The sequence below is a fragment of the Pseudomonas sp. AIG genome, from assembly GCF_977020205.1.
The window spans coordinates 1-107,670 of record NZ_CDROCK010000016.1; the positions used below are offsets into that span (position 1 = coordinate 1).

The window sequence follows — 107,670 nt, forward strand, 5'->3', positions numbered from 1 at the left end:
TCCACACCGCGTAGCAACCGATCACGCCGACCGGCAGGTTGATCAGGAAGATCCAGTGCCACGTCAGGTATTCGACCATCCAGCCGCCCATGGTCGGGCCGATCAACGGGCCGAGCAGGCCGGGGATGGTGATGAAGCCCATGATCCGCACCAGTTCCGATCGCGGATAGGCGCGCAGGACCACCAGCCGTCCGACCGGCAGCATCAGTGCACCGCCCAGGCCCTGAATGACGCGGGCGCCGACCAGCATGCTCAGACTGCTCGACAGTGCACAAAGCAATGAGCCGAAGCTGAACAGCAGAATCGCGCCGAAGAAGATTTTCTTGGTGCCGAAGCGGTCGGCGATCCAGCCTGAGGCGGGGATCAGCAGCGCCACGGTGAGCATGTAAGAGATGACCACGCCTTGCATGCGCAACGGATCTTCGGCGAGATCGCGAGCCATGGCGGGCAGGGCAGTGTTAAGAATGGTCCCGTCGAGGGACTGCATGAAGAAAGCGATGGCGACGACCCACGGCAACCAGCGGGCGGTGATGGCGTCGAGAGGCGGGCGGTTGGGCATGGAACCTCTTGTTGTCTGTTTGATGATCGTTCCCACGCTCTGCGTGGGAATGCCTCAACGGACGCTCCGCGTCCGCTTTTGGCTGGGACGCAGAGCGTCCCGGGTTGCATTCCCACGCAGAGCGTGGGAACGATCGCTGTCAGAGGGTGAGCGTGAGTCGGCTGACCAGTGCCCCCGGCAGCAATGCCGAGGAGGTATTGCGCTGGCTGTAGGTACTTGCCGACAGCAACAACTCACGTTCGGCGGTCAACGCTTCCAGCTGCGAACCGAGCAGGCTGTAAGCGCTATCGTCAAAACGCATGGTGCTGACCGGTGCCTGAATCTCGCCGTTCTCGACCCAGAAAGTCGCGAAGCGGGTCATGCCGGTCATGCGCGCCGCCGGCTGATCCGAGTAGTTCAAGTACCACAGGTTGCTGATGTACAGCCCGGTGCCCAACTGCTTGAGGATCTCTGCTTGCGACAGATCGCCCGCCGCCATGTTCAACGCACTGGGCATTTCACCGCCGCCGGCGCCGTTGGCGGTCAGGCCATATTCGGCGGCACTGCGCGAGCCGACCAGTTGATCGCTGGCCTTGCCTTCGACGATCAAACGCAGATCACTGCGCGGATAACCTTCGCCGGAAAACGCCGGGCTCAACGATTCGCTGACTTTCTCATCCAGCGACACCAGCGGACTGAACGCCTGATCGCCGACATACAGCTTCTGCAACGGGCTGCTCTTGCTGGCGATCGACTGCGCCGAGAATCCGCCCCAGCTCAGCATGCCCATGATTTCTTCCAGCGCCGCCGGTGCCAGGTACGCGCGGTACTGCCCCGGCGCCAGGGTGCGCAGTGGGCGGCCGAGAAACTCCAGTTGCTCACGCGCCTGAGCAAAGCGCTTGGCAAAACCTTCGCTGCTCCAGTCGTGTCCGGCGTAGCTGGCTTTCACCGCTTCACCGTTCTGGTGGAACAGGCTGAAATCGAAGTTGAAGCTGTTGGCCTGATGCCAGCCGAACGCCCCCGAAGAACTGGCGAAACCCCGGCTGATCGGGCCAGCGGCATAGAAGCCCACCAAGTCCAGACCTTCAGCAGCGGCGCAGATTTCATCGACAACCTGTTCGGTATCCGGCAGTGGATGTTCCTGCACGTTCTGGCTCTGCCAGCCGTTGTGATTGAGCAGCAGATACGGATCCTGCGGCAGCAACGGCAGAGTTTCGCGCAGTTGTTGCAGACCTTCGGCGAGGCGTCGCAGATCGCCTTCCTGATCACCGGACAAGGTGACCTGCAGGTCGGCATGACGCCCGTCGTTGATCAGCTTCAGAACGATGTTGGCCTGCTGCACTTGCCCGGCCTGACGCACCTTGGCGTGATTGAAACGCACGAACGCCGAGGATTCGGCGGCAAAGCTGAGGGTGAACTGTTCCGGCTCGCGCACGCTGTCGCGCAGCCACTCGACCATGACCTTGAAGGCGTCGGACTGACTCTTCGAAATGCTCATCAGGCGTCTCCCCCAAACACATCAACGTTGCTGAATACGCAGGCCGGCGAAGCGTGGCCGACGCGGATCACCTGGTTCGGTTCGCCTTTGCCGCAATTCGGCGTGCCCAGCACCTTGACGGTGTTGGCGTCGCCGACGGCGCGCAGGCTTTTCCAGAAGTGCGCGGAAATCGCCCGATAGTTCGGGTTTTTCACCACGCCTTTGAGTTCACCGTTTTCGATCAACTGGCCCCATTCACAGCCGAACTGGAATTTGTTGCGCGCATCGTCGATCGACCATGAGCGGTTGGTGCTCATCAGGATGCCGTTCTCGATGCCTTCGATCAGTTTGTTCAGAGGCTGATCGCCCGGTTCGATATTGAGGTTGGCCATGCGGTCGATCGGCGGGCGGTTCCAGCCACAGGCGCGGCTGTTGGCGACGCCGTCGAGACCGGCGCGGAACTGCGACAGCGCACCGCCCAGTGGACGCAACAACAGGCCATCGCGGATCAGGAATTGTTTGCTGGCCTTGCTGCCGTCGTCGTCATGACCGTAGCTGGCCAGTTCTTCGGGAATGCCCGGATCGAAGGTCACGTTGAGCAGTTCGGAGCCGTATTGCAGGCTGCCGAAGTCGCTGGCTTTGACGAAACTGGTGCCGGCGTAATTGCGCTCGTCGCCGAGGATGCGGTCGAGTTCCAATGGATGACCGATGGATTCGTGGATTTGCAGCATCATTTGATCAGGCATCAACAGCAGGTCGCGCGGGCCTTGCGGGGTGTTCGGCGCGAGCAGCAGTTGCAATGCCTGATCGGCGACTTGCGGGCCGGCGCCGATCAAACCGCAGCGGCTGATCACGTCAGCGCCGCCCTGTTGGCCGAAGTTCTCGCGGCCGAGGCTGCGGGTCTGGCTGTCGTTGCCGTCGTAAGCGGTGACGTCGAGCCCTGGATAGACGAAACGCTGGGCCTGGCGCAATTCAGCCCCGGCGCTGCTCAGGTAGATCTGCTCGACGTGGGTAATGCCAATGCTCACCTGCCAATTCACCAGGCGCTCATCCTTTGGCACCGAGGCGGATTCCGCGCCGAGCAGCTCGAAGCATTCGCTCAGGGACGGGAAGGCTTGTTCGAGATTGGGCGAAAAGTAATCAGCGCGATCGCTGGACACTGGCTGATCACGCAGGTCGAGCAAGGCGTGAGGCTTGAGTCGACGGGCTTGAGTTTCGGCGCGTTCAAGCGCAGCTTGCAGGCCTTGTTGCGACAGATCGTTGGTCGCCGCATAGGCCTCAACGCCATTAACGCGAACGGTGAGCATCGCGCCCTCGTCACGGCTCAGGCTTGGCGGTTCGGCAACGTTCTTGCGTACCGACAGGTACTGGCCGGACTCGCGTACGTATCGCAGGGAAAAGAACTCAGCGCCCGTGCGCAAGGCAGCGAAGCGCTGCTTGAGCTGGGGGTGGAAATCGAACATTCGGGAACCTCCTTGTCAGGGGGAAGCGGTAGAGCAGCGGCGGGGAGGGGGTGAAACGGTTGCGCGAGGTCTAGAGTAGGCCTGCGTGGGGGTAGGATCAAGTGAAGAGGGGGTGTAGGAAGATTTACTGTGCGAGGCAGGAGATCGTTCCCACGCTCTGCGTGGGAACGCCGCCATGGACGCTCTGCGTCCGCTGTGTGACGCGGAGCTTCACCGGATGCATTCCCACGCGGAGCGTGGGAACGATCACTTCCGGCTACTGAGCAGCCGGGGTGATATCACGCATCGGCTTGCCCTTCACCGGTGCATCGCCCGCGACATAGTAAGCAGCGGTGCTACGCGGCAGCGGCTGACGGCCACGGATCTTGTCGGCGATTTTCTCGGCGATCATGATCGTCGGCGCGTTGAGGTTGCCGGTGGTGATGATCGGCATGATCGAGGCATCGACCACACGCAGGCTCTGCATGCCGTGCACGCGACCTTCGCCATCGACTACGGCCATCTCGTCGGTGCCCATCTTGCACGAGCAGGACGGGTGGAACGCGGTTTCGGCGTGCTCGCGGATGAACTTGTCCAACTGCTCATCGGTTTGCACTTCAATGCCCGGGCTGATTTCACGGCCACGGAAAGCGTCGAGTGCCGGCTGCTGCATGATTTCACGGGTCAGGCGGATGCCGTCGCGGAATTCCTGCCAGTCTTGCTCGGTGGCCATGTAGTTGAACAGGATGCTCGGGTGCTGGCGCGGGTCTTTCGACTTGGCCTGGATGCGACCACGGCTGGGCGAGCGCATGGAACCCATGTGCGCCTGGAAACCGTGCTCTTTCACACCGTTGCTGCCGTTGTAGTTTATCGCCACTGGCAGGAAGTGGTACTGGATGTTCGGCCATTCGAATTCCGGACGCGAACGGATGAAACCGCCGGCTTCGAACTGGTTGCTGGCGCCGATGCCGGTGCCGTTGAACAGCCACTCGGCACCGATGGCTGGCTGGTTGTACCAGAGCAGCGACGGGTACAGCGAAACTGGCTGAGTGCAGGCGTATTGCAGGTACAGCTCAAGGTGATCCTGCAGGTTTTCACCGACGCCCGGCAGGTCGTGGACGACCGGAATGTCGAGCGACCTCAGCAGCTCGGCAGGGCCGACACCGGAGCGCTGCAGAATCTGCGGCGAAGCGATGGCGCCGGAGCACAGCAGCACTTCTTTGCGCGCTTTGACTTCAACACGCTCTTCAGCGTCGCCGACCAGGTAACGCACGCCAACGGCACGCTTGCCTTCAAACAGAATCTTGTCGGTCAGGGCGTGGGTGACGATGGTCAGGGTCGAACGCTTTTTCGCGGTGTCGAGGTAGCCACGCGCGGTGGAAGCACGACGGCCGTTTGGCGTGACGGTGCGGTCCATCGGGCCGAAGCCTTCTTGCTGGTAACCGTTCAAGTCTTCGGTGCGCGGGTAACCGGCTTGTACGCCAGCTTCAACCATGGCGTGGAACAGCGGGTTGTTGCCAGCCTTTGGCGTGGTCACGCTGACCGGGCCTTCGCCGCCGTGGTAATCGTTCGGGCCGATGTCGCGGGTTTCGGCTTTGCGGAAGTACGGCAGGCAGTCGAGGTACGACCAGTTTTCCAGGCCTGGCAGTTTCGCCCAGCCGTCGTAGTCCATCGCGTTGCCGCGGATGTAGCACATGCCGTTGATCAGCGAGGAGCCGCCGAGGCCTTTGCCGCGACCGCATTCCATCCGACGACCGTCCATGTGTGGCTCTGGATCGGTTTCGTACGCCCAGTTGTAGCGACGACCTTGCAGCGGGAATGCCAGTGCCGCCGGCATTTGCGTGCGGAAGTCGAAACGGTAGTCCGGGCCGCCTGCTTCAAGCAGCAGAACGGTGACGCCGGCGTCTTCAGTCAGACGGGTCGCCAAAGTGTTACCGGCCGAGCCGGCACCGATGATGATGTAATCGAATTCTTGGGACATTGAATGCACCCTCTTTAGATGTGGTCAGGTCGGGCCTGACGAGTGCTTTGCACTCGATTCGCAAGTAGGCTCGCTCCCACATTGGAATGGGATCTCCTGTGGGAGCGAGCCTGCTCGCGAAGACGGCCTCACGAGCAATACAGGACTCGGGTCTTAGAACACCGAGACGTAATCGCCCAGCTCGACCTGTACCGATTTGATGCGCGTGAAGTTGTTCAGCGAGCTGATGCCGTTCTCACGGCCAACACCCGACTGCTTGTAACCGCCAACCGGCATTTTTGCGTCGGACTCGCCCCAGGCGTTGATCCAGCAGATACCGGCTTCCAGTTGATGAATCACGCGGTGCGCGCGGTTCAGGTCTTTGGTGACGATACCGGCGGCCAGGCCGAAGTCGGTGTCGTTGGCGCGGCGGATCACTTCTTCTTCGGTTTCGTACGACAGGATCGCCATCACCGGGCCAAAGATTTCTTCACGAACGATGGTCATGTCGTCGGTGCAATCGGTGAACACGGTCGGTGCGACGAATGCGCCTTTGGCGAATTCGCCGTCGGTCAGACGGTCGCCGCCGCACAGCACGCGGGCACCTTGTTCTTTACCCTTGGCGATGTAACCCAGCACGCTTTCCATGTGCGCGAAGCTGACCAGCGGGCCGAAGTTGGTGTTTTCGTCTTCCGGGTTGCCGACGCGGATGCGCGCAACGCGCTCAACGATCTTGGCTTCGAAAGCGGCTTTCAGGTGCGCCGGTACGAACACGCGAGTGCCGTTGGTGCAGACCTGACCGGAGCTGTAGAAGTTGGCCATCATGGCGGTGTCGGCAGCGCGATCGAGATCGGCGTCGTCGCAGATGATCAGCGGGGATTTGCCGCCCAGTTCCATGGTCACGTCTTTCAGCGACGAAGCCGAAGCGCTGGCCATCACCTTCTTGCCGGTGTCGGTGCCGCCGGTGAAGGAGATTTTTTCGATACGTGGGTGCTCGGTCAGCCAGGTGCCGACTTCACGGCCGCTGCCGGTCAGTACGTTGAACACGCCATTTGGAACGCCGGCTTCGGTGTAGATCTCGGCCAGTTTCAGGGTGGTCAGCGAGGTGACTTCGCTTGGCTTGAAGATCATCGCGTTACCAGCCGCCAGGGCTGGCGCGGATTTCCACAGCGCGATCTGGATCGGGTAGTTCCACGCGCCGATACCGGCGACCACGCCCAGCGGCTCGCGACGGGTGTAGACGAAAGAAGTGTCACGCAGAGGAATCTGCTCGCCTTCGATGGCCGGCACCAGGCCTGCGTAGTATTCCAGCACGTCAGCACCGGTAACGATGTCGACGTATTTGGTTTCGGAGAAGGATTTACCGGTGTCCAGGGTTTCCAGCGCGGCCAGTTCATCGTTGCGCTCGCGCAGGATGTCGACGGCACGACGCAGGATGCGCGAACGCTCCATGGCGGTCATCGCGGCCCAGATTTTCTGGCCCTTTTCAGCGCTGACCACGGCGCGCTCGACGTCTTCCTTGGTCGCACGTTGCACCAGTGCGAGGACTTCACCGTTAGCCGGGTTGATGGCTTCGAAGGTGGCATCGCTGCCGGCGTCGGAGTACGCGCCATCGATGTAAAGTTTTTGCAGTTCGAAACGGGCCATAGTGTCCTCGCAAGTGCATTGGTGGTTGGCGTTGACCACCGCGCTAAGGCTGCGGTGGCGTTCAGGGGCCGAGCGTTTTCTGTGTGCTCTAGCTCACCTTCTTGGCCAATTGGAAATCCATGTATTCGTAAGCGATCTGTTGCGCCTGCGCCGTGTCGAAAGCATCTCCCGACAAAGCGCCGCGCAACCACAAGCCGTCAATCAACGCTGCCAGTCCCCGCGCTGCGCTGCGCGCGTCTTCGAGCGGCAACACACGGCGGAACTCGCAGCACAGGTTGGAATACAGACGGTGATCGTTGATCCGCTGCAACCTGTGCAAAGACGGCTGGTGCATGCTGGTGGCCCAAAAGGCCAGCCAGGTTTTCATTGCCGGGCCATTGACCTGGCTGGCGTCGAAGTTGCCTTCGATGATCACCTGCAGATGCGCCCGTGGGCTGTCATCTGCCAGCGCCTGTCGGCGCACGGTGACGCTCTCGCTGAGGGCAGTCATCAGATACCGCATCGTGGCGGCAATCAGGCCGTTCTTGTCCTGAAAGTAATGACTGATGATGCCATTCGAGACACCGGCCAAACGGGCGATCAGCGCAATGCTGGCGTCCCCCATTCCGACCTGATCGACCGCCTGCAAAGTGGCTTCGATCAGTTGTTGGCGGCGGATGGGTTGCATACCGACCTTGGGCATCTTGCACATCTCCTTAGGCCTTCCGAGCGGCGATTCACGCCTATCGGATTGACGGCCAGTCTATTTTGTTTTGATTGAACGTTCAATCAACAAAGAATAAGATCTGCGACAAATCGTCGCTGCCTACAGATTTTTCCTACGTGTAAGTGGCGATAAAACCGACATCCGAAAATGCTCGAAACCTGTATGGGGCATGGCGCGGTTCGCGATTCGATGGACGTGTTGAAAGGGCAAGACGCTCAGGGCCAGGTTTCGGATGAACGTCCGTCCACCTTCGGCCACGAAAGCGATTCGCAGCGCCATTTCGGCAGGTTCGGGCTTTTTTCGGGGTGTCTTTATATCACCCGCCGGTCGGCTGCCAACTAACCGATTGGTCGGGTTCCGTGTTGCCTTGTGTTCTTCTCTCGCACTGCCTGGAGCATTTGTGCCATGAGTTCTGCCTCGCTTATAAAGACCCCGCCCGAGAAGGTGACGGTCAACGGTTGGGTGTTTTACACCTCTACCGCGCTGATTCTGTTGTTGACCGCCATTCTGATTATCGCCCCGCAAGAGGCCGGCAGACTGTTGGGTATCGCTCAGGCCTGGTTGTCGCGCAGCTTCGGCTGGTACTACATGGTGGTCATCGCCGCCTACCTGGTATTTGTCGTCGGCCTGGCGTTTTCCTCGTACGGCAAACTCAAACTGGGCAGCAAGGACGACACCCCGGATTTCAGTTACGGCGCCTGGGCGGGGATGCTGTTCTCGTCGGGTATCGGTATTTCGCTGCTGTACTTCGGCGCGTCCGAGCCACTGGATCACTATTTCAATCCGCCGGAAGGCGCATCGGCCAGCAACATGGCCGCGCGTCAGGCAGTACAACTGACGTTCCTGCATTGGGGCCTGCACGGCTGGGCGATCTACGCACTGGTCGGTCTGGCCGTGGCGTACTTTGCTTATCGTCATAACCAGCCGCTGGCGCTGCGTTCGGCGCTGTATCCGCTGGTGGGCGAGCGTTGGGTCAAGGGCGCGGCCGGTCACGCGGTGGACGGCTTCGGCATGTTCGTGACCCTGTTGGGGCTGGTGACCAACCTGGGGATTGGTTCGCTGCAAGTGTCGTCGGGCCTGGAAAACCTGTTCGGCATGGAGCACAGCAACACCAACCTGTTGATCGTGATCATCGTGATGAGCACCGTGGCGACCATCGCTGCCGTGTCCGGCGTGGAAAACGGCATCCGTCGTCTGTCCAACCTGAACATCGTGCTGTTCAGCGGTTTGCTGATTTTCGTGCTGTTGTTTGGGCCGACTTTGCACTTGCTCAACGGCTTCGTGCAGAACATCGGCGACTACCTCAATGGCATCGTGTTGAAAACCTTCGACCTTTATGTGTATGAAGGCGACAACGCCAAGTCCGAGCGCTGGATGGGCCTGTGGACGCTGTTCTACTGGGCGTGGTGGATTTCCTGGGCACCATTCGTCGGCATGTTCATCGCGCGTATTTCCCGTGGTCGTACCGTGCGTGAGCTGGTGGCCGGCGTGCTGCTGATTCCGCTGGGCTTCACCTTGGCCTGGCTGTCGATCTTCGGTAACTCGGCGCTGGACCTGGTGATGAACCATGGCGCGGTGGAACTTGGCAAGACGGCGCTGGAACAGCCGTCGATGGCGATCTATCAATTGCTTGAGCATTACCCGGCGTCGAAAGTCGTCATCGGTGTGTCGATCTTTGTTGGCTTCGTGTTGTTCCTGACCCCGGCCGACTCCGGCGCGGTAATGATGGCGAACCTGTCCTGCAAGGGCGGTAACGTCGATGAAGATGCGCCGCACTGGCTGCGGATCTTCTGGTCGGTGGTGATCACCCTGGTGACCATCGGGCTGCTGTTTGCCGGTAACTTCGAAGCCATGCAAACCATGGTGGTGCTGGCCGGTCTGCCGTTCTCGGTGGTGCTGGTGTTCTTTATGTTCGGCCTGCATAAGGCGATGCGCCAGGACGTGCAGATCGAACAGGAGCAGGCGCAGCTGGCTGAACGCGGTCGTCGTGGCTTCAGCGAGCGTTTGACGCAACTGGACTTGCAGCCGAGCCAATCGGTGGTGCAGCGTTTCATGGACAAGCAGGTTAGCCCGGCGCTGGAAGATGCCACCGCGCAGATGCGTGCGCAGGGGCTGGAAGTGCAGACGCTGTTGGGTAAATCCAAGCGTTGCATGGGCGTGCGCGTCGAGATGGACGAGGGCAACCCTTTCGTTTACGAAGTGAGCCTGGACGGCTATCTGGCGACCCCGACCGAATCGGCGCAGTCCGATGAAGCGCGCCAGCGTTACTACCGCGCTGAAGTGTATCTGCACAACGGCAGCCAGGATTACGACCTGATGGGCTTCACACAGGATCAGATCACACGCGATGTGCTCGATCAGTTTGAAAGCCATCGGCAGCTCCTTGGCCGGGTGTACAGCTAAACCGCTAAAACAAAAGGGGCTCGATTGAGCCCCTTTTGCATGATCGTTCCCATGCTCCGCGTGGGAATGTCTCAATGGACGCTCTGCGTCCGCTGTTGTGGGACGCGGAGCGTCCCGGGCTGCATTCCCACGCAGAGCGTGGGAACGATCAGGGATCGCTCACCGCGATCCCTTTTTTTATCCCGCCTTAACCGAGGTTCTTGCCCAGCAGCGCGTGATACAGCTCGCTGTCGCCCAAGATCCCCACCACATGATTGTCATCGTGCAACACCAGTTTGTTGCCGGTCTGATAACGAATCTGCAGCGCATCACGCATACCGATGTTCGAATCCACCAGCGTCGGCTTGCGCTCCAGTCCCTCTACCGCTTGCCCTGGTGCCCAGTTCTGCAGGTTCAGCACCGAACCGTTCTGCCGCGCGCCTTTGATGGTGTTGCCTTCGGCCAGATCCAGCCACGAATCGCCGCCCGGATCCAGACACACCGAACCATTGATGCGTTTGCACTTGTCCAGGGTGCGCATCAGGCTGCGGCCGCAAAGTACGTTGAGCGGATTGGTGTGCGCAACGAAAGTGCGCACGTAGTCGTCCGCCGGGTTCAGCACGATCTCTTCCGGCACGCTGTACTGGATGATCCGGCCGTCTTTCATGATCGCGATGCGGCTACCGAGTTTCAGCGCCTCGTCGAGGTCATGGCTCACGAACACGATGGTCTTGCTCAGCTTGCGTTGCAGCTCCAGCAGTTCATCCTGCAGGCCCTGGCGGATCAGCGGGTCGAGCGCCGAAAACGGTTCGTCCATCAATAGAATGTCAGCGTCCATCGCCAGTGCCCGCGCCAGACCGACACGCTGCTGCATGCCGCCGGAGAGTTCGTCAGGCTTCTTGTTGCGCCATTGGGTCAGGCCGACCAGTTCGAGTTTTTCATCGACCAGCTTCTTGCGTTCCTTCTCCGGGCGGCCCTGCATTTCCAGACCGAAACTGATGTTCTCGCGCACCGTCAGCCACGGCATCAGGGCGAACTTCTGGAACACCATGGCGATGCGTTTGGTGCGCATCATTTTCAGCTCGGCCGGGGTGCAGGAGGCGATGTCGATCTGGCGGTTTTCATGCTCGACGAACAACTTGCCGCGGCTCACGGTGTTGAGGCCGTTGATGCAGCGCAGCAGGCTCGACTTGCCGGAACCGGACAGGCCCATCAGCACGCAGATCTCGCCTTTGTTGATGTCCAGTGTGGCTTTTTCCACGCCGACGATCTGTCCAGTCTTTTTCAGGATCTCGTTGCGGGTCATGCCCTGATCCAGCAGCTTGAGCGCCTCGCGCGGATCCTTGGAGAAGATTACGTCGACGTCTTCGAAGCGAATTATGCTCATGCGTCACCCCCTACTTTAGCGTCGGGTTGTTTGCAGATACGGTCGAGCATGATCGCCAGCAGTACGATCGCCAGGCCCGCTTCGAAGCCCAGGGCGATATCAGCAGTGTTCAGTGCGTTGACCACCGGTTTGCCGAGTCCGTCGGCGCCTACCAGTGCGGCGATCACCACCATCGACAACGACAGCATGATGCACTGGGTGATGCCGGCCGCGATGCTCGGCATGGCGTGAGGCAGTTCGATCCGTGAGAGCAATTGGCGACGCGAGCAGCCGAAGGCCTTGCCGGCGTCCATCAGTTCTTGCGGGACATCGCGGATGCCCAGGTAGGTCAGGCGGATCGGCGCAGCGATGGCAAACACCACCGTGGAGATCAGGCCCGGCACCACACCCAGCCCGAAGAGGGTCAGGGTAGGAATGAGGTAAACGAAGGTCGGTACGGTCTGCATCAGATCGAGTACCGGACGCATGACAGTGTAGAACATCGGTTTATGCGCGGCGACGATGCCCAACGGCACGCCGATGACCACGCAGACCAGGGTCGCGAACATGACCTGGGCGAGGGTTTCCATGGTTTCCTGCCAGTATCCCAGATTGAGGATCAGCAGGAAGGAGGCGATCACGAAAGCGGTCAATCCCCATTTGCGCTGGATCAGGTGCGCGAGCAGGGCGATCAGGCCAATCAAGACCAGTGGGTTGAACCAGGTCAGCGCAAACGTCACGCCGTGGATCATCGTTTCCAGGGTCACGGCGATTGCGTCGAAGGTGCTGGCGCCGTGTTGCGTCAACCATTCAACGAAGCCCGCGATGTACTGGCCTAAAGGTATTTTCTGATCAATCAGCATGGTAGTGAACGTCCGCATGCAAGGAAATAAACAGCCCGGGTGGGCGAACCCACCCGGCATAAGCGATTACTGGAGTTTGGCTTTCACGGCCTCCAGGCCAGGTTTACCGTCAATGGTGGTCACGCCAGCGAGCCAGGTATCGAGCACTTGTGGATTCTTTTTCAGCCAGGCCTTGGCGGCCGCGTCAGGCTTCATCTTGTCGTCGAGGATGTTGCCCATCAGTTCGCTTTCCATATCGACGTTGAACTCCAGGTTCTTCAACAACTGACCGACGTTGCTGCATTCCTCGGCGTAACCCTTGCGGGTGTTGGTCGCCACGGTCGCCGCACCGAAATCGGGGCCGAAGAAATCATCGCCACCGGTCAGGTATTGAATCTTGAAGCGCTTGTTCATCGGGTGCGGCGCCCAGCCGAGGAAGACCACGGCGGTGTCGCGTTTCTGCGCGCGATCCACCTGCGAGAGCATGCCCGCTTCGGATGATTCAACCACTTTGAAACCGGCGGTTTTCAGGCCGAAGGCGTCCTTGTCGATCATGCTCTGGATCAGACGGTTGCCGTCGTTGCCAGGCTCGATGCCGTAGATCTTGCCGTCGAGTTCTTTCTTGAATTTGGCGATGTCGGCGAAGTCATGCAGACCTTTGTCATAAAGGGCTTGCGGCACGGCGAGGGTGTACTTGGCGCCCTTGAGGTTGGTGCGCACGGTTTCCACGGTGCCGGCGTCGCGATAGGCCTTGATGTCGTTTTCCATGGTCGGCATCCAGTTGCCGAGGAACACGTCCATGTTCTTGCCGTCGGCCAGCGACTTGTAGGTCACAGGCACGGAGATCATGGTGGTCTTGGTCTTGTAGCCGAGGGCGTTGAGGACGACGGAGGTGGTGGCGGTGGTGGCGGTGATGTCGGTCCAGCCGACATCGGAGAAGTTAACGGTACTGCACTGCGCCGGTTCTGCAGCTTGCGCCAGTAACGGCAGACTCAGCATGGCGGCCAACAACAACGACGGGGAACCTTTCATGGATGGACTCCTTGGTGTTTTTTTTGGCAGTGTTCCGACTGTGGACCACCGCACTTATAGGTTGCGGTTGGATGGCGTTCTGGAGACAGCTCTACCACGGCGCCTTGCAATCGAGTCACAACGATCATGTACCAGTGAAAATCTGACGCCTACAGGGGGGGTCGTATCCAGTACAGGGATGGTCGTATCTAGTGTCGGTGACGTCGTTTACAGCTTTTTTCAGCCCCCGATGGCCATCTGAACCGCATAAAAACGGCGAAAAACCGGGGCGAAAACGGCGCGGCGCTGGTGGACATGAGTGCGTCGGTGTCAGACGCCGTGCGCTCCGACAAAAGCCTGATGATGCGGGCATTCCGGCGGATCGCAGCTTGAGCGTAGCAGCTCCGCCAGCGGGCGCTTTTGCGCCCCGGACCGGCATCCTCAGGAGCTCTGCAGCAATGGCTATCAGCGTTTTCGACCTGTTCAAAATCGGCATCGGCCCTTCCAGTTCCCACACCGTCGGGCCGATGCGCGCGGCGGCGTTGTTCGTCGAGTCGTTAAGGGACAAGCATCAACTGGAACAGGTGCGGCGGATCGAAGTGCAGCTATACGGATCGCTGTCGGCGACCGGTATCGGTCACGGCAGCGACAACGCGGTGATCATGGGTTTGATGGGCGAGTGGCCGGATGCAATCGACCCCTCGCAGATCGGCCCGCGGATTCAGGCGCTGCGCGAAACTCACACACTTTTATTGGATGGTCGTTTGTCGGTGCCGTTTGTCTGGGCGCGGGACATGCGCCTGATCGATGAAAACCTGCCTTTCCATCCCAATGCCATGACGATTGTGGCCGAGGGCGATCACGGCGAACTGCACCGAGATACCTACTATTCGGTGGGTGGCGGCTTTGTCGTGGACCAAGCGCAGGCGTCCAGCGGTGTCGTCGATCTGGATCGCACGGAGTTGCCTTACGACTTTTCCAGTGCGGTCGAGCTGCTGGAGTTGTGCAAGAAGAACAATTTGCGCGTTGCCGAACTGATGATGGCCAATGAAAAGGTCTGGCGCAGTGAAGAAGAAATCCGCGCCGGGCTGATGAAGCTGTGGCGGGCGATGCAGGATTGCGTCGAGCAGGGGCTCAAGCACGAAGGCATCCTGCCCGGCGGATTGAATGTGCGCCGGCGTGCGGCGAAGTTGCATCGCAGTCTTCAGGAGTTGGGCAAGCCCAATGTGATCGGCTCGACGCTCAGCGCGATGGAGTGGGTCAACCTGTTCGCCCTGGCAGTTAATGAAGAGAATGCGGCGGGCGGGCGCATGGTCACGGCGCCGACCAATGGCGCGGCGGGGATCATTCCGGCGGTGTTGCACTATTTTATGAAGTTCAGCGAAGCGGTGACGGACGCCAATGTGGTCGACTACTTCCTCGGTGCAGCGGCGGTGGGGATTCTGTGCAAAAAGAATGCTTCGATCTCGGGCGCCGAGGTGGGCTGTCAGGGTGAGGTCGGTTCGGCGTGCGCGATGGCGGCGGCGGGCCTGGCGGAGATTCTCGGCGCTACGCCGGAGCAGTTGTGCAACGCGGCGGAGATTGGCCTGGAACATAACCTCGGGCTGACCTGCGATCCGGTCGGTGGCCTGGTGCAAGTCCCTTGCATCGAGCGCAATGCGATTGCGGCGGTGAAGGCGATCAACGCGGCGCAGATGGCGTTGCGTGGCGACGGTCAGCACTTTATTTCGCTGGACCGGGTGATCCGCACCATGCGCGATACCGGTGCCGACATGCATGACAAATATAAAGAAACCTCGCGCGGTGGCTTGGCGGTCAGCGCGGTTGAGTGCTGAGATCGAGTCGCCTCCATCGCGAGCAGACTCACTCCTACAGGGGCGCGCATTCCAAATGTAGGAGTGAGCCTGCTCGCGATGGGGTCAGACCAGTCAAAATTGCTCATCAAGTGAACACGCGCGATCAATCACGCCACCTTTTAGCGCGTCGCAAACAGATAAGAGTCTTTCCCAGCTGTTACATGCATTCAGCACCCCCTACCGTCCGTCACCCGTGCCTGCGGTGACACTCCTCACAAACTGCGCGCAGGCCAGTTCCCACAAGTGCTACCGATTTGCTCACACCCCTGGGGGCAGGGCGCTCGGCAACACTAATGGCACTTCGAAACACCTCTCGTCGGACGTCTCGTATAGACACGTCGCGACGTCGTTTTCAGGAGTTATTGAACGGCCATCCAATTTTAGGCATGGCAATTGCTCTGTCATAACAAAGCCCGTCTCCCACGCGAGAACGCTGGCAATAACAAGAGCCTCCGCCTGAGGCCATCACCTGCTTTGTGTGAGGAGATACCGCGATGACGTCGTTCAACTCCGGGGCCCAACCCCAGAACCGTGCGCCTCAATCCATCGGCTTTCTGCTGCTGGACAATTTCACGCTGATTTCCCTGGCCTCCGCAGTAGAGCCACTGCGCATGGCCAACCAATTGTCCGGTCGCGAGCTGTATCGCTGGAGCACCCTCACCGTCGATGGCGGCCAGGTGTGGGCCAGTGACGGTCTGCAAATCACTCCCGATGCCTCCATGCACAAAGCCCCGCCACTGGACACCGTGATTGTCTGCGGCGGCATCGGTATTCAACGCACCGTGACCCGTGAACACGTCTCGTGGCTGCAAAGCCAGGCACGCCAGTCCAAGCGTCTTGGCGCCGTGTGCACCGGCAGTTGGGCATTGGCCTGCGCTGGCCTGCTCGACGGTTTCGATTGCAGCGTGCACTGGGAATGTCTGGCGGCGATGCAGGAAGCTTTTCCGCGCGTGGCCATGAGCACGCGTCTGTTCACCCTCGACCGTAACCGTTTCACCAGCTCCGGTGGCACCGCGCCGCTGGACATGATGTTGCACCTGATCAGCCGCGATCACGGTCGTGAACTGTCCGCCGCGATCTCGGAAATGTTCGTCTACGAACGCATCCGCAACGAACAGGACCACCAGCGCGTGCCGCTCAAGCACATGCTCGGCACCAATCAGCCGAAATTGCAGGAAATCGTTGCGCTGATGGAAGCCAACCTCGAAGAGCCGATCGATCTCGACGAACTGGCGGTTTATGTCGCCGTGTCGCGTCGACAGCTGGAGCGGCTGTTCCAGAAGTACCTGCACTGCTCGCCGTCGCGTTATTACTTGAAGCTGCGTCTGATCCGCGCCCGGCAACTGCTCAAGCAGACGCCGATGTCGATCATCGAAGTGGCGTCGGTGTGTGGATTCGTCTCCACGCCGCACTTCTCCAAGTGCTACCGCGAATACTTCGGCATTCCGCCGCGTGACGAGCGCGTAGGCTCCAACACCACCCAGCAAGTGGCGATGCTGCCACTGCCGCAGGCGATTGTAATGTCGCCGCTGTCGGGGCCGATGTCGGCGTTGAGTCAGGCGCGTAATGAGTCGACGTTTGCCAGCGTAAGGCTCTGATAAGGATCGTTCCCACGCTCGGCGTGGGAACGCAGCCCGGGACGCTCTGCGTCCCAAAAGGCCGAACGCGGAGCGTCCGTTGAGGCATTCCCACGCAGAGCGTGGGAATGATCAGGTGAGCAACGTCAGGCGCTATGGCTTTGCTGGAAGTCCGCCAGTGCCGGCAACAACTGCTTGTCGATCGCCTGACGCACCGCTGGCTGGATGCTGGCGCCGCTGGTGTACATGTCCTTGACCATCTTGCGCAGTTCAAACGCGCGAACGTTATCCAGACCGCGCACCGCGCACTCGCAAGCCTGATCGGCGGTAGTACCACTGGGTACTTGAATACCCAATGCCTTGAGCTGGCCCAACAAATCTTCCTGATCGATCAAATCGGCATACATCATGACGCGCATCCTTCTTCAATAACGGAGGTCGTGGCTCGATTCTGGTAGCCACGCCGGGGCACGGCAAGGGCGTTTTGTCGCAGTGGCTGCGACGGCTATGAACAGGTCGTTTTCGGCTAACTTGCCGCTCAAGGGAGTGGGCACACTGAACTCAGCTTGCAACACGAAGGTTTGGTCACCCTCGCACGGCAGCTCCTCAACAGTAGCTTGAGCCCCGATCCAGTCACGGCTGGTATCGGGGCTTTTTTTTGCTGTGAATCAGATAGTGTGGTGGTGATTGATTTGACGCCATCGCGAGCAGGCTCACTCCTACAGTTGAAATGCATTCCCCTGTGGGAGTGAGCCTGCTCGCGATGAACGATGACGCGGTCTAACGCTGCAACACCAGAATCCGCGACAACAACTCATCCCGGTCGACATAACAACCCTGGAAATGTCGCGCCCCCGTGGCTGGATCGAAGGCATTGCGCGCATGCAACGTGCGGCGGTTATCGAAGCACCACAGCTCACCGGGGTTGAGCCGCTGCATCAGCCGAAACCGTGGCTCACGGGTCATCGCGATAAAGCGTCGATAAGCCCGATACAACCGTGGCATCTGCTCTACCGACGTATCGAACGCTCCGCGCAGAAAGTTTGCCATGCGGATTTCCGCCACGCGCCCCAACGCATCCAAAGCAATGATCGGCGCCAGACCGCGATAGTCGCTATGACGATCCTTGTTGCGAAACTCCACGGGGATGTCACACAGCGCCTGAAACGCTGCCGGGTCCTCACTGCGCAACGCATCGGCAATCGCAAATCCGTCGACAAAAATACTCTCGCCACCCTCGGCGTCATTCACCAGACAATGCAGAAATTGCAGCCCCGGTTGCAGCTCGCGGGTGGGCAGATCGGTGTGCAACGGCAAATTGAAAGCGGTATAGGCATTGCTGTCGGCATCGGCCTTGGACTGCACGTTGAACAGCACGCCGAAGTTGCTCTCACGAATGAAGGAAATACGTTGCGCGATGAGCCTCAGTGAACCGGGCTCGGTAGGCACGCCGCGCACTTGCGTCAGGCCGATGTCGCGTACGGCGAGCAGCCATTGCAGCAGGGCAGCGTTGTCGTTCATCAGTGCCGCGTATTCGAACACTGGCAACTGCAGATCGCTACGCCAAAGAAAGGGCTTGGGCTTGGCGGCCAGACGTTCGGCGCGGGATTCATCATCGTAGGCATGCGCGCGCAACCAGCCAGGATCGAAACGGCTGAGGTGACCGTCCTGCCAGTCGATGCGCAGGCAGCCATCGGTGTCGATATGCGCGGCCGCTGGTTTCAGATCATCAGCCACATCGACAATCTCGAAAACCTGCTCGCGGGTGACGCTGTAGACACACTGCTGACACGGGCAGTTATCCCGCAACCAGACATGGTGGAACGGACTGACACGACCGTCAGCCCATTCAATGGCAACGCGATCCGCGAGGGTCTGCACGCCACCGAGCGCGCTGATCAACGGATAAGTACGGAAATCGGCAACAGCGGCAGCGGTGTTCATGGCGGCTCCTAGCGATTGATGGATTTACCTTGCAGGTGGCAGTGCGATAACGCGGCCGATGTAAGCGGGAGCAGGCAAGTCTTCCTGCTCGGCGATGATGTCTTGCAGACGGTTCAAGGTGTCCGGGCTGAACAGCGCCGAGCGCGGGCCGGCGAGGTCGACATGCAAGAGCATTTGTTCGTTGCCGGCCAGTTCCTGCGCATCACCGACCTTGTGCAGGCTGTGATAGAGGTGCAGGCGTTTGCTGTCGTGGCCGATGATTTGCGTGCGCACTTCAACCTCGGTTTCGAGCTTCACTTCGTGCAGGTAATTGAGGTGCAGTTCGAGGGTGAACAGTGAGTGGCCGCTGGCGTCGCGGTTGTTGCTGTCCATGCCGAGACGGTCCATCAGAGCGTCGGTGGCGTAGCTGAAAATCAGCAGGTAGAAGGCGTCACGCAGGTGGCCGTTGTAGTCGACCCAGTCGGGGATGATTGTGGTTTGGTAGGTGGTGAGGTTGGGCATGTGTTCTCCTGACGCGATCGTTCCTACGCTCTGCGTGGGAACGCCTCTTGTGACGCTCTGCGTCACGCTTCTGGGACGCGGAGCGTCCCGGGCTGCATTCCCACGCAGAGCGTGGGAACGATCATTAAACGGCCTATTCGCTGAAACTCATCCCATGCTTTTCCTTTGTGGTCTTCACCGCTTCAAGCACCGCCAGCAAGCAATCATCTCGATAGCGTTCCAGCGCCGAAATGCTGTGGCGACCAAGCTGATCGCTGGTGCCATCAACCACATCATCAATCAACTTGTCAGTCAGTTCCGGCGCCGGCAAATACGTCCACGGCAACTGCAACGCCGGGCCGAACTGCGACATGAAGTGGCGCATGCCCGCATCACCACCGGCCAGCGTATAAGTCAGGAACGTGCCCATAAACGACCAGCGCAATCCAGCGCCAAAACGGATCGCATCGTCGATCTCGCCCGTGGTCGCGACACCGTCGTTAACCAGGTGCAATGCCTCACGCCACAGCGCTTCGAGCAAGCGATCGGCAATGAATCCTGGCACTTCCTTGCGCACGTGCAACGGACGCATGCCGAGAGATTCGTAGACTTTCATCGCCGCTTGCACAGCTTCCGGCGCAGTGTTTTTGCCTCCGACCACTTCGACCAACGGCAGCAAATAAACCGGGTTGAACGGGTGGCCGACCACGCAGCGTTCAGGGTGCGTTGAACTCTCGTAGAACTCACTTGGCAGCAGGCCCGACGTACTCGAACCGATCAACGCATTCGGCTTGGCCGCTGCACTGATTTTGCTGTGCAGATCGAGCTTCAACTCGAGACGTTCCGGGGCGCTTTCCTGAATGAAATCGGCATCGCGCACGCACTCTTCGATGGTCGCGACAAAGCGCAGACGATCCTGCGAAGCGCCCGGCGCCAGACCGTTTTTCTCCAGTGCGCCCCAGGCGTTGGCCACGCGTTTGCGCAGCGCCGCTTCGGCGCCGGGTGCCGGGTCCCAGGCCACCACATCCAGACCGTGGGCTAGTGCGCGGGCAACCCAACCGCTGCCGATGACACCGCTGCCGAGCGCGGCGAAGGTTTTGATTTCGGTGATAAAGCTCATAGGGATTTTCCCGAGTAAGGTGATCCCTGTAGGAGCTGCCGAAGGCTCGGGCCGCGATCGGACGATCTTTTGATCTTGACCTTGAAAAACAAAATCAAAAGATCGCAGCCTTCGGCAGCTCCTACAGGTGAGATTGGGGGCAGTCAGAGCCCATTCTTTGAGCTGAGGGTCAGCCGCGCTGGGTCAGGCCCATTTTCTTGCGGCCTTCGGCAGGGGTGAGCACGCGGGCACCGAGTCGGCTGAGGATTTCGCTGGCGCGCTCCACTAATTGGCCATTGGTCGCCAGCACGCCTTTGTCCAACCACAGGTTGTCTTCCAGCCCGACCCGCACGTTGCCGCCAAGCAACACCGCTTGCGCCGCCATCGGCATCTGCATCCGGCCAATCCCAAACCCGGCCCACACAGCATCGGCGGGCAGGTTGTCGACCATGGCTTTCATCGTCGTGGTATCCGCCGGCGCGCCCCATGGAATGCCCAGGCACAGCTGAAACAGCGGGTTATCGAGCAAACCTTCCTTGATCATCTGCTTGGCAAACCACAGATGTCCGGTATCGAAAATTTCCAGCTCAGCCTTCACACCCAACTCGGTAATACGCTTGGCGCCGGCCCGCAGTTGCGCCGGGGTGGAGACGTAAATGGTGTCGCCATCACCGAAGTTCAGCGTGCCGCAATCAAGGGTGCAGATTTCCGGCAACAGCGCTTCAACGTGGGCGAGACGAGTCAACGGGCCGACCAGATCGGTGTTCGGGCCGAACTCCATCGGGTTCTCGCCGGCACCGATTTCCAGGTCGCCGCCCATGCCGGCGGTGAGGTTGACGATGATGTCGACGTCGGCTTCGCGGATGCGCTCCATCACTTCGCGGTACAGCGCCACGTCGCGGCTGAACTTGCCGGTCTGCGGATCGCGCACATGACAATGCACAACGGTGGCGCCGGCCTTGGCCGCTTCAACGGCTGCCGCTGCAATTTGTTTCGGGGTGACCGGCACGTGCGGGCTCTTGGCGGTCGTGTCGCCAGCACCGGTGAGTGCGCAGGTGATGATGACGTCGTGGTTCATGGTGCGGTTTCCTTCAGGCGTGATGGGTCTGTCCGCAGCCCTTTTCGGGCTGCGAAGCGTCGTTCAGTTCCCTCTCCCAACGGGAGAGGGATAGGGTGAGGGTGGCGGTTATTTGCTGGTCAGCTGGAGGTTTTCAGCGGCCGGTTTGCCATCGAACGTGGTCACACCTTCCAGCCAGCGCTGCTTGTCTTCCGGGTGATCCTTGAGCCATTGCCTGGCCGATTCGAAAGCGTCCTTGTGGTCGAGCAAGGGTTGCATCATCCGGCTCTCGTCCTCGGCGGTGAACGTCAGGTTGGTCAGCAGACGGCCAACGTTTGGGCATTGCTCGGCGTATTTTGGCGCCGTGACCGTCCACACCGTTGCCATGCCTTCGTTCGGGCCGAGGGCGTCGTCGCTGCCGGTCAAATAAGTCATCTTCACGTTGACGTTCATCGGGTGTGGCGCCCAGCCGAAGAACACCACGGCCTCTTTGCGGCGCACGGCGCGATCGACGGCGGCGAGCATGCCGGCCTCACTGGATTCGACCAGCTGAAATTTGCCGAGGCCGAACTGGTTCTTGGCGATCATTGCCTTGATCTGCGTGTTGGCACCCGAGCCTGGCTCGATGCCGTAGATCTTGCCGCCCAGTTCTTTTTCAAACTTGGCGATGTCGGCGAAGGTTTTCAGGCCTTTGTCGGCCAGATAGGTCGGTACGGCGAGGGTCGCACGGGCGTCTTTCAGACTCGGCGCTTCGAGGACTTTGACTTGGTTGGCGTCGACGAACGGGGTGATGGTCTGGGTCATCAACGGGTTCCAGTAACCGAGGAACAGGTCCAGGCGCTGATCGCGGATCCCGGCGAAGATGATTTGCTGGGACGCGCTGGTTTGTTTGGTGTTGTAGCCGAGGCCGTCGAGCAGGACCTGGGTCATGGCACTGGTGGCGATCACGTCGGTCCAATTGACCACGCCCATGCGCACGTTCTGGCACGACGCCGGGTCGGCTGCCATGACGCTGGCGCTCAAGAAAGCGGTACCGCTGAGTGCAAGAACACAGCTGCTGATCAGTCGTTTCATGTCGGGTTCCTCGGCAGGTCGTTTATTGTGGTTCCCGGCGTCTGATGCGCCGGTGATGCAAAGTTACGCAGCAATGCGCCCGTGAAAGCGCACTGCGGCGACTGGCATTTGCACTGTAGCGACCTGCACGCTTGAACGCCGACGACAATCGGCGTATCAACGAGCCACGCTACCCTCCCTCTCGTTACCCGCGAATCGAGTGCGCACATGTCCCAGGATTTCTACTTCTTGCTGATGCCGGGGTTCTCCGCCATCGGCTTTATTTCCGCGATCGAACCGCTACGCGTGGCCAACCGCTTTCGTGGCGAGTTGTACCGCTGGCATGTGCTCAGCGCGGATGGCGGGGCGGTGCTGGCGAGCAATGGCATGTCGGTCAACGCCGACGCGGCACTGGAGCCGTTGAAGAAAGGCGCGACGCTGTTGGTGGTGGCCGGGTTTGAACCACTGAAGTTCGCCACGCCTACGCTGGAGCATTGGCTGCGCCGACTGGATAACGACGGCGTGACCCTCGGCGCCATCGACACCGGCAGCTTCGTCCTTGCCGAGGCGGGCCTGCTCGATGGCCATCGTCTGACCCTGCACTGGGAAGCCATCGACGCGTTCAAGGAGTCTTATCCACAGCTCAGCGTCACCCAGGAGCTTTTCGAGATTGACCGCCGGCGCATCACTTCGGCGGGCGGCACCGCTTCCATCGATTTAATGCTCGATCTGATCGCCCAGGCTCACGGGCCGCAACTGGCGATTCAGGTCAGCGAGCAGTTTGTGCTGGGGCGCATTCGTCCACGCAAAGACCACCAACGCATGGAAGTCGCCACGCGTTACGGGATCAACAACAAGAAACTGGTGCAAGTGATCGGCGAGATGGAGCAACACAGCGAACCGCCGCTGACCACGTTGCAATTGGCAGAATCGATCAAAGTGACGCGACGGCAATTGGAGCGCTTGTTTCGGCTGCACCTGAACGATACACCGAGCAATTTCTATCTGCGCTTGCGACTGGAAAAGGCCCGGCAGCTACTGCGCCAGACCGACATGAGCGTGCTCGAAGTCAGCATCGCCTGCGGGTTTGAATCACCTTCGTATTTCACCCGCAGCTACCGGGCGAAATTTGCCCGGTGTCCACGGGAGGATCGACGTACGATACCTATAGATTAGAGGTTGAATATTTTGGTAATTGAAAGTCAATAAAGACTACCGCTAACAGTTGTTTTTTTATTTTTTGGGGGGGTTAGCGGATTTTGTTATAACTTCTGTTTTGATAGGCTACACATTCTAAATAGCCGGGAAAGTTGCTGCCGGTGAGAAAGTCTTTTCTTTCTCTTGCCCATCCGTCATAAGTTCTTATTTGGATGTGGTGGTTTTCTTCGGTCTTGGCTGTCCATCTATCCTGTCTTTGGATGCTGTTAATCTCGGCGCTTCGACCGTATATCAGTATCCCTCGGGGGGCATACATTGTGATCGCGTCCCCGGATTTTCGTCTTAAGGGTTCTAATTGTTGATTTAGTGACTCTCTATTTTTGGAGCACCAAATTAGCCAGTCATTGACTTGTTGCAATGCTTGATTGAAATCTTGAGTAAATTGATCGTTTTTTGTGAAGATGGATTTGCTCGGGCTTTCTAGCTCGACCAGATAAACAAAGCACCGTCCCGACTGAGGGTTAACATATGAGAAGTCAGTTACGTAGTCGGTGCCAAGTGGGAATTTTCGTATAACAGCGTTGCCCATGAAGTACCCGCTTCCGCAGATGGCTCCAACATTAGACTCAAAAAAATTTTGACAGTCGCGCTCTTCGGGGTTTGTTTGTAATAGTGCTTCTAGTGTGTTGTTTGTCATGTTTTATTTAATGTTTTAGTATGTTTGTGATTGTGCTGATTTTTTTGCGTGAAGTAAATTTGGTCTTGTTGTATTTGTTTCGCTATGCATCAGTCATAGTGAGTGTAAATAGATACGGTCTCGGTACGAGCATATTAATTTTTACCGATCAATCCCTAGATTTTTTTCACCAATGCCGCGCAACCTGCCTTGTACGCCTCATGCTGATACTTGTTCAGCGTTCCCGGCAGCTCAAAGTTGTGCTTCTTGGCCTGGGCATTGATCGTCTGCGGAGACAGCAGCGTCACCTCGCAGCCATCCAGCAACTGAAACACGCCCTCGATCTTGAACGTGGTCGGCCCGCCGGCAAATTCGCCCTTCTTGCTGCGCTTCTTGATCGCGATGCGATCAATGGCGTTTTCCCGCACAAAAGATGCTACCTGCGCGGCGAATATTTTGACGTTGGCCGCGTCGTCGTCATTGTCCAGCGCAATTTTCTTGGTGCTCAGAGCGACATGGCTCAGCACCGAACCGTTGACGGACGCCACGGCGATGATCGCTTCACTGCCTTTGATTTCGATTCCGCAGATGTTCATGTGTGTACCTTAATTGGCTAAAGCACTGCAGCTTACAACTCTAGAGGGGTATCGGAAATGACAAACGCTGCTTCAGTTTTCTCACTGTGGTCTCGTGCGTTGTGGCGATGCTCTAAAAATTATGGTGCAAAGTTTGTTCGGGCCCCTCCTATCGAGCCGAAAGCGTCCTCAAAAAGTGATATAGATTTGTGTCGTGCATTACTGGTACTAGCGTAGAGATGTTCCCTGTATTTAAATTTACGTGTGTTTTTGGAGTGCGCCCTTCACGTATGTCGCGCTCATCCCAGCGGCTCCTGGATTTAAAAAAAATTTCATTTTCTTTTTGTTGTGATTTTTGAGGCTGTTTTGCATCAATCATGGCGTTTAATTTTTTGAGGCTTATAAGTCTTGGATCTGGTTGTAAGAAAAAAGAATCCCCGATAGAGGGCCAGAATGTTGTTTTGATGTTTGCTTCAGGGAAAAGCCAGTTTTTATCTAGCGCTCCGATATATTTTTTAGAATTTGTTTTTAGTATAAAGTTTATTGCGATTACTTCTTCTTCAGAGACCTCTCTTCCGAACTGAATAGTGCTGGTGTCAAATACGCTGTTTTCGTAGTACTTCGGCGATGATCTTATTTTTAGGGGGTTCATACCTGGATTTTTGACTAATTCAGGACGAGTGATGATCAGGCATCTGTCGATGCAAAGAGGGAATATCGTCTGCGTTCCAACTCTTTCGATGATTGCTTGGCCCGCTATTGTACATTCATTAGATTTTGGAAATATTTTCCGATTGTAAGTCGTGATAGGCGCGTCAGAGATTATGAATTTTGTTTGGGATTGAGTGCAAGATACTATTTCCCATATCCCTTCCGTCCAACTATTCAGGAATAACTCGTATGAAACTCCCATGGCTCCGATTTTGAATTGATGATTCATTGCTTTTTTATTGTCAAAGATCTCCAGCATCTTTGGTGTTCTGAAGAGTTGGGCACACATGAATTTCACAAAATCTAAAAAACTTTCCGTTGTGTTTTCTAACGATTCAGGATGTGAGATGCTTGAAATTGTTTGCTCTCCCTTTCTGTCTACATCGCCGAAAAATTTCTTTTCTACTATGTCGGTCGAGTTCTCTCCAAAATAAAGTGTGTATAAATGCTCCTTCTTGAATGCTTTTTTTGTTCCGAAGTGTTCGAGTTCCCTTTTTGGGGTTTTTCTTCCGTCTTTTTGTGTATTAAATCCTGGGTTTAAATCTAGATAATGAAGTTTGGTGTTTTGTGGGTAGTTGATAAATCTCTTCTGCAGCCACTGAGGAACATAGTGATTGTTTTTTGTGAAATTCCCTTTCATCGATTTCCCGTCAAATAATTGTTTGAGTCAAACTGGTGGCAGGACTGGCCAAGCCGACCTCCGCTGGCTGTTGTATAGCTTGTTCGATCAGCATTGAATGGCGTACGGGCGATTTACTCTTGGCCTATCGACTCCAAAAACTCCGACCGTTCATCACTCATCCGCGCTATGCAGTCATTCTGCGCAATTGTGAACGCCTTGCTGCCCGCCGTCGCCGGGAACGCCTCCACCGCGCAATCCGCATCCCGCGTCTTCAGCCACTGCTGCTGTGCGGTTTTGAGTTTGGCGGTGATATCCGCCAATTGCGTAGGGTTCTTGCCATACGCCATCTGCATGCGCTCGTTGAGGCTGGCGTAGTTGTCCTTGAGCAGGTCTTCAGCAGTACTGCGGCTGTAGGTCGAGCATTCCAGGGTCTGGACGTCGTTTTCGACGGCGTCGCACGGATTGTTGTCGGACTCTTCAGCGGCGTGTACGCCGGTCGCCATCAGTGCCAAAGCCAGGAAGATCGATTTCATTGTTGTCGCCGCTCTAATCCAGTGGTGTATCCAAGATGCGCAAGATTCTGGCTCAAGCTGGCGGGCTTGAACAGGTAGCTGATCGGAGCGTCGGGCGACCCTTTGTCGCGGATTGACGCTTTCGGCAATTCCCCTGTCGTTTTTGCACCCGGTCGCCCCGGCACCGAGGCATATGCTGGCCCCAAAGCGCCGGCAGACGATTCGGCGCATGAATCGCCAATAAGGGGACGCCTGATGAGCCCAGCCGAATTACACGCCGACAGCATCGTTATCGACGGTCTGATCATTGCCAAATGGAACCGCGAGCTGTTCGAAGACATGCGCAAGGGCGGTCTGACGGCAGCCAACTGCACGGTGTCGGTGTGGGAAGGCTTTCAGGCGACCGTGAACAATATTGCCGCCAGTCAGAAGCTGATCCGCGACAACAGCGACCTGGTGATGCCGGTGCGCACCACCGCCGACATTCGCAAAGCCAAGGAGCAGGGCAAAACCGGCATCCTCTTCGGCTTCCAGAATGCCCACGCGTTTGAAGACCAGATCGGCTATGTCGAGGTGTTCAAGCAGCTCGGCGTCGGCATCGTGCAGATGTGCTACAACACCCAGAATCTGGTGGGCACCGGTTGCTACGAGCGTGACGGCGGCCTGTCGGGTTTCGGTCGCGAAATCGTTGCCGAGATGAACCGCGTTGGCGTCATGTGCGACCTGTCCCACGTCGGTTCCAAGACCTCGGAAGAAGTCATCCTCGAATCGAAAAAACCGGTCTGCTATTCCCACTGCCTGCCGTCGGGGCTCAAAGAGCACCCGCGCAACAAGTCCGATGCAGAACTGAAGTTCATTGCCGACCACGGCGGTTTTGTCGGCGTGACCATGTTTGCGCCGTTTCTCGCAAAGGGCATCGATTCGACCATCGACGACTACGCCGAAGCGATCGAATACGTGATGAACATTGTCGGCGAAGACGCCATCGGCATCGGCACCGACTTCACCCAGGGTCACGGCCAGGACTTCTTTGAATACCTGACTCACGACAAGGGCTACGCCCGCCGCCTGACCAGCTTCGGCAAGATCATCAACCCGCTGGGCATCCGCACCGTCGGCGAGTTCCCGAACCTGACCGAAACCCTGCTCAAGCGCGGCCACTCCGAGCGCGTGGTACGCAAGATCATGGGCGAGAACTGGGTCAACGTCCTGAAAGACGTCTGGGGCGAGTAACGCTGACTCAAGACCGCCGCCGAACTGCCCCCTCTCCTGTGGGAGAGGGCTGGGGTGAGGGCAGCGGTGAGCACTGAATCCACTATTTTTTCTGGAGTTAAGTTTCCATGGCCAAGATCGCCCCGCAATTGCCAATTGAAGTCGACAGCGAGACCGGTGTCTGGACCTCCGACGCCCTGCCAATGCTCTACGTGCCGCGTCACTTCTTCGTGAATAACCACATGGGCATCGAGGAAGTTTTGGGTGCTGACGCCTATGCCGAGATCCTCTACAAGGCCGGCTACAAATCCGCCTGGCACTGGTGCGAGAAAGAAGCCGAATGCCACGGCCTGGAAGGCGTCGCGGTGTTCGAGCACTACATGAAGCGCCTGTCGCAACGTGGTTGGGGCCTGTTCAAGATTCAGGACATCGACCTCGACAAAGGCACTGCCAGCGTCAAGCTCGAACACTCGGCGTTCGTCTACGTCTACGGCAAGGTCGGACGCAAGGTCGACTACATGTTCACCGGTTGGTTTGCCGGGGCCATGGATCAGATTCTTGAAGCACGCGGCAGCAAGATTCGCACCGTCGCCGAGCAAGTCTACGGTGGCTCCGAAGAAGGCCACGACGACGGCCTGTTCACCGTCAAGCCGTTGTAAGTCGAGGAACCCGCCATGGCTTTCGAAGCAATGTTCCAGCCGATCCAGATCGGCAAACTGACCATCCGCAACCGCGTGCTCAGCACCGCGCACGCCGAGGTCTACGCGACGGACGGTGGCATGACCACCGACCGCTACGTCAAGTATTACGAAGAGAAAGCCAAGGGCGGCATCGGCCTGGCGATCTGTGGTGGTTCCTCCGTGGTGGCCGTCGACAGCCCGCAGGAATGGTGGAGCTCGGTGAACTTGTCCACCGACCGGATCATTCCGCACTTCCAGAATCTGGCCGACGCCATGCACAAGCATGGCGCCAAGATCATGATTCAGATTACCCACATGGGCCGTCGCTCGCGCTGGGACGGCTTCAACTGGCCGACCCTGATGTCGCCGTCAGGCATCCGTGAACCGGTACACCGCGCCACCTGCAAAACCATCGAGCCGGAAGAAATCTGGCGGGTCATCGGCAACTACGCCCAGGCCGCGCGCCGGGCCAAGGCCGGTGGTCTTGACGGCGTTGAACTGTCGGCGGTGCACCAGCACATGATCGACCAGTTCTGGAGCCCGCGCGTCAACAAGCGTACCGACGAATGGGGCGGCACCTTTGAAGGCCGGATGAAGTTCGGTCTGGAAGTGCTGAAGGCTGTGCGCGCCGAGGTCGGTGACGACTTCTGCGTGGGCATGCGTCTGTGCGGTGACGAGTTCCACCCGGACGGCTTGTCCCACGAGGACATGAAGCAGATCGCCAAGTATTACGACGACACCGGCATGCTCGACTTTATCGGTGTGGTCGGCTCGGGTTGTGACACTCACAACACCCTGGCCAACGTGATTCCGAACATGAGTTATCCACCGGAGCCGTTCCTGCATCTGGCCGCCGGGATCAAGGAAGTGGTCAAAGTGCCGGTGCTGCACGCACAGAACATCAAGGACCCGAACCAGGCCACGCGCATTCTTGAAGGCGGTTACGTCGACATGGTCGGCATGACCCGCGCGCACATTGCTGACCCACACCTGATCGCCAAGATCAAGATGGGCCAGATCGACCAGATCAAGCAATGCGTCGGCGCCAACTATTGCATCGACCGTCAGTATCAAGGCCTCGACGTGCTGTGCATCCAGAACGCCGCGACGTCCCGTGAATACATGGGCGTGCCGCACATCATCGAGAAATCCACCGGGCCGAAACGCAAAGTGGTGATCGTCGGTGCCGGCCCTGCCGGGATGGAAGCGGCCCGCGTCGCCGCCGAACGTGGCCACGACGTGACCCTGTTCGAGAAGAAGGAATTCATCGGCGGGCAAATAACGACCGCCTCGAAAGCGCCGCAGCGTGACCAGATCGCCGGTATTACCCGCTGGTTCCAGCTGGAACTGGCGCGGCTGAAAGTCGATCTGCGTCTGGGCACGGCGGCCGATGCCGACACCATCATGGACTTGCGTCCGGACGTAGTAGTGCTGGCGGTCGGCGGGCATCCGTATCTGGAACAGAACGAACACTGGGGCGCCGCCGAAGGGCTGGTGGTCAGCAGTTGGGACGTGCTCGACGGCAAGGTTGCGCCGGGCAAGAACGTGCTGGTCTACGACACCATTTGCGAGTTCACCGGGATGTCGGTTGCCGACTTCCTCGCCGACAAAGGCAGCCAGGTCGAGATCGTCACCGACGACATCAAACCGGGCGTGGCCATCGGCGGAACGTCGTTCCCGACCTACTACCGCAGCATGTACCCGAAAGAAGTGATCATGACCGGCGACATGATGCTCGAGAAGGTTTACCGCGAGGGCGACAAACTCGTGGCAGTGTTGGAGAACGAATACACCGGCGCCAAAGAGGAGCGGGTGGTCGATCAGGTGGTGGTGGAAAACGGCGTGCGTCCGGATGAGGAAATCTACTACGCGCTCAAAGAGGGTTCGCGCAACAAGGGCCAGATCGACGTTGAAGCGTTGTTCGCGATCCAGCCACAACCTTCGCTGAGCACCACCGGCGACGGCTACTTGCTGTTCCGCATCGGCGACTGCGTGGCGCAGCGCAACACGCACGCCGCGATCTATGACGCCCTGCGGCTTTGCAAAGACTTCTAAGCCTCGCGAACGATCGTTCCCACGCTCCGCGTGGGAATGCCGCAATGGACGCTCCGCGTCCGCTTTGGGACGCGGAGCGTCCCGGGATGCATTCCCACGCAGAGCGTGGGAACGATCATTGAACGCCGTGTTTCTCCAGGTTGTACTGGTGGGAGCTTCACCATGTTGAACACCCTTCTTCCAATCCTGTTGTTCGCAGCTATCGGCCTTGGTGTCCTCGGCGCGCTGCGGCGGGTAGCGATGTGGCGCCGGGGCCGGGCCTCGAAGGTCGATCTGATCGGCGGCCTGTTGGCCATGCCCAAGCGTTACATGGTCGATTTGCACCACGTAGTAGCGCGGGATAAATACATCGCCAACACCCACGTCGCTACAGCGGGCGGTGCGGTGGCGTCGATTGTGCTGGCGTTGCTGGTGCACGGTTTCGGCCTGCATAACCGCATACTCGGTTACGCCTTGCTACTGATGACGGCGGTGATGTTCGTTGGTGCGATCTTCGTTTATCTGCGTCGGCGCAACCCGCCGGCGCGGCTGTCGAAAGGCCCGTGGATGCGCCTGCCGAAAAGCCTGCTGGCGTTCTCGGCGTCGTTCTTCCTGCTGACCTTACCGGTGGCCGGGATTCTGCCGGAGAACTTTGGCGGCTGGATACTCGCGGTCATCCTTGGGATTGGTGTGCTGTGGGGCGTGTCGGAACTGTTCTTCGGCATGACCTGGGGCGGGCCAATGAAGCACGCCTTTGCCGGTGCCTTGCACTTGGCCTGGCACCGTCGCGCCGAGCGCTTTGGCGGCGGTCGTTCCACCGGTTTGAAACCGCTGGATCTGAACGATCCGAACGCACCACTGGGGGTGGAAAAACCCAAGGATTTCACCTGGAACCAGTTGCTCGGTTTCGATGCCTGCGTGCAGTGCGGCAAATGCGAAGCGGCGTGCCCGGCTTTCGCCGCCGGCCAGCCGCTGAACCCGAAAAAACTGATTCAGGACATGGTCGTCGGCCTCGCTGGCGGCACTGATGCCAAGTTCGCCGGCAGTCCTTATCCTGGCAAACCCATCGGCGAACACTCAGGCAATCCGCATCAGCCGATCGTCAACGGTCTGGTCGACGCCGAAACCCTGTGGTCGTGCACCACCTGCCGCGCCTGCGTCGAGGAATGCCCGATGATGATCGAGCACGTCGACGCCATCGTCGACATGCGTCGGCACCTGACCCTGGAAAAAGGCGCGACGCCGAACAAGGGCGCCGAAGTACTCGAAAATCTGATCGCCACCGACAACCCTGGCGGTTTTGCACCGGGCGGTCGGATGAACTGGGCGGCGGATCTGAACCTCAATCTGCTCAGCGAAAAGAAATCTACCGACGTGCTGTTCTGGGTCGGCGACGGTGCGTTCGACATGCGCAACCAGCGCACCCTGCGCGCCTTCGTCAAAGTGCTGAAAGCGGCGAAAATCGACTTCGCCGTGCTCGGCCTCGAAGAACGAGACAGCGGTGACGTCGCCCGGCGTCTTGGCGATGAAGCAACCTTCCAGCTGCTCGCCAAACGCAATATCCAGACCCTGGCCAAATACAGCTTCAACCGCATCGTCACTTGCGATCCGCACAGTTTCCATGTGCTGAAAAACGAGTACGGCGCGTTCGACGGCAACTACCTGGTGCAGCACCACAGCACCTACATGGCAGAAATCATTCAGGCCGGCGCGCTGAACCTCGGGCAGCACAAAGGCAACAGCGTGACCTATCACGATCCGTGCTACCTCGGCCGCTACAACGGCGAGTACGAAGCGCCGCGTGAAGTGTTGCGTGCGCTCGGTATTGAAGTGAAAGAGATGCAACGTTCCGGCTTCCGCTCGCGCTGCTGCGGCGGTGGCGGCGGGGCGCCGATCACTGACATTCCGGGCAAACAGCGGATTCCCGACATGCGCATGGAAGACATCCGCGAGACCGGTGCCGAACTGGTGGCCGTGGGTTGTCCACAATGCACGGCGATGCTCGAAGGTGTGGTCGAACCGCGTCCGCTGATCAAGGACATCGCCGAACTGGTGGCCGACGCGCTGCTCGAAGACGCCGCGCCGAGCAAGCCTGCCACTCCGGCCAAACGTGAACCTGCGGAGGCCCACTGATGAGCGACATTATCCGCCGCGACCCGCGCGCCGAATGGATTGCCCGTAACCGCCTGCATCCGCTGCACGCGGCGATGCAACCGGCGCAACACAGCTGGATGGGGCCGAATGGCGTCATCCGCAAGAACCTGCACGGCATCGGTTTTATCGGCCCGAACGGCATCAAGCGTATCGACCGCAGCGGCGCGCAACAGGGCGGGGCGGTCAAGCGTTCGGCTGCTGTGGAAGTGCAACTGCCGCTGCATCAAGTGCCAGCCCCGGCGTTCTACATCAGCGTGGTGCCGGACATGGTCGGCGGCCGCCTGAGCAGCCACGACCGTGACTTGCTTGGCCTTGCTCATCAACTCGCCGGCCAGGACGGCGCGGTATTGGCGGTGGTCTTTGGCGAGCATAAGGAAAACGCTTTCGCCACCGCAGGCGTGGATCGCTTGCTGGTGCTCGAAGGCGAACAGTTCAGCGGTTATGTACCGGAACAGCGAGTGCAAGGTTTGCGCGCTGTGGATAACCAGTTCAACCCACGTCACTGGCTATTGCCGGACAGTCGCAGCGGTGGCGGTGAACTGGGTCGACGCTTTGCCGCCGCACTGGGCGAGCGCCCGGCCACGCGGGTCTGGCAGGTCAAGGATCAGGAATGCATCGGCCGTGCCGGTGCGGGACTGCAAGACCTGGCGCGACCGGTTGCACGGTTGATTCTGGCGGCGGCCGAATGTGCAGAACCGGTCAGCGAAACCCGTCATGAAGCGTTGCCGGTGGAGTTATCCACAAGTGTCGTGCGCAGCCTGTCGCGGATCGAAGATCTCGGCGCCGTGGCGGTCGACCCGGCAGCGATTCCGATGGCCGAAGCGGAGTTCATTTTCTCCGGCGGTAACGGCGTCAAGGACTGGGCGCTGTTCCACGAAACGGCGGCGGCACTCGGTGCTACCGAAGGCGCGTCGCGGGTGGCGGTGGACGATGGCTTTATGGCGCGTGATCGCCAGGTCGGCGCGTCCGGCACCTGGGTCACCGCGCGGGTTTACGTGGCTGTGGGTATCTCTGGCGCGATCCAGCACCTGCAAGGCATTGGTGCCTGCGACAAGGTGGTGGCGATCAACCTCGATGCGGGGTGCGACATGATCAAGCGTGCCGACCTCTCGGTGATTGGCGAGAGCGCAGAGATTCTGCAGGCGTTGATCGAAGCGGTCGCGGCTTACCGCAACGAAGCCAAGCGCGATGCGGCTTAAGGAAACGCTATGAATACGAAGATTATCAGTCTGGTTTCCATCGGCGCCCACCCGACTTCCGGCAGGCCACGCCGCGCCGACCAGGATGCGCGCGCCGTGGAACTCGGCCTGCAACTGGCGGGGGATAACCTGCAAGTGCTGCATGCCGGGGATGTCGCGGAGCCAGCATTGCGCGCCTATCTGGGCATGGGGCTTGAGCAGATGCACGTGCTGGAGCAACCCGCTGGCGCCGATGCGCTGCCGGCGCTGACCGCGTATCTGCGCGATGCCGGTGCACAGGTGGTGCTGACCGGTAGCCAAGCCGAGACCGGCGAAGGCTCGGGGATGTTGCCGTTTCTGCTCGCCGAAGGTTTGGGCTGGCCATTGGTGGTCGGGCTGGCGCAGGTTGAGTCGATCAACGACGGCTCGGCGTTGGTGCTGCAAGCCTTGCCGCGCGGACAGCGGCGCCGGTTGAAGGTGAAACTGCCGTTTCTGGCGACTGTGGATAACGCCGCGCCGAAGCCTAGGCAGAGTGCTTATGGTCCGGCGCGACGCGGGGTCTTGCAGGCTGAAGACGTCGAAGTGGTGGACGATGAGTTGCTCGCGGTCGCCACTTTGCAACCGGCCAAGCCACGGCCGAAACGCTTGAAGGTGATCAAGGCCAAAAGTGGGGCGGACCGGATGAAGGCCGCGACGGCCAAGGCCAGTGGGGGCGGGGGGCAGGTGCTCAAGGGAGTTACCGCGCAGGCTGGCGCCGAGGCGATTCTCAAGTTGCTGATTGAAGAAGGTGTTGTTCGCTGAAAAGCCCCTCACCCTAGCCCTCTCCCAGAGGGAGAGGGGACCGACCGAGTGGTATTGGCTAATTACATCGACCTGCGATTGCGCGGTGACCTTGGCTTGGGCAAGCCTGAGATCGCAATGTTCGTTCAGGTCAATGGATTTCAAATAGGCGATTCGGTCGGCTCCCTCTCCCTCTGGGAGAGGGCTGGGGTGAGGGTAGCTGTTTACCCACAATCCCTGTTGGCGGATCTGTGGATAACGTGTTTGCCTTTGCCTGCACCCCACGCCAATCAAGCCTTACAGCGCTGCGATCAAAAAACAACCAGCCTAAGTCACGGATTTTCAGGGCTTTTTCTCTTGGATAACTGAGCAAGTTGCCCCCAATCTCTGTTGGCGCTTCTGTGGATAAGATGTTCGCTATCCGCTGAGACCCATACAGACCGTGGCTTTCAAAGATTTGATCAAAAAACAGTCAATTCATCTGTTTCCATGGAAAACTACCGCGCAAACCTCGATTTCACACAGCCTCCAGTGCTTTTCCACAGCGTCGATAAAGTTACCCCCGATCTCTGTTGGCGCTTCTGTGGATAAGGTGTTCGCCATCCTCTACAGCCCATTAAAACCGTGGCTTACAGAGTTGTGATCAAAAAACAGCCAATGCCTCTCGCAAACCGTGCTTCTGGATAATTCACGATTTTTCTTCACAAATCAGTGAGTTATTTTCCCGTTCATCCACAGTTACCCCCATTTGCTGTGGGTGGCTATGTGGATAACTTGTTTGCCAAACCCTGTAAGCCCCGGCCCGTATAGTCCAAACAGCAATTGATCACATTTCATACAGTTCTAAGGCGTTGCCTTGACTTCGATTCCAGCGCTGTCTTCACTGACAGGGCACAAGGACAGCCGTCACTTATCCACATCTGGTTCTGGGAGAACGCATGATGGATAGCCCGTCGCACCGCCCCCCGCCCGTTCCACGCAAGCGCACCCTGCGTCGCGCCGCCAATCAGCACGCTCGCCTGTAGCGCGCCAACCAGCCAGACCGCTGTGCTGTCGCCGGACTTCATCCGGTGGCCAGGTGCCCGTTCGCCCATTGATTGCAGGCAACCGCAGAGTTGCCCCATCTGCCTGATTAGAGGATGCACCTCATGACACGGATCGCAACGCCCATCAGCGAGATCAAGGAACACTACGATGTGATCGTTATCGGCTCAGGCTACGGCGGCGGCATCGCTGCCTCGCGCCTGTCCCGTGCCGGCAAACGTGTGTGCCTGCTCGAACGCGGTCGGGAAATCCAGCCCGGCGAATACCCCAACACCATGATCGCCGCCACCGAAGAGCTGCAGGTGCATGACCCGGATGGCCATATCGGTTCGCGCACCGGGCTGTTCGACTTGCACGTCAACGCCCAGCAAAACGTCGTGGTCGGGTGCGGCCTCGGCGGCACGTCGCTGATCAATGCCAACGTGGCCCTCGAGCCGGAGCCCGGCGTATTCGATGACCCGCGCTGGCCGCAAGCGGTGCGTGAACACCGCGACACGCTGCTCAAGGACGGTTACGCCCGCGCCCGCGAGATGCTCAAACCCAATCCCTACCCGAGCACTTCACCAAACCTGCCGAAACTCGACGCCAACAAGAAATCGGCGGATTACCTCAAGCAGGGCGCGCATTTCTACAAACCGCCGATCAACGTGACCTTCGACAAGCTGCCGAACAACCTCAACCATGTCGGCGTCGAGCAACTGCCGTGCAACCAGTGCGGCGATTGCGTTTCTGGCTGTAACAACAAGGCCAAGAACACCACGCTGATGAACTACCTGCCGGACGCCTGGAATCACGGCGCGGAGATTTTCTGCCAGGCCGAGGTGCGCCATCTGGAGCGCGACGGTGACGGCTGGATCGTGCACTTCCAGTACCTCGACAGTGGGCGTGAGATGTTCAGCGCGCCGACGTTGTTCGTGAAGGCCGATATCGTCGTGGTCTCCGCCGGCACCCTCGGCTCCACGGAAATTCTTCTGCGTTCGCGCGACAAAGGCGTGGTGATGTCCGGCCAGCTCGGCGAGAACATGAGCGGCAACGGCGACATCCTCGGCTTCGGCCACAACTGCGAGCAGACCATCAACGGCATCGGTTTCGGCGCGCACCCGGTCAAGGAACTGCAACCGGTTGGCCCGTGTATCACTTCGGTGATCGACATGCGCACCGAAGGCGACTGGCGCAGCCGCATGGTCATCGAGGAAGGCTCGATCCCTGGCGCGCTCGGCCGGCCGATGGTGCCGAGCATGGCCGGATTCGCCGAGATGATCGGCGTGCCCACCGACGACAGTTTCAGCGGCAAAGTGAAGTACAAGGAACGCGAAGCGGAAAGCTTCCTGCGCGGCCCGTATTACGGCGCCCTGCACAACATGCAGACCTACCTGATCATGAGTCACGACAGCGGCCAGGGGCGGATGATCCTCGACAACAAAGATCAACTGCGCATCGATTGGCCCGGCGTTGGCGAGCAGGAGAACTTCAAACTCGGCAATCAGCGTTTGCAGCAGAGCACCAAGGCGCTCGGCGGCGTGTGGGTGGAGAACCCGATCTGGACCAAACTGCTCAAGCACAGCATCGTTTCAGTGCACCCGTTGGGCGGTTGCGTGATGGGCGAAGACGCGGCGCAAGGCGTGGTCAATCACAAGGGCCAGGTGTTCAGCGGCGCCAGCGGCACCGATGTCTACGCCAACCTTTACGTGACTGACGGCGCGGTGATTCCGACATCGCTGGCGGTCAATCCGCTGCTGACCATTTCTGCCGTGAGTGAACGCAACATGGGTTTGCTCGCTGCCGACCGTGGCTGGCAGATCGACTACACACTGCCGTCGGCCCCGCGCAAACCGGTGGCGCCGCCAACCCTCGGCGTGCAGTTCACCGAAACCATGAAAGGTTACTTTTCCCGGGCGTTCACGGCGGCGCAAAGTACCGACCTGAAAGTCTACGAAGCGGCGGCCAAACGCGGTGAGGCGGACAATTCGCCGATCGACTTCACCCTGACCATCACCGCCAACGATCTCAACCGCATGATCAAGGAGCCCGAGCACGCGGCAACCATTGTCGGCACCGTCATCGCGCCGGCGTTGTCAGCACAGCCGCTGACCGCGAGTAACGGCGTGTTCAACCTGTTCGAACAATTCGAGCAACAGGTCGATACGCGCCACATGAAATACGACATGAAGCTGACCGCCGAGGACGGCAACGACTATTTCTTCAGCGCCTTCAAAACCGTGCCGGAAGACAACGGCGTGCTGAATATCTGGCATGACACCAGCACGCTCTACGTGACGCTGTATCGCGGCCCGGACAAATCCGGCGAGGTGATCGGCTCCGGGGTGATGCACATTCATCCGACCGATTTCGCCAAACAGATGACCACCATGAAAGTGCTCAATGCGCGCAATGAGCGTGAGCGCATCGAAGGGCTGGCGCGCTTCGGCAAGTTTTTCGCCGGGATTCTCTGGGAAAGCTACGGCGGGGGGTTTTTCGGTGACATCTACTTCCACCCGGACGCGCCGCCACGGCTGAAACGACCGCTGGATGCCCCCGTCCCGGCAGTGCATTTCTTTCCCACCGAGGACGGTGTCGAATTGCGCCTGACGCGTTATCAGGCCGGCAGTAAAGGCCCGGTGATGCTGGTGCACGGATTGGGTGTGGGGTCGAATATCTTCTCCACCGACACCATCCAGACCAACCTGCTCGAATACCTGTGCAAGCACGACTATGACGTCTGGCTGCTGGATTTTCGCGTGAGCATTCTGTTGCCGGCGAGCAAGAAGGAATGGAACGGCGATCAGATTGCCCAGTACGACTTCAAGGCTGCCATCGCGCAGATTCAGCAGCAAACCAACGCCCGCGATGTGCAATGCGTGGTGCATTGCTATGGCGCGACGACGTTCTTCATGTCGTTGCTCGCCGGTTTGCAGGGCGTGCGTTCGGTGGTCTGCTCGCAGATTGCTGCTGACACCATGGTTGCCACTGCCACAGGGCTGAAGGCCGGTTTGCACCTGCCGGGGATGCTCGATGCGATCGGCATCAAGTCGATGACGGCTTACGCCGACAGCAAGGAAAACTGGTTCAACAAACTCTACGACAAGGCCCTCAACGGTTACGCGCGGATCGAGGCGCAGGGCTATTGCACCAACCCGGTGTGCCACCGCATCACCTTCATGTACGCGTCGCTGTATCGCCACGACACCCTCAACGAAACCCTGCACGACAACCTGCACGAGTTGTTCGGCGAGTCGAACATCGAGACCTTCGAGCATCTGGCGCTGATCGTGCGCAAAGGGCATCTGGTGGATTTCAAAGGCAACGATGTGTACATGCCGCACTTTGATCGACTGACCATGCCGATCTGCTTTATCAGCGGCGCCGACAATCAGTGTTATCTGCCGGAAAGCACCCTCAAGACCTACCAGCGTCTGTGCGACCTGCACGGGCCCGAGCGTTACAGCCGACAGGTGGTGCCGGGCTACGGCCATATCGACTGCATGTTCGGCAAGAACGCGGTGGTCGATGTCTACCCGATCATCCTTGAACACCTGGAGAAAACCGCCCTCGGTTGACGATTGACCGAGTCGACTGCTTCGCGAGCAAGCTCGCTCCCACAGGGGCACACATTCCAATGTGGGAGCGAGCTTGCTCGCGAAAGCGGTAGGTCAGGCGCTACACCTCTTGGGTCTGCACAAGGAAATGGATGACATGGACAGCTACATCCGCTGGTTTCAACGCTTCATCTGGATCGGCATTGCGATGAACATGGTGTTCGCCATCCCCGCGCTGTTCGCGCCGGGCTTGCTGACATCGGTGGTCGGGCTGCCGCCGCAACTCTCCGACCCATGGCTGGAAAATGCCGGGATGCTGCTGGTGGGCATCAGCGTGTTTTACATGCCATCGGGTTTCAACGCGCCGCGTTACGTGGTGCATTCCTGGCTCTGTGTGCTGACGCGGTTGATCGCCGTGGTGTTTTGGATCTACCTGATCAATACCAGCGTTCAAGGCTCGGTATTCGTGCCAATGCTGATGGGCGATCTGAGCTTCTTTCTGATCCTTGGCATTCTGCTGTACCTCGGCACCACGCCAGAGAACCGGCCATGGGCGCTGCTTTGCGATGGCTGGCGCGAATGGAAAGCGGCGTGGGCGCGGCAATGGCAAAGCCACGCCTTCAAGGTTGGCACGTTGGTGGTGGTCGCGGTGCTCGGTTTTATCGGTTACGAAACCTGGTATCAGATGCTGCGGGTGGTGCCGGAGCAGCAATACGCCTCCGACGAAGACCACTATAAGTACGCCGCGATTGGACTCGGTATCGAAGCGCGCATCCCGTATTACCTGTTCGCCGTGTTGCCGCAGATGTGCCCGGAAAAAATGCCCAAACCCGGTGGCTGGGAGGTTTTTGGCTTCCTCTTCGAAAACGGCAAGGACCTGCCGATCGGCATGGCCAAGCGGCAGATCGGCTATCCGACCGTCGAACCGAACTGCGCGCTGTGCCACACCGGCTCCTACCGCGCCAATGCCAGCGACGTCGCCGTCAATGTGCCCAGCGCACCGGCCAACACCCTGCAACTGCAAGCTTTCCAGTGGTTCGCCTACGATTGCGCCAGTGATCCGAAATTCACCACCGACACGGTGATGGCGGCGATCAACAGCAAGTTCCAGTTGGGCTTCTTCGAAAAACTCTACAACCGCTACCTGATCATGCCGATGGCGAAAAGCGCCTTGCTCAAGCAGAAGCAGTCCTACGCCTGGCAGAAGCTGCGTCCGCAACAAGGCCCGGGCCGCACCGATACTTTCAATCCGACGAAAATGGTGGTGTTCGGCTTCCCGGATGACTCGACCATCGGCACCGTCGACCTGCCGCAAGTCTGGAACCAGAAACCCCGGGAATCGATGTACCTGCACTGGGATGGCAATAACAACAAGATCCACGAACGCAACTACGCCGCCGCGATGGCGGTGGGCGCGACGCCGGAATCGGTGCTGCCGCCTAGTTTCAATCGTGTGACCAACTGGCTGCTCGGGCACAAGGCACCGGCGTGGCCGTGGGCGCTGGATCAGGCCAAGGTCGCGCAAGGCAAACCGATCTGGGAGGCCAACTGCGCCGCTTGTCATGACTTCGGGCGTGCCGACACCGGACAGGTCACCACCAACATCGACCAGCTCGGCACCGATCCGCATCGGCTGGACTCGTTCACCACCGGTCTGGTAGCCGCGTTCCACTCCTTCAAGAAACCACCGTTCGACTTCGGCGCCTACCGCAAGACCCAGAGCTACAGCAACACGCCCACCGACGGTGTCTGGCTGCGCGCGCCGTACCTGCACAACGGCTCGGTGCCGACCCTGTGGGACCTGCTGCAACCGCCGGAAAAACGTCCGCAGGTGTTCATCACCGGCTCGGATATTTACGACCCGGTCAATGTCGGCTTCGTTACCCGCGGCGCCCAGGCCAAAGCCTCGGCCGACTTCACATACGACACGCGCCTGGAGGGCAATCACAACACGGGTCACCTGTACGGCACGACGCTGTCGGACGACGACAAGCGGGCGCTGATCGAATTCATGAAAACCCTGTGAACCTTACGGAGAGAGGATTACGCCATGTCACTGGTCAGTCATTGGGAACACGAGTACGACAAGGTCAAAGTGCGCATTCACGGCTTGTTCACGCGCATGGAAATGGCCTGGATGAAACTCATCAGCGAGCTGGAGCCGCAGGAGTTTCAAGCGATCATCAAGTTGCTGCAGCGCGGCCACGATCAGGCGCAGTACGTGCTGAAGAACGGCGAGTTGCCGGACGACGAACCCGCGGTGCCGTGGGAGTTGTCCCATGGTCTGTCGATCCTGCGTATTGGTAACGCCACACCGCTGCCGCAATCGCCCGATCAACTGGCGACCCGGGTGCTGAAAGACGGCACCCTGCTCGGTTGTCGCAAGTGGGAGCTGCTCGATTTGCTCTGGAGCGAAGCGCTGCTGAAGTGGATCGAAAACCTGCGCCATCATGCGACGTTCGGCACTGATCCGGCCGTAGTGCAGATGGATCGCGACGTGACCCTGGCGATTGCCGGTGACTGGGGCACGGGGCCGTTCGACAGCCATGCGCCGGCGGTGTCAGTGGCCAATCAGATGCAACTGGCCCAGGCCGATTTCACCATTCATTTGGGCGATGTGTATTACGCCGGCAGTCACTCTCAGGAGGACGTCGACATGGCCGGTTGGCCGATGGGCACACATGGCTCGTTCACCCTCAACTCGAACCACGAGATGTACAGCGGCGCTCACGGTTATTTCAAGGAACTGGCCAAGCGTTTTCCCGGGCAGCAGGGCACCAGTTACTTTGCCTTGATCAACGATGACTGGCTGGTGGTCGGGCTGGATTCTGCCTACGCGTCGGACGCGATGAACCTGTACATGGACGGCACCTTGAACGAGCCGCAGATCGCGTGGATGAAAGGCCTGCCGAAACGCAAAAAACTCATGGTGCTCAGCCATCATCAGGGCTTCGATATTTCCGGGCACAACAAGACCGCGTTATATCAACCGGTGTGCGATGCGCTGGGACGCGAGCCGGATTACTGGTATTGGGGGCATCTGCATAACGGCATCGTCTATGCGCAGCAGGGCGGTTTGCAGGCGCGTTGTGCCGGGCACGGGGCGATTCCCTATGGCAATTCCAGTGAGCTGAACGGGCATTCGCGGGTGTTGTGGTCAGAGACGCAGGATGCCAACGACCCGGCGTATCCGCTGCGGGTGTTGAACGGGTACGCGAAAATCAGGCTGGTGGGAGAGGAGATTTTTGAGGAGTTTATTGGCGAGGATGGATCGGTGAGGTGGTCATCACACTGACTGATCGTTCCCACGCTCTGCGTGGGAATGCAGCCCGGGACGCTCTGCGTCCCAAAGGCCGAACGCGGAGCGTCCGTTGAGGCATTCCCACGCAGAGCGTGGGAACGATCAAGCAGAAGACATCAGCCTTGGACGGGGACGCCTTTGAGGTACGGCGCAGGCTCGGCGCCGAGGTTGTTCAACAGGCGCTCGCTGTACCAATCAACGAAGTTGACCACGCCAAACTCATAAGTCTTGGAGTAAGGCCCTGGCTGGTAGGCGGTGGAGTTGATCCCGCGCTGGTTCTCTTCCGCCAGACGCCGGTCCTGATCGTTGGTCGCATCCCACACCTGACGCATGCGCTCGACGTCGTAATCCACGCCCTCAACCGCATCCTTGTGCACGATCCACTTGGTGGTGACCATGGTTTCCTGTGCACTGATCGGCCACACGGTGAAGACGATGATGTGGTCGCCCATGCAGTGGTTCCACGAGTGCGGCAGGTGCAGGATGCGCATCGAACCCAGATCCGGGTTCTTGATGCGGCCCATCAGTTTGGCGCAGCCCTGTTTGCCGTCGAGGGTCATCGACACGGTGCCCTTGAGCAGCGGCATGCGTACGATGCGGTTACGCAGGCCGAAGCTGGCGTGAGCGTAAGGGATCTTCTCGGCTTCCCAGGCAGCGGCGGAGGCGGCGACGTGATCCTTGAACGCCTGATCGGCGCGCGGGTCGGTGACGTCGTCCCATTCCAGCAAGGTTTTCAGCAGTTCCGGGTGCGACGCGTTGCAGTGGTAGCACTCGCGGTTGTTTTCCAGCACCAGTTTCCAGTTGGCCTTTTCCATCAAGGTGGTGGTGATCGCCACCTTGGTGTTCTCCATGTCGTACGGTTCCATGTAATGGTTCAGCGTCGACAGGAAGTCATCGATGGCTGGCGGGTTCTCGGCCAGGCTGATAAAGATGTAGCCGCCGGCGGTCTTCACGTTCACCGGTTTCAGGCCGTACTGCTTCATGTCGAAGTCGGCGCCCATTTCGGTACCGGCGAACAGCAGGCGACCGTCCAGCTCATAGGTCCACTGGTGGTAGTGGCAGACCAGTTTGGCGACCTTGCCTTTTTCACTGGTGCACAGACGCGAGCCACGGTGGCGGCAGACGTTGTGGAAAGCATGCACCACGCCTTCGGCGCCACGGATGACGATGATCGGGTTCTTGCCGATCTGCAGCGTCAGGTAGTTGCCCTTGGCCGGGATCTCGCAGGTCATGCCGGCGATCAACCACTCTTTCTGGAAGATCTCCTGCATGTCGATATCGAACAGCCGTTCATCGCTGTAGAACGGTTGCGGCAGCGAAAACGTCCGCTCGCGCTCCTGGAGCATTTGTGCGGTGGCCTTGCGTGCGGGTTCCAGCGGATCGCCCAGGCTGATTTTTGCGGTGACGTCCATCGATGTGATCCTCATGGCCATCTGCGTGGCCGGCGAAAAGTGGCTGATCAGGTGTGCTGCTAACGGTTGCTACGCAAGGTGTAAAGAATCTGTCTTGGTGTTGGGGCGAGTGTGGGGCCGGCGCTGCCGCGAACCTTATCCATGGGCGACATGGTGCAATCTGTTCCCGACGCGCAACCCCCGGTGGTTGGGGGCTGGTCGCGATAAGTATGCCGATGTCGCGGATAGGTAAACGGGCGGTCTGCGCTATACGCAGAATCGCCACATGAAGGCCGACAGTCGGCCGTGGAGAACAGCATGTCCAACAGCTTCCTGAATCCGGTCACCACCCAGACCTGGGCCAATGGCCGACACATCGTCCGTTGCGTCAAAGTCATCCAGGAAACCTGGGACGTGCGCACCTTCTGCTTTATGGCCGACCAGCCGATCCTGTTCTTCTTCAAGCCCGGGCAATTCGTGACCCTGGAGCTGGAAATCGAAGGCCAGCCGATCATGCGCTCGTACACGATCTCCAGTTCGCCGTCGGTGCCGTACAGCTTTTCGGTGACGATCAAACGGGTGCCGGGTGGCAAGGTCTCCAACTGGTTGCACGACACGCTTCATGAGGGGCAAGAGCTGGCGGTGCACGGGCCGGTCGGGCTGTTCAATGCCATCGACTTCCCGAGCCCGAAAGTCCTGTACCTCAGCGGCGGCGTCGGCATCACGCCGTGCATGTCGATGGCGCGCTGGTTTTACGACACCAACGCCAACGTCGACATGACCTTTATCCACAGCGCGCGCTCGCCGAAAGACATCATTTACCACCGCGAGCTGGAACACATGGCGTCGCGGATCGACAACTTCAGCCTGCACCTGATTTGTGAGAAGCATGGCTTGGGTGAGCCGTGGGCCGGGTATCGCGGTTACCTGAATCACAAGATGCTGGAACTGATGGTGCCGGACTTCCTTGAGCGCGAAGTGTTCTGCTGCGGCCCGACGCCGTACATGAACGCGGTCAAGCGGTTGCTGGAAGTGGCCGGGTACGACATGTCGCGTTATCACGAGGAATCGTTCGGCGCCACGCCACCGGAAGCCCGTGCCGATGCGGTGGAACAGGCGGAACAGGCCGCCGATGCACCGGAAATCGATGCGGCGGATCTGCATCAGGTCGAATTCACTTCGTCCGGCAAGAGCATTCGTGTGGCCCCGGGTGAGACCGTGCATGCGGCGGCGGCCAAGCTGGGGCTGATGATTCCGAAAGCGTGCGGGATGGGGATTTGCGGGACGTGCAAGGTGCTGAAGCTGGGCGGCGAGGTGGAGATGGAGCACAACGGCGGGATTACCGAGGACGATGAGGCTGAGGGGTTTATCTTGTCGTGCTGCAGTGTGCCGAAGGGCGACGTACGAATCGATTTCTAAGGCGTTGCACAGACCCAATGTGGGAGCGAGCTTGCTCGCGAATGCGGTGTGTCATTCAACATATGTGCTGTCTGACAGGGCCTATTCGCGAGCAAGCTCGCTCCCACAAGGGGGCGTTTCAATCGACGAACAGGTCTGTCATCAGGGTTGTGGTGCTGTCTGGATCAAAGCGATATTGACCGAACTCAGTCACGCCGCTCTCACGCAAAACTTCCTCATCAATCAACAGTCGCCCGGTAATCTGCCGCCCGCTGCTATCCAGAATCACATGCGCCGCATCCGCCATGATCGAAGGCAGACGCGCCTGCTTGAACGACTCCCGATTACCCAGCTGAAACTCGATCGCCGCCGTGGCAATCATCGTCTGCGGCCACAACGAATTGACGCTGATCCCATAACTGGCAAATTCCTCACTCATCCCCAGCGTCAGCATGCTCATGCCGTATTTGGTCACGGTGTAGGGGCTGAACTGCGCAAACCACTTGCTCGCCAGGTTCAGCGGCGGTGACAGGTTGAGAATGTGCCCGGCAGATTTTTTCAGGTAGGGCAGGGCGGCTTGGCTGCACAGCAGCACCGCGCGGGTGTTGATCTGGTGCATCAGGTCGAAACGCTTGAGCTCGATGTGTTGCACACCGGTCAACTTGATCGCCCCGGCGTTGTTCACCAGCGCATCGATTGCGCCGAAGTGCTCGTTGGCCCGGGCCAGTGCCTGGCGCACGCCATCCTCATCACGCACATCCACCTGCAACGCCAACGCCTTGCCACCCGCCGCTTCGACTTCAGCGGCGACGCTGTGAATAGTGCCGGGCAGTTTGGCGTGGGGTTCGGCGCTTTTCGCCGCAATCACGATATTGGCCCCGTCCCTCGCGGCACGCATCGCAATCTCACGGCCAATGCCACGGCTGGCGCCGGTGATGAACAGGGTTTTGCCTTGTAACGACATGCCGATGCTCCTGCTTATTGTTATGTGAGCGAAGGGCTCGACAGACAATGTAGACCAAGTCTTTCAGGGCAGAAGGGCATTGATCGTTCCCACGCTCCGCGTGGGAATGCAGCCGTCGACGCTCCGCGTCATAGCTGTGCTCAGCTTTACGTCTGTGGTGGGGCTGGAACGCGGAGCGTCCCGAGAGGCATTCCCACGCGGAGCGTGGGAACGATCAGTGCGGTGGAGTCAGATCTGATCGTTCCTACGCTCCGCGTGGGAATGCAGCCCGGGACGCTCCGCGTCCTATTTCAATACCAGCACTGAACCTCAATCAGCCCCGGCATTCCCGCGTAGTTCCTGGCACTCGAATAACGCCATTGTTCTGGCAAATCCACATATCCGCGTTTCACTGGATTGTTGTGGATGTATTCAAGCTTCTGACGCATCACCGATTCGCTGTAGACCATTTCTGCGTGTGAACCTTCCTGCCACAACTGGTACACCCGATCCTGCTTATGCGCGCGTTTGCTAAAGCGCAGGCGTTGCAGAGCTTTGTCGGCACCTTTGCTTTGCAGATCATCGATGATTTGTCGCGCGGTGAAAGATTTGAATTGGCTGAGGCATTTACTCAGGTCGGGCGCCTGAGCGACGAAGTGAAGATGGTTTTCCAGAATCACGTAGCCGTACAGCTTCAAGTCATGGTGGGTCTGTTGATAACGCCAGCAGTTGAGCAGGTGGTCGACGATGTACGGGCGGATGAATAACGGCAACCACTCCATGATCGTGCAAGTCAGGAAATGCGGTTTGTCGGTTTCAGTAATGGTGTAGCGGCTTCGGCCCATGGGATTCTTCCTTGAATCTTGCGGTGCGACGGGAATGGAACGCGGAGCGTCCCGGGAGGCGTTTCCACGCAGAGCGTGGGAACGATCAGGGTGAGGCGGGTGGGATGATCGCGCTAGAAGAGAAGTCTGGTATTACGGTGGGAAAAGTCATTCCCGGCCGAAGATCGTTCCCACGCTCTGCGTGGGAATGCAGCCCTTGACGCTCCGCGTCATAGCGGTGCTCAGTATGGCGGTAGTGGTGAGGCTGGAACGCGGAGCGTCCCGGGAGGCATTCCCACGCGGAGCGTGGGAACGATCAGTGCGGTGGCGGGAGGTCAGGCGGACATGACTTCGCGGATGTCGCGGGCCAGTTCGCGTACGCGTTCTTCTTCGGTGTCCCACGAGCACATGAAGCGTGCGCCGCCCTTGCCGATGAAGGTGTAGAAGCGCCAGTTCTTCGCGGTCAGGGCGGCGATGGCCGGTTCCGAGAGTTGCAGGAACACGCCGTTGGCCTGCACCGGGAACATCAGTTCGACGCCCGGAATGTCGCTGACCAGTTCTGCCAGCAATTGCGCGCAGTGGTTGGCGTGGCGCGCATATTTCAGCCAGGCGTCGTTTTCGAGGATGCCGACCCACGGGGCCGAGAGGAAGCGCATTTTCGACGCCAGTTGCCCGGCCTGTTTGCAGCGGTAGTCGAAGTCTTCCGCCAGTTTGTGGTTGAAGAACAGGATCGCTTCACCCACGGCCATGCCGTTTTTCGTGCCGCCGAAGCACAGCACGTCAACACCGGCCTTCCAGGTCAGATCGGCTGGCGAGCAACCGAGGAAGGCGCAGGCGTTGGAGAAGCGCGCGCCGTCCATGTGCAGGTGCAGGCCGAGTTCTTTGCAGGTGGCGCTGATGGCGCGGACTTCTTCCGGGGTGTAGACGCTGCCGACTTCAGTGGCTTGAGTCAGGGTGACCACGCGCGGTTTCGGGTAGTGGATATCCTGACGCTTGAGGGCGACTTCGCGGATCGACTGCGGGGTGATCTTGCCGTTTTCAGTGCCGGCGATCAGCAGTTTCGAGCCGTTGGAGAAAAATTCCGGGGCGCCGCATTCGTCGGTTTCGACGTGGGCGGTTTCCGAGCAGATCACGCTGTGGTAACTCTGGCACAGCGACGACAGGGCCAGCGAGTTGGCGGCGGTGCCGTTGAAGGCGAAGAACACTTCGCAGTCGGTTTCGAACAGTTTGCGGAAATGGTCGGACGCGCGTGCGGTCCATTCATCGTCGCCATACGCGCGCTGGTGGCCGTGGTTGGCCTGCTCCATCGCAGCCCAGGCTTCAGGGCAGATGCCGGAGTAGTTGTCGCTGGCGAATTGTTGGCTCTTGTCGGTCATGGCCGGCTTCCGTGGTCGAGACTCTTGTGAAGGCTCGTGGTCAATGAGGGTGCGCACTTTACCGAAGATCTTCCGGGGAGCACACGGGATGTCGCTGTCAGAACATTACATGGACGCAGACCGATTATGCACCTGAGAAAACGCGACGGCGCGCTGGATCTGCTCAAGTGGCTGGCGCTGCTGAGCATGTTGCTCGATCACCTGCGATATGTCGGCTTTTCCGCCGATTGGCTGTATGTGCCGGGGCGGCTGGCGTTTCCGTGGTTTTGTCTGGCGATGGCGGCGAATCTGGCGCGTGATGGTTCGGGGAAGATGGAATGGCGGTATCTGGGCTGGTTGGTGCTGTTCAGTGCGGTGAGTGAAATTCCCTATCGGTTGTACATTCCAGAGCCGGATACGTTGAACGTGATGCCGACGCTGGCGCTGGGTTTACTGGTAGCGCGGGGGTGGCAGGATCCCTCGATCATGGCGCGATTGCTGGGCGTTGCTGCGCTGGTGCTGGCCGCTGTGTTTCCGGAACGACTGATGTTCGGCTTGTTCGGGATTCTGTTGCCGCTGGCGTTGCTGCTGGTGTTTCGCCGGCCGTGGTATTTCAGCCTGCTGCCGGGGTTGGTGTGTTTGGCGGCCAACCAATGGCAAGTCCTGTACGACTCGGCGAGGTTCGGCAGTAGCGTCGCCATCCTCGGGATTGCCATTTGTCTGTTTGCGCCAGTGCTCGGGCTGTTCCTGTTGCGACATGTGCGACATCACCGGCCACCGCCGATGCGGCGCTGGGCTTACGCCCTCTATCCAGCGCATTTCCTCCTGCTACTCGCCGTCCGCCAACTCTTTACATAACCCTGTGGGAGCGAGCTTGCTCGCGAAAGCGGTGTGTCAGCCAGCATTGATGTTGACTGACACGGCCTCTTCGCGAGCAAGCTCGCTCCCACAGGGTTCTTCGTCATATTGAGGACTGTGTCTGTCAGGGCATTTCCAGCCATGTCGTAAACGCACCTTTGCGTGGCGCGCGCAGGCATTTGAGCTGTCTGCGCCGGTCATACCATCGGCATCAAAGGGCACTGCCTTCAATGCCAGTGCCTTACCGAGACGAATGGCGCACAGATGCCGCTGGGAGAGACGCGATGTTCAGCAAGCAAGACCAGATCCAGGGTTACGACGATGCACTGCTGGCGGCGATGAATGCCGAGGAGCAACGTCAGGAAGATCACATCGAGCTGATCGCGTCGGAGAACTACACCAGCAAACGCGTGATGCAAGCGCAAGGCAGTGGCCTGACCAACAAATACGCCGAAGGTTATCCGGGCAAGCGCTACTACGGTGGCTGCGAGCACGTCGACAAAGTCGAAGCCCTGGCCATCGAACGCGCCAAGCAACTGTTCGGCGCCGATTACGCCAACGTCCAGCCACACTCCGGTTCGTCGGCCAACAGCGCCGTGTACCTGGCGCTTATCCAGCCGGGCGACACCATCCTCGGCATGAGCCTCGCTCACGGTGGTCACTTGACCCACGGTGCGAAAGTGTCGTCTTCGGGCAAGCTCTATAACGCTGTGCAGTACGGCATCAACACCGACACCGGGCTGATCGATTACGACGAAGTCGAGCGTCTGGCCGTCGAATCCAAGCCGAAAATGATCGTTGCCGGTTTCTCCGCTTATTCGAAGACGCTGGACTTCCCGCGCTTCCGTCAGATCGCTGACAAAGTCGGTGCGCTGCTGTTCGTCGACATGGCCCACGTCGCCGGTCTGGTCGCTGCCGGTCTGTACCCGAACCCGCTGCCGTACGCCGACGTGGTCACCACCACCACGCACAAAACCCTGCGCGGTCCACGGGGCGGGCTGATCCTGGCCAAGTCCAACGAAGAGATCGAGAAAAAGCTCAACGCCGCGGTGTTCCCCGGCGCTCAGGGCGGCCCGCTGATGCACGTCATCGCCGGCAAAGCCGTGTGCTTCAAGGAAGCGCTGGAGCCAGGCTTCAAGGCCTATCAGCAACAAGTGATCGACAACGCTCAGGCCATGGCGAGCGTGTTTATCAAACGTGGCTACGATGTAGTGTCCGGCGGTACCGACAACCATTTGTTCCTGGTCAGCCTGATCCGTCAGGGCCTGACCGGCAAAGACGCCGACGCCGCCCTTGGCCGCGCGCACATCACCGTCAACAAGAACGCCGTGCCGAACGACCCGCAATCGCCGTTCGTGACCTCGGGCCTGCGCATCGGCACCCCGGCCGTCACTACTCGCGGTTTCAAGGTGACCCAGTGCGAAGTGTTGGCTGGCTGGATTTGCGACATCCTCGACAACCTCGGCGATGCCGATGTCGAGGCCAATGTTGCCCAGCAAGTGTCGGCCCTGTGCGCAGACTTCCCGGTTTATCGCTGAGTGTTCTGGAGTAACTGACTATGCAACGCTATTCGGGCTTCGGCCTCTTCAAACACTCCCTCAGCCACCACGAAAACTGGCAGCGCATGTGGCGCACGCCAACGCCGAAGAAAGTCTACGACGTGGTCATCGTCGGCGGCGGCGGGCACGGTCTGGCGACTGCCTATTACTTGGCGAAAGAGCACGGCATCACCAACGTCGCCGTGGTCGAGAAGGGCTGGCTGGGCGGCGGTAACACCGCGCGCAACACCACCATCGTGCGCTCCAACTACCTGTGGGACGAGTCGGCGCACCTCTACGAACACGCGATGAAATTGTGGGAAGGCCTGTCGCAGGATCTTAACTACAACGTGATGTTCTCCCAGCGTGGCGTCTACAACCTGTGCCACACCCTGCAGGACATCCGTGATTCCGAGCGTCGGGTCAGCGCCAACCGCCTCAATGGCGTCGATGGCGAACTGCTCAACGCCAAGCAAGTGGCTGACGAAATTCCGTACCTCGACTGCTCGAAAAACACTCGCTACCCGGTGATGGGTGCAACCGTTCAGCGTCGCGGCGGCGTCGCCCGTCACGATGCCGTGGCGTGGGGCTTTGCCCGTGCCGCCGACGCCCTCGGTGTGGACTTGATCCAGCAGACCGAAGTGATCGGCTTCCGCAAGGAAAACGGCGTGTGCATTGGCGTTGAAACCAACAAGGGTTTTATCGGCGCCAAGCGCGTCGGCGTGGTCACGGCCGGTAACTCCGGGCACATGGCCAAGCTCGCCGGTTTCCGTCTGCCGATCGAATCCCACCCGCTGCAAGCGCTGGTGTCCGAGCCGATCAAGCCGATTATCGACAGCGTGATCATGTCCAACGCCGTGCACGGTTACATCAGCCAGTCCGACAAGGGTGACCTGGTGATCGGCGCCGGTATCGACGGCTACAACGGCTACGGCCAGCGCGGTTCGTACCCGGTGATCGAGCACACCATTCAAGCCATCGTCGAGATGTTCCCGGTGTTGTCGCGCGTACGCATGAACCGTCAGTGGGGCGGCATCGTCGACACCACCCCGGACGCTTGCCCGATCATTTCGAAAACTCCGGTGCCGAACATGTTCTTCAACTGCGGTTGGGGCACTGGTGGCTTCAAGGCCACACCTGGCTCGGGCAACGTGTTTGCCGCGAGTCTGGCCAAGGGTGAAATGCACCCGTTGGCCGCACCTTTCTCCATCGACCGTTTCCACAACGGTGCGTTGATCGATGAACACGGCGCTGCTGCGGTTGCCCACTAACAGGAGAAATCCCCATGTTGCATATCTTCTGTCCTCACTGCGGCGAACTGCGCTCCGAAGAGGAATTCCACGCATCCGGTCAGGCGCACATTCCGCGCCCGCTCGATCCAGGCGCCTGCACCGACGAGGAGTGGGGCGACTACATGTTCTTCCGCGACAACCCGCGCGGTCTGCACCACGAGCTGTGGGATCACGTTGCCGGTTGCCGCCAGTACTTCAACGTCACCCGCGACACCGTGACCTACGAGATTCTCGAAACCTACAAGATCGGCACCAAGCCGCAATTCACCGACAAGGCTGATTCGGCGAAAACAGCCACGACGGCGCTGGGAGAGAAGGTATGAGCCAGACCAATCGCCTGTCCAACGGTGGACGGATCGACCGCAACAAAGTGCTGAGCTTCACCTTCAACGGTCAGAGCTACAAAGGCTTCGAGGGTGACTCGCTGGCCGCCGCGCTGATCGCCAATGGCGTCGACATCATTGGCCGCAGCTTCAAGTATTCGCGTCCGCGCGGCATTTTTGCCGCCGGTGCCGAAGAGCCGAACGCGGTGCTGCAGATCGGTGCGACCGAAGCCACGCAGATTCCCAATGTGCGCGCCACGCAACAGGCGCTGTATCAAGGTTTGGTCGCGACCAGCACCAACGGCTGGCCGAGCGTCAACAACGACATGATGGGCATTCTCGGCAAGGTCGGCGGCAAACTGATGCCGCCGGGTTTCTACTACAAAACCTTCATGTACCCGCAATCGTTCTGGATGACCTACGAGAAGTACATCCGCAAGGCTGCCGGTCTGGGCCGTTCGCCGACCGAAGTCGATCCGGACACCTACGACTACATGAACCAGCACTGCGACGTGCTGATCGTCGGCGCCGGCCCTGCGGGTCTCGCCGCTGCCTTGGCCGCTGCGCGCAGCGGTGCCCGAGTGATTCTTGCTGATGAGCAGGAAGAGTTCGGCGGCAGCCTGCTCGATTCCCGCGAAAGCCTCGACGGCAAACCGGCGATGGACTGGGTCGCCAGTGTCATCACTGAACTGAAGAACACTCCGGACGTGCTGCTGTTGCCGCGCGCTACGGTCAACGGTTACCACGACCACAACTTCCTGACCATTCACGAACGCCTTACCGATCACCTCGGTGACCGCGCGCCAATTGGCCAGGTGCGCCAGCGCATTCACCGTGTTCGCGCCAAGCGTGTCGTGCTGGCGACCGGTGCCTGCGAGCGTCCGCTGGTTTACGGCAACAACGATGTGCCGGGCAACATGCTTGCCGGTGCGGTGTCGACTTACGTGCGCCGTTATGGCGTGGCGCCGGGCAAGAAACTGGTGCTGTCGACCAACAACGATCACGCCTATCGCGTGGCGCTGGACTGGCTCGATGCCAGTCTGCAAGTGGTGGCCATCGCCGATGCGCGCAGCAATCCGCGTGGTGCGCTGGTGGAAGAGGCGCGTGCCAAAGGCATTCGGATTCTCACTGGCAGCGCCGTGATCGAGGCCCGTGGCAGCAAGCGCGTCACCGCTGCTCGCGTTGCTGCGATCGATGTCAAAGCGCACGCCGTGACCAGCCCGGGCGAATGGCTCGACTGCGACGTGATCGCCAGTTCCGGCGGTTACAGCCCGGTGGTTCACTTGGCTTCGCACCTCGGTGGCAAGCCGACCTGGCGCGAAGATATCCTTGGTTTCGTACCGGGCGAAGCTCCGCAGAAACGCGTGTGCGTCGGTGGTATCAACGGCGTTTACGGTCTCGGTGATTCGCTGGCTGACGGTTTTGAAGGGGGCGTGCGCGCTGCCGCTGAAGCCGGTTTCCAGACCGTTGAAGGCGTATTGCCAAAAGCCCTGAGCCGTCACGAAGAACCGACGCTGGCGCTGTTCCAGGTGCCGCATGAAAAGAACACCGCACGGGCGCCGAAGCAATTCGTCGACTTGCAAAACGACGTGACCGCTGCAGCGATCGAACTGGCAACCCGCGAAGGTTTCGAGTCGGTCGAGCACGTCAAACGCTACACCGCGCTCGGTTTCGGCACCGATCAGGGCAAGCTCGGCAACGTCAACGGTCTGGCCATCGCCGCCCGTTCGCTGAACGTGACCATCCCGCAGATGGGCACCACGATGTTCCGTCCGAACTACACGCCGGTGACTTTCGGCGCCGTGGCCGGTCGCCACTGTGGGCATATCTTCGAACCGGTTCGTCACACCGCGCTGCATGCCTGGCATGTGAAGAACGGCGCCGAGTTTGAAGACGTCGGGCAGTGGAAACGTCCATGGTACTTCCCGAAAAACGGCGAAGACCTGCATGCCGCGGTGAAGCGCGAATGCAAAGCCGTGCGCGACAGCGTCGGCCTGCTCGACGCCTCGACCCTCGGCAAGATCGACATTCAAGGCCCGGATGCCCGCGAGTTCCTCAACCGCGTGTACACCAACGCCTGGACCAAACTCGACGTGGGCAAGGCTCGCTACGGTTTGATGTGCAAAGAAGACGGCATGGTCTTCGACGACGGCGTGACGGCGTGCCTGGCCGACAACCATTTCGTCATGACCACCACCACCGGCGGCGCGGCTCGCGTGCTGCAATGGCTGGAGCTGTACCACCAGACCGAATGGCCGGACATGAAGGTTTACTTCACCTCCGTCACCGACCACTGGGCGACCATGACCCTGTCGGGGCCGAACAGCCGCAAGCTGCTTAGCGCCGTGACCGACATTGATCTGAGCAACGAAGCCTTCCCGTTCATGACCTGGAAAGAAGGTCTGGTCGGCGACGTGCCGGCGCGGGTGTTCCGTATCTCGTTCACCGGTGAGCTGTCGTACGAAGTCAACGTCCAGGCCGACTACGCGATGGGCGTGCTGGAGAAAATCGTCGAGGCCGGCAAGCAGTACAACCTGACCCCGTACGGCACTGAAACCATGCACGTGCTGCGTGCCGAGAAGGGTTTCATCATCGTTGGCCAGGACACTGACGGCTCGATGACCCCGGACGACTTGAACATGGGCTGGTGCGTGGGTCGCACCAAACCGTTCTCGTGGATCGGCCAGCGCGGCATGAACCGTGAAGACTGCGTGAAGGATCAGCGTAAGCAACTGGTCGGTCTGAAGCCGATCGATCCGAACGTGTGGCTGCCGGAAGGCGCGCAGTTGGTGTTCAACACCAAGCAGGCGATTCCGATGACCATGGTCGGCCACGTGACCTCCAGCTACGCGCACAACTCCCTCGGTTATTCGTTTGCCATGGGGGTGGTCAAGGGCGGTCTGAAGCGCCTCGGTGAGCGGGTGTTTGCACCGCTGGCCGATGGCAGCGTGATCGAGGCGGAGATTGTTTCTTCGGTGTTCTTCGATCCGAAGGGGGATCGGCAGAATATTTGACACTGATCGTTCCCACGCTCTGCGTGGGAATGCATCCCGGGACGCTCCGCGTCCCAAGAGCGGACGCAGAGCGTCCATGGCGGCATTCCCACGCAGAGCGTGGGAACGATCAAGAATTCAGGAAGGTGCTTTATGACCACAGCCAACGTGTACCAACAACGCCCGACCACCGGCGCCAAGGCCGAGTCGTCGCTGCACCATGCCGACCTCGCCAGTCTGGTCGGCAAGGGTCGCAAGAACGCCGGTGTGATCGTGCGTGAAAAGAAACTCCTCGGTCACCTGACCATTCGTGGCGATGGCCACGATGCCGCGTTCGCCGCTGGCGTGCACAAAGCCCTGGGCATTGAACTGCCTGGCGCTCTGAGCGTGATCGTCAAAGGCGAAACCAGCCTGCAATGGATGGGCCCGGACGAGTGGCTGCTGATCGTGCCAAGCGGTGAAGAGTACGCCGCCGAACAGAAATTGCGTGAAGCGCTGGGCGATCTGCACATCGCGATCGTCAACGTCAGCGGCGGTCAGCAAGTGCTCGAACTCAGCGGGCCGAACGTGCGTCAGGTGTTGATGAAATCGACCAGCTATGACGTGCACCCGAATAATTTTCCGGTGGGTAAAGCGGTCGGCACGGTGTTCGCCAAGTCGCAGCTGATGATTCGGCATACGGCGGAAGACACTTGGGAATTGCTGATTCGGCGCAGTTTTTCGGATTACTGGTGGTTGTGGTTGCAGGATGCTTCGGCTGAGTACGGGTTGAGCGTTCAGGCCTGAAAGATCAAAAGCTACCCCCTCACCCCAGCCCTCTCCCCCAGGGGGGAGAGGGGGAAAGGGAGCAGATTTGTGTAGTTTTCGAGCCTGAGTTCGCCGCGACATTTCAGGTCGGCGTAGCTCGAAACAACACCTCACCCTAGCCCTCTCCCTCTGGGAGAGGGCTAGGGTGAGGGAAAAACCTGACACCCCGCACAAAGAACAGGAGTCACCGCACCATGAGCCGCGCCCCAGACACATGGATTCTGACCGCCGACTGCCCCAGCGTCCTCGGCACCGTGGACGCGGTCACGCGTTTTCTGTTCGAGCAGGGCTGCTACGTCACCGAGCACCATTCGTTCGATGACCGCCTCTCCGGGCGTTTTTTCATTCGCGTGGAATTCCGTCAGCCCGACGGCTTCGACGAACAATCCTTCCGCGCCGGTTTAGCCGAACGCGGCCAGGCCTTCGGCATGATCTTCGAACTGACCGCGCCGAACTACCGGCCAAAAGTGGTGATCATGGTCTCCAAGGCCGATCACTGCCTCAACGACTTGCTCTACCGTCAGCGCATCGGCCAGTTGTCGATGGACGTGGCGGCGGTGGTCTCCAACCATCCGGATCTGAAACCGCTGGCCGACTGGCACCAGATTCCCTACTACCATTTCCCCCTCGACCCCAACGACAAGCCGTCGCAGGAGCGTCAGGTGTGGCAGGTGATCGAAGAGTCCGGCGCTGAACTGGTGATCCTCGCCCGCTATATGCAGGTGCTGTCACCGGAGTTGTGCCGCAAGCTCGATGGCAAGGCGATCAACATTCATCACTCGTTGCTGCCGGGCTTCAAGGGCGCCAAGCCGTACCACCAGGCTTACAACAAAGGCGTGAAACTGGTTGGCGCGACGGCGCATTACATCAATAACGATCTGGATGAAGGGCCGATCATTGCCCAAGGCGTCGAGGCGGTGGATCACAGTCATTACCCCGAGGATCTGATTGCCAAGGGGCGCGATATTGAAGGCCTGACGTTGGCGCGGGCGGTTGGGTATCACATTGAGAGACGGGTGTTTTTGAACGCCAATAGAACCGTCGTTCTTTAGATCGCTTTCGCGAGCAGGCTCACTCCTACAAGGGGTACGCATTCCAATGTAGGAGTGAGCCTGCTCGCGATAGGGCCATAACAAGCAACGCAAAACCAACAAGCAATAACCCGAGCACTTAACGCGCTGCCTGCCTGGGCAACGCGGTTCCATAAAAACAACAGCGAGGTGAAAGCATGTCTGGCAATCGTGGTGTGGTGTATCTCGGCGCTGGCAAGGTCGAAGTACAGAAAATCGACTATCCGAAAATGCAGGACCCGCGCGGTCGCAAGATCGAGCACGGGGTCATTCTCAAAGTGGTTTCCACCAATATCTGCGGCTCCGACCAACACATGGTGCGCGGCCGTACCACGGCGCAGACCGGTCTGGTGCTGGGTCACGAGATCACCGGCGAGGTGATCGAAAAAGGCTCCGACGTCGAAAACCTGAAAATCGGCGACCTGGTCTCCGTACCGTTCAACGTGGCTTGTGGGCGCTGCCGTTCCTGCAAGGAGCAACACACAGGCGTGTGCCTGACCGTTAACCCCGCCCGTGCTGGCGGCGCTTACGGTTACGTCGACATGGGCGACTGGACCGGCGGCCAGGCTGAGTACGTGCTGGTGCCGTACGCCGACTTCAACTTGCTGAAACTGCCGGATCGCGACAAGGCCATGGAGAAAATCCGCGACCTGACCTGCCTCTCCGACATTCTGCCGACCGGTTACCACGGCGCAGTCACCGCAGGCGTTGGCCCTGGCAGCACCGTGTACATTGCCGGCGCTGGCCCGGTCGGCCTGGCCGCCGCTGCCTCTGCGCGTTTACTCGGTGCGGCGGTGGTGATCGTCGGCGACGTCAACACCATCCGCCTGGCTCACGCCAAATCCCAGGGTTTTGAAATCGTCGATCTGTCCAAGGACACGCCGCTGCACGAACAGATCGCCGCACTGCTGGGCGAGCCGGAAGTGGATTGCGCAGTCGACTGCGTCGGCTTCGAAGCGCGCGGCCACGGCCACGACGGCGTCAAAGCCGAAGCGCCGGCCACCGTGCTCAACTCGTTGATGGGCGTGGTGCGTGTGGCCGGCAAGATCGGTATCCCTGGCCTGTACGTCACCGAAGATCCGGGTGCCGTCGACGCCGCCGCGAAAATGGGCAGCTTGAGCATTCGCTTCGGTCTGGGCTGGGCCAAGTCCCACAGCTTCCACACCGGCCAGACCCCGGTGATGAAGTACAACCGCCAACTGATGCAGGCGATCATGTGGGATCGCATCAACATTGCCGAAGTGGTAGGCGTGCAGGTGATCAGTCTGGATCAGGCGCCGGAAGGGTATGGCGAGTTCGATGCGGGCGTGCCGAAGAAGTTTGTGATTGATCCGCATAAGTTGTTTAGTGCGGCGTAAGGCTTAAGCGCAATACAAAACGGCGACCTCAGGGTCGCCGTTTTTTGTTGCAAGCCCAGGTCAAAAGCTACCCTCATCGGCACGCCGCCCGCCCAGCCCTCTCCCGGAGGGAGAGGGGGCCGACCGAGGTGTCTTGCGTCGTACATCGACCTGAAAGATCGAGTCGACTATGGATTCAACGCAAGTCTTTCACGTCGGCGTATTACGTCAATATCCCACGGTCAGTCCCCTCTCCCTCTGGGAGAGGGCTAGGGTGAGGGGCTTTGCTTTACAGCGCCGCCAGCGCCCCTTGATACAGAACCGGCCCAGTCGGCTGCCCAGTCGGCGAGCCACCTTTAGGTTCCAGACTGACCGCCAGCGCAATCGGTTTACCGATCAACGCTTTCTGCACCTCGCTCAGCTCAACCTTGCCTTTGCCCCCCGCCGGAATGACCCCAAGCGAGATCGGTTTGCCGTCAGCCGGAATCGCCCACAGTTCCAGGCTGCGATCCGCATCAACCGCCGCCAGCGTCAGCGGCTCGACCTGCAGATAATCCGCATGCGCCTCGACCTTCAGCGCCGGTTGCGCATCAGCGGTCAACAGGGTGGCGCGGTAGCGAGCGTCGTCACGGTTATACAGCGAGCCGAGGAACACCAGCACGGCGATGGAACAGATGGCTGCCGTGAGTCGTAGCCAGTTCCAGAGTGGTCGTTTCTCAGGGACATGCAGCACCTGCGGTTCGATTCGCGCGGTGATGCCTTGCCAGACGCGGTCGGGCACTGGATGGTCGGGCAGGGATTCGGTGAGATTCACCAGTGCTTCCTGCCATTGCGCCACTTCAGCTCTCAACGCAGCGTCGTCCAGCAGCAATTGCTCAAACCGCCGCCGCGCAGGCGCAGCCATCAACCCGATCGCGTAATCGGCAGCCAGGGCGCGGCGCAGGGCAGGGGTCTGGTAGTTCATGATTCAAGGCACCGGCGCAGACGTTCCAGGCCACGGCGGATCCACGATTTCACCGTTCCCAGTGGCGTGGCCAGGTGTTCAGCGAGTTCCGTGCACGACAATCCCTGAAAGTAGGCCACGGTGATCGATTGGCGCTGCATGCTTTCAAGGGTGTCCAGACAGCGGTTCAACGTCTGAGCCTCGCGGGCGCTGTTCAACTGATCATGCGCTGAAGGACTTTCGTCCGGCAGCGCGTCCTGTTCGAGATCCGTCAGTGGCCGGTCGCGGTGTTTGCGCAACTGGTCGATGGCTTGATTGCGGGTGATGTTGATCATCCAGGTCAGCGGTGCTGACAGGTGCGCTTCGTAGCGCGAGGCGTTGTTCCAGATGCGCACGAAGGCTTCCTGCAGCACTTCTTCGGCCAGATCCGCGCGGCCCATGAAGCGCAGGGCGACGCCGTGCAAGCGCGGGCCGACGCTGCGATAGAGCGTTTCGAAGGCGCGACGATCGCCCAGTGAACACTGGGCCAACAGCTGTCGCAGCTGATCGGTGTCGGCGATGGAAATGACGACTCTCCAGGCAAAGGTCGGGCGACGAGGGCGAGACTCGGACTGTTCACAGGCTAGTTCAGCGACAGCAGTTGTGCCATTCATCGCGAGGGTGTCCGGGATTTCACGTTTTATATACGCAGGCCGGATGAAAATGGATGCGCCGCGCCGGAACATGCCGGCGGATACCCGGTCAAACCGGCAGTTTCGCTGCCCGTTCAACGGGTGGTTTTCACAGCGCAAGAGGATGTCTGAATGAAGATTTCACGCGGTATTGCCTTGGCTTCACTGATGACCCTTGCGGCCAGCCCGGTGTTCGCCGGTTTCAGTCTGGACGACGTGACCAAGGCGGCTTCGAGCATGCAGGGTGGCAATGCTGCCACCGCCGCCGCGCCGACCTCGGAGACCGCCGGTCTGCTGCAAGCCGTTACCGGTCTGGGTGTGACGCCGCAGCAAGCCGTCGGTGGCACCAGCGCCATGCTTGGCCTGGCCAAGAACCAATTGAGCAGTACCGACTACTCGCAACTGGCCAAAGAAGTGCCGGGCATCGACAAGCTGTCGGGCGGTAGCGGCAATCTGGCGGCGTTGAGCGGATTGCTCGGCTCGTCGGGCAAATCCGCCGGTCTGGAAAACGCGCTGGGCAACGTGAAGAACACCAGCGACCTGAACAACGCTTTCGGCGCCTTGGGGATGGACAGTGGCATGGTCGGCCAGTTTGCCCCGGTGCTGCTCAAGTATCTGGGTGATCAAGGCGTCGGCGGCCCGTTGCTGCAAAGCCTGGGCAGCATCTGGGGCGCCGGCACCGGTAGCTGAGTCAACGGCGCTCGCTGCGCAGTTCGGCGATGCGCTGATCCTTCTCGTTCCAGAGCTGGTTGACCCAGCTCTGGACGGTCTGGCGAAACGCCGGATCATTCTCGTAATCACCCTGCCACAGCGCCGGGTCGAGTTCGCGGGTCTTGATGTCGATGATGACTCTCGGCACGTTGCCGCTGATCAAATCCCAGAACCCCGGGATTTTCGCCTGTGGATAAACCACGGTGACGTCGAGAATTGCATCCAGCTGTTCACCCATTGCCGCCAACACAAACGCCACGCCGCCGGCCTTGGGCTTGAGCAAATGGCTGAACGGTGATTGCTGCTCGGCGCTTTTCGCCGCTGTATAGCGCGTGCCTTCCAGATAATTCACCACGGTTACCGGCTGACGCTTGAACAGCTCGCACGCCTGTTTGGTGATTTCCAGATCCTTGCCGGCCAGCTCAGGGTGCTTCGCCAGAAAGGCTTTGGTGTAGCGCTTCATGAACGGGTAATCCAGCGCCCACCACGCCAGCCCCAGAAACGGTACCCAGATCAGTTCTTTCTTGAGGAAGAATTTGAAGAACGGCGTGCGCCGGTTGAGGGTCTGGATCAGCGCCGGAATATCGACCCACGACTGGTGGTTGCTGACCACCAGATACGAAGTGTCACCGCGCAAATCTTCGCCACCGCGAATGTCCCACTGGGTGGGGATGCACAGGCGGAAAATCAGCTTGTCGATTTCCGCCCAGGTCTCGGCGATCCACATCACCGCGCCCGACGCATAGTCACGCCAGCGGCCGGGCGCGACCAGTTTGAGCAGGGCAAACACCAGCAACGGCCCGATCAGGATCAGGGTGTTGAGCAACAGCAGCAGGGTGACGAAACAGCCGGTGAGCAGGCGGCGCATAAGCAACTCTTTGCAAACGGATGGGCGCGCCATGATAAGCAGCTTCGCGCGGCAGGCCAAATCGGCGGTGACGAATGTTTCACTTTAGTCGCGTTAACCTGATCGTTCCCACGCTCTGCGTGGTAACGCCGCCCGGGACGCTCCGCGTCCCTGTGACGCAGAGCGTCACTGGATGCATACCCACGCAGAGCGTGGGAACGATCAAGCGCGCAACGGTCTAAAATCCCGTTGCCCAACCTCTCAAGGAAGCCCCTTACGTGAAATCCCTCCTTGCACTGTTTGCCCTCGTCGCCCTGCCAGTCATGGCCGCTGAGCCGACCCTGTACGGGCGCTATGAATACATCGCGTTGCCGGAAATCGGCGGTGAAGTGCTCAAGGCCAAAATGGACACCGGCGCGCTGACCGCTTCGCTGTCGGCCAAGGACATCGAAACCTTCACCCGCGATGGCGATGAATGGGTACGGTTCCGCCTCGGTACCAAAGACGCCAGCAACAAGGTCTACGAACACAAGGTCGCGCGCATCAGCAAGATCAAGAGCCGCTCGGATGAAGAAGACGAGGGCGAAAGCACCGAAGTCGCCAAGCGTCCGGTGGTCGATCTGGAGCTGTGCCTGGGTAACGTCAAGCGTACTGTCGAGGTCAACCTGACCGACCGCAGCAACTTCAACTACCCGCTGCTGATCGGTGCCAAGGCCTTGCGTGAATTCGGCGCGGCCGTGAACCCGGCGCGGCGCTTCACCGCTGACAAACCGGACTGCTGAACCAAGTGGTCTCATTGACGTAACGTCAGGCTTGGGGCACCGTTCGCGCACTTAACCACGGGCTCGGACGCCATGCCTCATATCCTGATTGTCGAAGACGAAGCGGCGATTGCCGACACGCTGATTTTTGCCTTGCAGGGTGAGGGCTTCGCCACCACGTGGCTGAGCCTCGGCGCGGCGGCGCTGGAACATCAGCGGCAGACCCCAGCCGATCTGATCATCCTCGACATCGGCCTGCCGGACATCAGCGGCTTCGAGACCTGCAAACAGCTGCGGCGCTTCAGCGACGTGCCGGTGCTGTTCCTCAGCGCCCGCGATGCCGAGATTGATCGCGTGGTCGGGCTGGAGATCGGCGCCGACGACTACGTGGTCAAGCCGTTCAGCCCACGTGAAGTCGCGGCGCGAGTGAAGGCCATCCTTAAACGCATGGCGCCGCGTCCAGTCATTGAAGCCTCTTCGGCGCTGTTTCGCATCGATCCCGAGCGGATTCAAATCACTTATCGCGGCCAGACGTTAAGCCTGACCCGCCACGAATTCCGCCTGTTGCAATGCCTGCTCGAACAACCCGAACGGGTGTTCAGCCGTGAGCAATTGCTTGATGCGCTGGGCGTCGCTGCCGACGCCGGCTACGAGCGCAGCATCGACAGCCACATCAAAAGCGTACGCGCCAAACTGCGTCTGGTGCGCGCCGACGCCGAGCCGATCCAGACCCATCGCGGCCTCGGCTACAGCTACAGCCCGGGGCATAGCTGATGTCACTGGGGCTGCGGATTTTTCTGGTGTATGTGCTGTTTGTCGGCCTCACCGGCTATTTTGTGCTCAACACGGTGATGGAAGAAATCCGCCCCGGCGTGCGTCAGTCCACCGAAGAAACCCTGGTCGATACCGCCAACCTGATGGCGGAAATCCTCCGTGATGATTTCAAGGCCGGCACGCTCAGTGAGAACCGCTGGCCCGAGTTGCTGCGCGCCTATGGCGAGCGCCAGCCGCAAGCGACCATTTGGGGTTTGCCGAAAAATCAGGTCAACCATCGCATCTACGTCACCGATGCCAAAGGAATAGTCGTGCTCGACTCCAGTGGCGTTGCGGTCGGTCAGGATTACTCGCGCTGGAACGACGTCTACCTGACCCTGCGCGGTGAGTACGGCGCCCGTTCGAGCCGCAGCGATGCGGATGACGCGAGCTCTTCAGTCATGCATGTCGGCGCGCCGATTCGCGACAACGGCCAGATCATCGGTGTGGTCACTGTGGCCAAACCCAACAGTTCATTGCAGCCCTATGTGGATCGTACCGAACGGCGTCTGCTGTTTTACGGCGCCGGTTTGATTGGTTTAGGTCTGTTGTTTGGCGCGTTGCTGTCGTGGTGGTTGAGCCGCGCGCTGCACCGTTTGACCGGTTATGCCCAGGCGGTGAGCGAAGGCCGGCGGGTGGAAGTGCCGCACTATCGCGGTGGCGAGCTGGAACAACTGGCTAACGCTGTGGAACAGATGCGCACGCAGCTGGAAGGCAAGGCTTACGTCGAGCGCTACGTGCACACGCTGACCCATGAATTGAAAAGCCCGCTGGCGGCAATTCGTGGCGCCGCGGAGTTGCTGCAAGGGGACATGCCAGCGGTTCAGCGACTGCGCTTCGTCGGCAACATCGACAGCGAGAGTGCGCGGATGCAGCAACTGATCGAGCGGTTGTTGAATCTGGCGCAGGTGGAACAGCGCCAGGGTCTTGAAGAGCGGGTCGCCGTGCCTTTGGCTGTGTTGGTCAATGAGTTGCTGCAAGGGCAAGCGGCGCGGATTGAAGGTAAGCAGTTGCGCATCGAACAGACCATTGCGGCGGATCTGCTGTTGATTGGCGAGCCGTTTTTGCTGCGTCAGGCGTTGGGTAATCTGCTGGAAAATGCGCTGGATTTCACCCCGCGTCAGGGCTTGTTGCGCTTCAGTGCCCAGCGCGAAGAGGAGCAGATGGTTTACCGACTCTTCAATGAAACCGCGCCGATTCCTGACTACGCTTTGCCGCGTTTGACCGAGCGCTTCTACTCATTGCCGCGACCGGACAGTGGACGCAAAAGCACCGGGTTGGGGCTTAACTTTGTTGAAGAAGTGGTCAAGTTGCATGGTGGGGCGATGCAGATTCGCAATGTCGAGAACGGTGTGGAAGTGACATTGCGCCTGTCTTGATACCGAGGCGCGGCTATCGCGAGCAGGCTCACTCCTACAGGGGAACGCATTCCAAAATGTAGGAGTGAGCCTGCTCGCGAAGGGGCCAGTGAAGTCTCCACACAATCTCCATATTCCCCCCACATTCCCCTCATACAGCACCACCAGACTCTCCCCATCCAAACAGGGAGAGTCCCATGAACAAGAATCTGACCATCAAGCTCGGCGCCATCGCCGTGCTGATCCTGCTGTTGCTGATCCCGCTGCTGATGATCGACGGCGTCATCGACGAGCGCCAACAGCTGCGCGACGGTGTGCTCGAAGACATTGCCCGCAGCTCCAGCTACAGCCAGCAACTGAGCGGGCCGGTGATGGTGGTGCCGTATCGCAAAGTGATTCACAACTGGAAAACCAACGACAAAACCAACCAACGCTACGACGAGCCAAGCGAAGAGCGCGGCCGTTTGTACTTCCTGCCGGAACGATTTGAACTCGACGGCCAGGTGCAAACCGAACTGCGTGCACGAGGCATTTATGAAGCACGGTTGTTCCACGCCGATAACCGTATCAACGGCCATTTCTCATTGCCGGCGCAATTGGGCATCAAGGAAGACTTCAGCGACTACCAGTTCGATGCACCGTTTCTCGCGGTCGGTATCAGCGATATTCGCGGTATCGAAAATGCGCTGAAACTCGAGCTCGATGGCCAGCGCCTCGATTTCGTTCCGGGTACGCAAGTCGGTTGGCTCGGTGAAGGTGTGCGAGTGACGTTGCCGCTGCTCGACACCAGTAAAACCACAGAGTTGAGCTTCGGTTTTGATTTGCGCCTGCAAGGCACCGGTTCGTTGCAGGTGCTGCCGGTGGGCAAGAGCAGCAGCGTCAGCCTCACTGCGAATTGGCCGCATCCAAGTTTCATTGGCAACTTCCTGCCGGGCAAACGTGAGATCAACGATCAGGGTTTCAGTGCCGATTGGCAGACCACGTTTTTCTCCACCAACCTGCTGGATGCCATGAGCCGCTGCGTCAGCAGCAATGATTGCGAGGCATTCAACGGCCGCAGCTTTGGCGTGAGCTTCATCGATCCGGTGGATCAGTACCTGAAGAGCGATCGGGCGATCAAATATGCGCTGCTGTTCATCGTCCTGACGTTCGCCGGTTTTTTCCTGTTCGAAGTACTCAAGAGCCTGGCCGTGCACCCGGTGCAATACGCATTGGTTGGCGTGGCGTTGGCGTTCTTTTATCTGTTGTTGCTGTCGCTGTCTGAGCACATCGGTTTTGCCCAGGCGTATCTGTTGTCGGCCAGTGCCTGTGTGTTGTTGATCGGGTTTTATGTCTGCCATGTGTTGCGCAGTGTGCGCCACGGTTTGAGTTTTTCGGCGGGGCTGGCGGCGTTGTATGGCCTGCTCTATGGCTTGCTGAGCGCCGAGGATTACGCGTTGTTGATGGGCTCGTTGTTGCTGTTCGGTCTGCTTGGTGTGTTCATGGTGCTGACGCGCAAACTGGACTGGTACGGCATTGGGCAGAAGCCGGGCAAACCGTTGGAGTTTGATGTGGGGGCGATGCAATGAGCGGGTTGCGTGAAGATCAGCGGGAGGTAGAGGTTTTGGTGACACTGATTTTTGCAGCGCTGCCGCCGGAACCGAGGTGGTGCATTCGCGAGCAGGCTCGCTCCCACAGGATTGGTGTTGGAACAGAGATTTGTGCCATACCCAAAAACAACGTGGGAGCGAGCCTGCTCGCGAAGAGGCCGGAACAGGCGACGCCGATTTAAGGCTTGGGCATCGTGGCGATCATGGACGGTCGCTGACTCACTTCAAAGAACCAGTTGGCCAGTTGCGGATTGGTGTCACGCCAGCCCAGGTCCGGGAAGCGCAAATCGAGATAACCCAAGGCACAGGCCACGCTGATCGCCGCCACATCGAAATGGCTGGTCAGCTCGGCAATGGCATCCTTTTCCAACACAGCGAGGGCGCGGCGGATCTTGTCGCGCTGCGCTTCGAGCCATTCGTCCCAATGTTTTTCCGGCGCGCGCAAGGCCAGCTCATAACGCACCATCACCGAGGCATCCATGATCCCGTCGGCCATCGACGCCAGGGTCAGACGCCGCCAGCGTGCTGTGCCTTCACGCGGGATCAGCGGGTTGCCGACGTGCTGCTGGTCGAGGTAATCGAGGATGACGCGGCTGTCATGGATGACATTGCCGTCGGCCAGACGCAGCGCGGGGATCTTGCCCAGCGGGTTGTCGTCGTTGAGCTCGGCGCTCGGGCTGACCGGGCTGAGCACACACTCTTGCAGCGCGACGCGATCCTGCTGACCGGTCTCGTGCAGCAATACCATCACTTTGCGCACGAACGGGGAGAGCGTGTTGTGGTACAGGGTCATGCTGGGGGCGGACATTGGCAAACCTCGGTGATCATCGAAGAGCAGGTGGTTAGCCTAGCCAGATGCGGCGAGGCTGGCGAGAAATTGATGGTGTAATTACTGCCGCCTTCGCGAGCAAGCTCGCTCCCACAGGGGAGCGCATTTCAAATGTGGGAGCGAGCTTGCTCGCGAAGGGGCCATCCCAGGCAGCGCAGACTTCACCCGCGCAGCAGCAATCCCCTGACCGCCAGAAATGCCGGGACACCCAGCCCGACCCAGCTCAACGCATCCCAAATCCCATCCCCCAACAACGCCGCAAACAACCCCGCCGCACTGAGCAATGCAATCACGATCGGTGTGCTGAACACTTTCCAGAAATTCGATTGCCGCGGCTTCATGCAGACACCTCCGCCGTTTCCGGCACAGGCTTCACCGCTTTGCGCCGCACCAGCCACAGATACACGCCGCTGCCGAGCACAATGATCGTCAGCACATCGAGCGTGGCCCAGAGAATCTTCATCGGCATGCCGCCGTAGTCACCGAAGTGCAGCGGTTGCGACATGCCCATGGCGTCCATGTACCACGGCCGTTCGGCCACGGCGGTGACCTGCAGCGTGGTGGCATCGATCAGCACCGGCGTCAGCAAATGTGAGGTCAGGTGCGTGCCGCCCTTCATGAACACCGAGTAATGGTGTTCGCTGGAAAAACGTGTGCCGGGGAAGGCAATGAAATCCGGCTTCATCCCCGGTGCCACTTCGGCGGCGATATCGAGCAAACGTGTGGCCGGCGCCAGATGCGTCAGCGGCGGCGCATCGCGGTAAGGTTCGATCAGCGCAGTCAGGGCGTCGTTGCGCCAAGCGGCGATCAGCAGGTCGGCGCAAGCGCTGATCACGCCAGTCACGCCGACCACCAGCGCCCAGGTCAACGTGACCACGCCGATCAGGTTATGCAGGTCGAGCCAGCGCAAACGGGTGGATTTGTCCTGACGCACCGTGCCGAACTTCAAACGGCGCATGAACGGCAGGTACAGCACCGTCCCGGACACGATGGCCACGACAAACAGCAATCCCATGAACGCCAGCAACAACTTGCCCGGCAGCCCGGCGAACATGTCGACGTGCAGGCGCAGGATGAACAGCATCAAACCGCCGTTGGCCGACGGGGTTTCCAGCGCTTCACCGGTACGCGCGTCGAGCATGAAGGTGTGCGACGAGTTCGGTTCGGTGCCGGCGGTTTTCGCCATGATCGTCAGCACGGCATTCGGCTCATCGTCGTCGAAACCGAAGTACTGCACGACGTCATCGGGGCGATGCTTTTCGGCGGCCTCGACCAGTTGCGCCAGATTCAGGCGTGGCGTGTCAGCGGGCATCTCGCGCACTTGCGGCGCATCGCCAAGCAGGTGCTCGATCTCGTGATGAAAGATCAGCGGCAAACCGGTCAGTGCCAGCATCAGCAAAAACACGGTGCAGACCAGGCTGGTCCAGGTGTGCACGAACGACCAGCGGCGGATTGTTTTACTTTTCATTTCATGACCTTCAAAAACACCAAAGCCGTCCACGAGGGACGGCCTGGTCACAGGGCCTGTTTCAGCTCAGTTGCTTACCACTTGTAAGTGGCGCTGGCGACGACGCTGCGCTGGTCGCCGTAGTAGCAGTAGAAGCTGTCGCAGGTGGAAATGTAGTCCTTGTCGAACAGGTTGGTCGCGTTGAGTGCCAGCGACGCGCCTTTGAGGCTATTGTCCAGACGGCCGAGGTCGTAATGCACGCTCGCGTCGAATACGGTGTAGGCGTCCGCCTTGCCCAGCCAGGTGTTGGCTTTGTCGCCGTAGGTGTTGCCGGTGTACCGCACGCCGCCGCCAATGCCGAAGCCGTCGAGGACGCCGGTGTGCCAGGTGTAATCGGTCCACAGCGACGCTTGCTGGTTCGGCATCAGTTGCAGGCGATTGCCTTTGTCGACGCCGTTCTGCACTTCCGATTTGGCCAGGGTGTAGGCGGCGATGACTTTGAGGTTGTCGGTCACATCGGATACTGCTTCCAGCTCCAGGCCTTTGACTTTCACTTCGCCGGTCTGGCTGGTGATCGAGACGTTATTGACGAAGGTGTTGACCGAGACGTTCTTCTGAGTGAGGTCGTACACGGCGGCGGTCAGCAGGGTTTTGCTGCCCGGTGGCTGGTACTTGATGCCCAGTTCCCACTGCTTGCCTTCGGTCGGCTTGAGCGAGCCGGTCGAGGTGGCGTCGGCGCCCGTGGTCGGCTGGAAGGATTCGGCGTACGACAGGTACGGCACGAAACCGTTGTCGAACACGTAGCTGAGCGCTGCGTTGCCGCTGAAGGCCTTGTCGCGCTGGGTGTTGGTCGCATCGCCCTTGTTGATGAATTGGGTGCTGGTGTGCACCCAGTCTTCACGGCCGCCGAGGGTCAGGCGCCACTGGTCGAGGGCCATCTGGTCCTGGATGTACAGGCCAGTCTGGTAGGTCTTTTGGTTGTAATCGTAAAACGCCGTCGAGCGCGCCGGGCGCACGATCGGCTGACCGTAGATCGGCGTGATGACGTTGGTGGTCAGGCCGTCACCGAAGATCGAGGTGTAGTTGGTGTTGCTGCGCTGGTGATCAAGGCCCAGCAGCAGGGTGTGGCGGATGTCGCCGGTGGCGAAGTCGGCCTGGAAATTGTTATCCACGGCGAACTGGCTGATGTCTTCGTCGACGCTGGTGCTGGTGCGGTTTACGTTGCCCTGATCGTCAACTTGCGCGAAGGGGTAAGAGCCCGGCGTCAGCGACTGGAACGACAGATCCGACTTGGTGTAACGCAGGTTCTGCTTGAACTGCCAGACATCGTTCAGGCGATGTTCGAAGGCATAACCCAGCGCGTAGTAGGTGCGGTCGTAATACTCCCAGTCCGGATCACCCAGATTCTTGTGATGGGAGATATCGCCGAACGGTGACTTGATCTTGGTGCCTTGCACCGGCAGAAACTGGCTGGTGATGCCGGTATCGTCGCGGGTGAACTGGCTCAGCAGGGTGAGCTTGGTGTCGTCGTCGATGTTCCAGGTCAGGCTCGGCGCGATGTTGTAGCGCTTGTTGTCGACGTGATCGACCTGCGTGCCGCTGTCGCGCACCACACCGCTGAGGCCGTAGAGAAACTGGCCGGCGTCATCGATCTTGCCGGTGCTGGCGAAGTTGATCTGGCGGTGGTTGTCGCTGCCGTACTGCAGCTGGATTTCGTTGCTGGCTTCAGCACTTGGGCGACGGCTGACCATGTCCAGCAGGCCGCCCGGCGGGGTCTGGCCGTAAACCGAAGAGGCCGGGCCGCGCAGCAGGGCGAGACGGTCGAGGTTCCAGGTTTCCTGTTTCGGGTTGGCGTAAACGCCTTTCGGCAGGGGCAGGCCGTCGAGGAACTGGGTCGGTTCGAAACCACGGACACGCAGCCAGTCGGCGCGGGTGTCGCTGCCGTAGCTGCTGGCGGTGATGCCCGGCATGTAGCGCACGGCATCGTCGAGGCTGTGCACGCTGCGGTCGTCCATTTGCTGGCGAGTGGCGACGGAGATCGAACGCGGTGCTTCGACCAGCGCGGTGTCGGTCTTGGTGCCGGCGGCGGTGCGGGTGGCGGTGTAGCCTTCGACCGGTCCCCAGGCGCTTTCGAGGTTTTCCACGCCGATGACCGAAGTTTCCGGCAGCGCCATCACACCTTCAGGCACGGCAACCAGGGTGTAAGTGCCAGTGCTGCTTTGTTCCAGTTGCAGACCGGTGCCACGCAGTGCCGCGCGCAGGGCGCCAGTTGCATCGAATTGGCCGCTTACCGGCGCCGAAGTCTTGCCCGCTGCCAGCGACGGATTCAGCGACAGGGCAATGCCGCCCTGGCTGGCGATCTGGTTGAGGGTGGTCGACAGGGGCGCCGCCGGCAGGTTGTAGGCGCGCACGCTGGACGCTTGTTCAGCGGCGAGCAACGGACTGCTGATCAGCGGGGCGCTGAGCGCAATGGCGACAGCCAGCAGACTGGGGCGCAACAAGGTGTCTAGCGAACGGGACATACGGCGGCTCCTGAATGGAAATATTTCTCAATTGCCTGTGTGCCGGATGAAAAGCAGAAAGTGATAGGGCTGGATGAAAATAATTTCGATTAACTGGAAAACAGCCACATTTCTGCGGGCTTGATCGTTCCCACGCTCGGCGTGGGAATGCCTCAATGGACGCTCCGCGTCCGCTTCGGCAGGGACGCAGAGCGTCCCGGGCTGCATTCCCACGCAGAGCGTGGGAACGATCAGGTCAAGGGGAGGAGGGCTCAGCCTTAGCGACAGTGACCCAATACGGCGTATGCCGCTCGATCTGCACCGGCAGGGTCGGCAGCAGCGCGCTCAAGGCTTTATCGGTGTCATGCAGCGGGAAACTGCCGGTAATCCGCAGATCCGCCACTTCTGGCGCCACGCCCAGATGCCCGCGCCGATAACGCCCCAGCTCATGCACCAGATCGCCGAGTCGTGCGTTATCGACCACCAGCATGCCGCGGGTCCAGGCATCGGCGCCGGGATTGAGCGCGACAATTGAATCGAGCCCGTCGCTGCGCATGAACACCTGTTGGCCTTCATGGAGAATCTGTTCTTCGGGATTCGTTTGCGCATGGGCGGCCACGGCCGACTGCAACACGCTCAGGCGCGTGCCTTGGTCTTCACGCTTGACCAAAAACCGCGTACCCAGGGCGCGCATGCTGCCTTCGCGGGTTTCGACGATAAAGGGCCGCGCATCGCCATGACCGGTTTCAACCAGAATCTCGCCTTCCTGCAACACGATCAGCCGGCGCTTCTCATCGAAACGCACGTCCACCGCACTGTGGGTATTGAGATTCAGCACCGTGCCGTCAGCCAGGCGCACGGTGCGCTGTTCGCCCGTAGCAGTGCGTTGATCGGCGAGCCAGTAATCCAGCGGCAAAAACCGTTCACTGGCAAACAGCCCCACACCGACCAGCACCACAACGCTGGCCAGCCCACTGCCGAGCTTGCGTACACGCCGGCGAATGCCTTCGCGCGACTGCAGCAAGGCACCGCGCGCCGGCCCTTTGGCCACGCTGAAACGTTGATCGAGCATGCCCAACTGGCGCCAGGCGCGGGCGTGTTCTTCATGAGCCGCATGCCATTTGGCGAACTCTTCGCGCTCCAGCGGGCTGCTCGAGTCGAGGGTCAGTTGCCAGGCAATCGCCGCGTCCAGCACATGCGCCGGCACCGGTCGGGAACTGGCCGGGCTCACGTCGGCTCACCGTACAGCGCGATGTAGCACTGGCGAATGCCTTGCGCTAGGTACTGGCGCACGCGCGGCACCGAGACGCCGAGTTTGGCGGCGATCTCGGCATGGCTGAGACCATCGAGGCGGTTATAAAGGAAAGCGGCACGGGCCTTGGTCGACAGTTTGCCGAGCAAGCGGTCGATGGCTTTGAGGTCTTCGAGGATCATTTGCTGTTCTTCCACCGACGGTTGCTCGCCTTCGGGGATCAGCATCAATTCGGTGAGGTAGGCCTGTTCCAGCGCCGCGCGGCGAAAGTAGTCGAACAGCAGGCCTTTGGCGATCGCCACCAGAAAGGCGCGCGGCTCGCGGGGTGTCAGCATTTCGTCGCGACCGAGTAGACGCACGAAGGTGTCCTGACTCAGGTCTTCGGCGCGCTGCGGGCACGCCACATTGCGTCGCAGCCATGCCAGCAGCCAGCCGCGATGGTCGCGATACATCGCACCGACGAGCTCACTGTGAGGACTTGGGACTGACGACACCGGACATCACCGATTGGGAAATGTTAACTAACGCGAATTGTTCGCGATTGTGGCAGAGGTGGGAATGGTTAGCAATTGGCCACTGGTCAGGTGGGCGTTGAAGGCAAACCCTCACCCTAGCCCTCTCCCAGAGGGAGAGGGGACCGATTGGGGGATATTCTGGAGGTACACCGACCTGAACGATTTTCAGCGAATCCTCAATCGACTCGGTCTTTCAGGTCGATGTGAGGCTTCAGACACCACGTTCGGCCCCCTCTCCCTCCGGGAGAGGGCTGGGGTGAGGGTGCTTCTAAAAAGAAGGCGCCTGCTGCCTACGCTTCCACTGACTCAACCGCTGCTGCAAATTCAAAGGACTATGAATCTGCTGCCCACGCGCCCGGCTGAACAGAATCAACGCCAGTTCCGCCGTCGCCAGCGCATCGGCACTCGCGTTATGCCGCTCGAACACCTCAAGCTTGAACCACTCAATCCACTCATCCAGCCCTGCCTCACGGATCTGCGCCTGCGGGCAAACCAGCGGGGCGATGTCCGCGACATCGAGAAACACCTGCTGCAGCTTATGCCCCAGATGTTCCTTTAATGCGCGCCCGAGCATGTGCTGATCGAACGGCGCATGAAACGCCAGCACCGGACTGTCGCCGATAAATTCCATGAGCTCCAGCAACGCTTCGGCTGGTTCGCTGCCAGCGGCAATCGCGTTCGGCCCCAACCCATGAATCAATACGCTGGGGCTGATCTTCAATTCGCGGCACTGCAACGTGCGTTCGAATTGCTGACTGAAATCGATCGCGCCATCCTCGATCACCACCGCGCCAATCGACAGTACACGATCCTTGTTCAGGTTCAGTCCGGTGGTTTCCAGATCCAGCACCACCCAACGCTGTTCGCGCAGTGTGCATTCGCCTAACTGTGTAATCGTCGGCAACTGAGCCAGACGCTGCTGCAAATCCACCGGCACCACCGCACTCGCCGGACGCAGCCACGAAAACAGACTCATAGCTGATACCGCAACGTCAGGCTGCTTTGCAGGCGTTGAGCCTGTCGCAACGATTCACGCAGGATACGCCGGTCCAGATGATTGAGGCTGTCGGGATCGACGCGGTTGGAGTAGGGCAGGTTCTCCCGCGTCTGCAGTTGATGCTGCTGCATGCGCGTTTGCTGAATGAAGTGATACGCCTCTTCATACGCCGCGCCATCCAGTCGCTCGATGACTTCTTTCTCGACCAACTGACGGAAGCGTTCGAGGGTGTTGTTGGCGTCGATGCCGTTGGCCAGCGCCAGCAATCGCGCGCCATCCACGAACGGCGTCAGACCCTGCACCTTGAGGTCCAGCGTGGCTTTCTCGCCATTTTTACGCGCCAGCACAAACTCGCGGAAACGCCCCACCGGTGGACGGTTGCGCAGGGCGTTCTCGGCCATCATGCGCTGGAACAAACGGTTATCGCCGACCTGATCGAGGATGCCCCGGCGCAGTTGCTCGCAGCTTTTTTCATCGCCCCAGACCACGCGCAAATCAAAATAAATACTCGAGCCGAGCAGGTTCTCCGGCGTCGCCTCACGAATAAACGCTGCAAAGCGCCGTGCCCATTCTGCCCGCGACAAACACAGCTCGGGGTTGCCGGCCATGATGTTGCCCTTGCACAGGGTAAAGCCGCATTGCGCCAGGCTGTGGTTGATCTGCTGGGCCAGCGGCAGCAGTTTGCCGCGAATCTCCGCTGCATGGGCGGCGTCTCGCGCGTCGAACAGAATGCCGTTGTCCTGATCGGTGTGCAGTGTCTGCTCGCGGCGGCCTTCGCTGCCGAAACACAGCCAGATGAACGGCACGCCGGGATCGCCCTTTTCGGCGAGGGTCAATTCGATCACCCGGCACACGGTGTGATCGTTGAGCAGGGTAATGATGTGGGTGATCTGTGTCGAAGAGGCTCCGTGAGCGAGCATGCGCTCGACCAGTTGGCCGATCTCGCCACGCAGGGACACCAGTTGTTCAACGCGCTGAGCGCTGCGGATGGTCCGCGCCAGATGCACCAGGTCGACCCGTTGCAGCGAGAACAGATCGCGCTCGGAAACCACGCCGCACAGGCGTTGATCCTTGACCAGACAGACGTGGGCAATGTGCCGTTCGGTCATGGCGATCGCCGCATCGAACGCGCTGTGATCGGGTGATAGATAGAAGGGCGCGCGAGTCATGTGACGCTCGATGGCTTCGCTGAAATCGCCGATGCCTTCCGCCACCACATGGCGCAAATCGCGCAGGGTGAAAATCCCCAGCGGTGCCTTGAATTCGTCCACGGCGACGATGCTGCCGACCTGCTGCTCGTGCATCAGCTTCACTGCTTCGCGCAGTGGTGTTTCAGGGCTGCAGGTCACCGGATGACGCATCGCCAGTTCGCCCAATCGGGTGTTCAGCGAATACTGCGTGCCGAGGGTTTCCACGGCTTTCTGCTGCACTTGCTGATTGACCTGATCAAGCAGGCTGCTGACCCCGCGCAGGGCGAAGTCGCGAAAAGCGTTGGAGAGGGCGAACAGTTTGATGAATGCCAGTTTGTTCAGTTGCAGACAGAAGGTGTCTTCGCCGGCCAGGTGTTCGGTGCGGGTCGCGCGTTCGCCGAGCAACGCGGCCAGCGGAAAACATTCGCCGGTGGTGATCTCGAAGGTGGTTTCGGTGCCGGGCTTGGTGATGTGCTGACGTTCGCCGACCACCCGACCTTGCTTGACGATATAGAAGTGTTCAACCGGGCCGTCGGCGGGTTTGATGATGCTTTCGCCCTGGCCGTAGAAACGCAGCTGACATTGCTCCACCAGATAAGCGAGGTGGGCGTGTTCCATCTGATTGAAGGGCGGGAAGCGCTGAAGAAATTGCAGGGTGCCCTGAATGTTCTGCAATACCGCGGTTTTCCCTGCCTGGGTGAAGGCGTCCGCTTTACTCATAACCATTACCGCAGTCTTTTTCGAATTGTTGTTGTCGGATCGTTATGGCCATGGTCGACCCCTACGGACAGGGTGCCCATTGGACGTAAGTCTAGGTTTTGCCACCATTGGCGAAGTTTCGGAGATGCCCTACGCAAACAGTCGGAAATTCCCTCGGTTACCCCCTTGGAAAAAAATCCGACGAAGTGCACATTGAAGCTCTGCCCAGCGCTGTCTGACCACTTGCCAAGGGATTGATTTGAATACTTAGAGAACGCCATGTCCGACCACGATATTTTGAGCGACGCCGAGCGAGAAGCGCTCAGCGCAGTGATGCTCGAACCCGACCTGCCGCCGCAGCGTGTGCTGATCGTCGATGACGACAAAGACGCCCGGGAGCTGTTGTCGGAGATTCTCGCGTTGGACGGTATTCGTTGCTTGACCGCGGCCAGTGGTGAAACGGCGCTGAAGATGCTCGCGGAAAAGCCCTCGATTGGGCTGGTGATCACGGACCTGCGCATGGGCCATGTCGGTGGTCTTGAGTTGATTCGCCAGGTGCGTGAATCGGTGCGGGCGGCGATGCCGATCATCATTGTTTCCGGCGATGCCGATGTGAAGGACGCGATTGCGGCGATGCATTTGAGTGTGGTGGATTTTCTGCTCAAGCCGATTGATACGGGCAAGTTGTTGGCGTTGGTGAAGCATGAATTGGGTATTGAGCCTTAGAAGCCCCTCACCCTAGCCCTCCCGAAACGTCGGACCGCCCAGAGGGAGAGGGGACTGACCGAGGTGGATGTGCAAGGTACACCGACCTGAAATTCCTCAGTCGAACTCCGGTTTTGAAAAGCATATAGATCTGCTCCCTTTCCCCTCAACCCTTGGCAATTCCTGAGCCGAGCCCAGTTTTTGAAAAGCATATAGATCGGCTCCCTTTCCCCCTCGCCCCCGTGGGGAGAGGGCTGGGGTGAGGGGGATGGATCTGAAGTCGACCACAAACCCAACCCCGCCGCACAAACAAAAAAGCCCTGATCTTTCGATCAGGGCTTTTTCACATCCACCATCTACGCAAATTTACAGGCCATTGGCAGCCTTGAACTCGCGACGACGACGGTGCAGCACCGGCTCGGTGTAACCGTTCGGCTGCTTGGTGCCTTCGATCACCAGTTCGACCGCCGCCTGAAAGGCGATGTTGCTGTCGAAGTTCGGGGCCAGCGGACGGTACAGCGGGTCGTTGGCGTTTTGACGGTCAACCACCGGCGCCATGCGCTTGAGGCTTTCCATCACTTGCGCTTCGGTCACCACGCCATGGCGCAGCCAGTTGGCGATGTGCTGGCTGGAGATACGCAGCGTGGCACGGTCTTCCATCAGGCCGACGTCGTTGATGTCCGGCACTTTCGAGCAGCCGACGCCCTGGTCGATCCAGCGCACCACGTAACCGAGAATGCCCTGGGCATTGTTGTCCAGTTCGTTCTTGATCTGCTCTGGCGTCCAGTTCGGATTGACCGCCAGCGGGATGGTCAGAATATCGTCTACCGAAGCGCGGGCACGTTTGGCCAGTTCGGCCTGGCGGGCGAACACGTCGACCTTGTGGTAGTGCAGCGCGTGCAGCGCAGCAGCAGTCGGCGACGGAACCCAAGCGGTGTTGGCACCGGCCAATGGGTGAGCGATTTTCTGCTCGAGCATCGCCGCCATCAGGTCAGGCATCGCCCACATGCCTTTACCGATTTGCGCGCGACCTTGCAGGCCAGTGCTCAGACCGATATCGACGTTCCAGTTTTCGTAGGCGCCGATCCACTTCTCAGCCTTCATGTCAGCCTTGCGCACAACCGGGCCGGCTTCCATGGAGGTGTGGATTTCGTCGCCGGTGCGATCGAGGAAACCGGTGTTGATGAACACCACGCGCTCGCTGGCTGCCTTGATGCAGGCCTTGAGGTTGACCGTGGTGCGGCGTTCCTCGTCCATGATCCCGACTTTCAGCGTGTTGCGCGTAAGGCCGAGCACGTCTTCGATGCGACCGAACAGCTCGTTGGTGAACGCCGCTTCTTCCGGGCCGTGCATCTTCGGTTTAACGATGTACACGGAACCTGTGCGGGTGTTGCGACGCGAGGTGTTGCCGTTGAGGTTGTGCATCGCCGCGAGGCAAGTGACCAGACCGTCGAGAATGCCTTCCGGCACTTCGTTACCTTGACTGTCGAGGATCGCGTCGATGGTCATCAGGTGACCAACGTTGCGCACGAACAACAGCGAACGACCGTGCAGCGTCACTTCACCGCCATTCGGCGCGGTGTAGGTGCGATCCGGGTTCATGGTGCGGGTGAAGGTCTGGCCACCCTTGGACACGGATTCCGCGAGGTCGCCCTTCATCAGGCCGAGCCAGTTGCGGTAGATCACCACTTTGTCGTCGGCATCGACGGCGGCCACGGAGTCTTCGCAGTCCATGATGGTGGTCAGCGCCGCTTCCATCAGGATGTCTTTGACGCCGGCCGGGTCGGTCTGACCAACCGGGGTAGTAGCGTCGACCTGGATTTCGAAGTGCAGACCGTTGTGTTTCAGCAGAATGGCGATTGGCGCGTTGGCGTCGCCCTGGAAACCGATCAGTTGTGCATCATCGCGCAGGCCACTGTTGCTGCCGCCCTTGAGGGTGACCAGCAGTTTGCCGTCAGCGATCTTGTAACCGGTCGAATCAACGTGAGAACCCGCAGCCAATGGCGCGGCTTCGTCGAGGAACGCACGGGCGAAGGCGATGACTTTGTCGCCCCGCACCTTGTTGTAGCCTTTGCCTTTTTCCGCGCCACCGTCTTCGCTGATCGCGTCGGTGCCGTAGAGGGCGTCGTACAACGAACCCCAGCGGGCGTTCGAGGCATTGAGAGCGAAGCGGGCGTTCATCACCGGCACAACGAGTTGTGGGCCGGCGGTACGGGCGATTTCATCATCGACGTTTTGCGTCGTTGCCTGGAAATCAGCCGCTTCTGGCAGCAGATAACCGATTTCTTGCAGGAAGGCTTTATAGGCCACGGCGTCGTGCGCCTGACCGTTGCGTTCCTGATGCCAGGCGTCAATACGAGCCTGGAAGTCATCGCGTTTGGCGAGTAGGGCTTTGTTCTTCGGCGCCAGGTCATGAATGACCTTGTCGGCACCTTCCCAGAATTTGTCGGCGGTGAGGCCGGTACCGGGAATGGCTTCGTTGTTCACGAAGTCGAACAGGACTTTGGCGACCTGCAGGCCACCGACTTGAACGTGTTCAGTCATTGCTTGCCTCACTCTGCTCAGCTATTTCGCTTTTCAGCTCTTCAATTTTGACAATGAAGCCTCTGGGCCATTTAAACCACAAACCTGCCGACCAGTACATGCCATTGCTGGCGGCTGGGCTGGGACCAATCAACGGCTTGGGGCCTTGCTGACGGGGCTTTCAGGGTTGCGAACAGGCTTTGGGCGGACATCGATTCAGCGTTATGTAGTGCGCGCTGCGGCATACTACATGATGAGTTGCGCTTGTGAAAATCAGACTAATTACGTCGTTCTGCGACCTCATGTCGCATTGCGGTCACATCGCGGAACGGGATGTTCTCAAAAAACAGATGGATTGTTCCAGCTAAATATAAAAAGTTGTACACATAAATGGTATTTGGCTGCTATGGCACCGGTTTATGTGGGAGCGAGCCTGCTCGCGAAAGCGTCGGTCGCCTCAACGCAAAATCGACCCTTGCCTATACTTCCCCTTCTATAACAAAAGTCATGACAAGAGGGCGACGCCATGGACCATCTCGTACTCACCGTTTTTGCCCCGGACAAACCCGGGCAGGTCGAGCGCATCGCCCAATGCATTGCCGAACACGGCGGTAACTGGCTGGAAAGCCGCATGTCGCGGATGGCCGGGCAGTTCGCCGGCATTCTTCGGGTGGGCGTGCCGGCGGAGGCTTACGACGAATTAGTCGATTCCCTACAAGCACTGTCGACGCATGGCATCCGCGTCTTGATTGCCGAGAGTGGCATCGAGCAATCCTGCACCTGGAAACCGATCGCCATGGACCTGGTGGGCAATGACCGGCCGGGGATCGTGCGCGATATCACGCGATTGTTGAGCGAGCAGGGCGTCAACCTTGAGCGGCTGGTGACTGAGGTACGTCCAGCGCCGATGAGCAGCGAGCCGCTGTTTCACGCCGAGGCGATTCTCGCGGTGCCGCTGACCTTGTCGCTCGACGTCTTGCAGTCGCGCCTGGAAACTCTGGCTGACGATCTGATGGTCGAACTGGTGTTACGCACAGATGTTTAAGCGCCGATCAGGTTATCCAGTTTAAACGTGCACCTGCCTGTGGATAACCTGTAGAGACAGCCCGCAGCGTCAGGCCCGCCGTGGCTTTGCACGATCTGATCAAAAAACCGCCAGCATTCAGTGACTTGCACACAAACGGCGGGGATCACGCTGTGGATAACCTTGGGAAGGAACGATGCAGGCCACGAGAACCGTGGCCTGTGAGGGTTTGTGCGTTTTTTGATCAGCTGCGCCGGCGCAAACTGATCACCGCATCGACGCTGTAAACGGCCAGACCGGCCCAGATGAAGATAAATGCTACCAATGTGCTGGACGATAGATGCTCACCGAACAGCAGCACGGCTTGCAGCAGCACCAGAGTCGGCGCCAGGTATTGCAGGAAGCCGATTGTGGTGTAAGGCAAGTGGCGCGTGGCGGCGTTGAAGCACACCAGCGGGACCAATGTCACCGGACCGGCCGCCACCAGCCACCAGGCTTGGGACGTGGTCCAGAACTCCGGTTGAGCGCTGGTCGCGGTCTGATTGAAGAGCAGCCAGGCAATCGCGATCGGCACCAGCATCCAGGTTTCCACTACCAGCCCCGGCAACGCCTTGACTGGCGCCTGCTTGCGGATCAGACCATAGAAACCGAAGGTCAGCGCGAGCACCAGCGATACCCACGGCAGACTGCCGACCTGCCACACCTGTTGCGCCACACCGACCGCCGCCAGACCGACCGCGATCCACTGCATCCGCCGCAAGCGTTCGCCAAGAATCAACATACCCAACAGCACGTTTACCAACGGGTTGATGTAGTAACCGAGGCTCGCTTCGAGCATGCGCCCGTTGTTTACCGACCACACGTAGGTCAGCCAGTTGGCCGCGATCAGCGTGCCGCTCAAGGCCAGAATCGCCAGGCGTTTGGGGTTGTCGAGCAACTCGCGCCACCAGCCCGGGTGTTTCCACACCATCAGCAACAGCGCACCAAACAGCGCCGACCACAGCACCCGGTGGATGATGATCTCGACGGCCGGCACTTCGGCGATGGCTTTGAAGTAAATCGGGAACAGGCCCCAGATGATGTAGGCACTCAGGCCCAGAATGTACCCGCGGCGCGGGTTGGCGGCTTGCATGCAGAATCCTTGCTCAGGCAGCTAACAAAGGAGGGATTGTAAGGAGCTTGTATAGATGTGTCGTGTCAGAAAGCGAAAAGATCGCAGCCTTCGGCAGCTACAGGGATATGCATTCCAAGGTAGGAGCTGCCGAAGGCTGCGATCTTTTGATCTTTGATTTTGATCAGAAGAGTTTCAGTGGCTCTTCATTCAGCGCGGACAGTTGCTCACGCAACGCCAGCACCTGATCGCCCCAATACCGCTCGGTGCCGAACCACGGAAAGCTGTGCGGGAACGCCGGGTCATCCCAGCGCCGCGCCAGCCAGGCGCTGTAGTGCATCAGGCGCAAGGCGCGCAGCGGTTCGATCAGCGCCAGTTCGCGCGGATCGAAATCGTGAAACTCGTTGTAGCCGTCCATCAATTCCGACAACTGCCCCAGGCATTCCTGGCGGTCGCCGGCGAGCATCATCCAGATGTCCTGCACCGCCGGGCCCATGCGGCAGTCGTCGAGGTCGACGATGTGGAACATTTCGTCGCGGCACATCATGTTGCCGGGGTGGCAGTCGCCATGCATGCGGATGTTCTGGTGCGGCGTGTTGGCGTAGGCATCTTCCACGCGTTTGAGCAGGTCGCGGGCGACGGACTCGTAGGCCGGCAGCAGGCTTTTCGGAATGAAGTTACCTTCGAGCAAGGTGTTCAGCGAAGCGTGGCCGAAGTTCTGCACGGCGAGGGCTTCACGGTGTTCGAACGGCTTGGTCGCGCCGACCGCGTGAATACGCCCGAGCAACTGGCCGAGGCGATACAGCTGATCAAGATTGCCCGGCTCCGGCGCACGACCGCCGCGACGCGGGAACAGGGTGAAACGAAAACCGGCATGCTCGTGCAGGGTTTCGCCGTTGTGGATCAACGGTGCGACCACCGGAATCTCGACGTCGGCCAGTTCGAAGGTGAACTTGTGTTCTTCGAGAATGGCTTCGTTGGTCCAGCGCTGCGGACGATAGAACTTGGCGATCAGCGGTTCGGAGTCTTCGATGCCGACCTGATAGACGCGGTTTTCGTAGCTGTTGAGCGCCAGAATGCGCGCATCGCTCAGGAACCCGATGCTTTCAACGGCATCGAGGACGAGGTCGGGGGTGAGGGTTTCAAACGGGTGGGCCATGCTGACTCCTGCGCGCAGCAGGCTGCCGCGTCCGGCCCAGCATGGTAGCGCAGATGGCAGCGGGGGAGGTGGTTGGTGTCTGTGCTGAAGCCATCGCGAGCAGGCTCAATCCTACAGGGGAACGCACGCATTCCAAATGTAGGCCTTCGCCTGCTCGCGATGAGGGTCTGTCAGGCGCCGACGACTCCACCGTCCTCACGGGTAATCGCCATCACCGACGACCGCGGCTTGCCATTCGGCAAATGCTCAGGGAAGGTCGAACCGCCGTTCTCCCCCGGATGCTGAATCCCGACAAACAGGGTTTTCTGATCCGGCGAGAAGCTGATCCCCGTCACCTCGCAACCAATCGGCCCGACCATGAACCGACGAATCTCACCGGTCTTCGGATCGGCGCAGAGCATCTGGTTATTGCCCATCCCGGCAAAGTCCCCGGCATTGCTCGAGTCACCGTCAGTCAGAATCCACAAACGCCCAGCCTTGTCGAAACCCAAGCCATCCGGGCTGTTGAACATGTTCTGCGGGGTGATGTTCTTTGAGCCGCCCTTCGGCGTCCCGGCATGCACGCCCGGGTTGCCAGCGACCACAAACAGATCCCAGGCAAACGTCTTCGACGCGTGATCGTCGCGGTCGGTGCGCCAGCGCAGAATCTGCCCGTAAACGTTTTTCTCACGCGGGTTCGGTCCGCCCACCGGTTGGCCGTCTTCGCCACGCTTGGCGTTGTTGGTCAGGGTGCAATAAACCTGACCGTCCTTCGGACTGACGACGATCCATTCCGGGCGGTCCATGCGCGTTGCGCCAACGACGCTGGCGGCGAGGCGTGCGTGGATAAGCACCTCGGCCTGGTCGGCGAAACCGCTGCTGGCGTCGATGCCGTTCTTGCCGTGGGTCAACTCGATCCACTGGCCCTGGCCTTTCGGGTGATCGGGGTTGCCGTCGCCAGCATCGAACTTGGCCACGTACAAGGTGCCGTGGTCGAGGATGTCGCGGTTGGCCTTGGCATTGCGGTGGTTGATGCGGTCGCGGCTGACGAATTTGTAGATGAACTCGCCACGCTCGTCGTCGCCCATGTACACCACGGCGCGACCGTCATCGGTCTCGGCCAGTGCGGCGTTTTCATGCTTGAAGCGGCCCAGCGCGGTGCGTTTGACCGGGGTCGATTGCGGATCGAACGGATCGATCTCGACCACCCAGCCGTGACGGTTGAGTTCGTTGGGGTTCTTGGCCATGTCGAAGCGCGGGTCATACGGGTGCCAGTTGATCTCGCGACTGGCGACCGAGACACCGTAGCGCTTCTGCGCCGGGTCGAACTGCTGCTGGGCGTTGCTGCTGCCGAAGCAGTCGGTGAAGTTTTCTTCACAGGTCAGGTAAGTGCCCCACGGCGTTTTGCCGTTGGCGCAGTTCTGGAACGTGCCGAGGACTTTCTTGCCGTGCTTGTCGGCAGCGGTTTTCATCAGGTCATGACCGGCCGCCGGGCCGCTGATGCGCAACGGCGAGTTGCCGTGGATGCGCCGGTTGTAGCGCGAGCCCTGAACGAACTGCCATTGACCGTTCTTGCGCTGCACTTCAATCACCGACACGCCCTCGCAGGCCAGTGCCTTGCGCACGTCTTCGGCCGATTGCGGCATGCCGCCGTGCGGGTAGAGGTAGCGGTAGTTGGTGTATTCGTTGTTGATCGCCATCAACGCGCGGTTGCGGTCGTCGGGGAAGGCGAACAGGCTCATGCCGTCGTTGTTGTCGCCGAACTGCACTTCCTGTGCGGCGGCGGTGCCGTTGCCGCTCGGGTCGAAGGCCGGGCCGTTCTTTTGCAGGGGCTGACCCCAACTGATCAGCACCGAAGACTTGTAGCCTTTGGGCAGTGTGATGACGTCGGTGGTCGCGGCAGGAATGCTCTCGAAACCGAGCAAGCGACTGTTACCGGCGCTGACGCCGGTGGCCAGCGCGCTGCGGCTCAACAGACTACCGCCGAGAAACATTGCCGCGCCGCACAGTGCACCGGCACCGATGAAACCGCGACGGCTGAGGCCGACCATTTTTTCCAGGTCAGTGGATTGGTTTTCTTCTAATAGGCTCACATCAGGCTCCCTGCTTGGTTTTGGCAGCAACCTTAAAGGGAGGCGATGAAGCTTTTGTTGCAGAGCCCGATTACAGCGGCGTGCCGATCAGCACATTGGACGGCGAAAACTGCACCTGCACCGGTTGGTCCACGCTCAGCCCGCGCGTGCGCAACTCCAGCGGTTCCGCCAGCGCGCAGAGGGTATGGCCGTTGGGCAGGGTGATCCGCACTTCGCTCGGGCCGTCTTCGGCGTCGAGAATTGCTTCGATGGTGCCTTTGAGAAGATTGTGACCAGACGTTGCAGATTGCTCGCTGCCGAGCAATTCCAGCCAGCCGGCCTTGATCAGGGCCACCACTTCGGTGCCGACTTGCAGCTCCAGATGCACGGTGCTGTCGTGGGTAATCTGGGCGTCGAGGCACAACCCTTCGGCCAGTTCGAGGCGGATCAGGTCATTGCGGCCCTGCGCCACGATCGCCACGACTTTGCCGTGCAACTGATTGCGTGCGCTGGTTCTGAGCATCAACCGACCGAGAAGATCGAGGTCGCTGGCGTCTTCTGCCGCCTCCAGCACCTGCGCCTGCAAGGCCTGAAGTTTCTGGTACAGGCGCAAAACGCGCTCGCCTTCGCTGGAGAGTTTCGCGCCGCCACCGCCCTTGCCACCGACGGCGCGCTCGACCAGCGGTTTTTGCGCGAGGTTGTTCAGCTCATCGATGGCGTCCCACGCCGCTTTGTAGCTCAGGCCGGCGCTCTTCGCGGCGCGGGTGATCGAGCCTTGCTCGGCGATATGTTGCAGCAGCGCGATACGCTGCGGACGGCGGACGATGTGCTGGGACAACAGGGAAGGCATGGACATGGATGGATGCTTTTTTGTGGCGGTGGCGTGGAAGTTGGCCGCTAGCGACGCGAGAGTCAAGCCTGATACAGAACCCTGTGGGAGCGAGCCTGCTCGCGAAAGCGGAGTGTCAGCCAGCAAAAATGTGGAATGTGCTGGCCCCTTCGCGAGCAGGCTCGCTCCCACATGAACATTGCGTTGGCTTCAGTTTCCGGGTTTTGGCGTGCGGGCCAAGCAATAGACATCAACCCGCGCAGCGCCAGCGTTAATCAGCAACCGGGCGAGAGCCTGTGCGGTAGCGCCAGTGGTCAACACGTCGTCAACCAGCGCGAAATGTCGGTCTTTTATCTGCGCATCCGGCATGAGGTTGAAAGCATTGCGCAGATTGCGTTTACGCGCCTTGGCGTCGAGGTCCTGTTGGGCGTCGGTCTCCTTGACTCGCCGCAGAACCTGTTCTTCGCACGGCAGATCCAGCGACTGACTCAACCAGCGCGCCAACATCGTCGCTTGATTGAAACCGCGCTGACGCAGGCGCTGTTTCGCCAGCGGTACCGGCAACAACGCATCCGGCCTCGGCAAACCCTCATCGAAGCGATGTTGCAGGTATTGCCCGAGAACGTCGGCGAGCAGGTGGCCAAACGGCCATTTTGCGTTGTGTTTAAAACGCGTAATCAAACTGTCGACCGGGAAGCCATACAACCATGGCACCACCACCTGTTCGAACGCCGGCGGCTCTAGCAGGCACTCGCCGCAGGTCAGGCCCGCTGCGGCCAAAGGTAAAGCGCAGGTCATGCACTGCTCGCCAAGCCAGGGCAGATCCGTTTCACAGTCCACGCAGATTGGCATATGTGCCTCTGCCGGCTCATCGCAAAGCAGGCAGATCTGTACATTATTTAAACAGATGTAAACCGGTCCTTCGTATCGTGGTTGACAGCGCATGACTCTTCCTTAAATATGCCGAACATCCGTGTCGCGCCTGTGGGTATTCCGTTCCCGCAGCCGCCAGCCAAGCATAACCAAGGAACTACCCATGAGCGCGAGCACCACTGCCACCCTGCGTCACGACTGGTCTCTGGCCGAAGTCAGAGCACTCTTCGTACAGCCCTTCAACGACTTGCTGTTCCAGGCGCAAACGGTGCACCGCGCACATTTCAACGCCAACCGCGTGCAGGTCTCGACCCTGCTGTCGATCAAGACCGGCGCCTGCCCGGAAGACTGCAAGTACTGCCCGCAGTCCGGTCACTACAACACCGGCCTGGAAAAAGAAAAGCTGATGGAAGTGCAGAAGGTCCTCGAAGAGGCTGCCCGCGCCAAGGCCATCGGTTCGACGCGGTTCTGCATGGGCGCAGCCTGGAAACATCCGTCGGCGAAAGACATGCCGTACGTGCTGAAAATGGTCGAAGGCGTGAAAGCCATGGGACTGGAAACCTGCATGACCCTCGGCCGTCTCGATCAGGATCAGACCGAAGCGCTGGCCAAGGCCGGTCTCGATTACTACAACCACAACCTCGATACCTCGCCTGAGTTCTACGGCAGCATCATCACCACCCGTACCTACAGCGAGCGTTTGCAAACGCTGGCCTACGTGCGTGAGTCGGGGATGAAAATCTGCTCCGGTGGCATCCTCGGCATGGGCGAGTCACTGGATGACCGCGCCAATCTGCTGATCCAGTTGGCCAACCTGCCAGAGCATCCGGAATCGGTGCCGATCAACATGCTGGTGAAGGTCGCCGGTACACCTTTGGAAAACGCCGAAGACGTCGACCCGTTCGACTTCATCCGCATGCTCGCCGTCGCTCGCATCCTCATGCCGCAATCCCACGTGCGCCTGTCCGCCGGCCGCGAAGCGATGAACGAGCAGATGCAGGCTCTGGCGTTTTTTGCCGGTGCCAACTCGATTTTCTACGGCGACAAGTTGCTGACCACGGCCAACCCGCAGGCCGATAAGGACATGCAATTGTTTGCGCGTCTGGGCATACAGCCGGAGGCTCGTGAAGAGCATTCCGATGAGGTGCATCAGGCCGCGATCGAGCAGGCGCTGGTGGAGCAGAAGAGCAGCGAGCAGTTCTACAACGCCGCCGTCTGACGGCAACGCCGCTCCCACGGAATGAAATGCAAAACCCTTGTAGGAGTGAGCCTGCTCGCGATCGCGGTCTGACATTCAAAAAAGATGTCGACTGAAAGACCGCCATCGCGAGCAGGCTCACTCCTACATAGGATGTGTGTCATTAAAAAATCGAGGCCTGCATGTCTTTCGATCTCGCCGCACGCCTTGCTGCCCGTCGTGCCGAAAATCTTTATCGCCAGCGACCGCTGCTCGAATCCCCGCAGGGGCCGGAAGTGGTGGTCGACGGCCAACCGTTGCTCGCCTTCTGCAACAACGATTACCTCGGTCTGGCCAATCACCCGCAAGTGATAGAGGCGTGGCGTGCCGGCGCTGAGCATTGGGGCGTCGGTGGCGGTGCCTCGCACCTGGTGATCGGCCACAGCAGCCCGCATCACGCACTGGAAGAAGCGCTGGCTGATCTCACCGGGCGCCCGCGTGCGCTGCTGTTCACCACCGGTTACATGGCCAACCTTGGCGCGGTCACGGCGCTGGTCGGGCAGGGCGATACGGTGCTGGAAGATCGCCTCAATCACGCGTCGTTGCTGGATGCGGGGTTATTGTCCGGCGCGCGTTTCAATCGTTATCTGCACAACGACGCGGTGAGCCTGGCCAAGCGCTTGGAGAAAGCCACCGGCAACACACTGGTGGTCACCGACGGTGTATTCAGCATGGACGGTGACCTCGCTGACCTGCCGGCCTTGGCCCGCGAAGCCGAGGCCAAAGGTGCGTGGTTGATGGTTGATGACGCTCACGGTTTCGGCCCGCTCGGTGCGAATGGCGGCGGCATCGTCGAGCATTTCGGATTGAGTCAGGAGGATGTGCCGGTGTTGGTCGGCACCCTCGGCAAAGCCTTCGGCACGGCGGGGGCATTTGTCGCGGGCAGCGAAGAGCTGATCGAAAGCCTGATCCAGTTCGCCCGTCCGTACATCTACACCACCAGCCAGCCGCCGGCGCTGGCGTGTGCAACGCTGAAAAGTCTCGAGCTGCTGCGCACTGAACATTGGCGCCGAGAGCATCTGCAGACCTTGATTCGCCAGTTCCGCCAGGGCGCCGAGCAGATCGGCCTGGAGCTGATGGACAGCTTTACGCCGATCCAGCCGATCATGATCGGCGATGCCGGGCGCGCGGTGCGGCTGTCGCAGATGCTGCGCGAGCGCGGTTTGATGGTCACCGCGATTCGTCCGCCGACCGTGCCTGCCGGCAGCGCTCGTCTGCGCGTGACCCTGACCGCTGCCCACAGTGAGGCGCAGGTGCAGCTATTGTTAGAGGGACTGGCCGATTGCTTTGCCCAACTGTCGTCGGAGCCAAGCCATGCGTAATCGACTGATCCTGCTGCCCGGCTGGGGCCTCGGCGTGTCGCCGATGGAGCCTCTGGCCGCAGCATTGCAAGGGCTCGACGAACATCTGAAGGTTGAAATCGAGCCGTTGCCAGAGCTGGATTCCAGCGACCTGCAAGACTGGCTCGATGAACTCGATGAGAGCATTCCTCAAGACGTCTGGCTCGGTGGCTGGTCGCTGGGCGGCATGCTCGCGTCCGAATTGGCGGCGCGCCGTGGCGAGCGTTGCTGCGGTTTGCTGACGCTGGCGAGCAATCCTTCCTTCGTTGCTCATGAGCAGTGGCCGAGTGCGATGTCGGGCGAGACTTTCGATGCGTTTCTCGCCGGTTGTCAGGCCGATCCGCGGATGACCCTCAAACGCTTTTCGCTGCTGTGTGCCCAAGGTGCACAAGATCCGCGCGGCTTGTCGCGGTTGATGCTCGGCGGCGCACCGCACACGGCGCCGGCTGCATTGATGGCGGGACTGGAATTGCTCGCGCAACTGGACACCCGGGAAGCGCTGCAAGCCTATCGCGGCCCGCAATTTCATCTGTTCGCCGGACAGGACGCTCTGGTCCCGGCGGAAGCGGCGGGGGCGTTGTTCGCCCTGTTGCCGGATATCGAAATGGGTCTGATCGAACAGGCCTGTCATGCGTTTCTTCTGGAAGACCCCCACGGACTGGCGGGCGCTATCCAGGCTTTTTTACATGAGTGCGGTGATGACTGATTTGTCTCTTGTGCTGCCTGGCGGCTTGCCTGACAAGCGTCAGGTCGCGGCCTCTTTCTCCCGCGCGGCGGCCAGTTACGACAGCGTCGCCGAGTTGCAACGTGATGTTGGTACACAGTTGCTTCAACGCTTGCCGACGGGTTTTGTACCGTCGCGTTGGCTGGATCTGGGCTGTGGCACCGGTTATTTCACCCGGGCACTGGCCTCGCGTTTCGCCGAGGGCCACGGTTTGGCGCTGGATATCGCTGAAGGCATGCTTGAGCATGCGCGGCCGTTGGGCGGTGCCGAGCATTTCATTGCTGGCGATGCGGAGCGGCTGCCACTGCAGGATTCGACCTGCGACCTGATTTTCTCCAGCCTCGCGGTGCAGTGGTGTGCGAATTTCGATGCGGTGCTCAGCGAAGCCTTTCGCGTGCTGAAACCGGGTGGGATTTTTGCGTTTGCTAGTCTTTGTGTAGGGACGCTGTTGGAGTTACGCGACAGTTGGCGGCAGGTCGACGGGTTGGTGCACGTCAACCGCTTCCGCGAGTTCGCCTGCTATGAGCAGTTATGTGCGGCAAGTGGTTTGCGCACGCTGAGCCTGGAAAATCGGCCGCATGTGCTGCATTACCCGGATGTGCGCAGCTTGACCCATGAATTGAAAGCTTTGGGTGCGCACAATCTGAATCCCGGGCGGCCGGGTGGTTTGACCGGGCGGGCGCGGATTCTCGGGTTGGTCGAAGCATACGAGCAGTTCCGTGAGGCGTCGGGATTGCCGGCGACTTATCAGGTGGTCTACGCCGTGTTGGAGAAACCCGTATGAGCGCAGCCTATTTCATCACCGGAACGGACACTGACGTCGGCAAGACCACCGTTGCCGCCGGATTGCTGCATGCGGCGCGGTCCGCCGGGTTGAGCACGGCGGCGGGCAAGCCGGTCGCTTCCGGGTGCGAGGTGACGCCGAAGGGGTTGCGTAACTCCGACGCGTTGGCGTTGCTGGCGGAGTGTTCGTTGCCGCTGAGTTATCAACAGGTCAATCCGGTGGCATTCGAGCCAGCGATTGCCCCACATCTGGCGGCGCGGGAGGCGGGGGTGGCGCTGACGGTGCAATCGCTGCTGGCGCCGATGCGTGAGATTCTGGCGATGAATGCCGATTTCACCCTGATCGAAGGCGCGGGCGGCTGGCGGGTGCCATTGGCCGATCAGGATAATCTGTCGGATCTGGCGATTGCGCTGAAGTTGCCGGTGATTCTGGTGGTGGGCGTGCGGCTGGGTTGCATCAGTCATGCCTTGTTGACAGCCGAGGCGATTGCTCGCGATGGGCTGCAATTGGCAGGATGGGTGGCGAATATAATCGATCCGAAGACGTCGCGGCTGGAAGAAAACCTCGCGACGTTGGCCGAGCGGATTCCGGCGCCGTGTCTGGGGCGCGTGCCTAAACTCAAGACCTTGAGCGCGGAAGCGGTGGCGGATCATTTGCAACTGGATCTGCTCGACTAAGCTTTTCTCTATGGGCAGGCACTGTGCCATTAGTGTTTTTGACGGGTGTTTTTCTGACGCCTCTGCTTCAATGGCGTCATTGATCCTTCCCAAGGATGAGAACCGTTATGGAAATCTCCGGTAACACAGCTTTTTATGCAGGTCTGAGTTCGATTCAGAGCGGACAGAACCGCGTCGATCAGGCTGCCAGCCAGATTGCCAACAACACCATCGAGCGTTCGGTTACCAGCCAGTCTTCGGAAGCGCAGGTCGATCGGCTGCGTGGTGTGGATCGCAGCCAGCAAATGGACCTGGGCAGCGACATGGTTCAAATGGCCCAAGGCAAATTTCAGGTGGAGCTGGGCGTGAAAGTCGCCAAGGCATCCGACGAAATGCTCGGCACGATCATCGATACGTTTGCCTGATTTTTCGCAATCTGCTTCTTGAACGCCGCGCCTTGTCGCGGCGTTTTTCGTTGTAAGTCCTTCTCCCTCAACTAATCTTTTTTCAGCGCCCGTGGCTTGTTCGAGCTCATGGCGGTTTGCTGTGTCCGGCGTTTGAAAGATCTGATGACGAACGGCAAAAGATCGATGCTTGACAAGATTTCGGCGTAAACGTATGTTTCAAACAACTGTTTGACCGTCACAACAAATCAACACGGTCGTTCATTCCCGGTTACATCAGCAGAGGTTTATCGCTATGCCTGACTACAAGGCCCCCTTGCGTGATATTCGCTTCGTTCGTGACGAACTGCTCGGCTACGAAGCGCACTATCAGAGCCTTCCGGCTTGCGCAGACGCAACTCCGGACATGGTTGACGCCATTCTCGAAGAAGGCGCCAAGTTTTGTGAGCAGGTACTGGCACCGCTGAACCGCGTGGGCGATCTCGAAGGTTGCACCTGGAGCGAGTCCGGCGTGAAGACCCCGACGGGCTTCAAAGAGGCTTACAAGCAATTCGTCGAAGGCGGCTGGCCAAGCCTGGCGCACGACGTCGAGCACGGCGGCCAAGGTCTGCCGGAGTCGCTGGGTCTGGCCGTGAGCGAAATGGTTGGCGAAGCCAACTGGTCGTGGGGTATGTACCCAGGCCTGTCGCACGGCGCGATGAACACCATCTCCGAGCACGGCACCCCAGAGCAGCAAGAAGCCTATCTGACCAAACTGGTTTCCGGCGAATGGACCGGCACCATGTGCCTGACCGAACCGCACTGCGGCACCGACCTGGGCATGCTGCGCACCAAGGCCGAACCTCAGGCCGACGGTTCCTACAAAGTTTCCGGCACCAAGATCTTCATTTCGGCCGGCGAACACGACATGGCCGACAACATCGTCCACATCGTGCTGGCTCGCCTGCCGGACGCACCGGCTGGCACCAAAGGCATCTCGCTGTTCATCGTTCCAAAGTTCATGCCGAATGCCGATGGCACTGTCGGTGAGCGCAACGCAGTGAGCTGCGGTTCGCTGGAACACAAGATGGGCATTCACGGCAACGCCACCTGCGTGATGAACTTCGACGGCGCCACCGGTTTCCTGATCGGCCCGGCGAACAAAGGCCTGAACTGCATGTTCACCTTTATGAACACCGCACGTTTGGGTACCGCGCTGCAAGGTCTGGCCCACGCCGAAATCGGTTTCCAGGGCGGCCTGAAATACGCTCGCGATCGTCTGCAAATGCGCTCGCTGACTGGCCCGAAAGCGCCGGAAAAAGCCGCTGACCCGATCATCGTGCATCCAGACGTACGCCGCATGCTGTTGACCATGAAGGCCTTCGCCGAAGGCAACCGTGCGATGGTGTACTTCACCGCCAAACAGGTCGACATCGTCAAATACGGCGTCGATGAAGAAGAGAAGAAGAAAGCCGACGCACTGCTGGCCTTCATGACCCCGATCGCCAAGGCGTTCATGACCGAAGTCGGTTTCGAGTCCGCCAACCACGGCGTACAGATCTACGGCGGCCACGGCTTCATCGCTGAGTGGGGCATGGAGCAGAACGTTCGCGACAGCCGCATTTCGATGCTGTACGAAGGCACCACCGGTATCCAGGCACTCGACCTGCTGGGCCGTAAAGTGCTGATGACGCAAGGCGAAGCTCTGAAAGGCTTCACCAAGATCGTCCATAAGTTCTGCCAGAACAACGAAGGCAACGAAGCCGTTGCAGAATTCGTCGCACCGCTGGCCGCGATCAACAAGGAATGGGGCGAGCTGACCATGAAGGTCGGTATGGCTGCCATGAAAGATCGCGAAGAAGTTGGCGCGGCCTCGGTGGACTACCTGATGTACTCCGGTTATGCCTGCCTGGCTTACTTCTGGGCCGACATGGCACGTCTGGCTGCAGAGAAGCTGGCAGAAGGTACCGGCGACGCGGCGTTCTACACCGCCAAGCTGCAAACCGCGCGTTTCTACTTCCAGCGCATCCTGCCGCGTACCCGTACGCACGTGGCCACCATGCTGTCGGGCGCCAATAACCTGATGGACATGAAAGAAGAAGACTTCGCACTGGGCTACTAAGCCTTAACGCAGTCTTTTCAAAAACCGCTGCTCCTTTGGGGGCGGCGGTTTTTTTTGCGCTGGATTTACCCCCAACACTGGGGACGTTTCCCCAGCAGAAACGGTGAGCTGACAGCGCCTAGCCCCAGCGTTTATTGATTCAAAATGTTTCTCGATGGGATGGCCAATTAATTGCACTGCGCAGATTAACCGGCGCTCACGAGAAATCCTGTGCTGTTCCACGACGCCTCTCGCCCGGCAAAACGCATAACAACAACGTCAGGGTGAAGCACATGAACATCTGCCGACTTGTCTGGTTAGCCCTTACACTTGCTGCCTCCAACGCCATGGCGGCAGATCCCGCCGTAGTGGATCCGCCTGTTCCGGAGGTGCCAAGCCTGCAATCCTTGCGTGGCATGGTTCCCCCCGATCCCTCTGGAATCGAGGCGGGGCGTAAGGTCGACCTGATGACCGACTACGTGCTCAACCGCTCCGCCGCGATCCTGCTCGGCAAAGCGCTGTTCTGGGACATGGAAGTTGGTAGCGACGGCGCCACGGCCTGTGCGTCCTGCCACTACCACGCGGGCGTCGATCACCGCATCACCAACCAGCTCAACCCCGGCCAGGCGCACACCAACGCCAATGTCGCCTCGATTTTCAACAAGCCCTTTGTCGCGTCGGACATTCCCGGTGACGTGGCGTCCTACGCGACGCTGTCCGGCGGCAAGGGCGGGCCGAACTACACGCTGAAAAAAACCGACTTCCCGACGCATGTGCTGAGCAATCCGCTGGAGCGCAATTCGCCGATCGTGTATTCGAGCGACGACGTGGTCGGTTCTCAAGGTGTATTCGATGCCAATTTCGTCAAACCCAACCAGCCACGTTTCGACAAATGCACCCAGCAGCCCGACGGCATTTTTCAGGTCGGCGGCATCAACGTGCGCCGCAGCACCGGGCGTAACGCGCCGTCGGTGATCAACGCCGCGTTCAACGTGCGCAACTTCTGGGATGGTCGCGCGAACAACGTGTTCAACGGTTTCTCGCCGTTCGGCAATCGTGACCCCGATGCCGGGATTTACGTGACCAGCGAGCGCAGTCCCGTGGCAACGAAAGTCAGGCTGGCGCTGAACGACGCGTCTGCCGCCTCGCAAGCCGTGGGCCCGCCGGGCAGCGCAGTGGAAATGTCCTGCGGCGGTCGCACCTTCGCCGATATCGGCCGGCGCATGCTTGATCAGTTGATGCTCAAGCAACAGCGGATTTCCTCCAACGACTCCGTACTGGCCTCGGTGTCCGGCGCGCGGCGTCCGACCTATCGCGAATTGATCAAAAACGCCTTCCAGCCACGCCTGTGGAATGCCACGCAAAATGTGCTGGTGGGCGGTGCGCCGTATACGCAGATGGAAGCCAACTTCCCGCTGTTCTTCGGGTTGGCGATTCAGATGTACGAATCCACCCTGATCTCCGACCAAGCGCCGATCGATGCCTATCTGCAAGGCGACTCCACCGCGATGAGCGCGCAGCAGGTCCAAGGCATGAACCTGTTCCTTGGCAAGGGCAAATGCGTCAACTGCCATGGCGGCGCGGAGCTGACCAACGCCGCCAGCCGTTTGCTGATGCACCCGCGTGAACGCATCGAACGCATGGTCATGGCCGACAACCTCACCACCCTCTACGACAACGGTTTCTACAACACCGGCGTGCGCCCGACTTCCGAGGATCTGGCGCTCGGTGGCTCGGATGCCTGGGGCAACCCATGGTCGTTCAGTCGCCAATACAACAAATTGCTGCAGGGTGGCAGTATTCCCGATCCGCTGGACGTCGATGTCTGCACCTTCGAAGCGCCACTCAGCGCAGCGATTCCGTGCGACGCCACGCTTAAGCCCAATGTCGGCTTCCGCGATTCGGTCGATGGTGCTTTTAAAACCCCGACCTTGCGCAACATCGCGCTGACCGGGCCGTACTTCCACAACGGCAGCCGTGCCACGCTTAAACAGGTCATGGAGTTTTACAACCGTGGCGGTGATCGCCGTGGCGAAGACGCGAACAACACCAGCGGTTTCGAGCACCCTTCGGCGAATCAGCACAACACCTCGAACCTCGATCCGGACATGACCAATCTCAACCTGACGTCCGATGAGATCGACGCCTTGGTGAAATTCATGGAAGTCGGACTGACCGACCCACGTGTGGCGTGGGAGCGGGCGCCTTTCGATCATCCGTCGCTGGTCATCCCGCAAGGCCATATCGGTGATGAAAACGCGGTGACCCAACGGCCCGCCAGCCCGAAAGTCACCACCCGCCAGGCAGCGGACGCTTCGCTCAATCTCAAGCCTTACGGCGCTGAGGGGCGAAGCACGACGGAGGGGCCATTACTGCCGTTCTACAACGATCTGTAAGGAATATTTCCAGGCCTGGCCATCAGTGATGGTGGCCAGCTTGGCAAATCGGGCAAAAAACTTGGCAAATCGCTCAGATACTCGGGTTTTCTGCCGTTATAGAGACTGCGTGTGATCTGGATCACATTGTGTGTGCTTAACTGGCCAGATTGCAGGCACAATGCCATCTCTTTGATATGACGGGTCGGAGCTTTACCCTTGCCGCGTTCTTCCGCTGTACGTTTCAGCCATTTCCTACCTTCACTGCTGTTGTTACTCGCGGGGTTGGCGGCTGCGTACGTCAAAGACCTCAACGTGTTCTTCACGTCGCTGTTCAATGTGCTGCCGACGTTGGTGCTGTTGTTGGGTGGCGCCTATTGCGCGGTTTACCGCCGTCAGCGCGAACTGTTTCTGATGCTCACGGTGTACATCGCCTACTTCTTGCTCGACACCCAGACCGACTATTACCGCGACAACGGCAAGGTCCGCGAAGACGCTGCGGTGGTTTTCCACCTGGTCTGTTTGCTGCTGCCGTTGTTGTTCGGCCTGTTTGCGGCGTGGCAGGAACGTACGCATCTGTTTCAGGACATGGTTGCGCGCTTCGCCGTGTTGCTGGCCTTCGGCAGCGTGGCGCTGGGGCTTGAGCAAAGTTATCCCCAGGCGTTGCTGATGTGGCTCTCGGAAATCCGTTGGCCGGCGCTGCACGGCGCGTGGATGAGCCTGATCCAGCTTTCCTATCCAGTATTCATCTCGGCATTCCTGCTGCTCGCCTGGCAATACTGGCGCCACCCGCGCCCGCTGCACGCGGCGCAACTGGTCGGCTTGCTCGGCGTGTTCTGGATGCTGCCGAAAACCTTCATCCTGCCGTTCACCCTGAACATCATGTGCAGTCAGGTGATGTTGATGATCGCGGCTGCTGTGGCGCACGAGGCTTATCAAATGGCCTTCCGCGATGAGCTTACTGGTCTGCCGGGGCGCCGCGCCCTCAATGAACGTATGCAGCGACTCGGGCGCAACTACGTGCTGGCGATGAGCGACGTTGACCACTTCAAGAAATTCAACGACACCCACGGCCACGATGTCGGCGACCAGGTGCTGCGTCTGGTCGCCAGCAAGCTGTCGAAAATCAGCGGTGGCGGTAGGGCGTATCGCTACGGTGGTGAGGAATTTGCCCTGGTGTTCGCAGGCAAAACCCTTGAAGAGTGCATGCCGCATCTTGAGGTGATCCGCGAGTCGATTGCTTCCTACAGCATTCAATTGCGCAATCAGGAAAACCGTCCACAGGACGATCAGCAAGGTCGTCAGCGCCGCGCCGGCTCGGGTGCTTCCAGCGTATCGGTGACGGTGAGCATCGGCGTGGCTGAGCGAGTGGAGCAGCGCAACCCGGAACAAGTCCTGAAATCTGCCGACGAGGCGCTTTACGCTGCTAAAGGCGCGGGGCGTAACTGCGTGGTTGCGTTCGGCCAGAACCGTCGCGGTGCAGTACGCATGGACACGGCCGCAGGTTGAGTGATGACGGCGCATTCAGCGTCTGCACAATGATTGTTTGGCGTGGTGGCCGGCAGTAGGTTGAGGCAATCTGCTGACGGAGAAGCCACCATGCCTGAGTACAAAGCTCCCCTGCGCGACATGCGCTTTCTGATCGACCACGTCTTCGACTTCCACACCAATTACGCCGCCCTCGGCGCGCACGACGCCAGCCCGGACATGATCAACGCGATCCTCGAAGAGGGCGCGAAGTTCTGCGAGAACGTTCTGGCACCGCTCAATCGCAGCGGCGACGAAGAGGGCTGCCATTTCGACAACGGCGTGGTGACAACGCCTACAGGCTTCAAGCAGGCTTTCGCACAATACGTCGAGGGCGGCTGGCACGGTCTGGCCGCAGACCCGACCTACGGCGGCCAAGGCCTGCCGAGTTCGCTGGGGCTGGTGATCAGCGAAATGGTTGGCTCCAGCAACACGTCCTGGGGCATGTACCCGGGGCTGACTCACGGCGCGATGTCGGCGATCCATGCCCATGGCAGCGCCGAGCAGAAAGACACCTATCTGAGCAAACTCACCGCCGGGCAATGGACCGGCACCATGTGCCTGACCGAAGCCCATTGCGGCACCGACCTGGGCATCATCAAGACCCGCGCCGTGCCTCAGGCTGACGGCAGTTACGCGGTCACCGGCAGCAAGATTTTCATCTCTGCCGGCGAGCACGACATGAGCGACAACATCATCCATCTGGTGCTGGCCAAATTGCCCGACGCTCCGGCTGGGACCAAAGGGATTTCGCTGTTTATCGTGCCGAAGTTCTTGCCAGATACGGCGGGCGAAGCAGGCGAGCGTAACGGCGTGTCCTGCGGTTCGATCGAGCACAAGATGGGCATCAAGGCTTCGGCCACCTGCGTGCTCAACTTCGACGGTGCCAAGGGCTACCTGATCGGCGAGGCGAACAAGGGCCTCAACTGCATGTTCACGATGATGAACCATGCGCGGCTCGGTACCGGCATGCAGGGGTTGTGTCTGGGTGAAGCGAGTTTCCAGGGCGCGATCAAATACGCCAACGATAGATTGCAAATGCGCTCGCTGACCGGCGCCAAAGCCCCGGACAAAGCCGCCGACCCAATCATTGTTCATCCGGACGTGCGGCGCATGCTGTTGACCATGAAGGCCTTCAACGAGGGCAACCGCGCGCTGACTTATTTCACCGCGCAGCTGCTCGATGTCGCGCATTTGAGCAGCGATGCCGAGGCGCGTCGGGAAGCCGAAGACCTGTTGGCCTTCCTCACACCGATCTGCAAGGCGTTCATGACCGACACCGGGCTGGAAGTAACCAACCACGGCATGCAGGTGTTTGGCGGCCACGGTTTCATTCGCGAGTGGGGCATGGAGCAACTGGTTCGCGACTGTCGGATTGCGCCGATCTACGAAGGCACCAACGGCATTCAGGCGCTGGATCTGCTCGGGCGCAAGGTGCTGGGCAGTCAGGGTAAATTGCTGCGCGGCTTCACCAAGATCGTCCACAAGTTCTGCGCGGCCAACGCCGAGCACCCGCAACTGGGCAGTTTCGTTGCGCAGCTCAATGAGCTGAATCAGCAGTGGGGCGACCTGACCATGAAGGTCGGCATGGCGGCGATGAAGAACCCGGATGAAGTGGGCGCGGCGTCGGTGGATTATCTGATGTACAGCGGTTACATCATCCTCGGCTATTTGTGGTTGCGCATGGCATTGGTGGCGCAGGCGCAGCTGGAGGCGGGCGAGGGTGAGGTGGATTACCTGCGCGGGAAATTGGCGACGTGCGAGTTTTACTTCAAGCGTTTGTTGCCGCGTACGGTGGCGCACCGGGCGGCGATCGAGGCGGGGAGTGATTGTTTGATGAAGCTGCCGGCTGAACTGTTTTCTCTGTAGGAAAAAGCAAAAGATCGCAGCCTTCGGCAGCTCCTACATAGGATCGAGTTTTACCTGTAGGCGCTGCCGAAGGCTGCGATCTTTTTTCGGTGACTAAAAATAACAAATCGGTCACCAGTTGACCCTATGTGTCGCAAAAGTTGTTGAGGTACACTCCGGCTCAACGAAACACCCTTCCACGAATCACCGTTTAGATCTTGCGAGGTTTGCCATGGCTGACTACAAAGCGCCGCTGCGCGATATGCGCTTCGTCCTCAATGAAGTGTTCGAGGTCGCCAAACTTTGGGCCGAACTGCCGGCGCTGGCCGAGACCGTCGACGCCGAAACCGTTGAAGCCATTCTCGAAGAGGCCGGCAAGGTCACCAGCAAAAGCATCGCGCCGCTGAGCCGCGCTGCTGACGAAGAAGGTTGCCATTGGGCCGACGGTGCCGTCACCACCCCGGCCGGATTCCCACAGGCTTATCAGACTTACGCCGAAGGCGGCTGGGTCGGTGTTGGCGGTGATCCGGCCTACGGCGGCATGGGCATGCCCAAAGCCGTGTCGGCGCAGGTTGAAGAAATGGTCAACTCCGCCAGCCTGTCGTTCGGTCTGTACCCTATGCTGACTGCAGGCGCCTGCCTGTCGATCAACGCCCACGCCAGCGAAGAGCTGAAAGCGGCGTATCTGCCGAACATGTACGCCGGCGTCTGGGCCGGTTCGATGTGCCTGACCGAGCCGCATGCCGGCACCGATCTGGGGATTATTCGCACCAAGGCTGAACCTCAGGCCGACGGTTCCTACAAGGTCAGCGGCACGAAGATCTTCATCACCGGTGGCGAACACGACCTCACCGAAAACATCATTCACCTGGTACTGGCGAAACTGCCGGACGCCCCGGCGGGCCCGAAAGGCATCTCGTTGTTCCTGGTGCCGAAGTTCATGGTCAATGCCGACGGCAGCCTGGGCGCGCGCAACCCGGCGAACTGCGGTTCGATCGAACACAAGATGGGCATCCAGGCCTCCGCGACCTGCGTGATGAACTTCGACGAAGCCGTCGGTTATCTGGTCGGCGAGCCGAACAAAGGCCTCAACGCGATGTTCACCATGATGAACTACGAGCGTCTGGGCGTCGGCATCCAAGGCCTGGCGACCGGTGAGCGCTCTTATCAAAACGCCGTTGAATACGCCCGCGACCGTCTGCAAAGCCGTTCGCCGACGGGCGCGCAAAACAAGGACAAAGTCGCTGACCCGATCATCGTCCACCCGGACGTGCGGCGCATGCTGCTGACCATGAAAGCCTCGAACGAAGGTGGCCGTGCGTTTTCCACCTACGTGGCAATGCAACTCGACACCGCCAAGTTCAGCGAAGACGCCACCACGCGCAAGCGTGCGGAAGATCTGGTCGCGTTGCTGACGCCAGTGGCCAAGGCATTCCTCACTGATCTGGGTCTGGAAACCACCGTGCACGGCCAGCAGATTTTCGGCGGCCACGGCTACATCCGCGAGTGGGGCCAGGAGCAACTGGTGCGTGACGTGCGCATCACCCAGATCTACGAAGGCACCAACGGCATTCAGGCGCTGGACCTGGTCGGTCGCAAGATCGTCGGTAGCGGAGGCGCGTTCTATAAGTTGTTCGCCGACGAGATCCGCCACTTCACCGCCACGGCGAGCGCCGATCTGGGCGAATTTACCAAGCCGTTGAACGAGGCGGTCGATACCCTCGACGAGCTGACCTCGTGGCTGCTGGATCGGGCGAAAACCAATCCGAACGAAATTGGCGCGGCTTCGGTCGAATATTTGCAAGCGTTTGGTTACGTTTCCTACGCCTACATGTGGGCGTTGATGGCCAAAGCTGCATCGGGCAAAGAAGAGCAGGATGATTTCTATGCCAGCAAGCTCGGCACTGCGCGCTTCTACTTCGCCCGTCTGCTGCCGCGAATTCACTCGTTGAGCGCGTCGGTGAAGGCTGGTAGCGAGTCGCTGTTCCTGCTGGAGGCGGCGCAATTCTGATGAGATAACGTCATGTAAGCATTTTCTTACATGACGTGCTGCTGTTCTCCCATATGCGCGGATTGGATCCACGGCTAATCTACATTTCATGGACGTCGCGCAGGAAGCGCAAAGCAACAACACGGACACGTAGGATTCTGCCAGGGTGGCGGAGTGAAATGGATGTCAGGGAAACAGTCTGCAAAGCCCCGCTTCGGCGGGGTTTTCTTTTGCCTGAAGAAAAGTAGTCAGGCCAACGGATCCAGCGCCGGCTTCACTTCGCGCTCCATCACTTCCTCCAGCAACGTCTGCAACAGCGCCAGAGGCGCCTGCTGACGCTGAACATCACGACAGACCAAGCCAACTTTCAGCGGCACCCGTGGTTCGCTCAAAGGTTTCCACAGCAAATCCTGATCATCGTATTCCTTCTGCGAACGCCCTGGCAGCACCGTCGCCAGTTTGGTGTGCGGCAGACTGTCGAGAATCCCCACCATATTGTTCAACTCGGCTTGCACCTGCGGACGGCGTCCAAGGGCAGTCAGTTGCGCCTGCCAGATCTGGCGGATCTGGAATTCTTCGCCCAATAGCAACATTGGCAACTCGGCGGCTTGGCGCATCGAGACCTTTTTGAATTCGCGCAACGGATGATCCGCCGGGATCACCAGCGTCAGTTCATCCTCGTAAAGCATCACGCCATGCAAACCCGGTTGGCGCGGCGGTAGATAACTGATGCCAATATCCAGCGACCCGTTGAGCAGTCGCCGCTCGATCTCAAGTCCAGTCAATTCATAAATCTGCACCACCAGATGCGGCTGCGCCTTACGCACCCGTTCGAGCATTTGCGGGACCAGACTGGTGTGCACCGTTTGCAGCACGCCGATCGCCAGCGTGCGCAGGGCCTGGCCCTTGAAGTTGCCTAGCGCCTCGCGCGCCCGCTGCAGGCCATCAAGCAGCGGAAGGGCGTGGTTGTAAAGGGTGTGCGCGGCGAGGGTCGGCAGCAGGCGTTTGCTGCTGCGCTCGAACAGGGTGACGTCGAGGTTCTGCTCGAGTTGGCGGATCTGCTGCGACAGTGCCGGTTGCGAGATCGACAGGCGCTCAGCAGCGCGGCCGACATGACCTTCTTCGTAGACCGCGACGAAATAACGCAGTTGTTTGAAATCCATAAGTAACGCTTATCGAAAATGCTGGGAAATCGAAATGGCCCGCAGGCGTCAGTGCGCCTAGTCTAACCGCATTCACAAGGCTTACAGGGCCAGAAAGCGCGATGAATAGCGTTCGCTCCGACAGTGTTTGCATAGGCAGTTCAAAAAACCTCAAACGAGGTTTTTTTCAATGAATCTGTTCAGTTTGCGGCGTCAGACGCCGAGTCTCGATGACCTCGCTTTCGAGGACAATCCCTCTGAAACCAGCGAAAATCTCAGCGCCGAGCGCCTGATGCCCAGTGTCGAACGGCCGCAACAGGTGTTCGTCCGGGGGCAGGGTTCGTGGTTGTGGGACAGCAACGACCGCGCGTACCTCGACTTCTCCCAGGCCGGTGGCGCCAACAGCCTTGGCCACAGCCCTTCGGCGCTCGTCAAAGCCATCAGCAGCCAGGCTCAGGCGCTGATCAACCCCGGTTTCAACCTGCACAATCGCGGCATGCTCAGCCTTGCCGAGCGTCTTTGCGCTGCCACTTCCAGCGATCAGGCGTACTTGCTCAACAGCGGCAGCGAAGCCTGTGAAGCGGCGATCAAACTGGCGCGCAAATGGGGCCAACTGCATCGCGGTGGCGCCTCGCGGATCATTGTTGCGAAACAGGGTTGCCATGGCCGCAGCCTGGCAACGATTTCCGCCTCGGACAGCTGCAATCTGCACAACCGCTTCGCGCCGTTACTTCCGGGTTTTGATCGGGTGCCGTTCAACGACTCGCCGGCGCTGCACGCGGCGGTCGATGCGCAAACCGTCGCGATTATGCTTGAACCAATCCAGAGCGATGCTGGCGTTATCCCAGCCACCGACCATTACCTTAAAGGCGTTGAACGTCTCTGTCGTGAACTTGGCATTCTGCTGATCCTCGACGAAGTGCAAACCGGCATCGGCCGCTGCGGCACCTTGCTCGCCGAACAGGCCTACGGCGTTCGCGCCGATATCGTCGTGCTCGGCAAAGGCCTTGGCGGCGGTGTGCCCTTGGCCGCGTTGCTGGCACGGGGCAAAGCCTGCTGTTTCGAAGCGGGCGAACTCGGCGGCACCCATCACGGCAACGCACTGATGACAGCGGCCGGTCTGGTGGTGCTCGACAGCGTGCAAGACCGCAGCTTTCTCGAACAGACCAACGACAACGGCCAACATCTGCGTGAAGGCCTGACCCGATTGGCGCACCGCTACGACCACGGAGAAGTGCGCGGCCAAGGCCTGTTCTACGGACTGACCCTGTCAGACGATTCCGCCGAAGCCGTCGTCCACGCCGCCCTGCACGAAGGCCTGCTGCTCAACGCCCCGCAAGCCAACTGTCTGCGCTTCACCCCGGCCCTCACCGTCAGCAAAACCAACATCGACGAAATGCTCCTGCGCCTGGGCCGCGCCTTCTCGCGAGTGCGCACCGCGCAACTGCAATGCCGCAAAGGGATTGCCGTCTGAACTGAAGTTTCCTACCCGATTTCCAGAACCGTCTCGCGGTATAACGCACGCCCCACGCCTGATTCTTTTGGCGTGGGGCGTTTTTTTGTTGGGTGGTGGCGATGAAATGGCAGTTGCACTGAACCCTGACGAACGGCGCAGGTCGATTAGCTTGTATGGCTCAAGTGAGCCAACCCCCATTCAGGAGCTGCCCCATGGACTTCATTCGCATCATCATCGCTATTCTGTTGCCACCACTGGGTGTGTTTCTGCAGGTCGGGTTTGGCGGGGCGTTCTGGTTGAACATTCTGTTGACGCTGTGCGGGTATATTCCGGGGATCGTGCATGCGGTGTATATCATCGCCAAGCGTTGAGTACTGCGGCGCCAAGTAGATAGCTTTCGCGAGCAGGCTCGCTCCCACAGGGGATTTGTGAACAACACAGATTCAATGTGGGAGCGAGCCTGCTCGCGAATGCGGCAACTCGGTTTTGAACGGGGCGCGGTGATCAGTCCGCCAACCCCATTACCTGGCGATAGAACTTCCACTCCTGCTCCAGCGCATGCGCCTGATTGGCGGCGCGGCGGAAGCCGTGGCGTTCGTCGGGGTAGTAATGCGCTTCGACCGGGACGCCGTTCTGCTCGAGTGCCGTGACCATGTCGCGGGTCTGTTGCGGGACAACGACCGCGTCCAGTTCACCCTGAAAAAAGATTACCGGCACCCGGATGTTGCCCGCGTGCAGCAAGGGTGTGCGGGCGGCGTAGCGTTCGGCGTCCTGTTCGGGATCACCGATCAGCCAGTCCAGATAATCCCCTTCGAACTTGTGCGTCGCCCGGCCCAGCGCGACCGGATCGCTGACGCCGTAGAGGCTGGCGCCGGCGCGGAAAACCTGTTTGAACGCCAGCGCACATAACGTGGTGTAGCCGCCCGCGCTGCCACCACGAATGAATGCGCGTTCACCGTCGATCAAACCCTGCTCGGCGAGATAGCTCACAACCGCACAAGCGTCCTCGACATCCACCTCACCCCAGCTCAGGTACAAGGCCTGGCGATATTCCCGGCCATATCCACTACTGCCGCGATAGTTGAGATCAGCGACGGCGAAGCCACGTTGCGTCCAGTACTGGATGCGCGGGTCGAGCATCGGGTAGCAGGCCGATGTCGGGCCACCGTGGATGAACACCACCAGCGGCGGTTTCGCCTCGCCGCTCATGGCTGGATAGAAGAACCCGTACGCTTCGCCGGAACCACTCGGGTAGCGCAAGGTTTGCGGGCGACTGATGCGCTCGGCGGGCAAGGGCGCCACGCCACCCACCAGCACGTTCACTTCTCGCGTGGTTCGATCAATGGCGATGACCGCCGAAGGGCTGATCGGTGAGGCTGCGATGCAGTAGATAAATCGCTCATCCAACGCCAAATGACGGAAGCGGCTGTAGTCACTGGTGAAATCTTCACCACCGAGCGTCAGGCGGCCAAAACCACCTTCGCTCCAACTGGCTAAAAACGAATCCTCAACAGGCAGCCAAGTGCAGCCACCCAGTTGCCACGGAGCTGGCGCATGATCGGCGTGCGCAGCAGGCAATGCTTTCAAACCGTCGCCAGTCGCAACCCACGGCTGCCAGAAACCGGCGCGATCGGTCAGGCAATACAAACGTCCTTCCGAATCAAATCGCGGTTGCTGAATGGACTCTTCAACCTCGGTACCGGTAACGCATCGCGGCGAACCGAATGCCCCGTCAGTCAATCGCTCAGCCACCATCAACCGAGTCGACGTCCATGGCTGATGCGGGCGACTCCACTCGATCCACGCCAAGCGCTGGCCATCCGCACTGAGGATTGGCGCCGCATAAAAATCCGCGCCTTCAGCCAATGAATGCAGCGTCCCGTCAGCCAGATCAATCGCCACCAGCCGATGCTGATCTTGCTGTTCTTCCACCGCCAGCACCTGACCGAAAGCAAAATGCACATCGCCATAACGGCACTCACCCGACGTCAATGCTTCAGGCTCGCCACCGAGTTTCTGGCGGTACAACTGCTGATCCGCCTCAGCGACGAAAACCACCCCATCTGGCGTCAGACAAAACGCGCCACCGCCATATTCGTACACCCGACTGCGCACGCTGAAGCCATCCGGCGTCAGACATTTCGCCACGCCGTCACGCCAATGCCAGATCCGGCACGCGGCATCTTCCGGGCGATATTCATTCCAGAACAGCCCGTTGTCGCCAAGCTGCAGCTCGGCGAAATCCATGCCGGCAGCGACGGCTTGCGAAGCGCTGAAAGGCTCAGCCCTTGGCGATGAGGCGTGAGTTTCGTTCATTGCGGAAGGCCAGTTGTTCGATGGTTTGGGTGGCGGTCTCGGCTTCTTCGCGGGCCTTGAGGATCACGCCGTGATGTTCGGACTTGCTGCACACCGGGTCGGCATTGCTCGCATCACCGGTGAGCATGAACGCCTGGCAGCGGCAGCCGCCGAAGTCTTTTTCTTTCTCGTCGCAGGAGCGGCACGGCTCGGGCATCCAGTCGTAACCGCGAAAGCGGTTGAAGCCGAACGAGTCGTACCAGATGTGCTGCATGCTGTGATCGCGCACATTGGGAAATTGCACCGGCATCTGCCTGGCGCCGTGGCAGGGCAGGGCGGTGCCGTCCGGGGTGACTGTCAGAAAGATACTGCCCCAGCCGTTCATGCAGGCTTTCGGGCGTTCTTCGTAGTAATCCGGGGTCACGAAAATCAACTTGCACGGATGCCCTTCGGCTTCCAGTTTCGCCCGATATTCGTTGGTGATGCGTTCGGCGCGCACCAGTTGCTCCTTGGTCGGCAACAGGCCGACACGATTGAGCTGCGCCCAACCGTAAAACTGGCAGGTGGCGAGCTCGACGAAGTCGGCCTCCAGCGCGATGCACAGGTCGATGATGCGGTCGATCTTGTCGATGTTGTGCCGATGGGTGACGAAGTTCAGCACCATCGGATAACCGTGGGCCTTCACCGCACGGGCCATTTCCAGCTTCTGCGCAAAGGCCTTTTTCGAGCCGGCGAGCAGGTTGTTCACTTGCTCGTCGCTGGCCTGGAAACTGATCTGGATGTGATCGAGGCCAGCCTTTTTGAAGTCGCTGATTTTCTGCTCGGTCAGGCCGATGCCGGAGGTGATCAGGTTGGTGTAGAAACCCAACTGCCGCGCTTCATGAATCAGTTCGGCCAGGTCCTGTCGAACCAAAGGCTCGCCACCGGAAAAACCCAGTTGCGCTGCACCCATCTCCCGCGCTTCGCGAAAGACCTTGATCCACTGCTCGGTACTCAGCTCTTTGCCCTGCTCGGCGAAATCCAGTGGATTGGAGCAGTACGGGCATTGCAGCGGGCAGCGGTAGGTCAGCTCGGCGAGCAGCCACAGCGGCAGGCCGATCTCAGGTTTTGGCGGTACTTGCACCGACGAATCAGGCAAGTTCGATCCAGTGCTGCGCACGGGCAACCTCCATGAATTGCTCGATGTCGTCACCGAGCTCAGGCACGCCGGGGAACTGCTCATCGAGTTTGGCAATAATCGCCGCAACGTCGCGTTCGCCGTCGATCAAACCGCCGATCAGCGCGGCGCTGTCGTTGAGCTTGATCATGCCTTCCGGGTAGAGCAGCACATGACCTTTCTGCGCCGGTTCGTACTGGAAGCGGTAGCCGGGGCGCCAGGTCGGGACTTTGCTGCGATCGAAACTCATAAGGTGATTCCTTTATGCCAGACGCGTTGTTCGGTGACGCTGTGATACGGCGGGCGGTTCAGTTCGTAGGCCATGCTCATGGCATCGAGCATGCTCCAAAGAATGTCCAGTTTGAACTGGAGAATTTCCAGCATGCGCTCCTGGCCTTCGCGGGTTTTGTAGTGCTCCAGCGTGATCGCCAGACCGTGCTCGACATCGCGTCGCGCTTGACCGAGGCGGGTGCGGAAGTATTCGTAACCGGCCGGGTCGATCCACGGGTAATGCTGCGG

87 protein-coding genes are annotated in these 107,670 nt (G+C 59.9%); 42 read left to right on the forward strand and 45 right to left on the reverse strand.

All coding sequences use genetic code 11. The features are described from left to right. The 6 genes from ACWR1S_RS11820 to betI form a co-directional block, all read right to left on the reverse strand. On the reverse strand, positions 1-559 hold a 559-nt coding region (locus ACWR1S_RS11820; RefSeq protein WP_454563607.1), incomplete at its 3' end, for an MFS transporter. Positions 560-698: 139 nt separating this feature from the next. Beyond that, entirely contained in the window at positions 699-2,036 is a 1,338-nt protein-coding gene (locus tag ACWR1S_RS11825; RefSeq protein ID WP_454563608.1) for a TldD/PmbA family protein, read from the reverse strand. Further along, positions 2,036-3,478: a TldD/PmbA family protein gene (locus ACWR1S_RS11830; RefSeq protein ID WP_454563609.1), complete on the reverse strand. Its 1,443-nt coding sequence runs from the start codon at positions 3,476-3,478 to the stop codon at positions 2,036-2,038. The genes ACWR1S_RS11825 and ACWR1S_RS11830 overlap by 1 nt, the downstream gene beginning before the upstream one ends. 256 nt (positions 3,479-3,734) lie before the next feature. Continuing rightward, the gene (gene betA, locus ACWR1S_RS11835; RefSeq protein ID WP_454563610.1) at positions 3,735-5,438 is read right to left on the reverse strand and encodes a choline dehydrogenase; all 1,704 of its coding nucleotides are present in this window, start codon (positions 5,436-5,438) and stop codon (positions 3,735-3,737) included. A 153-nt stretch (positions 5,439-5,591) separates the two neighbouring features. After that, positions 5,592-7,064, reverse strand: a complete 1,473-nt coding sequence (gene betB / locus ACWR1S_RS11840) for a betaine-aldehyde dehydrogenase (RefSeq protein WP_077574839.1) — start codon at positions 7,062-7,064, stop codon at positions 5,592-5,594. An 88-nt stretch (positions 7,065-7,152) separates the two neighbouring features. Further along, complete coding sequence (betI, locus tag ACWR1S_RS11845) at positions 7,153-7,746, reverse strand: transcriptional regulator BetI (RefSeq protein ID WP_454563611.1); 594 nt, start codon at positions 7,744-7,746, stop codon at positions 7,153-7,155. A gap of 429 nt (positions 7,747-8,175) precedes the next feature. Here betI and betT point away from each other — a divergent pair, with 429 nt between their 5' ends. Beyond that, positions 8,176-10,173: a choline BCCT transporter BetT gene (gene betT, locus ACWR1S_RS11850; protein ID WP_454563612.1), complete on the forward strand. Its 1,998-nt coding sequence runs from the start codon at positions 8,176-8,178 to the stop codon at positions 10,171-10,173. A gap of 187 nt (positions 10,174-10,360) precedes the next feature. Here the strand turns inward: betT and choV are convergent, their stop codons facing one another. From choV to ACWR1S_RS11865, 3 genes are all read right to left on the reverse strand, one after another. Beyond that, on the reverse strand, positions 10,361-11,539 hold the full coding sequence (choV, locus tag ACWR1S_RS11855; protein WP_034153601.1) for a choline ABC transporter ATP-binding protein: 1,179 nt from the start codon (positions 11,537-11,539) through the stop codon (positions 10,361-10,363). Next, the gene (gene choW / locus ACWR1S_RS11860; RefSeq protein WP_137217404.1) at positions 11,536-12,381 is read right to left on the reverse strand and encodes a choline ABC transporter permease subunit; all 846 of its coding nucleotides are present in this window, start codon (positions 12,379-12,381) and stop codon (positions 11,536-11,538) included. The genes choV and choW overlap by 4 nt, the downstream gene beginning before the upstream one ends. A 66-nt stretch (positions 12,382-12,447) precedes the next feature. Beyond that, on the reverse strand, positions 12,448-13,392 hold the full coding sequence (locus ACWR1S_RS11865) for a choline ABC transporter substrate-binding protein (protein ID WP_034153600.1): 945 nt from the start codon (positions 13,390-13,392) through the stop codon (positions 12,448-12,450). 437 nt (positions 13,393-13,829) lie between these two features. On the opposite strand from ACWR1S_RS11865, the gene ACWR1S_RS11870 reads away from it, so the two are divergent. Then, on the forward strand, positions 13,830-15,206 hold the full coding sequence (locus tag ACWR1S_RS11870) for an L-serine ammonia-lyase (protein WP_186616178.1): 1,377 nt from the start codon (positions 13,830-13,832) through the stop codon (positions 15,204-15,206). 515 nt (positions 15,207-15,721) lie between these two features. Then, a complete protein-coding gene (gbdR, locus tag ACWR1S_RS11875; RefSeq protein WP_007949927.1) occupies positions 15,722-16,825 on the forward strand; it encodes a choline metabolism transcriptional regulator GbdR in 1,104 nt (367 codons plus the stop codon). Positions 16,826-16,950: 125 nt separating this feature from the next. Here gbdR and ACWR1S_RS11880 read toward each other — a convergent pair whose 3' ends face one another. The 6 genes from ACWR1S_RS11880 to ACWR1S_RS11905 form a co-directional block, all read right to left on the reverse strand. Further along, the gene (locus ACWR1S_RS11880) at positions 16,951-17,214 is read right to left on the reverse strand and encodes a hypothetical protein (protein WP_095112758.1); all 264 of its coding nucleotides are present in this window, start codon (positions 17,212-17,214) and stop codon (positions 16,951-16,953) included. A gap of 370 nt (positions 17,215-17,584) precedes the next feature. Further along, positions 17,585-18,748 (reverse strand): gamma-butyrobetaine dioxygenase, encoded by a 1,164-nt coding sequence (locus tag ACWR1S_RS11885; protein ID WP_454563613.1) that lies wholly within the window; start codon positions 18,746-18,748, stop codon positions 17,585-17,587. Between the two features lie 24 nt (positions 18,749-18,772). Then, positions 18,773-19,249, reverse strand: coding sequence for a thioesterase family protein (locus ACWR1S_RS11890; protein WP_454563614.1), 477 nt, complete (start codon positions 19,247-19,249; stop codon positions 18,773-18,775). Positions 19,250-19,382: 133 nt separating this feature from the next. Further along, positions 19,383-20,348, reverse strand: a complete 966-nt coding sequence (locus ACWR1S_RS11895) for an L-carnitine dehydrogenase (RefSeq protein ID WP_011336297.1) — start codon at positions 20,346-20,348, stop codon at positions 19,383-19,385. A gap of 169 nt (positions 20,349-20,517) precedes the next feature. Further along, on the reverse strand, positions 20,518-21,405 hold the full coding sequence (locus ACWR1S_RS11900) for a BKACE family enzyme (protein ID WP_008083182.1): 888 nt from the start codon (positions 21,403-21,405) through the stop codon (positions 20,518-20,520). Positions 21,406-21,513: 108 nt separating this feature from the next. Next, positions 21,514-22,458: a choline ABC transporter substrate-binding protein gene (locus ACWR1S_RS11905; protein ID WP_277759640.1), complete on the reverse strand. Its 945-nt coding sequence runs from the start codon at positions 22,456-22,458 to the stop codon at positions 21,514-21,516. Positions 22,459-22,665: 207 nt separating this feature from the next. On the opposite strand from ACWR1S_RS11905, the gene ACWR1S_RS11910 reads away from it, so the two are divergent. After that, a complete protein-coding gene (locus ACWR1S_RS11910) occupies positions 22,666-23,613 on the forward strand; it encodes a GlxA family transcriptional regulator (RefSeq protein WP_454563615.1) in 948 nt (315 codons plus the stop codon). 73 nt (positions 23,614-23,686) lie between these two features. Here ACWR1S_RS11910 and ACWR1S_RS11915 read toward each other — a convergent pair whose 3' ends face one another. The 4 genes from ACWR1S_RS11915 to ACWR1S_RS11930 form a co-directional block, all read right to left on the reverse strand. Further along, positions 23,687-24,292: a Shedu immune nuclease family protein gene (locus tag ACWR1S_RS11915; protein ID WP_454563616.1), complete on the reverse strand. Its 606-nt coding sequence runs from the start codon at positions 24,290-24,292 to the stop codon at positions 23,687-23,689. Between the two features lie 155 nt (positions 24,293-24,447). Next, on the reverse strand, positions 24,448-24,867 hold the full coding sequence (locus ACWR1S_RS11920; protein WP_454563617.1) for a DUF3010 family protein: 420 nt from the start codon (positions 24,865-24,867) through the stop codon (positions 24,448-24,450). A gap of 148 nt (positions 24,868-25,015) precedes the next feature. Next, positions 25,016-26,197, reverse strand: a complete 1,182-nt coding sequence (locus tag ACWR1S_RS11925; protein ID WP_454563618.1) for a DUF4238 domain-containing protein — start codon at positions 26,195-26,197, stop codon at positions 25,016-25,018. A gap of 113 nt (positions 26,198-26,310) precedes the next feature. Then, positions 26,311-26,712 (reverse strand): lysozyme inhibitor LprI family protein, encoded by a 402-nt coding sequence (locus ACWR1S_RS11930; RefSeq protein WP_454563619.1) that lies wholly within the window; start codon positions 26,710-26,712, stop codon positions 26,311-26,313. Between the two features lie 234 nt (positions 26,713-26,946). Between ACWR1S_RS11930 and ACWR1S_RS11935 the strand changes: the two genes are divergently transcribed. The 9 genes from ACWR1S_RS11935 to ACWR1S_RS11975 all read left to right on the forward strand — a co-directional run bounded on the left by ACWR1S_RS11935 (position 26,947) and on the right by ACWR1S_RS11975 (position 42,604). Then, positions 26,947-27,924: a dipeptidase gene (locus ACWR1S_RS11935; RefSeq protein ID WP_454563620.1), complete on the forward strand. Its 978-nt coding sequence runs from the start codon at positions 26,947-26,949 to the stop codon at positions 27,922-27,924. 107 nt (positions 27,925-28,031) lie between these two features. Continuing rightward, on the forward strand, positions 28,032-28,562 hold the full coding sequence (locus ACWR1S_RS11940; RefSeq protein WP_005792152.1) for a DUF5943 domain-containing protein: 531 nt from the start codon (positions 28,032-28,034) through the stop codon (positions 28,560-28,562). A gap of 15 nt (positions 28,563-28,577) precedes the next feature. Further along, positions 28,578-30,638, forward strand: a complete 2,061-nt coding sequence (gene dgcA, locus ACWR1S_RS11945; RefSeq protein WP_454563621.1) for a dimethylglycine demethylation protein DgcA — start codon at positions 28,578-28,580, stop codon at positions 30,636-30,638. Between the two features lie 162 nt (positions 30,639-30,800). Continuing rightward, positions 30,801-32,750: a dimethylglycine demethylation protein DgcB gene (gene dgcB / locus ACWR1S_RS11950; RefSeq protein WP_454563622.1), complete on the forward strand. Its 1,950-nt coding sequence runs from the start codon at positions 30,801-30,803 to the stop codon at positions 32,748-32,750. After that, positions 32,750-33,970 (forward strand): electron transfer flavoprotein subunit alpha, encoded by a 1,221-nt coding sequence (gene etfA / locus ACWR1S_RS11955; RefSeq protein WP_454563623.1) that lies wholly within the window; start codon positions 32,750-32,752, stop codon positions 33,968-33,970. The genes dgcB and etfA overlap by 1 nt, the downstream gene beginning before the upstream one ends. A gap of 9 nt (positions 33,971-33,979) precedes the next feature. After that, complete coding sequence (gene etfB, locus ACWR1S_RS11960; RefSeq protein WP_454563624.1) at positions 33,980-34,750, forward strand: electron transfer flavoprotein subunit beta; 771 nt, start codon at positions 33,980-33,982, stop codon at positions 34,748-34,750. 1,127 nt (positions 34,751-35,877) lie between these two features. Next, positions 35,878-39,330 (forward strand): alpha/beta fold hydrolase, encoded by a 3,453-nt coding sequence (locus ACWR1S_RS11965; RefSeq protein ID WP_454563625.1) that lies wholly within the window; start codon positions 35,878-35,880, stop codon positions 39,328-39,330. A gap of 136 nt (positions 39,331-39,466) precedes the next feature. Further along, on the forward strand, positions 39,467-41,335 hold the full coding sequence (locus ACWR1S_RS11970; RefSeq protein ID WP_454563626.1) for a c-type cytochrome: 1,869 nt from the start codon (positions 39,467-39,469) through the stop codon (positions 41,333-41,335). A gap of 24 nt (positions 41,336-41,359) precedes the next feature. Then, positions 41,360-42,604 (forward strand): metallophosphoesterase family protein, encoded by a 1,245-nt coding sequence (locus ACWR1S_RS11975; RefSeq protein WP_454563627.1) that lies wholly within the window; start codon positions 41,360-41,362, stop codon positions 42,602-42,604. A 122-nt stretch (positions 42,605-42,726) separates the two neighbouring features. On the opposite strand, the gene gbcA is transcribed toward ACWR1S_RS11975, so the two are convergent. Further along, a complete protein-coding gene (gbcA, locus tag ACWR1S_RS11980; RefSeq protein ID WP_008083155.1) occupies positions 42,727-44,022 on the reverse strand; it encodes a glycine-betaine demethylase subunit GbcA in 1,296 nt (431 codons plus the stop codon). A 297-nt stretch (positions 44,023-44,319) separates the two neighbouring features. On the opposite strand from gbcA, the gene gbcB reads away from it, so the two are divergent. Beyond that, the gene (gene gbcB, locus ACWR1S_RS11985; RefSeq protein ID WP_007911227.1) at positions 44,320-45,420 is read left to right on the forward strand and encodes a glycine-betaine demethylase subunit GbcB; all 1,101 of its coding nucleotides are present in this window, start codon (positions 44,320-44,322) and stop codon (positions 45,418-45,420) included. A gap of 118 nt (positions 45,421-45,538) precedes the next feature. Here the strand turns inward: gbcB and ACWR1S_RS11990 are convergent, their stop codons facing one another. From ACWR1S_RS11990 to ACWR1S_RS12000, 3 genes are all read right to left on the reverse strand, one after another. Next, on the reverse strand, positions 45,539-46,363 hold the full coding sequence (locus tag ACWR1S_RS11990) for an SDR family oxidoreductase (RefSeq protein WP_454563628.1): 825 nt from the start codon (positions 46,361-46,363) through the stop codon (positions 45,539-45,541). Between the two features lie 290 nt (positions 46,364-46,653). After that, the gene (locus tag ACWR1S_RS11995) at positions 46,654-47,187 is read right to left on the reverse strand and encodes an REP-associated tyrosine transposase (protein WP_454563629.1); all 534 of its coding nucleotides are present in this window, start codon (positions 47,185-47,187) and stop codon (positions 46,654-46,656) included. A 314-nt stretch (positions 47,188-47,501) separates the two neighbouring features. Next, positions 47,502-48,542 (reverse strand): threonine aldolase family protein, encoded by a 1,041-nt coding sequence (locus ACWR1S_RS12000; RefSeq protein WP_236431625.1) that lies wholly within the window; start codon positions 48,540-48,542, stop codon positions 47,502-47,504. Between the two features lie 126 nt (positions 48,543-48,668). Between ACWR1S_RS12000 and ACWR1S_RS12005 the strand changes: the two genes are divergently transcribed. The 8 genes from ACWR1S_RS12005 (at position 48,669) to fdhA (ending at position 58,760) form a co-directional block, all read left to right on the forward strand. Continuing rightward, positions 48,669-49,379, forward strand: a complete 711-nt coding sequence (locus ACWR1S_RS12005) for a TraX family protein (protein ID WP_454563630.1) — start codon at positions 48,669-48,671, stop codon at positions 49,377-49,379. Positions 49,380-49,663: 284 nt separating this feature from the next. Continuing rightward, on the forward strand, positions 49,664-50,917 hold the full coding sequence (locus ACWR1S_RS12010; RefSeq protein ID WP_007913117.1) for a serine hydroxymethyltransferase: 1,254 nt from the start codon (positions 49,664-49,666) through the stop codon (positions 50,915-50,917). A 20-nt stretch (positions 50,918-50,937) separates the two neighbouring features. Further along, positions 50,938-52,188 carry a sarcosine oxidase subunit beta gene (locus ACWR1S_RS12015; RefSeq protein ID WP_003206307.1) on the forward strand — a complete coding sequence of 417 codons (1,251 nt, stop codon included), beginning with the start codon at positions 50,938-50,940 and terminating at the stop codon, positions 52,186-52,188. Positions 52,189-52,202: 14 nt separating this feature from the next. Next, complete coding sequence (locus tag ACWR1S_RS12020; protein ID WP_007913119.1) at positions 52,203-52,532, forward strand: sarcosine oxidase subunit delta; 330 nt, start codon at positions 52,203-52,205, stop codon at positions 52,530-52,532. Then, positions 52,529-55,546: a sarcosine oxidase subunit alpha gene (locus ACWR1S_RS12025; RefSeq protein WP_236431628.1), complete on the forward strand. Its 3,018-nt coding sequence runs from the start codon at positions 52,529-52,531 to the stop codon at positions 55,544-55,546. The genes ACWR1S_RS12020 and ACWR1S_RS12025 overlap by 4 nt, the downstream gene beginning before the upstream one ends. Positions 55,547-55,678: 132 nt before the next feature. Beyond that, positions 55,679-56,311 carry a sarcosine oxidase subunit gamma gene (locus ACWR1S_RS12030; protein ID WP_160059697.1) on the forward strand — a complete coding sequence of 211 codons (633 nt, stop codon included), beginning with the start codon at positions 55,679-55,681 and terminating at the stop codon, positions 56,309-56,311. A 215-nt stretch (positions 56,312-56,526) separates the two neighbouring features. Then, on the forward strand, positions 56,527-57,384 hold the full coding sequence (gene purU / locus ACWR1S_RS12035) for a formyltetrahydrofolate deformylase (protein WP_008086918.1): 858 nt from the start codon (positions 56,527-56,529) through the stop codon (positions 57,382-57,384). Positions 57,385-57,560: 176 nt separating this feature from the next. Next, positions 57,561-58,760: a formaldehyde dehydrogenase, glutathione-independent gene (gene fdhA, locus ACWR1S_RS12040; RefSeq protein WP_034155015.1), complete on the forward strand. Its 1,200-nt coding sequence runs from the start codon at positions 57,561-57,563 to the stop codon at positions 58,758-58,760. Positions 58,761-59,028: 268 nt separating this feature from the next. Here fdhA and ACWR1S_RS12045 read toward each other — a convergent pair whose 3' ends face one another. Continuing rightward, a complete protein-coding gene (locus ACWR1S_RS12045; protein WP_454563631.1) occupies positions 59,029-59,703 on the reverse strand; it encodes an anti-sigma factor in 675 nt (224 codons plus the stop codon). Beyond that, entirely contained in the window at positions 59,700-60,335 is a 636-nt protein-coding gene (locus ACWR1S_RS12050) for an RNA polymerase sigma factor (protein ID WP_454563632.1), read from the reverse strand. The genes ACWR1S_RS12045 and ACWR1S_RS12050 overlap by 4 nt, the downstream gene beginning before the upstream one ends. A 150-nt stretch (positions 60,336-60,485) precedes the next feature. On the opposite strand from ACWR1S_RS12050, the gene ACWR1S_RS12055 reads away from it, so the two are divergent. After that, complete coding sequence (locus tag ACWR1S_RS12055; protein ID WP_064589548.1) at positions 60,486-61,043, forward strand: DUF2780 domain-containing protein; 558 nt, start codon at positions 60,486-60,488, stop codon at positions 61,041-61,043. A gap of 1 nt (position 61,044) precedes the next feature. Here ACWR1S_RS12055 and ACWR1S_RS12060 read toward each other — a convergent pair whose 3' ends face one another. Next, a complete protein-coding gene (locus tag ACWR1S_RS12060) occupies positions 61,045-61,932 on the reverse strand; it encodes an acyltransferase (RefSeq protein ID WP_454563633.1) in 888 nt (295 codons plus the stop codon). 257 nt (positions 61,933-62,189) lie between these two features. Between ACWR1S_RS12060 and rloA2 the strand changes: the two genes are divergently transcribed. The 4 genes from rloA2 to creD all read left to right on the forward strand — a co-directional run bounded on the left by rloA2 (position 62,190) and on the right by creD (position 66,411). Next, the gene (gene rloA2 / locus ACWR1S_RS12065; RefSeq protein ID WP_007909997.1) at positions 62,190-62,693 is read left to right on the forward strand and encodes a retropepsin-like aspartic peptidase RloA2; all 504 of its coding nucleotides are present in this window, start codon (positions 62,190-62,192) and stop codon (positions 62,691-62,693) included. 72 nt (positions 62,694-62,765) lie between these two features. Continuing rightward, positions 62,766-63,446, forward strand: a complete 681-nt coding sequence (creB, locus tag ACWR1S_RS12070) for a two-component system response regulator CreB (protein ID WP_454563634.1) — start codon at positions 62,766-62,768, stop codon at positions 63,444-63,446. After that, complete coding sequence (gene creC / locus ACWR1S_RS12075) at positions 63,446-64,864, forward strand: two-component system sensor histidine kinase CreC (protein WP_454563635.1); 1,419 nt, start codon at positions 63,446-63,448, stop codon at positions 64,862-64,864. Before creB ends, creC begins: the two co-directional genes overlap by 1 nt. A 176-nt stretch (positions 64,865-65,040) precedes the next feature. Then, complete coding sequence (gene creD, locus ACWR1S_RS12080; RefSeq protein WP_454563636.1) at positions 65,041-66,411, forward strand: cell envelope integrity protein CreD; 1,371 nt, start codon at positions 65,041-65,043, stop codon at positions 66,409-66,411. 199 nt (positions 66,412-66,610) lie between these two features. Here creD and ACWR1S_RS12085 read toward each other — a convergent pair whose 3' ends face one another. From ACWR1S_RS12085 to ACWR1S_RS12120, 8 genes are all read right to left on the reverse strand, one after another. Then, positions 66,611-67,240 (reverse strand): glutathione S-transferase, encoded by a 630-nt coding sequence (locus tag ACWR1S_RS12085; protein WP_454563637.1) that lies wholly within the window; start codon positions 67,238-67,240, stop codon positions 66,611-66,613. Positions 67,241-67,422: 182 nt separating this feature from the next. Further along, a complete protein-coding gene (locus tag ACWR1S_RS12090) occupies positions 67,423-67,602 on the reverse strand; it encodes a hypothetical protein (RefSeq protein ID WP_454563638.1) in 180 nt (59 codons plus the stop codon). Further along, positions 67,599-68,729 carry a PepSY-associated TM helix domain-containing protein gene (locus tag ACWR1S_RS12095; protein ID WP_454563639.1) on the reverse strand — a complete coding sequence of 377 codons (1,131 nt, stop codon included), beginning with the start codon at positions 68,727-68,729 and terminating at the stop codon, positions 67,599-67,601. Before ACWR1S_RS12095 ends, ACWR1S_RS12090 begins: the two co-directional genes overlap by 4 nt. A 74-nt stretch (positions 68,730-68,803) precedes the next feature. After that, on the reverse strand, positions 68,804-71,230 hold the full coding sequence (locus tag ACWR1S_RS12100) for a TonB-dependent siderophore receptor (protein WP_454563640.1): 2,427 nt from the start codon (positions 71,228-71,230) through the stop codon (positions 68,804-68,806). 235 nt (positions 71,231-71,465) lie between these two features. Next, positions 71,466-72,440, reverse strand: a complete 975-nt coding sequence (locus tag ACWR1S_RS12105; protein ID WP_454563641.1) for a FecR domain-containing protein — start codon at positions 72,438-72,440, stop codon at positions 71,466-71,468. Further along, positions 72,437-72,913, reverse strand: coding sequence for an RNA polymerase sigma factor (locus tag ACWR1S_RS12110; RefSeq protein ID WP_454563642.1), 477 nt, complete (start codon positions 72,911-72,913; stop codon positions 72,437-72,439). Before ACWR1S_RS12110 ends, ACWR1S_RS12105 begins: the two co-directional genes overlap by 4 nt. A 331-nt stretch (positions 72,914-73,244) precedes the next feature. Further along, positions 73,245-73,952, reverse strand: a complete 708-nt coding sequence (locus tag ACWR1S_RS12115) for a 3'-5' exonuclease (RefSeq protein WP_454563643.1) — start codon at positions 73,950-73,952, stop codon at positions 73,245-73,247. Next, positions 73,949-75,883 (reverse strand): putative nucleotidyltransferase substrate binding domain-containing protein, encoded by a 1,935-nt coding sequence (locus ACWR1S_RS12120; RefSeq protein WP_454563644.1) that lies wholly within the window; start codon positions 75,881-75,883, stop codon positions 73,949-73,951. Before ACWR1S_RS12120 ends, ACWR1S_RS12115 begins: the two co-directional genes overlap by 4 nt. A 258-nt stretch (positions 75,884-76,141) precedes the next feature. Here ACWR1S_RS12120 and ACWR1S_RS12125 point away from each other — a divergent pair, with 258 nt between their 5' ends. Further along, positions 76,142-76,588 (forward strand): response regulator, encoded by a 447-nt coding sequence (locus ACWR1S_RS12125; protein WP_454563645.1) that lies wholly within the window; start codon positions 76,142-76,144, stop codon positions 76,586-76,588. 345 nt (positions 76,589-76,933) lie between these two features. Here ACWR1S_RS12125 and ACWR1S_RS12130 read toward each other — a convergent pair whose 3' ends face one another. Beyond that, positions 76,934-79,111 (reverse strand): malate synthase G, encoded by a 2,178-nt coding sequence (locus ACWR1S_RS12130; RefSeq protein ID WP_454563646.1) that lies wholly within the window; start codon positions 79,109-79,111, stop codon positions 76,934-76,936. 505 nt (positions 79,112-79,616) lie between these two features. Here ACWR1S_RS12130 and ACWR1S_RS12135 point away from each other — a divergent pair. Then, the gene (locus tag ACWR1S_RS12135; RefSeq protein ID WP_454563647.1) at positions 79,617-80,135 is read left to right on the forward strand and encodes a glycine cleavage system protein R; all 519 of its coding nucleotides are present in this window, start codon (positions 79,617-79,619) and stop codon (positions 80,133-80,135) included. 223 nt (positions 80,136-80,358) lie between these two features. On the opposite strand, the gene rarD is transcribed toward ACWR1S_RS12135, so the two are convergent. The 5 genes from rarD to ACWR1S_RS12160 form a co-directional block, all read right to left on the reverse strand. Then, positions 80,359-81,246: an EamA family transporter RarD gene (gene rarD / locus ACWR1S_RS12140; protein WP_102900108.1), complete on the reverse strand. Its 888-nt coding sequence runs from the start codon at positions 81,244-81,246 to the stop codon at positions 80,359-80,361. Positions 81,247-81,409: 163 nt separating this feature from the next. Beyond that, positions 81,410-82,384, reverse strand: a complete 975-nt coding sequence (locus tag ACWR1S_RS12145; RefSeq protein ID WP_016983182.1) for a serine/threonine protein kinase — start codon at positions 82,382-82,384, stop codon at positions 81,410-81,412. 170 nt (positions 82,385-82,554) lie between these two features. Continuing rightward, complete coding sequence (locus ACWR1S_RS12150; RefSeq protein WP_454563648.1) at positions 82,555-84,456, reverse strand: PhoX family protein; 1,902 nt, start codon at positions 84,454-84,456, stop codon at positions 82,555-82,557. Positions 84,457-84,526: 70 nt separating this feature from the next. Next, positions 84,527-85,291, reverse strand: coding sequence for a TOBE domain-containing protein (locus tag ACWR1S_RS12155; protein ID WP_454563649.1), 765 nt, complete (start codon positions 85,289-85,291; stop codon positions 84,527-84,529). Between the two features lie 183 nt (positions 85,292-85,474). After that, on the reverse strand, positions 85,475-86,209 hold the full coding sequence (locus tag ACWR1S_RS12160) for a phosphoribosyltransferase family protein (protein ID WP_454563650.1): 735 nt from the start codon (positions 86,207-86,209) through the stop codon (positions 85,475-85,477). Between the two features lie 91 nt (positions 86,210-86,300). Between ACWR1S_RS12160 and bioB the strand changes: the two genes are divergently transcribed. The 11 genes from bioB (at position 86,301) to ACWR1S_RS12215 (ending at position 101,123) form a co-directional block, all read left to right on the forward strand. Beyond that, entirely contained in the window at positions 86,301-87,356 is a 1,056-nt protein-coding gene (bioB, locus tag ACWR1S_RS12165; protein ID WP_038363255.1) for a biotin synthase BioB, read from the forward strand. A gap of 161 nt (positions 87,357-87,517) precedes the next feature. Continuing rightward, entirely contained in the window at positions 87,518-88,696 is a 1,179-nt protein-coding gene (bioF, locus tag ACWR1S_RS12170; protein WP_454563651.1) for an 8-amino-7-oxononanoate synthase, read from the forward strand. Then, positions 88,689-89,420: an alpha/beta fold hydrolase gene (locus tag ACWR1S_RS12175; protein ID WP_454563652.1), complete on the forward strand. Its 732-nt coding sequence runs from the start codon at positions 88,689-88,691 to the stop codon at positions 89,418-89,420. The genes bioF and ACWR1S_RS12175 overlap by 8 nt, the downstream gene beginning before the upstream one ends. Next, positions 89,413-90,222: a malonyl-ACP O-methyltransferase BioC gene (gene bioC / locus ACWR1S_RS12180; protein WP_454563653.1), complete on the forward strand. Its 810-nt coding sequence runs from the start codon at positions 89,413-89,415 to the stop codon at positions 90,220-90,222. The genes ACWR1S_RS12175 and bioC overlap by 8 nt, the downstream gene beginning before the upstream one ends. Further along, positions 90,219-90,899, forward strand: coding sequence for a dethiobiotin synthase (bioD, locus tag ACWR1S_RS12185; protein ID WP_435038247.1), 681 nt, complete (start codon positions 90,219-90,221; stop codon positions 90,897-90,899). The genes bioC and bioD overlap by 4 nt, the downstream gene beginning before the upstream one ends. Before the next feature lie 107 nt (positions 90,900-91,006). Then, complete coding sequence (locus ACWR1S_RS12190) at positions 91,007-91,303, forward strand: pyrroloquinoline quinone biosynthesis protein PqqE (RefSeq protein WP_093429944.1); 297 nt, start codon at positions 91,007-91,009, stop codon at positions 91,301-91,303. A 274-nt stretch (positions 91,304-91,577) separates the two neighbouring features. Next, complete coding sequence (locus ACWR1S_RS12195; RefSeq protein ID WP_454563654.1) at positions 91,578-93,383, forward strand: phenylacyl-CoA dehydrogenase; 1,806 nt, start codon at positions 91,578-91,580, stop codon at positions 93,381-93,383. Positions 93,384-93,655: 272 nt separating this feature from the next. Further along, a complete protein-coding gene (locus ACWR1S_RS12200; protein ID WP_454563655.1) occupies positions 93,656-95,758 on the forward strand; it encodes a cytochrome-c peroxidase in 2,103 nt (700 codons plus the stop codon). 198 nt (positions 95,759-95,956) lie between these two features. Then, a complete protein-coding gene (locus ACWR1S_RS12205; RefSeq protein ID WP_454563656.1) occupies positions 95,957-97,246 on the forward strand; it encodes a GGDEF domain-containing protein in 1,290 nt (429 codons plus the stop codon). Positions 97,247-97,336: 90 nt separating this feature from the next. After that, entirely contained in the window at positions 97,337-99,133 is a 1,797-nt protein-coding gene (locus ACWR1S_RS12210; RefSeq protein WP_454563657.1) for an acyl-CoA dehydrogenase C-terminal domain-containing protein, read from the forward strand. Between the two features lie 211 nt (positions 99,134-99,344). Continuing rightward, positions 99,345-101,123 carry an acyl-CoA dehydrogenase C-terminal domain-containing protein gene (locus tag ACWR1S_RS12215; protein WP_454563658.1) on the forward strand — a complete coding sequence of 593 codons (1,779 nt, stop codon included), beginning with the start codon at positions 99,345-99,347 and terminating at the stop codon, positions 101,121-101,123. 227 nt (positions 101,124-101,350) lie between these two features. On the opposite strand, the gene ACWR1S_RS12220 is transcribed toward ACWR1S_RS12215, so the two are convergent. Next, positions 101,351-102,265: a LysR family transcriptional regulator gene (locus ACWR1S_RS12220; RefSeq protein ID WP_077574788.1), complete on the reverse strand. Its 915-nt coding sequence runs from the start codon at positions 102,263-102,265 to the stop codon at positions 101,351-101,353. Between the two features lie 169 nt (positions 102,266-102,434). On the opposite strand from ACWR1S_RS12220, the gene ACWR1S_RS12225 reads away from it, so the two are divergent. Both ACWR1S_RS12225 and ACWR1S_RS12230 read left to right on the forward strand, forming a co-directional pair. Continuing rightward, positions 102,435-103,718, forward strand: a complete 1,284-nt coding sequence (locus ACWR1S_RS12225) for an aspartate aminotransferase family protein (RefSeq protein WP_454563659.1) — start codon at positions 102,435-102,437, stop codon at positions 103,716-103,718. A gap of 194 nt (positions 103,719-103,912) precedes the next feature. Beyond that, positions 103,913-104,071: a YqaE/Pmp3 family membrane protein gene (locus tag ACWR1S_RS12230; protein WP_003228885.1), complete on the forward strand. Its 159-nt coding sequence runs from the start codon at positions 103,913-103,915 to the stop codon at positions 104,069-104,071. Positions 104,072-104,204: 133 nt separating this feature from the next. Here ACWR1S_RS12230 and ACWR1S_RS12235 read toward each other — a convergent pair whose 3' ends face one another. The 4 genes from ACWR1S_RS12235 to ACWR1S_RS12250 form a co-directional block, all read right to left on the reverse strand. Further along, positions 104,205-106,016 carry a S9 family peptidase gene (locus ACWR1S_RS12235; protein WP_454563660.1) on the reverse strand — a complete coding sequence of 604 codons (1,812 nt, stop codon included), beginning with the start codon at positions 106,014-106,016 and terminating at the stop codon, positions 104,205-104,207. Continuing rightward, positions 105,982-107,118, reverse strand: a complete 1,137-nt coding sequence (pqqE, locus tag ACWR1S_RS12240) for a pyrroloquinoline quinone biosynthesis protein PqqE (protein ID WP_454563662.1) — start codon at positions 107,116-107,118, stop codon at positions 105,982-105,984. The genes ACWR1S_RS12235 and pqqE overlap by 35 nt, the downstream gene beginning before the upstream one ends. A gap of 7 nt (positions 107,119-107,125) precedes the next feature. Further along, positions 107,126-107,401 carry a pyrroloquinoline quinone biosynthesis peptide chaperone PqqD gene (pqqD, locus tag ACWR1S_RS12245; RefSeq protein ID WP_007910068.1) on the reverse strand — a complete coding sequence of 92 codons (276 nt, stop codon included), beginning with the start codon at positions 107,399-107,401 and terminating at the stop codon, positions 107,126-107,128. Next, the coding region (locus tag ACWR1S_RS12250; RefSeq protein ID WP_454563661.1) for a thiaminase II/PqqC family protein at positions 107,398-107,670 on the reverse strand (273 nt) is incomplete at its 5' end. The genes ACWR1S_RS12250 and pqqD, both read right to left, overlap by 4 nt.

Excerpts from the sequence above, each read along its gene's own strand:
- ACWR1S_RS12175 (WP_454563652.1), top strand. The coding sequence starts at position 88,689 with ATGCGTAATCGACTGATCCTGCTGCCCGGCTGGGGCCTCGGCGTGTCG.
- ACWR1S_RS12230 (WP_003228885.1), top strand. The coding sequence starts at position 103,913 with ATGGACTTCATTCGCATCATCATCGCTATTCTGTTGCCACCACTGGGT.
- bioD (WP_435038247.1), top strand. The coding sequence starts at position 90,219 with ATGAGCGCAGCCTATTTCATCACCGGAACGGACACTGACGTCGGCAAG.
- ACWR1S_RS11870 (WP_186616178.1), top strand. The coding sequence starts at position 13,830 with ATGGCTATCAGCGTTTTCGACCTGTTCAAAATCGGCATCGGCCCTTCC.
- ACWR1S_RS12225 (WP_454563659.1), top strand. The coding sequence starts at position 102,435 with ATGAATCTGTTCAGTTTGCGGCGTCAGACGCCGAGTCTCGATGACCTC.
- ACWR1S_RS11885 (WP_454563613.1), bottom strand. The coding sequence starts at position 18,748 with ATGAACACCGCTGCCGCTGTTGCCGATTTCCGTACTTATCCGTTGATC.
- gbdR (WP_007949927.1), top strand. The coding sequence starts at position 15,722 with ATGACGTCGTTCAACTCCGGGGCCCAACCCCAGAACCGTGCGCCTCAA.
- choW (WP_137217404.1), bottom strand. The coding sequence starts at position 12,381 with ATGCTGATTGATCAGAAAATACCTTTAGGCCAGTACATCGCGGGCTTC.
- ACWR1S_RS11920 (WP_454563617.1), bottom strand. The coding sequence starts at position 24,867 with ATGAACATCTGCGGAATCGAAATCAAAGGCAGTGAAGCGATCATCGCC.
- purU (WP_008086918.1), top strand. The coding sequence starts at position 56,527 with ATGAGCCGCGCCCCAGACACATGGATTCTGACCGCCGACTGCCCCAGC.
- ACWR1S_RS11925 (WP_454563618.1), bottom strand. The coding sequence starts at position 26,197 with ATGAAAGGGAATTTCACAAAAAACAATCACTATGTTCCTCAGTGGCTG.
- creB (WP_454563634.1), top strand. The coding sequence starts at position 62,766 with ATGCCTCATATCCTGATTGTCGAAGACGAAGCGGCGATTGCCGACACG.
- ACWR1S_RS11910 (WP_454563615.1), top strand. The coding sequence starts at position 22,666 with ATGTCCCAGGATTTCTACTTCTTGCTGATGCCGGGGTTCTCCGCCATC.
- ACWR1S_RS12160 (WP_454563650.1), bottom strand. The coding sequence starts at position 86,209 with ATGCGCTGTCAACCACGATACGAAGGACCGGTTTACATCTGTTTAAAT.
- ACWR1S_RS12210 (WP_454563657.1), top strand. The coding sequence starts at position 97,337 with ATGCCTGAGTACAAAGCTCCCCTGCGCGACATGCGCTTTCTGATCGAC.
- betI (WP_454563611.1), bottom strand. The coding sequence starts at position 7,746 with ATGCCCAAGGTCGGTATGCAACCCATCCGCCGCCAACAACTGATCGAA.
- ACWR1S_RS12090 (WP_454563638.1), bottom strand. The coding sequence starts at position 67,602 with ATGAAGCCGCGGCAATCGAATTTCTGGAAAGTGTTCAGCACACCGATC.
- ACWR1S_RS12130 (WP_454563646.1), bottom strand. The coding sequence starts at position 79,111 with ATGACTGAACACGTTCAAGTCGGTGGCCTGCAGGTCGCCAAAGTCCTG.
- ACWR1S_RS11965 (WP_454563625.1), top strand. The coding sequence starts at position 35,878 with ATGACACGGATCGCAACGCCCATCAGCGAGATCAAGGAACACTACGAT.
- ACWR1S_RS12020 (WP_007913119.1), top strand. The coding sequence starts at position 52,203 with ATGTTGCATATCTTCTGTCCTCACTGCGGCGAACTGCGCTCCGAAGAG.
- ACWR1S_RS12010 (WP_007913117.1), top strand. The coding sequence starts at position 49,664 with ATGTTCAGCAAGCAAGACCAGATCCAGGGTTACGACGATGCACTGCTG.
- fdhA (WP_034155015.1), top strand. The coding sequence starts at position 57,561 with ATGTCTGGCAATCGTGGTGTGGTGTATCTCGGCGCTGGCAAGGTCGAA.
- ACWR1S_RS12005 (WP_454563630.1), top strand. The coding sequence starts at position 48,669 with ATGCACCTGAGAAAACGCGACGGCGCGCTGGATCTGCTCAAGTGGCTG.
- ACWR1S_RS11915 (WP_454563616.1), bottom strand. The coding sequence starts at position 24,292 with ATGACAAACAACACACTAGAAGCACTATTACAAACAAACCCCGAAGAG.
- ACWR1S_RS12045 (WP_454563631.1), bottom strand. The coding sequence starts at position 59,703 with ATGAACTACCAGACCCCTGCCCTGCGCCGCGCCCTGGCTGCCGATTAC.
- ACWR1S_RS12015 (WP_003206307.1), top strand. The coding sequence starts at position 50,938 with ATGCAACGCTATTCGGGCTTCGGCCTCTTCAAACACTCCCTCAGCCAC.
- ACWR1S_RS12155 (WP_454563649.1), bottom strand. The coding sequence starts at position 85,291 with ATGTCCATGCCTTCCCTGTTGTCCCAGCACATCGTCCGCCGTCCGCAG.
- ACWR1S_RS11930 (WP_454563619.1), bottom strand. The coding sequence starts at position 26,712 with ATGAAATCGATCTTCCTGGCTTTGGCACTGATGGCGACCGGCGTACAC.
- bioB (WP_038363255.1), top strand. The coding sequence starts at position 86,301 with ATGAGCGCGAGCACCACTGCCACCCTGCGTCACGACTGGTCTCTGGCC.
- ACWR1S_RS11995 (WP_454563629.1), bottom strand. The coding sequence starts at position 47,187 with ATGGGCCGAAGCCGCTACACCATTACTGAAACCGACAAACCGCATTTC.
- ACWR1S_RS12000 (WP_236431625.1), bottom strand. The coding sequence starts at position 48,542 with ATGACCGACAAGAGCCAACAATTCGCCAGCGACAACTACTCCGGCATC.
- rarD (WP_102900108.1), bottom strand. The coding sequence starts at position 81,246 with ATGCAAGCCGCCAACCCGCGCCGCGGGTACATTCTGGGCCTGAGTGCC.
- ACWR1S_RS12025 (WP_236431628.1), top strand. The coding sequence starts at position 52,529 with ATGAGCCAGACCAATCGCCTGTCCAACGGTGGACGGATCGACCGCAAC.
- ACWR1S_RS11825 (WP_454563608.1), bottom strand. The coding sequence starts at position 2,036 with ATGAGCATTTCGAAGAGTCAGTCCGACGCCTTCAAGGTCATGGTCGAG.
- ACWR1S_RS11905 (WP_277759640.1), bottom strand. The coding sequence starts at position 22,458 with ATGAAACGACTGATCAGCAGCTGTGTTCTTGCACTCAGCGGTACCGCT.
- ACWR1S_RS11865 (WP_034153600.1), bottom strand. The coding sequence starts at position 13,392 with ATGAAAGGTTCCCCGTCGTTGTTGTTGGCCGCCATGCTGAGTCTGCCG.
- betT (WP_454563612.1), top strand. The coding sequence starts at position 8,176 with ATGAGTTCTGCCTCGCTTATAAAGACCCCGCCCGAGAAGGTGACGGTC.
- ACWR1S_RS12190 (WP_093429944.1), top strand. The coding sequence starts at position 91,007 with ATGGAAATCTCCGGTAACACAGCTTTTTATGCAGGTCTGAGTTCGATT.
- ACWR1S_RS12195 (WP_454563654.1), top strand. The coding sequence starts at position 91,578 with ATGCCTGACTACAAGGCCCCCTTGCGTGATATTCGCTTCGTTCGTGAC.
- ACWR1S_RS11940 (WP_005792152.1), top strand. The coding sequence starts at position 28,032 with ATGGCCAAGATCGCCCCGCAATTGCCAATTGAAGTCGACAGCGAGACC.
- gbcB (WP_007911227.1), top strand. The coding sequence starts at position 44,320 with ATGTCCAACAGCTTCCTGAATCCGGTCACCACCCAGACCTGGGCCAAT.
- ACWR1S_RS12215 (WP_454563658.1), top strand. The coding sequence starts at position 99,345 with ATGGCTGACTACAAAGCGCCGCTGCGCGATATGCGCTTCGTCCTCAAT.
- ACWR1S_RS12030 (WP_160059697.1), top strand. The coding sequence starts at position 55,679 with ATGACCACAGCCAACGTGTACCAACAACGCCCGACCACCGGCGCCAAG.
- ACWR1S_RS11970 (WP_454563626.1), top strand. The coding sequence starts at position 39,467 with ATGGACAGCTACATCCGCTGGTTTCAACGCTTCATCTGGATCGGCATT.
- creC (WP_454563635.1), top strand. The coding sequence starts at position 63,446 with ATGTCACTGGGGCTGCGGATTTTTCTGGTGTATGTGCTGTTTGTCGGC.
- ACWR1S_RS12060 (WP_454563633.1), bottom strand. The coding sequence starts at position 61,932 with ATGCGCCGCCTGCTCACCGGCTGTTTCGTCACCCTGCTGCTGTTGCTC.
- ACWR1S_RS11830 (WP_454563609.1), bottom strand. The coding sequence starts at position 3,478 with ATGTTCGATTTCCACCCCCAGCTCAAGCAGCGCTTCGCTGCCTTGCGC.
- ACWR1S_RS11890 (WP_454563614.1), bottom strand. The coding sequence starts at position 19,249 with ATGCCCAACCTCACCACCTACCAAACCACAATCATCCCCGACTGGGTC.
- ACWR1S_RS12220 (WP_077574788.1), bottom strand. The coding sequence starts at position 102,265 with ATGGATTTCAAACAACTGCGTTATTTCGTCGCGGTCTACGAAGAAGGT.
- ACWR1S_RS12100 (WP_454563640.1), bottom strand. The coding sequence starts at position 71,230 with ATGTCCCGTTCGCTAGACACCTTGTTGCGCCCCAGTCTGCTGGCTGTC.
- ACWR1S_RS12135 (WP_454563647.1), top strand. The coding sequence starts at position 79,617 with ATGGACCATCTCGTACTCACCGTTTTTGCCCCGGACAAACCCGGGCAG.
- ACWR1S_RS11880 (WP_095112758.1), bottom strand. The coding sequence starts at position 17,214 with ATGATGTATGCCGATTTGATCGATCAGGAAGATTTGTTGGGCCAGCTC.
- ACWR1S_RS11900 (WP_008083182.1), bottom strand. The coding sequence starts at position 21,405 with ATGAACCACGACGTCATCATCACCTGCGCACTCACCGGTGCTGGCGAC.
- ACWR1S_RS12125 (WP_454563645.1), top strand. The coding sequence starts at position 76,142 with ATGTCCGACCACGATATTTTGAGCGACGCCGAGCGAGAAGCGCTCAGC.
- ACWR1S_RS12120 (WP_454563644.1), bottom strand. The coding sequence starts at position 75,883 with ATGAGTAAAGCGGACGCCTTCACCCAGGCAGGGAAAACCGCGGTATTG.
- ACWR1S_RS12145 (WP_016983182.1), bottom strand. The coding sequence starts at position 82,384 with ATGGCCCACCCGTTTGAAACCCTCACCCCCGACCTCGTCCTCGATGCC.
- ACWR1S_RS11895 (WP_011336297.1), bottom strand. The coding sequence starts at position 20,348 with ATGAGCTTTATCACCGAAATCAAAACCTTCGCCGCGCTCGGCAGCGGT.
- etfA (WP_454563623.1), top strand. The coding sequence starts at position 32,750 with ATGAGCGACATTATCCGCCGCGACCCGCGCGCCGAATGGATTGCCCGT.
- ACWR1S_RS11935 (WP_454563620.1), top strand. The coding sequence starts at position 26,947 with ATGAGCCCAGCCGAATTACACGCCGACAGCATCGTTATCGACGGTCTG.
- ACWR1S_RS11975 (WP_454563627.1), top strand. The coding sequence starts at position 41,360 with ATGTCACTGGTCAGTCATTGGGAACACGAGTACGACAAGGTCAAAGTG.
- creD (WP_454563636.1), top strand. The coding sequence starts at position 65,041 with ATGAACAAGAATCTGACCATCAAGCTCGGCGCCATCGCCGTGCTGATC.
- choV (WP_034153601.1), bottom strand. The coding sequence starts at position 11,539 with ATGAGCATAATTCGCTTCGAAGACGTCGACGTAATCTTCTCCAAGGAT.
- pqqD (WP_007910068.1), bottom strand. The coding sequence starts at position 107,401 with ATGAGTTTCGATCGCAGCAAAGTCCCGACCTGGCGCCCCGGCTACCGC.
- ACWR1S_RS12095 (WP_454563639.1), bottom strand. The coding sequence starts at position 68,729 with ATGAAAAGTAAAACAATCCGCCGCTGGTCGTTCGTGCACACCTGGACC.
- ACWR1S_RS11990 (WP_454563628.1), bottom strand. The coding sequence starts at position 46,363 with ATGTCGTTACAAGGCAAAACCCTGTTCATCACCGGCGCCAGCCGTGGC.
- ACWR1S_RS12085 (WP_454563637.1), bottom strand. The coding sequence starts at position 67,240 with ATGTCCGCCCCCAGCATGACCCTGTACCACAACACGCTCTCCCCGTTC.
- etfB (WP_454563624.1), top strand. The coding sequence starts at position 33,980 with ATGAATACGAAGATTATCAGTCTGGTTTCCATCGGCGCCCACCCGACT.
- betA (WP_454563610.1), bottom strand. The coding sequence starts at position 5,438 with ATGTCCCAAGAATTCGATTACATCATCATCGGTGCCGGCTCGGCCGGT.
- ACWR1S_RS12050 (WP_454563632.1), bottom strand. The coding sequence starts at position 60,335 with ATGAATGGCACAACTGCTGTCGCTGAACTAGCCTGTGAACAGTCCGAG.
- ACWR1S_RS12235 (WP_454563660.1), bottom strand. The coding sequence starts at position 106,016 with ATGAACGAAACTCACGCCTCATCGCCAAGGGCTGAGCCTTTCAGCGCT.
- dgcA (WP_454563621.1), top strand. The coding sequence starts at position 28,578 with ATGGCTTTCGAAGCAATGTTCCAGCCGATCCAGATCGGCAAACTGACC.
- ACWR1S_RS12115 (WP_454563643.1), bottom strand. The coding sequence starts at position 73,952 with ATGAGTCTGTTTTCGTGGCTGCGTCCGGCGAGTGCGGTGGTGCCGGTG.
- gbcA (WP_008083155.1), bottom strand. The coding sequence starts at position 44,022 with ATGGACGTCACCGCAAAAATCAGCCTGGGCGATCCGCTGGAACCCGCA.
- ACWR1S_RS12110 (WP_454563642.1), bottom strand. The coding sequence starts at position 72,913 with ATGTATCGCGACCATCGCGGCTGGCTGCTGGCATGGCTGCGACGCAAT.
- ACWR1S_RS12200 (WP_454563655.1), top strand. The coding sequence starts at position 93,656 with ATGAACATCTGCCGACTTGTCTGGTTAGCCCTTACACTTGCTGCCTCC.
- betB (WP_077574839.1), bottom strand. The coding sequence starts at position 7,064 with ATGGCCCGTTTCGAACTGCAAAAACTTTACATCGATGGCGCGTACTCC.
- dgcB (WP_454563622.1), top strand. The coding sequence starts at position 30,801 with ATGTTGAACACCCTTCTTCCAATCCTGTTGTTCGCAGCTATCGGCCTT.
- ACWR1S_RS12055 (WP_064589548.1), top strand. The coding sequence starts at position 60,486 with ATGAAGATTTCACGCGGTATTGCCTTGGCTTCACTGATGACCCTTGCG.
- bioC (WP_454563653.1), top strand. The coding sequence starts at position 89,413 with ATGACTGATTTGTCTCTTGTGCTGCCTGGCGGCTTGCCTGACAAGCGT.
- bioF (WP_454563651.1), top strand. The coding sequence starts at position 87,518 with ATGTCTTTCGATCTCGCCGCACGCCTTGCTGCCCGTCGTGCCGAAAAT.